General features: G+C 72.9%; 93 protein-coding genes, 3 tRNA genes and 1 pseudogene (2 of these 97 running past the window's edge). 50 read left to right on the top strand and 47 right to left on the bottom strand.

The features are described 5' to 3' along the window. Nucleotides 1-124, bottom strand: partial view of an MFS transporter gene (locus ABD954_RS23890; protein ID WP_345488687.1) — the 5' end (the start) only. Its footprint begins 1,499 nt before the window's first position; 124 of the gene's 1,623 nt are visible here — the first part of the coding sequence; the start codon lies at nt 122-124; its stop codon lies off the left edge, out of view. A gap of 129 nt (nt 125-253) precedes the next feature. Here ABD954_RS23890 and ABD954_RS23885 point away from each other — a divergent pair, with 129 nt between their 5' ends. The 7 genes from ABD954_RS23885 (at nt 254) to ABD954_RS23855 (ending at nt 7,883) form a co-directional block, all read left to right on the top strand. After that, nucleotides 254-886 carry a TetR family transcriptional regulator gene (locus tag ABD954_RS23885; protein ID WP_345488685.1) on the top strand — a complete coding sequence of 211 codons (633 nt, stop codon included), beginning with the start codon at nt 254-256 and terminating at the stop codon, nt 884-886. 188 nt (nt 887-1,074) lie between these two features. Next, nucleotides 1,075-2,364: an alpha/beta hydrolase gene (locus ABD954_RS23880; protein ID WP_345488683.1), complete on the top strand. Its 1,290-nt coding sequence runs from the start codon at nt 1,075-1,077 to the stop codon at nt 2,362-2,364. A 67-nt stretch (nt 2,365-2,431) separates the two neighbouring features. Further along, the gene (locus tag ABD954_RS23875) at nt 2,432-3,310 is read left to right on the top strand and encodes a DUF4429 domain-containing protein (RefSeq protein WP_345488681.1); all 879 of its coding nucleotides are present in this window, start codon (nt 2,432-2,434) and stop codon (nt 3,308-3,310) included. Nucleotides 3,311-3,561: 251 nt separating this feature from the next. Continuing rightward, complete coding sequence (locus ABD954_RS23870; protein WP_382745778.1) at nt 3,562-4,848, top strand: sensor histidine kinase; 1,287 nt, start codon at nt 3,562-3,564, stop codon at nt 4,846-4,848. 8 nt (nt 4,849-4,856) lie between these two features. Beyond that, nucleotides 4,857-5,540 carry a response regulator gene (locus ABD954_RS23865; RefSeq protein WP_345488677.1) on the top strand — a complete coding sequence of 228 codons (684 nt, stop codon included), beginning with the start codon at nt 4,857-4,859 and terminating at the stop codon, nt 5,538-5,540. Nucleotides 5,541-5,697: 157 nt separating this feature from the next. Continuing rightward, the gene (locus tag ABD954_RS23860; RefSeq protein ID WP_345488675.1) at nt 5,698-6,684 is read left to right on the top strand and encodes an alpha/beta hydrolase; all 987 of its coding nucleotides are present in this window, start codon (nt 5,698-5,700) and stop codon (nt 6,682-6,684) included. Beyond that, on the top strand, nt 6,681-7,883 hold the full coding sequence (locus ABD954_RS23855) for an acyltransferase family protein (protein ID WP_345488673.1): 1,203 nt from the start codon (nt 6,681-6,683) through the stop codon (nt 7,881-7,883). Before ABD954_RS23860 ends, ABD954_RS23855 begins: the two co-directional genes overlap by 4 nt. A gap of 13 nt (nt 7,884-7,896) precedes the next feature. Here the strand turns inward: ABD954_RS23855 and ABD954_RS23850 are convergent, their stop codons facing one another. Both ABD954_RS23850 and ABD954_RS23845 read right to left on the bottom strand, forming a co-directional pair. Continuing rightward, nucleotides 7,897-8,937 carry an aldo/keto reductase gene (locus ABD954_RS23850; RefSeq protein ID WP_345488671.1) on the bottom strand — a complete coding sequence of 347 codons (1,041 nt, stop codon included), beginning with the start codon at nt 8,935-8,937 and terminating at the stop codon, nt 7,897-7,899. After that, nucleotides 8,934-9,347, bottom strand: a complete 414-nt coding sequence (locus tag ABD954_RS23845) for a MerR family transcriptional regulator (protein WP_345488669.1) — start codon at nt 9,345-9,347, stop codon at nt 8,934-8,936. The genes ABD954_RS23850 and ABD954_RS23845 overlap by 4 nt, the downstream gene beginning before the upstream one ends. 52 nt (nt 9,348-9,399) lie before the next feature. Between ABD954_RS23845 and ABD954_RS23840 the strand changes: the two genes are divergently transcribed. After that, entirely contained in the window at nt 9,400-10,227 is an 828-nt protein-coding gene (locus tag ABD954_RS23840; protein WP_345488667.1) for a serine hydrolase domain-containing protein, read from the top strand. A 37-nt stretch (nt 10,228-10,264) separates the two neighbouring features. On the opposite strand, the gene ABD954_RS23835 is transcribed toward ABD954_RS23840, so the two are convergent. The 5 genes from ABD954_RS23835 to ABD954_RS23815 all read right to left on the bottom strand — a co-directional run bounded on the left by ABD954_RS23835 (nt 10,265) and on the right by ABD954_RS23815 (nt 16,088). Then, a complete protein-coding gene (locus ABD954_RS23835) occupies nt 10,265-10,948 on the bottom strand; it encodes a hypothetical protein (RefSeq protein ID WP_345488665.1) in 684 nt (227 codons plus the stop codon). Nucleotides 10,949-11,040: 92 nt separating this feature from the next. Next, nucleotides 11,041-12,504, bottom strand: a complete 1,464-nt coding sequence (locus tag ABD954_RS23830) for a sensor histidine kinase (RefSeq protein WP_345488663.1) — start codon at nt 12,502-12,504, stop codon at nt 11,041-11,043. Between the two features lie 8 nt (nt 12,505-12,512). Next, nucleotides 12,513-13,196 (bottom strand): response regulator, encoded by a 684-nt coding sequence (locus ABD954_RS23825; RefSeq protein ID WP_345488661.1) that lies wholly within the window; start codon nt 13,194-13,196, stop codon nt 12,513-12,515. A 64-nt stretch (nt 13,197-13,260) separates the two neighbouring features. Next, a complete protein-coding gene (gene murJ, locus ABD954_RS23820) occupies nt 13,261-14,901 on the bottom strand; it encodes a murein biosynthesis integral membrane protein MurJ (RefSeq protein ID WP_345488659.1) in 1,641 nt (546 codons plus the stop codon). Further along, on the bottom strand, nt 14,898-16,088 hold the full coding sequence (locus tag ABD954_RS23815; protein WP_382745780.1) for a lipid II:glycine glycyltransferase FemX: 1,191 nt from the start codon (nt 16,086-16,088) through the stop codon (nt 14,898-14,900). Before ABD954_RS23815 ends, murJ begins: the two co-directional genes overlap by 4 nt. 222 nt (nt 16,089-16,310) lie before the next feature. Here ABD954_RS23815 and ABD954_RS23810 point away from each other — a divergent pair, with 222 nt between their 5' ends. Continuing rightward, nucleotides 16,311-17,480 carry a L,D-transpeptidase gene (locus ABD954_RS23810; protein ID WP_345488657.1) on the top strand — a complete coding sequence of 390 codons (1,170 nt, stop codon included), beginning with the start codon at nt 16,311-16,313 and terminating at the stop codon, nt 17,478-17,480. A gap of 41 nt (nt 17,481-17,521) precedes the next feature. Continuing rightward, nucleotides 17,522-18,037: a DinB family protein gene (locus ABD954_RS23805; RefSeq protein WP_345488656.1), complete on the top strand. Its 516-nt coding sequence runs from the start codon at nt 17,522-17,524 to the stop codon at nt 18,035-18,037. 818 nt (nt 18,038-18,855) lie between these two features. Here ABD954_RS23805 and ABD954_RS23800 read toward each other — a convergent pair. The 3 genes from ABD954_RS23800 to ABD954_RS23790 all read right to left on the bottom strand — a co-directional run bounded on the left by ABD954_RS23800 (nt 18,856) and on the right by ABD954_RS23790 (nt 30,378). Then, nucleotides 18,856-25,062 carry an RHS repeat-associated core domain-containing protein gene (locus ABD954_RS23800; protein WP_345488654.1) on the bottom strand — a complete coding sequence of 2,069 codons (6,207 nt, stop codon included), beginning with the start codon at nt 25,060-25,062 and terminating at the stop codon, nt 18,856-18,858. A 550-nt stretch (nt 25,063-25,612) separates the two neighbouring features. Continuing rightward, a complete protein-coding gene (locus ABD954_RS23795) occupies nt 25,613-29,329 on the bottom strand; it encodes a LamG domain-containing protein (RefSeq protein WP_345488652.1) in 3,717 nt (1,238 codons plus the stop codon). A 371-nt stretch (nt 29,330-29,700) separates the two neighbouring features. Next, on the bottom strand, nt 29,701-30,378 hold the full coding sequence (locus ABD954_RS23790) for a pirin family protein (RefSeq protein WP_345488650.1): 678 nt from the start codon (nt 30,376-30,378) through the stop codon (nt 29,701-29,703). A 79-nt stretch (nt 30,379-30,457) separates the two neighbouring features. Between ABD954_RS23790 and fasR the strand changes: the two genes are divergently transcribed. The 5 genes from fasR (at nt 30,458) to fabF (ending at nt 35,344) form a co-directional block, all read left to right on the top strand. Continuing rightward, complete coding sequence (gene fasR / locus ABD954_RS23785; protein ID WP_345488648.1) at nt 30,458-31,639, top strand: fatty acid biosynthesis transcriptional regulator FasR; 1,182 nt, start codon at nt 30,458-30,460, stop codon at nt 31,637-31,639. An 89-nt stretch (nt 31,640-31,728) separates the two neighbouring features. Next, a complete protein-coding gene (locus tag ABD954_RS23780; protein WP_345488646.1) occupies nt 31,729-32,646 on the top strand; it encodes an ACP S-malonyltransferase in 918 nt (305 codons plus the stop codon). Between the two features lie 18 nt (nt 32,647-32,664). Next, entirely contained in the window at nt 32,665-33,696 is a 1,032-nt protein-coding gene (locus tag ABD954_RS23775) for a ketoacyl-ACP synthase III (RefSeq protein WP_345488644.1), read from the top strand. Between the two features lie 57 nt (nt 33,697-33,753). Next, entirely contained in the window at nt 33,754-34,002 is a 249-nt protein-coding gene (locus ABD954_RS23770) for an acyl carrier protein (protein WP_345488642.1), read from the top strand. Nucleotides 34,003-34,081: 79 nt separating this feature from the next. Continuing rightward, complete coding sequence (fabF, locus tag ABD954_RS23765) at nt 34,082-35,344, top strand: beta-ketoacyl-ACP synthase II (protein WP_345488640.1); 1,263 nt, start codon at nt 34,082-34,084, stop codon at nt 35,342-35,344. An 88-nt stretch (nt 35,345-35,432) separates the two neighbouring features. Here fabF and ABD954_RS23760 read toward each other — a convergent pair whose 3' ends face one another. Both ABD954_RS23760 and ABD954_RS23755 read right to left on the bottom strand, forming a co-directional pair. Next, complete coding sequence (locus ABD954_RS23760) at nt 35,433-37,037, bottom strand: outer membrane protein assembly factor BamB family protein (protein ID WP_345488638.1); 1,605 nt, start codon at nt 37,035-37,037, stop codon at nt 35,433-35,435. A gap of 47 nt (nt 37,038-37,084) precedes the next feature. Further along, nucleotides 37,085-37,579: a DUF3145 domain-containing protein gene (locus ABD954_RS23755; protein WP_345488636.1), complete on the bottom strand. Its 495-nt coding sequence runs from the start codon at nt 37,577-37,579 to the stop codon at nt 37,085-37,087. A gap of 257 nt (nt 37,580-37,836) precedes the next feature. Between ABD954_RS23755 and ABD954_RS23750 the strand changes: the two genes are divergently transcribed. Next, nucleotides 37,837-38,745 carry an SGNH/GDSL hydrolase family protein gene (locus ABD954_RS23750; protein ID WP_345488634.1) on the top strand — a complete coding sequence of 303 codons (909 nt, stop codon included), beginning with the start codon at nt 37,837-37,839 and terminating at the stop codon, nt 38,743-38,745. A 93-nt stretch (nt 38,746-38,838) separates the two neighbouring features. Here the strand turns inward: ABD954_RS23750 and ABD954_RS23745 are convergent, their stop codons facing one another. Continuing rightward, the gene (locus ABD954_RS23745; RefSeq protein WP_382745782.1) at nt 38,839-41,331 is read right to left on the bottom strand and encodes a glycoside hydrolase family 3 protein; all 2,493 of its coding nucleotides are present in this window, start codon (nt 41,329-41,331) and stop codon (nt 38,839-38,841) included. A gap of 152 nt (nt 41,332-41,483) precedes the next feature. Here ABD954_RS23745 and ABD954_RS23740 point away from each other — a divergent pair, with 152 nt between their 5' ends. From ABD954_RS23740 to ABD954_RS23730, 3 genes are all read left to right on the top strand, one after another. Beyond that, nucleotides 41,484-42,062: a TetR/AcrR family transcriptional regulator gene (locus tag ABD954_RS23740; protein ID WP_345488632.1), complete on the top strand. Its 579-nt coding sequence runs from the start codon at nt 41,484-41,486 to the stop codon at nt 42,060-42,062. A gap of 72 nt (nt 42,063-42,134) precedes the next feature. Then, nucleotides 42,135-43,376, top strand: coding sequence for a pyroglutamyl-peptidase I (locus ABD954_RS23735; RefSeq protein WP_345492422.1), 1,242 nt, complete (start codon nt 42,135-42,137; stop codon nt 43,374-43,376). 68 nt (nt 43,377-43,444) lie between these two features. Further along, nucleotides 43,445-44,158: a carbon-nitrogen hydrolase family protein gene (locus tag ABD954_RS23730; RefSeq protein ID WP_345488631.1), complete on the top strand. Its 714-nt coding sequence runs from the start codon at nt 43,445-43,447 to the stop codon at nt 44,156-44,158. Nucleotides 44,159-44,253: 95 nt separating this feature from the next. Here ABD954_RS23730 and ABD954_RS23725 read toward each other — a convergent pair whose 3' ends face one another. After that, nucleotides 44,254-45,087, bottom strand: a complete 834-nt coding sequence (locus tag ABD954_RS23725; RefSeq protein ID WP_345488629.1) for a pectate lyase — start codon at nt 45,085-45,087, stop codon at nt 44,254-44,256. Nucleotides 45,088-45,161: 74 nt separating this feature from the next. Continuing rightward, nucleotides 45,162-45,974, bottom strand: a complete 813-nt coding sequence (locus ABD954_RS23720) for an EI24 domain-containing protein (protein WP_345488627.1) — start codon at nt 45,972-45,974, stop codon at nt 45,162-45,164. Nucleotides 45,975-46,082: 108 nt separating this feature from the next. Here ABD954_RS23720 and ABD954_RS23715 point away from each other — a divergent pair, with 108 nt between their 5' ends. Beyond that, nucleotides 46,083-48,614, top strand: a complete 2,532-nt coding sequence (locus ABD954_RS23715) for a M14 family zinc carboxypeptidase (protein ID WP_345488625.1) — start codon at nt 46,083-46,085, stop codon at nt 48,612-48,614. Between the two features lie 88 nt (nt 48,615-48,702). Here the strand turns inward: ABD954_RS23715 and ABD954_RS23710 are convergent, their stop codons facing one another. Together ABD954_RS23710 and ABD954_RS23705 are read right to left on the bottom strand one after the other, a co-directional pair. Continuing rightward, nucleotides 48,703-49,125: an organic hydroperoxide resistance protein gene (locus ABD954_RS23710; protein ID WP_345488623.1), complete on the bottom strand. Its 423-nt coding sequence runs from the start codon at nt 49,123-49,125 to the stop codon at nt 48,703-48,705. Nucleotides 49,126-49,189: 64 nt separating this feature from the next. Continuing rightward, nucleotides 49,190-50,209, bottom strand: coding sequence for an NADP-dependent oxidoreductase (locus ABD954_RS23705; RefSeq protein WP_345492420.1), 1,020 nt, complete (start codon nt 50,207-50,209; stop codon nt 49,190-49,192). Between the two features lie 114 nt (nt 50,210-50,323). On the opposite strand from ABD954_RS23705, the gene ABD954_RS23700 reads away from it, so the two are divergent. After that, on the top strand, nt 50,324-50,758 hold the full coding sequence (locus tag ABD954_RS23700; protein WP_345488621.1) for a MarR family winged helix-turn-helix transcriptional regulator: 435 nt from the start codon (nt 50,324-50,326) through the stop codon (nt 50,756-50,758). A 28-nt stretch (nt 50,759-50,786) separates the two neighbouring features. On the opposite strand, the gene ABD954_RS23695 is transcribed toward ABD954_RS23700, so the two are convergent. Next, the gene (locus ABD954_RS23695; protein ID WP_345488619.1) at nt 50,787-51,641 is read right to left on the bottom strand and encodes an SCO2400 family protein; all 855 of its coding nucleotides are present in this window, start codon (nt 51,639-51,641) and stop codon (nt 50,787-50,789) included. Between the two features lie 122 nt (nt 51,642-51,763). Here ABD954_RS23695 and ABD954_RS23690 point away from each other — a divergent pair, with 122 nt between their 5' ends. The 5 genes and pseudogenes from ABD954_RS23690 (at nt 51,764) to ABD954_RS23670 (ending at nt 58,683) form a co-directional block, all read left to right on the top strand. Beyond that, nucleotides 51,764-52,339, top strand: coding sequence for a hypothetical protein (locus ABD954_RS23690; protein ID WP_345488617.1), 576 nt, complete (start codon nt 51,764-51,766; stop codon nt 52,337-52,339). Between the two features lie 416 nt (nt 52,340-52,755). Then, nucleotides 52,756-53,814 (top strand): rod shape-determining protein, encoded by a 1,059-nt coding sequence (gene mreB / locus ABD954_RS23685; RefSeq protein ID WP_345488615.1) that lies wholly within the window; start codon nt 52,756-52,758, stop codon nt 53,812-53,814. A gap of 92 nt (nt 53,815-53,906) precedes the next feature. Next, complete coding sequence (locus ABD954_RS23680) at nt 53,907-55,409, top strand: GAF domain-containing sensor histidine kinase (protein ID WP_345492418.1); 1,503 nt, start codon at nt 53,907-53,909, stop codon at nt 55,407-55,409. Nucleotides 55,410-55,871: 462 nt separating this feature from the next. Then, nucleotides 55,872-57,329 (top strand): annotated as a pseudogene (locus tag ABD954_RS23675) (acyl-CoA synthetase). Continuing rightward, entirely contained in the window at nt 57,322-58,683 is a 1,362-nt protein-coding gene (locus ABD954_RS23670; protein ID WP_345488613.1) for a carboxyl transferase domain-containing protein, read from the top strand. The pseudogene ABD954_RS23675 and the gene ABD954_RS23670 overlap by 8 nt, the downstream one beginning before the upstream one ends. Nucleotides 58,684-59,032: 349 nt before the next feature. On the opposite strand, the gene ABD954_RS23665 is transcribed toward ABD954_RS23670, so the two are convergent. The 3 genes from ABD954_RS23665 to ABD954_RS23655 form a co-directional block, all read right to left on the bottom strand. After that, nucleotides 59,033-59,206, bottom strand: a complete 174-nt coding sequence (locus ABD954_RS23665) for a hypothetical protein (protein ID WP_345488611.1) — start codon at nt 59,204-59,206, stop codon at nt 59,033-59,035. A 181-nt stretch (nt 59,207-59,387) separates the two neighbouring features. Continuing rightward, entirely contained in the window at nt 59,388-60,656 is a 1,269-nt protein-coding gene (locus ABD954_RS23660) for an MFS transporter (protein ID WP_345488609.1), read from the bottom strand. Next, complete coding sequence (locus ABD954_RS23655; RefSeq protein WP_382745784.1) at nt 60,653-61,303, bottom strand: GNAT family N-acetyltransferase; 651 nt, start codon at nt 61,301-61,303, stop codon at nt 60,653-60,655. Before ABD954_RS23655 ends, ABD954_RS23660 begins: the two co-directional genes overlap by 4 nt. Before the next feature lie 180 nt (nt 61,304-61,483). Between ABD954_RS23655 and ABD954_RS23650 the strand changes: the two genes are divergently transcribed. Next, entirely contained in the window at nt 61,484-62,605 is a 1,122-nt protein-coding gene (locus tag ABD954_RS23650) for a nucleotide disphospho-sugar-binding domain-containing protein (RefSeq protein WP_345488607.1), read from the top strand. A 313-nt stretch (nt 62,606-62,918) separates the two neighbouring features. On the opposite strand, the gene ABD954_RS23645 is transcribed toward ABD954_RS23650, so the two are convergent. After that, the gene (locus ABD954_RS23645; RefSeq protein ID WP_345488605.1) at nt 62,919-63,401 is read right to left on the bottom strand and encodes a MarR family winged helix-turn-helix transcriptional regulator; all 483 of its coding nucleotides are present in this window, start codon (nt 63,399-63,401) and stop codon (nt 62,919-62,921) included. Between the two features lie 118 nt (nt 63,402-63,519). Here ABD954_RS23645 and ABD954_RS23640 point away from each other — a divergent pair, with 118 nt between their 5' ends. The 3 genes from ABD954_RS23640 (at nt 63,520) to ABD954_RS23630 (ending at nt 66,814) form a co-directional block, all read left to right on the top strand. Beyond that, a complete protein-coding gene (locus tag ABD954_RS23640; RefSeq protein ID WP_345488603.1) occupies nt 63,520-63,936 on the top strand; it encodes an organic hydroperoxide resistance protein in 417 nt (138 codons plus the stop codon). 252 nt (nt 63,937-64,188) lie between these two features. Continuing rightward, nucleotides 64,189-66,243, top strand: a complete 2,055-nt coding sequence (locus ABD954_RS23635) for a phosphocholine-specific phospholipase C (protein WP_345488601.1) — start codon at nt 64,189-64,191, stop codon at nt 66,241-66,243. A gap of 220 nt (nt 66,244-66,463) precedes the next feature. Next, a complete protein-coding gene (locus ABD954_RS23630; RefSeq protein ID WP_345488599.1) occupies nt 66,464-66,814 on the top strand; it encodes a hypothetical protein in 351 nt (116 codons plus the stop codon). Nucleotides 66,815-67,026: 212 nt separating this feature from the next. Here ABD954_RS23630 and ABD954_RS23625 read toward each other — a convergent pair whose 3' ends face one another. Together ABD954_RS23625 and sigK are read right to left on the bottom strand one after the other, a co-directional pair. Then, entirely contained in the window at nt 67,027-67,776 is a 750-nt protein-coding gene (locus ABD954_RS23625) for an anti-sigma factor (RefSeq protein WP_345488597.1), read from the bottom strand. Beyond that, the gene (sigK, locus tag ABD954_RS23620; RefSeq protein ID WP_345492414.1) at nt 67,773-68,366 is read right to left on the bottom strand and encodes an ECF RNA polymerase sigma factor SigK; all 594 of its coding nucleotides are present in this window, start codon (nt 68,364-68,366) and stop codon (nt 67,773-67,775) included. Before sigK ends, ABD954_RS23625 begins: the two co-directional genes overlap by 4 nt. Before the next feature lie 370 nt (nt 68,367-68,736). Between sigK and ABD954_RS23615 the strand changes: the two genes are divergently transcribed. From ABD954_RS23615 to ABD954_RS23605, 3 genes are all read left to right on the top strand, one after another. Continuing rightward, on the top strand, nt 68,737-68,976 hold the full coding sequence (locus ABD954_RS23615; protein WP_345488595.1) for a chaplin: 240 nt from the start codon (nt 68,737-68,739) through the stop codon (nt 68,974-68,976). Nucleotides 68,977-69,752: 776 nt separating this feature from the next. Then, nucleotides 69,753-71,333, top strand: coding sequence for a molybdopterin-dependent oxidoreductase (locus ABD954_RS23610; RefSeq protein WP_345488593.1), 1,581 nt, complete (start codon nt 69,753-69,755; stop codon nt 71,331-71,333). Nucleotides 71,334-71,429: 96 nt separating this feature from the next. Further along, on the top strand, nt 71,430-72,071 hold the full coding sequence (locus ABD954_RS23605; protein ID WP_382745823.1) for a fasciclin domain-containing protein: 642 nt from the start codon (nt 71,430-71,432) through the stop codon (nt 72,069-72,071). Nucleotides 72,072-72,171: 100 nt separating this feature from the next. Here ABD954_RS23605 and ABD954_RS23600 read toward each other — a convergent pair whose 3' ends face one another. From ABD954_RS23600 to ABD954_RS23580, 5 genes are all read right to left on the bottom strand, one after another. Further along, nucleotides 72,172-73,956: a hypothetical protein gene (locus ABD954_RS23600; protein WP_345488589.1), complete on the bottom strand. Its 1,785-nt coding sequence runs from the start codon at nt 73,954-73,956 to the stop codon at nt 72,172-72,174. Nucleotides 73,957-74,019: 63 nt separating this feature from the next. Then, nucleotides 74,020-74,220: a hypothetical protein gene (locus tag ABD954_RS23595; RefSeq protein WP_345488587.1), complete on the bottom strand. Its 201-nt coding sequence runs from the start codon at nt 74,218-74,220 to the stop codon at nt 74,020-74,022. Nucleotides 74,221-74,523: 303 nt separating this feature from the next. Then, nucleotides 74,524-74,597: transfer RNA gene (locus ABD954_RS23590), tRNA-Ile, on the bottom strand. Nucleotides 74,598-74,760: 163 nt separating this feature from the next. After that, a tRNA-Asn gene (locus ABD954_RS23585) sits at nt 74,761-74,836 on the bottom strand. Nucleotides 74,837-74,841: 5 nt separating this feature from the next. After that, nucleotides 74,842-74,914: transfer RNA gene (locus tag ABD954_RS23580), tRNA-Asn, on the bottom strand. A 134-nt stretch (nt 74,915-75,048) separates the two neighbouring features. On the opposite strand from ABD954_RS23580, the gene ABD954_RS23575 reads away from it, so the two are divergent. From ABD954_RS23575 to ABD954_RS23555, 5 genes are all read left to right on the top strand, one after another. Continuing rightward, nucleotides 75,049-75,333, top strand: a complete 285-nt coding sequence (locus ABD954_RS23575; protein WP_345488585.1) for a YtxH domain-containing protein — start codon at nt 75,049-75,051, stop codon at nt 75,331-75,333. A gap of 37 nt (nt 75,334-75,370) precedes the next feature. Next, entirely contained in the window at nt 75,371-76,810 is a 1,440-nt protein-coding gene (locus tag ABD954_RS23570) for an FGGY family carbohydrate kinase (RefSeq protein ID WP_345488583.1), read from the top strand. 135 nt (nt 76,811-76,945) lie between these two features. Beyond that, nucleotides 76,946-78,679: an ABC transporter ATP-binding protein gene (locus ABD954_RS23565; RefSeq protein ID WP_345488581.1), complete on the top strand. Its 1,734-nt coding sequence runs from the start codon at nt 76,946-76,948 to the stop codon at nt 78,677-78,679. After that, nucleotides 78,679-80,604, top strand: a complete 1,926-nt coding sequence (locus tag ABD954_RS23560) for an ABC transporter ATP-binding protein (RefSeq protein WP_345488580.1) — start codon at nt 78,679-78,681, stop codon at nt 80,602-80,604. The genes ABD954_RS23565 and ABD954_RS23560 overlap by 1 nt, the downstream gene beginning before the upstream one ends. Before the next feature lie 13 nt (nt 80,605-80,617). Continuing rightward, nucleotides 80,618-80,752, top strand: a complete 135-nt coding sequence (locus tag ABD954_RS23555; protein WP_345488578.1) for a hypothetical protein — start codon at nt 80,618-80,620, stop codon at nt 80,750-80,752. Here ABD954_RS23555 and ABD954_RS23550 read toward each other — a convergent pair. The 7 genes from ABD954_RS23550 to ABD954_RS23520 form a co-directional block, all read right to left on the bottom strand. Further along, on the bottom strand, nt 80,749-81,708 hold the full coding sequence (locus ABD954_RS23550; protein ID WP_382745825.1) for an RNA polymerase sigma factor: 960 nt from the start codon (nt 81,706-81,708) through the stop codon (nt 80,749-80,751). The two genes, ABD954_RS23555 and ABD954_RS23550, sit on opposite strands and share 4 nt — an antisense overlap. 276 nt (nt 81,709-81,984) lie before the next feature. After that, nucleotides 81,985-83,874 carry a DNA primase gene (dnaG, locus tag ABD954_RS23545; RefSeq protein WP_345488574.1) on the bottom strand — a complete coding sequence of 630 codons (1,890 nt, stop codon included), beginning with the start codon at nt 83,872-83,874 and terminating at the stop codon, nt 81,985-81,987. A gap of 36 nt (nt 83,875-83,910) precedes the next feature. Beyond that, nucleotides 83,911-85,173, bottom strand: a complete 1,263-nt coding sequence (locus ABD954_RS23540) for an NAD(P)/FAD-dependent oxidoreductase (protein ID WP_345488572.1) — start codon at nt 85,171-85,173, stop codon at nt 83,911-83,913. Nucleotides 85,174-85,312: 139 nt separating this feature from the next. Beyond that, nucleotides 85,313-86,647 (bottom strand): deoxyguanosinetriphosphate triphosphohydrolase, encoded by a 1,335-nt coding sequence (locus ABD954_RS23535; RefSeq protein ID WP_345488570.1) that lies wholly within the window; start codon nt 86,645-86,647, stop codon nt 85,313-85,315. Between the two features lie 59 nt (nt 86,648-86,706). After that, nucleotides 86,707-90,528: an NB-ARC domain-containing protein gene (locus tag ABD954_RS23530; protein WP_345488568.1), complete on the bottom strand. Its 3,822-nt coding sequence runs from the start codon at nt 90,526-90,528 to the stop codon at nt 86,707-86,709. A gap of 99 nt (nt 90,529-90,627) precedes the next feature. After that, on the bottom strand, nt 90,628-91,419 hold the full coding sequence (locus ABD954_RS23525) for a sirohydrochlorin chelatase (RefSeq protein ID WP_345492412.1): 792 nt from the start codon (nt 91,417-91,419) through the stop codon (nt 90,628-90,630). 351 nt (nt 91,420-91,770) lie between these two features. Beyond that, entirely contained in the window at nt 91,771-92,478 is a 708-nt protein-coding gene (locus tag ABD954_RS23520) for a hypothetical protein (protein WP_345488566.1), read from the bottom strand. 75 nt (nt 92,479-92,553) lie between these two features. Between ABD954_RS23520 and ABD954_RS23515 the strand changes: the two genes are divergently transcribed. The 3 genes from ABD954_RS23515 (at nt 92,554) to ABD954_RS23505 (ending at nt 96,262) form a co-directional block, all read left to right on the top strand. Further along, entirely contained in the window at nt 92,554-93,279 is a 726-nt protein-coding gene (locus ABD954_RS23515; protein WP_345488564.1) for an aquaporin, read from the top strand. A gap of 85 nt (nt 93,280-93,364) precedes the next feature. Next, nucleotides 93,365-94,063 carry a SanA/YdcF family protein gene (locus ABD954_RS23510; protein ID WP_345488562.1) on the top strand — a complete coding sequence of 233 codons (699 nt, stop codon included), beginning with the start codon at nt 93,365-93,367 and terminating at the stop codon, nt 94,061-94,063. A gap of 96 nt (nt 94,064-94,159) precedes the next feature. Beyond that, the gene (locus ABD954_RS23505) at nt 94,160-96,262 is read left to right on the top strand and encodes a molybdopterin oxidoreductase family protein (RefSeq protein ID WP_345488560.1); all 2,103 of its coding nucleotides are present in this window, start codon (nt 94,160-94,162) and stop codon (nt 96,260-96,262) included. Here the strand turns inward: ABD954_RS23505 and ABD954_RS23500 are convergent. The 5 genes from ABD954_RS23500 to ABD954_RS23480 are packed head-to-tail and all read right to left on the bottom strand — an operon-like array spanning nt 96,228 to nt 101,282. Beyond that, a complete protein-coding gene (locus tag ABD954_RS23500; protein WP_345488558.1) occupies nt 96,228-96,635 on the bottom strand; it encodes a gamma-glutamylcyclotransferase family protein in 408 nt (135 codons plus the stop codon). The genes ABD954_RS23505 and ABD954_RS23500 overlap by 35 nt on opposite strands. Next, nucleotides 96,632-96,964, bottom strand: a complete 333-nt coding sequence (cutA, locus tag ABD954_RS23495) for a divalent-cation tolerance protein CutA (protein ID WP_345488556.1) — start codon at nt 96,962-96,964, stop codon at nt 96,632-96,634. Before cutA ends, ABD954_RS23500 begins: the two co-directional genes overlap by 4 nt. A 41-nt stretch (nt 96,965-97,005) precedes the next feature. Then, entirely contained in the window at nt 97,006-98,886 is a 1,881-nt protein-coding gene (locus ABD954_RS23490; protein ID WP_345488554.1) for an ABC transporter ATP-binding protein, read from the bottom strand. Next, nucleotides 98,883-100,667 carry an ABC transporter ATP-binding protein gene (locus tag ABD954_RS23485; protein ID WP_345488552.1) on the bottom strand — a complete coding sequence of 595 codons (1,785 nt, stop codon included), beginning with the start codon at nt 100,665-100,667 and terminating at the stop codon, nt 98,883-98,885. The genes ABD954_RS23490 and ABD954_RS23485 overlap by 4 nt, the downstream gene beginning before the upstream one ends. A 15-nt stretch (nt 100,668-100,682) precedes the next feature. After that, nucleotides 100,683-101,282 (bottom strand): NADPH-dependent FMN reductase, encoded by a 600-nt coding sequence (locus ABD954_RS23480; protein WP_345488550.1) that lies wholly within the window; start codon nt 101,280-101,282, stop codon nt 100,683-100,685. 68 nt (nt 101,283-101,350) lie between these two features. Between ABD954_RS23480 and ABD954_RS23475 the strand changes: the two genes are divergently transcribed. The 3 genes from ABD954_RS23475 to ABD954_RS23465 all read left to right on the top strand — a co-directional run bounded on the left by ABD954_RS23475 (nt 101,351) and on the right by ABD954_RS23465 (nt 103,674). Further along, nucleotides 101,351-102,160 (top strand): aminotransferase class IV, encoded by an 810-nt coding sequence (locus tag ABD954_RS23475; RefSeq protein WP_345488549.1) that lies wholly within the window; start codon nt 101,351-101,353, stop codon nt 102,158-102,160. A gap of 259 nt (nt 102,161-102,419) precedes the next feature. Further along, complete coding sequence (locus tag ABD954_RS23470) at nt 102,420-102,971, top strand: hypothetical protein (RefSeq protein ID WP_345488547.1); 552 nt, start codon at nt 102,420-102,422, stop codon at nt 102,969-102,971. A gap of 82 nt (nt 102,972-103,053) precedes the next feature. Continuing rightward, on the top strand, nt 103,054-103,674 hold the full coding sequence (locus ABD954_RS23465; RefSeq protein ID WP_345488545.1) for a class F sortase: 621 nt from the start codon (nt 103,054-103,056) through the stop codon (nt 103,672-103,674). A 22-nt stretch (nt 103,675-103,696) separates the two neighbouring features. Here the strand turns inward: ABD954_RS23465 and ABD954_RS23460 are convergent, their stop codons facing one another. Continuing rightward, nucleotides 103,697-104,485, bottom strand: coding sequence for a sulfite exporter TauE/SafE family protein (locus ABD954_RS23460; RefSeq protein WP_345488543.1), 789 nt, complete (start codon nt 104,483-104,485; stop codon nt 103,697-103,699). Nucleotides 104,486-104,843: 358 nt separating this feature from the next. Here ABD954_RS23460 and ABD954_RS23455 point away from each other — a divergent pair, with 358 nt between their 5' ends. The 5 genes from ABD954_RS23455 to ABD954_RS23435 all read left to right on the top strand — a co-directional run bounded on the left by ABD954_RS23455 (nt 104,844) and on the right by ABD954_RS23435 (nt 110,514). Beyond that, on the top strand, nt 104,844-106,034 hold the full coding sequence (locus tag ABD954_RS23455; RefSeq protein WP_345488541.1) for an NAD(P)/FAD-dependent oxidoreductase: 1,191 nt from the start codon (nt 104,844-104,846) through the stop codon (nt 106,032-106,034). A gap of 1 nt (nt 106,035) precedes the next feature. Further along, nucleotides 106,036-108,600: a nitrite reductase large subunit NirB gene (gene nirB, locus ABD954_RS23450; RefSeq protein ID WP_345488539.1), complete on the top strand. Its 2,565-nt coding sequence runs from the start codon at nt 106,036-106,038 to the stop codon at nt 108,598-108,600. Beyond that, nucleotides 108,597-108,926 (top strand): nitrite reductase small subunit NirD, encoded by a 330-nt coding sequence (gene nirD, locus ABD954_RS23445; RefSeq protein ID WP_345488537.1) that lies wholly within the window; start codon nt 108,597-108,599, stop codon nt 108,924-108,926. Before nirB ends, nirD begins: the two co-directional genes overlap by 4 nt. Before the next feature lie 130 nt (nt 108,927-109,056). Then, nucleotides 109,057-109,641, top strand: coding sequence for a TetR/AcrR family transcriptional regulator (locus ABD954_RS23440; protein ID WP_345488535.1), 585 nt, complete (start codon nt 109,057-109,059; stop codon nt 109,639-109,641). Between the two features lie 111 nt (nt 109,642-109,752). Next, entirely contained in the window at nt 109,753-110,514 is a 762-nt protein-coding gene (locus tag ABD954_RS23435; RefSeq protein ID WP_345488533.1) for an SDR family NAD(P)-dependent oxidoreductase, read from the top strand. A gap of 16 nt (nt 110,515-110,530) precedes the next feature. Here the strand turns inward: ABD954_RS23435 and ABD954_RS23430 are convergent, their stop codons facing one another. Together ABD954_RS23430 and ABD954_RS23425 are read right to left on the bottom strand one after the other, a co-directional pair. Further along, nucleotides 110,531-110,977 carry a VOC family protein gene (locus tag ABD954_RS23430; protein ID WP_345488531.1) on the bottom strand — a complete coding sequence of 149 codons (447 nt, stop codon included), beginning with the start codon at nt 110,975-110,977 and terminating at the stop codon, nt 110,531-110,533. A 122-nt stretch (nt 110,978-111,099) separates the two neighbouring features. After that, nucleotides 111,100-111,564 (bottom strand): group III truncated hemoglobin, encoded by a 465-nt coding sequence (locus ABD954_RS23425; protein ID WP_345488529.1) that lies wholly within the window; start codon nt 111,562-111,564, stop codon nt 111,100-111,102. A 357-nt stretch (nt 111,565-111,921) separates the two neighbouring features. On the opposite strand from ABD954_RS23425, the gene ABD954_RS23420 reads away from it, so the two are divergent. Beyond that, a complete protein-coding gene (locus tag ABD954_RS23420; protein WP_345488527.1) occupies nt 111,922-113,079 on the top strand; it encodes an alkaline phosphatase PhoX in 1,158 nt (385 codons plus the stop codon). On the opposite strand, the gene ABD954_RS23415 is transcribed toward ABD954_RS23420, so the two are convergent. Further along, nucleotides 113,049-114,107 carry an ArsR/SmtB family transcription factor gene (locus tag ABD954_RS23415; protein WP_345488526.1) on the bottom strand — a complete coding sequence of 353 codons (1,059 nt, stop codon included), beginning with the start codon at nt 114,105-114,107 and terminating at the stop codon, nt 113,049-113,051. The genes ABD954_RS23420 and ABD954_RS23415 overlap by 31 nt on opposite strands. Nucleotides 114,108-114,629: 522 nt before the next feature. Next, nucleotides 114,630-115,343: the end of a pyruvate, phosphate dikinase gene (ppdK, locus tag ABD954_RS23410; RefSeq protein ID WP_345488524.1), read on the bottom strand. Its footprint extends 1,998 nt past the window's final position; the window shows 714 of its 2,712 coding nt (coding positions 1,999-2,712); its start codon lies off the right edge, out of view — the gene reads right to left on this strand; its stop codon occupies nt 114,630-114,632.

The following is a 115,343-nucleotide window of genomic DNA, read 5'->3' as shown; positions in this document are numbered from 1 at the left end:
CTGCGGCGACGGCGAAGAGGGTCAGCCAGGGGTGGCCACGCAGTCCCTTCGCCGGGCCCGCCAGGGGCTCCCGGTCACCCCCATGACCCTGCGGGGCCTTTTCCACGGTGGTCTGACTAGTCATACCGACGAGGCTAGTGTCAGCCACTGACAATTGACAAAGCGATTCACGCGCCGGTAACTGTCACGTAGCTCACAGGTACGCTGAGCCGGACGAAGTGGCCAAAAGAGGACCGGAAAGAGGACCGCCGACGTGACCGTTGTCCCCGGTCTGCGCGAGCGCAAGAAGCAGCGCACCCGTGACGCGCTCATCCGGGTCGCCCTGGAGCTGTTCACCACGCAGGGCTTCGAACGGACCACCGTCGACGAGATCGCCGACTCCGTCGACGTCTCCCAGCGCACCTTCTTCCGCTACTTCGCCACCAAGGAGGACGTGGCCTTCGCCGTCCAGCAGATGGTGGAGGAGCGGTTCGTGCGCGCCCTCGGGGAACGGCCGCCCGAGGAGGGCCCGTTCGACGCCATGCGCAACGCCGTCCTCAGCGCCTGGGACACCATCGGCGAGGCGATCGCCGAGGTCGTCCCCGTCGAGCTGTACCTGCGCACCTTCCAGCTCATCGAGTCGACGCCGGCGCTCCTCGCCGTGCACCTGCGCCGCTCCACGGAGATGGAGGAGACCATCGCCCGGCTGATCGCCGAGCGCGAGGGGCTCGACGTGGACGAGGACCCGCGCCCCCGGATCGCGGTGGCCGCGTTCAGCGGCGTCATGCGGGTGACGGGGCAGCTGTGGGGCCGGAGCGAGGACCCGACCCTGGAGTCGATGCGGGAGCTCACCGGGAAGTACCTGGACCACCTGGGCCCGGCCCTCGCGCAGCGCTGGAGGGCGTGACCGGGGGCTCGCGCGAGGCCCCGCGCACGCGCGAGCGGACCCCCACCGCCCCACCACCCCGCCGTAGGGCCTCCCGCACGACCAGGCGTACGACCGCGCGTACGGTGCGTCACCATGCCCCGTCCCGTGGGTGATCCGCGTCACTCGTCCGCGCGGGCCCGGCCCGGCGCCCCCTAGGGTGACGGCCGATGCCTTCCTTCGATTCCTCCCCCACCCTGTCCGCGTGGCGGATGCTGCTCGCCCTCGCCGTCGTGTTCGTGCTCCTGGCGACCACCGGGTGGACCACGATCCGGCAGCAGCGCACGCCGGGGCAGATCCGGGAGCAGGCGCTGGCCGCCTGGGCGCACGGCAGGATCGGCCACCGCGCGCTGCCCGATCCGACGGCCCCGGCCCGTACGATCGCCGCGTTCTTCGCCGCCATAGGCCCTGCCCAGGGAGCCCGGCTCGCCGACGCCCACCCGCTCGTGGTCGGCAACCTGAACGGCGCTCCGGTGACCCTGCGCTACCGCGCCAACCGGGTGTCCCTGGCCCGCGCCCTCGCCGTCGAGCGGGCGCGCGTCGACGATCCCCGGCTCACCGCCGACGGCCGCCTCCAGGCGCGTCGCCTGGCCCACCGCTTCGCCTCCCTGCTGCGCCCCGGCCGCCAGATCCTCGCCTTCGACCCCACGGGGACGGGACGGGCCGCGGAGGTGCTCGGCGACCTGGAGCGGGCCCGGCGGGTGTCGGTGGTCGTGCCCGGGGTCGACACCAACCTCCTGACCTTCCAGCGCACCGCCCGCCGCTACTCCGCGCCCGTCGGCATGGCCGACTCCCTGTACGCCGCCGAGCGGCGGGCCGCGCCCGGCACCCGTACCGCCGTCATCGCCTGGGCCGACTACACCGCCCCCGTCGGCGTCGGCATCGACGCCGCCATCGGACGGCTCGCCGAGAGCGGCGCCGTCCGCCTCGTCGGCCTCACCACCGCCCTGCCCGGCGACGCGCCGGTCACCCTCTTCTGTCACAGCTACGGCTCCGTGCTGTGCGGGGTCGCCGCGCCCCGGCTGCCCGCCCGGGTCACCGACGTGGTGGTGGCCGGCAGCCCCGGCATGCGGGTCCAGCGGGCCGCCGACCTCGGCACCGCGGCCCGGATCTGGGCCATGCGCGACGCCGACGACTGGATCGCGGACGTGCCCCACATGGACCTCGGCGGCGTCGGGCACGGAGCCGACCCGGTGGCGCCGGAGTTCGGGGCGCGGCTGCTGTCGGCGGCCGGGGCCGAGGGGCACACGGGCTACTTCGAACCGGGCACGCGCAGCCTGGAGAACTTCGCCGCCCTGGGGGTCGGCGCGTACGGGCGCCTGACCTGCGCGGTGGCCGAGTCCGGTGGCCCGGACCCGGTGGCGGGCGACGCCGCGGACGGCTCCGGCGACGGCACGATCGGCGGTGACAGCGCTTGCCTCCGTGGAATCTCCGGTGTGCCGGTGTCCCCACGCGCGTAGACCACGGCGAATTTACGATGGTCGCGGAGGGGCGACGTCGGGGCATAGGCCGCATACGATGAGGCGTATGGGTGATGTGCTGGCCGGAATTCATGCCACCTGGGAGTTCGAGAGCGACGCCGTCGTCATCCGCTTCGAACGGGGGAACCTCACCAACCGCATGCCGAAGCTGTTCCAGGCGCTGCGCGAGCGGCGGGTGCCGCACGAGGCGCTGGAGGCCGTGACGCTCGCCCCGGGCAAGCGGGGCACCGTCGTGCTGCGCGCCGTGCCGAGGGCGGGCGCCGATCCCCTGATGGAGGCGGCGGCGGGACAGCTGAAGGACGAGTGCGATCCGTACCGCCTGGTGCTGCCGGCCGACCGGGAGACGCTCGCGGAGTACTACCGCGACGAGCTGCGTTCCGTCCTCAGTCCGTACGACGCCGGGCGGCCCGCGGACGGCTTCCTGGTGGAGGCGCCGGAAGGGCCGCAGTCCTTCAAGGCGTACGACGGGAAGGCCGCCTTCGACGGACGGTCGGAGGTGACCTTCCGCTGGTCCTGGTCGGGGGCGTCCTCGGAGAAGTGGAAGGCCGGGGACCAGACCTTCCGGGTGGGCGAGCTGAGCGGCGTCGAATGGCGCTCGCCGGAGGTCCTGGACGGATATCTGCGGCTCGTGCCGCGCGAGGGGCCCGACGAGCGGGCCGTCCAGCCGGACCACGACCCCGCGTCCGTCGTCTTCGGCCTCGGCTACGGGCCGGTGCACGAGTCCCTGCCCTTCGCCGCGGCCGTGCTGGCCGCGATCCGCAGGGCCTCGCCGCGCGTCCCGGCCCTGCCGGGGGCGGGGGCCCGTCCGCGGGACCCCGCGGGGGTTGCCGAAAGGATTCGGCACCTGGGGGAGCTGCATCGGGCGGGGCTGGTGACGGACGAGGAGTTCTCCGTGAAGAAGGCCGAGCTGCTGGCGGAGCTGTAGGGGCGGCGGGGCTCCTGCGTCCCCGCGCCCGCCCGATCGGCCCCGCCCGCCCAATCGGCCCCGCAACGCCCGAGCGACCCCGCCCGCCCGATCGGCCCCGGCGGGCCCGGTCGGGCGGGGGCCCCGCGAACAGGCGACGCGGACCCCGGTGTTCGGCCCGGCCCCGGCCCCCGTGCTACCCCGGTACGAGGCCCGGGACCCCACTCCGGTATGACGGCGGGCGGGCGGGCGCTGCCTACGCTGGGGGCGTCATGAAGGATGCATCGCGGCGTCGGCCGCCCATGTCAGAGTTGGTTCGCGGCTTCGGGCCGCCCGTCGGGGGCGGGGAAGCGCTGTTCGGGCGGGCGGCGTCGGGGTGGGTGCGGTGGGTGCCGTACGGGATCGCGTTCGCGCTCGTCGCGACGCTGCTGCCGGTCACCATCACCGTGCTCGTGCACGAGTACCACGTCAACGGCGCCCTCGCCGGAGCGCTCGGCACGGCGCAGGCGGCGCCGCTGCTGCTCGCGGTGAGCCGGCCGCTCCGGGCCTGGTGGGTGATCTTCACGGCGGACGTGGCCGGCGGCTTCGTGCTGCTCGCCGCCGACGGCGGCGACCACCTGCCCTGGCCGTGGACCCCCATGATCGTCGTCGGCTACCTCTTCCTGATGCTCGCCCTGGGGCTGCGCGAGTCCCGGCGCGCCCTCGTCGGGGTGTGGCTGGCGACCGGCGCGGCGGGGGCCGTCTTCGAGCTGGTGTCCCCGCAGCGGCAGGGCGGCGGGATCACCGTGCTGCTGTTCGTGCTCAGCGGGATCCTGCTGCTGCTCACCGCGACCCTGCGCGGCCGCGGCGAGGCCGAGCGGCGGCTCGTCGAGCAGGAGACCATCAGCGAGGCCGAACGGTCCCGCCGCACCCTCCTGGAGGAACGCACCCGGATCGCCCGCGAGCTGCACGACGTGGTCGCCCACCACATGTCGGTGATCACCGTGCAGGCCGACTCCGCCCCGTACCGCATTCCGGAGCTCCCGGACGCGGCCCGCGAGGAGTTCGCCTCGATCGCGGCCGGGGCGCGGGAGTCGCTCGCCGAGATGCGGCGGCTGCTCGCGGTGCTGCGCAGCGACGGCACGGACGGCGAACGCGCCCCGCAGCCGGGCCTCGACCGGGTGCAGCAGCTGGTCGAGGCGACGGTACGGGCCGGGGTGCCGGCCGAGCTGTCGATGGCCGCCGGCCTCGGGGACTCGGTCGAACTGTCGCCGGTGGTGGACCTGTCGGCGTACCGGATCGTGCAGGAGGCGCTGGCCAACGTCGTCCGGCACGCGCCGGGCGCGGCCACCCGCGTGTCCGTCCGGGCCGACGAGGAGGGCTGGTTGCACATCCTCGTCGTCAACGGGCCCGCCGAGGAGCGCACTTCTCCACTGGAGGGCGGCACGGGCACCGGTCACGGGCTCGTCGGCATGCGCGAGCGCGTACGGTTGACGGGCGGCTCGCTCGACACCGGGCCGCTGCCGGACGGGGGCTTCCGGGTCGCCGCCCGGCTGCCGACGCGCACCGCCGACAGCTGAGGAAGCCCGTGACCATCCGCGTGATCATCGTCGACGACCAGGCCATGGTGCGGGCGGGTTTCGCCGCCCTGCTCGCCGCGCAGCCCGACATCGACGTGGTGGGCGAGGCGCCGGACGGGCGGCAGGGCGTGGACGTGGCCCGCTCCGCACACCCCGACGTGGTCCTCATGGACGTGCGCATGCCCGAACTCGACGGGCTGTCGGCGGCGCGGGAGATCCTCAACCCTCCGCCCGGGGTGGTCCACCGGCCGAAGGTGCTGATGCTCACCACCTTCGACGTGGACGACTACGTGTACGAGGCGCTGCGTGCCGGCGCCTCCGGCTTCCTCCTGAAGGACGCGCCGCCGGCCGACCTGATCGGCGCGGTGCGGGTGGTCGCGGCCGGCGAGGCACTGCTCGCGCCGTCCGTGACCCGGCGGCTGATCGCCGACTTCGCCGCGCAGCGGCCGGCGCCGCGCGCCGACCGGGCGGCGCTGCGCCTCAACGGCCTCACCCCGCGCGAGACGGAGGTCCTGGAGCTGATCGCCCGGGGCCTGTCGAACCAGGAGATCGCCGGCCACCTGGTCCTCGCGGAGCAGACCGTGAAGACCCACATCGGCCGGGTGCTGGCCAAGCTGGACCTGCGGGACCGGGCGCAGGCGGTCGTCTTCGCGTACGAGTCGGGCCTGGTGACGCCTGGTCAGGGGAGGTAGCCACCGGGGGTCTGCCCCACCCCCGTGCGGGGGCCCGCTGCTCGTCCACCCCGTACCCCGGTATCGGTTCGCGGTTGGCGCCCCGGTGTGACGTCCGGCCACCCCTCCTCTTCCTACCTTCCTCTCGCTCAGGACGGGAACGGAAGGGGAGACGCAGATGCGCCGGTTCACGAGGACCCTGGTCGCCGCCGCGCTGACCGCCACCATGGTGGCGGGGACAGCGGGCTGGGCGTCCGGGAACGGCCAGCGGGCCGTCACCGGGGCCCCGGTGGGTACGGCGGCCTGGCGGGCCGACGGGCTGCCCGACCCGGAGGCCCTGTCACCCGGCCAGGTACGGGACTTCTTCCGGGTGCGGGCCCCGGGTGCCGAGCGGCAGCGGGCGCTGGTGGCCGCCCACCCCGGCGTCGTCGGCAACCTCGACGGTGCCCCGCTGGCCCTGCGCTACGCCGCCAACGCCCGGACCGCCGGGACCCGCTTCCCCGGGCAGCAGATCCTCGCGTACGACCCCCGGGGCCGCGGCCAGGTGGTGCTGGCGTACGGGGACCTGGCGCGGGCCGCGCACGTGGCGGTCATCGTGCCCGGGTCCGACGTCGACGCCGGGAACCTGGCCTCCCTCACCCGCAAGGCGACCGCGCTGCGCGCCGCCACCGGCGGCCGGACGGCGGTCGTCGCCTGGGCCGGCTACACCACGCCCGTCGGCGTCGGCCTCGACGCGGCCTCCGGTGACCTCGCCGAGGCCGGCGCGGAACGGCTCGTGCGGTTCGCCGACGGGCTCGCCGCCGTCGGGGTGGCCGAGCCCTCGCTGTTCTGCCACAGCTACGGATCGGTCGTGTGCGGTCTGGCCGCACACCGGCTGCGGGCCAGGGACCTGGTCGCCGTCGCCTCCCCCGGGATGCGCGCGGACGACGTGACCGCCCTGGACACCACCGCCCGGGTCTGGGCCGCCAAGGACCCCACCGACTGGATCGACCGGGTCCCGAACGTGGAGTTCGCCGGCCTCGGCCACGGCACCGACCCCACCGCCCCCGCCTTCGGCGCCCGCCGGGTGCCCGCGGGCGACGCCCACGGCCACGACGGCTACTTCGCGCCCGGGACCGCCTCCCTGCGCGCCTTCGCCGCGATCGCGAACGGAGAGGCCCGATGAGGACGCACCGCGTCGTCGAGAGGATCGAGTCGGCCACCCCCGCCCACCGCGACCGCGCGATCGACGGGCTGCGCGCCCTGGCCCTGCTGGCCGTGCCCACCGGGCACTGGCTGCTCGGCGGGTTCACGCTCTCCCCCGACGGCGCGCTCCACAACGCCAGCCCGCTGTCCGCCTTCGGCGGCCTCGCGCCCGTCAGCTGGATCCTCCAGATGCTGGGCATCTTCTTCCTGGTCGGCGGCTACGCCTCCGTGCTGTCGTACCGGCGCCACGAGGGCCCCACGAGTGCCTGGCTCAAGGGGCGCCTCGCCCGGCTCGGGCGGCCCGTGCTCGGCGTCACCGCCGTGTGGGCGGTGCTGCTGCCGCTGCTGCACCACGGGTTCGGGGTGCCCGAGGCCACCCTGCGCACGGCGTCGACGCTGGTGATCCAGCCGCTGTGGTTCGTCGGCGTCTACACCGTGGTCACCGCGCTCACCCCGTACTGCGTGCGCGCCGCCCGCCGGCTCGGCGTCTGGGCGGCGGCCCCGCTGCTCGGCTCGGTCGCCGCCGTCGACCTGTTGCGCTACGGGCCGTACGCGGAGACCGTGCCCTCCTGGCTGAGCGTCCTGAACGTCCTGCCCGGCTGGCTGTTCGCCTACCAGCTCGGTGCCTCCTGGGCCGAGCGCCGGGTCACCCGCCGCCACGCCTGGGGGCTGCTCCTGGGCGGCGCGGCGCTGTTCGCCGCCCTGCTGCTGTGGTGCGGCTACCCGACCTCGATGGTGGGCGTCCCCGGCGAGGCGCGCACCAACTCGCACCCGCCTTCGCTGCTGGTCCTGGCCCTCGCCGCCGCGCAGAGCGGCGCGGCGGTCCTGCTGCGCGAGCGGCTCAGGCGGTTGCTCGCCCGGCCCGCGCTGTGGGCGCCGGTGGTCGTGGTCAACCTGTCGGCGATGACGGTGCTGTGCTGGCACCAGACGGCGATGGTGGCCGCCGCGATCCCCGCCTCGTACGCGGGTGAGGTCCCCGGCCTGGTGGGCGCGCCGGACTCGGCCGGCTGGATCCTGGCCCGGCTCGCCTGGATGCCGGTGTTCGCGGGGCTGCTCGTCCTGATCGGCCGGTACGCGCGGGGCTTCGAGTCGCCGTGGACCCGCGCCGGCACGGCCCGCCGGGCGGCGGCGGGCGTCCTGGCGGCGGGGTTCGCGGTCTTCGCCCTGGGCCTGGCGTGAGGGCCGGGGCGCCCTAGCCTTCCCGCGCCGCCGACGTGAACGTCATGTCCGGGTAGCGGTCGCCCGCCACCTGGGCGGCGATCGGCTCCAGGGCGGCGAGCTGGGCGTCGGTCAGCGTGATCCGGGTGGCCGCCGCGTTCTCCTCCAGGCGGGACCGCTTGCGGGTGCCGGGGATGGGCACGACCGTGAGGCCGTGCACGGCGGCGCGCTGCTGGACCCAGGCCAGGGCGATCTGCGCCGGGGTCGCCCCGTGCTCCGCCGCCACGTCGCGCAGGGGGGCGAGCAGGGCCGCGTTCCGCTCGGCGTTCTCGCCGGTGAAGCGCGGCTGGCGGCGGCGGAAGTCGTCGCCCGGCAGGTCCTTGGCGGCGTCGGCGAAGGCGCCGGTGAGGAATCCCCGGCCGAGCGGCGAGTACGGCACGAAGGTCACGCCGAGCTCGGCCGCCGCGCCGACCGCGCTGTGCTCCACGTCGCGGGAGAAGAGGGACCACTCGGACTGGAGGGCGGCGATGGGGTGCACGGCGTGCGCGGCGCGCAGCTCGGGGCCGGTCACCTCGCTGAGGCCGAGCTGCCGGACCTTGCCCTCCTTCACCAGCTCCGCCATGGCGCCCACGGACTCCTCGAACGGCACGGCCGGGTCCCGGCGGTGCATGTAGTAGAGGTCGACGGTCTCGACGCCGAGCCGGCGCAGGCTGCCCTCGACGGACCGCCGGATGTAGGCCGGGTCGTTGTTGACGCCCCGGTAGACGGGGTCGTCGGCGCGCCTCTCGATGCCGAACTTGGTGGCGAGGACGATCTCGTCGCGGTGTGCGGCGACGAACGGGGCGAGGAACTCCTCGTTGGCGCCCTCCCCGTAGACGTCGGCGGTGTCGATGAGGGTGACGCCGGCCTCCAGGGCCGCTTCGAGGGTGTCGCGGGCGGCGGCCTCGTCGGTGTCCCCGTAGAACTCGCTGATGCCCATGGCGCCGAAGCCCTGGACGCCGGTCTCGGGCCCGTCGGGGCCGCCGAGGCGTACGGTGTCGATCCTGCCGCCGCCGGGCGTGGTGCTGGTGTTCATGTGGTGGTGTCTCCGCATACGGTGCTGTAGTGGCCGATCTTGACGTCGAGCACGGCGAGCGTGTCCTGCAGCTCGGAGATCCGGGCCACGACCTCGCGCCGGGTGGTCTTCAGGAGCTGCCGCCGCTCGTCGTGGGTGTGGTCGCCGGCCCGGACGAGTTCCGCGTACCGGACCATGTCCGCCACCGACATGCCGGTGAGCCGCAGCTTGCCGACGAAGGCGAGCCAGTCCAGGTCGCGCCGGGTGAAGCGGCGCTGGCCGGTGTGCGAGCGGTCCACGTGCGGCATGAGTCCGATCCGCTCGTACCAGCGCAGGGTGTGCGCGGACAGTCCGGTCAGGGCCGCGACCTCGCTGATCGTGAACCGTTCCCGGGACACACCCGCCTCGTTCGTGCTCTCGATCACGCTCATGGCCACCACGCTAAAAGGTTCGAGTGCACTCCAAGCAAGTAGGCTCGGCAGCATGCGAAGCAGCTTGCCCAGCCTGGCGTCGATCGAGAACTGGCCCGTCCCCACCGCGGCCGCCGCCGTGGTCCGCGCGGACGGCACCCTGGCCGGGAGCCACGGCCCCACCGGGCGGCGGTTCCCGCTGGCCTCCGTCACCAAGCCGCTGGTGGCGTACGCGGTCCTGGTCGCGTACGAGGAGGGGGCGATCGACCTGGACGAGCCGGCCGGGCCGCAGGGCGCGACGGTGCGGCACCTGCTGGCCCACACCTCGGGGCTGGCCTTCGACGAGAACCGGGTGACGGCGGAGCCCGGCACCCGGCGGATCTACTCCAACACCGGCTTCGAGGCGCTCGGCGACCACGTCGCCAAGGCGACCGACATCCCGTTCGCGGAGTATCTGCACCAGGCCGTCCTGGAGCCGCTCGGCATGGCCGACACGACCCTGGAGGGTTCGCCCGCGAAGGACGGCGTGTCGACCGTCGACGATCTGGTGCGCTTCGCCGCCGAGGTGCAGGCGCCGCGTCTGCTGGACGCGCGCACGGTGCTGGACGCGATGACGGTCACCTACCCGGGTCTGACGGGCATCCTGCCCGGTTACGGGCACCAGAGGCCGAACGACTGGGGTCTGGGCTTCGAGATCCGCGACGGGAAGTCGCCGCACTGGACCGGCGCCACGTCCTCGCCGCGTACGTTCGGCCACTTCGGCCAGGCGGGCACCTTCCTGTGGATCGACCCGGACGCGGGCGCCGCGTGCGTGGCCCTGACGGACCGGCCCTTCGGGCCCTGGGCGATCGAGGCGTGGCCGCCGTTCACGGACGCGGTGCTGGCCGACCTGCGCGCCTGAGAGCGGGCCGGTGCCGCGGGGCCGGCACGATCCGGAACTAGTTCATGAGGCAGCGCGCGGCGGCCACCTCCCCGTCGATGCCGCGGACGGCGACGGGGATCGCGCCCGTGGGGTCCTGGGCGTACGCGGCGGTGCACACCAGCTGGCGCAGGGCCACGGGGTCGAGGTCCTTCACCCGGGTGCGGACCCGGACCTGGAGCGTGGTGCCGTCGGCGCGCGGGACGGTCAGCGCGTGCGCCTCGTACGCGCCGTGCGGGGCGAGCCGGGTCGTGAGGCCGGCGGCGCGCTCGTTCTCCTCCGGGCCTTCGAGCAGGGTGCTGAGCACCGTGTCGACGGGAGCGCGGTAGCCCACCTCCGTGTCGGGGTGGGTCGGCTCGATCCGGCCGTCCGTCACTTCGGTGTCGGGGCCGATCCCGGAATGGAAGCCGATGTCGCGGGCGACGGGCATCAGCCGGCCGTCGCGGTCGGCGAAGAACAGCAGCATCCGCGGTTCGCCGGTCGGGTGCACGGTGACCGGGGCGGGGCCGCCGGCCTCCACGACGTCGCTCCCCTGGATGCCGCAGGCGGCCAGGGGCAGCAGGCACAGCAGGGCGGCCGCGGCACGCCGCAGGGACCGCCTCCCGGCGGGTGCCCCTCGACGGCTCGCGGCCCGGCCCGCGGCAGGGCGGCTCGCCCCCGGCCCGCCGGCCGGACCCGCCGCACGGTCTGCGGCCCGGCTCACCGCACGGTCCCCCGCCCGGCCCGCCGCACGGTCCCCCGCCCGGCCCGCCGCACGGTCTGCGGCCCGGCCCACCGCACGGTCCCCCGCCCGGCTCACAGCGGGATCCTGACCGTGAAGACCGCGCCGCCGTCGGGGCGGTTGGCGGCGACGACGGTGCCGCCGTGGAGGTGGACGTTCTCCTGCGTGATGGCGAGGCCCAGGCCGCTGCCCGCCGAGCGGGTACGGGCCGGGTCGCCCTTGTAGAAGCGGTCGAAGACGTGCGGCAGCACGTCGTCCGGGATGCCCGGGCCCCGGTCGGCGACCTCGGTGACGAGCCGGCCCCCCTCCTCGTACACCCGGACGGTCACGGGCGGGCCGCCGTGCCGCAGCGCGTTGCCGACGAGGTTGGCGACGACCACGTCGAAGCGGCGCGGGTCGAGCCGGGCGCGGATGCCGTCGGCGAGCTCGGTGGCGATCCGCTCGGGGTCGGTCCAGTGGCGGTTGATGAGCGTCTTGCGGACCATCTCGGCCGCGTCCACCTCGTCCGTGTGGAGCTCGGCGGCGCGGGCGTCGAAGCGGGAGATCTCCATCAGGTCCTCGACGAGGACGGCCAGCTTGCCGGTCTCGGCGCTGATGAGCCGTACCGCGCGGGCGGTGTCGGAGTCGAGCGTGCCGGCGTCCTCGTCGAGGACCTCGGTGACGGCGAGCATGCCCGCGAGCGGGGTGCGCAGTTCGTGGGACACGTCGGAGGCGAAGCGGCGGGCGCGGGCCTCGGCTCGGCGGAGCTCGGTGACGGATCGTTCCAGCGCGGCGGCGGACTCGTTGAAGGTGCGGGCGAGGTCGGCGAGTTCGTCGCTGCCCTTGGCGTGGATGCGGGTGTCGAGGCGGCCCCGGCCCATGCTGTGGGCGGCGCGCCGCAGTTCGCGGACGGGGCGCAGCACGCCCCGGGCGGCGAGCAGGGCCGGGACGAGGGCGACGAGCAGCGCGGGCAGGGCGCCGTCGCGGGCGGCGAGGACCATGGCCTCGATGTCGGCCTCCTCCTCGCCGAGGTCCATGACCGCGTAGAGGACGAGTCCGGTGGGGTGGTCCTCGGGCAGGCCGCGGAAGTTGCCGAAGACGGCGGGGACGGCGACGGTGAGGTACGGGGTGCCGTTCCTGACGACCCGCTGGAAGCTGCCGTGGGTGGCGCCGGGCGCGGTGGCCCGGCGGCGCAGTTCGGGGGTGAGGACGGTCGATGCCGGCCGGTCGGTGGAGGACACGCGGACGTCGCCGTACTCGGCGTAGACCCGCCAGGGGCGGGGTTTGCCCTGGCGGGCGATGCGCCGCAGCTCGTTCTGGAGTCCGTCGTGGTCGACCGGGAGCTGCACGTTCAGGGTCTCGACCTGCTGGCGGAAGGCGGTGACGGCGGTGTCCTGGGTCTGTTCGAGGATCGCGTTGCGGGCGGCGCGGTAGGTGAGGGCGGCGGTGGTGCCGCAGCCGACGGCGGCGACGAGGAGGAAGGCGAGCACGAGGCGGGTGCGCAGGCCGAAGGGGCGGGGCAGGCGGCGCCGTCTCGCGGGCCGGTCGTCGCCGGGCACGTGGGCTCTCACAGCGGGCCGAAGCGGTAGCCGAAGCCGCGCAGGGTCTGGATGTAGCGGGGGTCGCCGGGGGTGTCCTCGATCTTGTTGCGGAGGCGGCGGACGCAGGCGTCGACGAGGCGGGCGTCGCCGTGGAAGCTGTGTTCCCAGACGTGCTCGAGGAGCTGCTGGCGGCTGAAGACCTGTTCGGGTGCGGCGCTGAGGTGGAGCAGCAGTTTGAGTTCGGAGGGGGCGAGGGCGATCCGTTCGCCGTTCTTGGCGACGGTGAGTCCGGCCCGGTCGACGGCGAGTTCGCCGTGGAACTCGACGGCGGGCCGGGTGCCGCCCGGGTCCTCGATGCGGCGCAGGACGGCGCGGATGCGGGCCTCGATGACCTCGGTGCGGGCGGGCTTGACGATGTAGTCGTCGGCGCCGGCCTCCAGGCCGACGACGACGTCGAAGTCGTCGCCGCGGGCGGTGAGCATGATGATCGGCAGCTGGCTGGTGTCGCGGACCCGGCGGCAGACCTGGACGCCGTTCATGCCGGGCAGCATCAGGTCGAGCAGGAGCAGGTCGGGCCGGAACTCCCGGAGGACGGCGAGCCCGGCCTCGCCGGTGGCGGCGGTCCGCACCTCGTGTCCGCGGCGACGGAGCCCGAGCTCGACGCCCTCGCGGACGGAGGGGTCGTCTTCGATCAGGAGCACGCGTGGCATCTGTGGAGTATCCCAGGGTCGAGAGGGCGGGCGGCGGGGCGGGTCGCGGGAGGCGTCCCGGTGGTCATCCGCGCCGCCGTACGAGCCGGCCGGTGGCGCCGGTGAGCAGGGTCTGGACCTCGGTGAGCCGCAGCGGGCGGGCCAGCAGGGCGAAGACGGCCACGATCGCGAGCGCGCCGGCGAGGCCGGAGGGGACGGGCCCGGTGGCGGGCAGGGTCAGGTCGGCGGTGAGGAGCCCGAGACCGGCGGCGGGGACGGCGGCCACCAGGAGCCGCAAGAGCGCCGCCCCGGCGCCGGGGCCCTGGGGTGCCGCGCCCGCGCGCAGGCGGCGGCCGAGCACGTACGCCGTCAGGGCCCAGCCCGCCCACAGGGCGAGCGAGTAGCCCGCGGCCATGCCGGTCACGGCCCAGCGGGCCGGCAGGAGCCCGTACGCGCAGACGGCGAGCAGGGCGTTGAGGCCGGCGATGACCAGGTTCAGGAGGAACGGGGTCCGGGTGTCGCGCAGCGCGTAGAAGGCACGGGTGCACACGTACTGGCCGGAGAGGGCGACGAGACCGGGCGCGAGGGCCATCAGGATCCAGGCCATGGAGCGGACCGCGGAGGCGTCGGTCCGGCCGTACTGGAAGACCGTGGCCATCAGCGGGACGGCGAGCGCGAACAGGGCGCAGGCGGCGGGGACGATGGCGGCGGCGCTGGTGCGCTGGGCGTAGGCGACGTCCCTGCGGACGGCCGCGAGGTCCTGCTCGGCCGCGGCGCCGCTCATCCGGGGCATCAGGGCGGTGACGAGGGCGACGGTGACGATGCCGTGCGGGACGGCCCACAGCAGATAGGCGTTGTTGTACGCGCTGAGTCCGGCGCCCTCGGCGCGCTGGCCGGCGGCGGTGGCGACCTTGGTGGTGACCCAGTAGGCGGCCTGGTTGGTGAGGACGAGCAGGACCAGCCAGCCGGCCGACTTCAGCGGCGCGGTGAGCCCGCTGCCGCGCCAGTCCAGGCGCGGGCGCCAGCGGAAGCGGGCGGCCCGCAGCGAGGGGAGGAGGGCGAGGGCCTGGACGGCGATGCCGGCGGTGGTGCCCCAGCCGAGGAGGGCGGTCTCGCCGGGGGTCAGGGTGCCCCCGTCGGACACGGCGACCGTGAGGAACAGGCCGAAGACGCCGATGACGACCAGGTTGTTGAGGACCGGCGTCCAGGTCATCGCCCCGAACCGGCCGCGCGCGTTGAGGACCTGCCCGAGCAGCGTGAACAGGCCGAGGAAGAAGATCTGCGGCAGGCAGGAACGGGCGAAGGCGACCGTCATCTCGCGCTGGGCGCCGGTGTAGTCGGCGTAGGCGTCGACGATGGCGGGGGCCGCGAGGACGGCGGCGGCCGTGAGGACGGTGAGGGCGAGCACGCAGACGGTGAGCAGCCGGTCGGTGTACGCGGCGCCGCCGTCCTCGTGTTCCTTGGCGGCCTTGACCAGTTCGGGCACGAAGACGGCGTTGAGCGCGCCGCCGAGCAGCAGCATGTAGACGATGGTGGGGACGGAGTTGCCGAGCGCGTAGCCGTCGGCGACGAGCCCGGTGCCGATGGCGGCGGCGACGACGGCGGAGCGCACGAAGCCGGTGGCGCGCGAGACGAGCGAGCCGGCGGCCATGAGCGCGCCGCTGCGCAGCACGGAGGAGGGCTTCGCCCCGGGGTGCGGCGGGCTGTCGGTGGCGGTCGCCGTCATCGACGGGCCAGGTACGCCTGGAAGGCGCGGTACAGCGTGTGGTTGGTCGTGCCGGGCAACGGTGTCTCCCACTCCCCCAGGGTCTCGACGACCTGTCCGCCGGTGCCGAGCTTCCAGCGCAGCAGCCCGTGGGCGCGGTCGTCCGGGTCGAGGGTGGAGGGTACCCCGCGCAGGTCGTAGACGTCGGCTCCGAGGGCGTGCGCGTCGAGCATCATGCGCCACTGCAGGGCGTTGGAGGGTCGGACCTCGCGGCGGTGGTCGGCGGAGGCGCCGGTCTGGTACCAGACCCGCCGGCCCACCGTGATCATGGTGTGGGCGGCGAGGATCTCCCCTTCGTGCCGGGCGAGGTAGAGCTTCATGCGCCCGGGGTGCTCGGCGTTGAGGACGGCGTACTGGCGCTCGTAGTACGCGAGGGAGCGGCCGAGCCGGAAGCCGTCGCGTTCCTCGGTGATCCGCAGCAGGCGGTGGAACTCGGGCAGGTCGGCGGCGGAGCCGACGACGACCTCGACGCCGCACTTGCGGGCCTTGCGGATGTTGCGCCGCCACTCCTGGTTGAGGCCGGACCACAGGTCGTCGGTGCTGCGGCCGGTGAGCGGCACCTGGTAGACGTGGCGGGGCTGGGCGTCGGCGCCGTCGTCGGAGTCGCCGCCGCACTTGCGCCAGCCGCGGGCGCGCAGCCGTTCGGCGACGGCGGAGCCGAGCGGGTCGACCTCGCTGGCGAGGACGTCGGCGAGGCGCCGGCCGGGTCCGGTGTGGGCCTTGAGGGTGGCGGCGGTCCAACGGCGGTGGGCGGGGCCCGGCCCGATGCGTACGGCGAAGACGCCGATGCCGCGCAGGTGGGCGAGGAGGGGCTGGAGCCAGCCGTCGAGGTCGGGGTCGGCCCAGTCGGCGACGGGCCCCTCGGGGAGGTAGGCGAAGTACTTCCGCGTCCGGGGGAAGGCCCGCAGCAGCACGAGGGCGACACCGGTGAGCCGCCCGCCTTCCGGTCCCCAGCCGAGGAGTTGGTGGGTCCAGCCCTCCTTGACCTGGGCCCAGGCGGGGAGCTGGAGGAAGCTCGGTCCGTCGGCGCCGGTGGAGCGGGCGGCGAGGAACGCGCGGTACGTCTCGGGGGTCACGGGCCCGAGCCGGAGCGGTCCGGCCGGGGCGTGGTGGCCGGCGGGTGCGGGCGTCACGAGCAGCGCTGACACAACGGGAGCCTCCTTGTTCCGCCCCGTTCGGTGGTGGGGCGCACAGCAGGCTCACAGCCGGTATTGACCGCTCCGCGCGAGGAATGTGACCGGACGATGACCGTTTCTCTGCAGCCCCCGTCACATGGCCGCCGGGGAGGGCGGGAGCCGCCGCGGGCGCCCTACAGTCCGGTCCATCCCACCTTTTCCGGTTCCACCGGCTCCACCGCGGAGGTCTGTCCCGTGCTGCGGACGCGCATACGCATTCCCCTGTTCCTCCTCACCGCGGCGTCGCTGACCGCCTGTTCGGCGGCGACGGCGGACAAGGCCCCGCCGCGGGCCGCCGCCTCGCCCGGCACCCCGGCGAAGGTGACGGTGACGCCTCCGGTGGCCGGCCGGCCGCTGACGGTGTCGGCGAGCGGGGGCACCCTGGCCCGGGTGAAGGTCGTCGACGAGGACGGCGCCGCGCTGCCGGGCCGTACGGGCTCGGGCGGCGGCTCGTGGACCTCGGACCGCAAGGCGGCGCCCGGCACGACGTACACGGTGGAGGTGACGGCGCGCGGCAGCGGCGGCAAGGAGTCGACGGCCCGGTCGACGCACACGCTGCCCGAGCCGGACAGGGTCAACAAGCTGACCCTTGCGCCGGGCAAGAACACCACGGTGGGCATCGCACAGCCGCTGTCGATCGTGTTCGACCGGCCGGTGAGGAACAAGGCGGACGTGGAACGTCAGTTGAAGGTGACCACGTCCAACGGCACCGAGGGCTCGTGGGGCTGGCTGACGGACTACTCGGGCCGGGACCGGGCGGACTGGCGGCCGAAGGAGTACTGGAAGCCCGGCACCGAGGTCACCCTGGACGCGACGCTGAACGGCACGGACTCGGGCGGCAGCGGCGGCTGGTTCGTCCGCGACTACCGCACCGGCTTCACCGTCTCCGACCAGGCGCAGGTGATCAAGGTCGACCTGGACAGCAAGAAGCTGTCCGTCCTCCGCGACGGCCGCACCGTCCGCACGATCCCCGTCTCCGGCGGCACGCCGGGCGGCGACAAGCGCTCCTGGCGGGGCACGGCCGTCCTGATGGCGAAGGAGGGCACGATCCGCATGAACTCCGAGACGGTCGGCCTCGGCGACGCCTACGACAAGATGGTCGACTACTCGATGCGCCTGACCTGGTCGGGCATGTACGCGCACGCGGCGCCGTGGAACGCCCGCTGGTTCGGCAACGCGAACCGCAGCTCGGGCTGCATCGGCATGAGCACCGCCGACGCCTCGTCCTTCTACGCCCTGGTCCGCCCGGGCGACCCCTTCGAGATCAAGGGCGAGGACACGAAGGGCACGGTGGCGGAGGGCAACGGCTACGGCGCGTGGAACCTCTCCTGGGCGGACTGGCAGAAGAAGAGCGCGCTGCGATAACCGTTCGACAGCCTCGCGGGGCGGGGGCAGACTTCGGCGCGATGACTCGACGAACCGATACGCCTCCTGCCTGGGACGAGCGTACGCAGCTGACCACCTTCCTCGACTACGCCCGCGACACGGCCCGCGCCAAGTGCGAGGGCGTGTCCGCGGAGGACGCCCGCAAGGCCCCGCTCCCCGGCTCGCCGCTGATGACGATCAGCGGCCTGATCAGCCATCTGCGGTGGGTCGAGCACTGGTGGCTGGACGTGGTGTTCCTCGACGGGGAGCTCCAGGGCCCCCTCGCGGAGGCCACCGACGAGGACCCGGACCCCGAGATGCGGACGGCGGTCGACGTCCCGCTGCCGCGGCTGCTCGCCGAGTACGAGGAGCAGAGCGCCCGCCTGCGCCGCCTGGTCGCGGACCACGACCTGGACACCAAGGCCCTGCGGCCGATCCGCGACGGCCGGCGGGTGGACCTGCGCTGGATCCTCCTCCACCTCATCGAGGAGACCGCCCGCCACAACGGGCACCTGGACATCGTGCGGGAGCTGGTGGACGGCCGGACGGGCGTCTGAAGCCCCGGCCGAGGCTGGCTCGCCCCGACGGGCGGTTTCTTCATTCCACATTTTCTGCCTGCCACGCCCGACTACGCTCAGCAACGGAACAGACGAAACACCCTGACGCATAGAACCCCGAAGCCCTCCCTGATGGCGCGCCGGGACTCACGCCGAGAACCCGGTTCGTGGAGGTTTCAGTGATATGGGGAGCGGAATTGCCCCCTGGGAGGGTAAGCAGGTGCGTTAGTCGACCACCTGTGTCTCAGCCTGAACACGGATAGCAGGTTCACACACCGTCTCCCGCACCGCCAACGCGCCGGCGTAAAAGTCCTCTCACTACTTCAGCAGCTGAAGAACGCCGTCGACTTCATAATTCGTCCAGAGCACCGGATCACCGTTCGATTGCCCCAACCAGAATGTCGCGGAACACCCCGAATCGAAACGCAGGAAAACTGCGGTAGTCCCCTCCGATTCGCGACTCTCCCACGCCCCCGACCCACTGTAAACCGTCGGGGTGCCTTCCTGACACTTGAAGTATCGCGCACCAAGGCGGCTCGCGGTGAACTCCCCTCCAATGCGGAGAGAGAGCGAAGCATCACCCGCCTTCCAATCTCGCGAAAGGAATTCAGAGTCACGCACCAACGCGGAAGGAAACTTTTCGCCAGAATCCTCCAACGTGGCACAAGACGTCGTGAACGCCAATAGCAACAAGGCGAGGCCGACCCCACGCAAAACATCCCACCCTCGAACGCTCAACTGCCCCCCACCCTTCCACCATGAGGGGGGCGCAGAGCCAGACCTGCGCCCACCCTCGCTAACAATCAGGCCAGTGTGCCCTAGAAGTAAACCACAGTCCTGAAGGTAATGGTCATGCTGTGCGCTTTCATGAGGCCCGGCACCGGCCAGAGCAGTCCCGACTTATCCACGTTACGCTGAAGGAATCGGTCGGAGGGAGTTCCGTACCCCGTCGCAACATGCGCAAATGAAGAGATCGTCATGGGGTTCCTGATCGTCACCCGGGCCTGAAGCCCTTGAGAATTAGAGCGCAGAATCTCATACTCCGCACTATAGGATCCCAAAACGGCAGTACTTGCATTTCGATCATCAAGCACCATCGAATTTATATCGCGTTTGAACTGGCCGAACTTGTCACTCATCCCGGCGATCGAGTAGGGCTTCAATTCACCCTCGGTTTTCCCATTCAGCATGAAACGCTTCGCGATCTCAATTCTCTGCTGGGCGGTTATATCGGACTTCATCGCCTGTTGAGCGAGTTTACTGTCTTCGCCGTACGTCGTCATCGGGTCCAGGGCCCCAAGCGCCCACTTGCCGCCGACCGTGACGAATCCGTCGCCTCCACCACCCAGAACGGCGTCTTGAGGGTTGCAAGCGGGATCAATTGTCATCATCGAGCAGTAGCGCTCCTGCAGGTACTCAGGACTGGCCACGTACTCAGGCACATAAGGGAGCACGACTGGAGTCGGCCCGACGACGGGCACGTTCTCAGACAGACCACGACTGCCGCCACAGTAGAGAGGGCCGCACGCAGACTGGCCGCTCGTGTTGTTGCCTGCCCCGCTTCCGCTGCGCCCCCCCGAGCCTCCATTCACGGGTGCATTACCCGGGAAAGCCGGGGGCTTGCTGGTTGTCGGCGTGCACGAGTTTCCATATGCCCCGCACATCTCCCGCAGCCCCGTCGGATCCGAGGTCGTCGTCGGATGCTGGTTGGCGTAGCTGTAGCCGTTGAGCGATTGGTGCTGGTCCAGTGAGAGGATTGGGTCGACACTAATGAACTGGCCCAGCGTCGGGTCGTACTCGCGGGCGCCGACGTGGGTGAGGCCGGTCCCCGTGTCGGTGGGCTTGCCCAGGAAGGTCTTGTCGTCCGGCCAGGTGCCGGCGGTGGTTCCGCGGGTGGCGCCGAACGGGGTGGTGTAGCGCTTGGTCAGGGCCTGGGTGTCGTCTCCCGTGATGGAGAGGGTCCCGGTGTTGTGGTGATCGTTGGCGAGGAAGTGCAGCTTCTCCGTGCCCGTTTCGTTGGTGCGCAGGGCGATGGTGGAGCCGGCCACGCTGTAGTAGCGGTTGGCCCACTTCTTGGTGCCCTTGAGGTGGACCTCGGTGGCGCCGAGGTAGAGGACGGTCTCACCTCCGGTGCCGGCGCCGCGGCGGATCAGGAGTTCGCCGTCGGCGTCGTACAGGTAGTCCGTGGAGTGGGCGCCTTCGGTGAGCTTGGTGAGCTTGCCTTCGGCGGACCAGACTAGGGACTGGGTGGTGGTACTGCCGGCCGTTTCGGCGCGGGTGGTGGTGTTTCCGGTCGCGTCGTAGACGTACTGGGCGGTCTCATCGGTGCAGTTGCCGTCGGTCGTGGTGGCCTTCAGCGCGTGCGTGCGGGTGGTGTCGTAGCAGTAGGTGCGGGTGGCCGGGGTGGCCGTGTTCTGCTTCTCCGTGGCCCGCTGGCCCCCTGCGTTGTAGGTGTAGGAGGTCCAGTACGGTGCGGCTCCGCCGAGGTTGGCGACGGTGCGGCCCGAGGGCGCGCAGTCGGCGGTCTTGGGCGTCCAGGCTTCGGTCAGGCGGCGCTGGCCGTCGTAGGTGAAGCACTGGAAGTCGGCACCGTTTCCGGTGTTGGCATGGTCGAAGATCGAGGTGACGTTGCCTGCGGGGTCGTAGGTGTAGCCGGCATCGCGAACCTGGCCACGGGTCTGGTCATCGACGCTGGCACTGGTCAGACGGCCGGTGCCCAGTTCGTAGAAGTTGGTGAGGCTGACCCTCTTGACTCCGTTGGCGGTGGAGGCGCCCAAGGTGAGCTGCTGCACCTGGCCGAGGTCGGTGTAGGAGGCGCCGAGCAGGTAGCCGGAGGCACCCGAGAGGCCGATGGGAAGACGAACGCTGTTGTAGCGGGTGCTGACGATCTCCTTGGCGAGGCCGCCGGCTGCCGGCTCGGTGGCACTGTTGACCGTGCCGTCGACAAAGAAGTTGACGCTCGCCGTTGTGGTGGCGGTGACGGCGCCGGAGGTGACCAGGGGGTCGTCGGTCGGCAGCGTCAAAGCGGTCTCGGACGGACGACTCATCTCGTCGTAGGCCGTGACCTGCTTGGTGTAGGCCTTGCTGCCGACCTGCCCCTTGCCTCCCGTGTAGCGGATGGAGGCGTCGGGCAGGCCCTTGCGAAGGGAGTCGTAGGTCCATTCTGCGAGCAGATTGGCGTCGCTCGTGCTGTTCTGCCACAGGGCGGTCTTGCGGCCGATCTCGTCGTATCCGTAGACGAGGACCCGACCCTCGGCGTCCTTGGTGCTCTGGATCTGATCGCGATCGGTATAGGCCACGTTGGTGCTGGTGCCCTTGTCGGGGTCTGTCGCGGTGTCCTGACGGCCGTAGAGATCGTAGGTGTAGGACCACTTGGCGTTGTCAGGACCGGTGATCTGCTTCTGCTTGCCGTCGTCGAAGTAGCTGTACTTCACCGAGGTGTAGGAGGTGCCGAGTGTCGCACCGTAAGCAGTGTCGTCGGGCTGGGTCCCCACGTACGTGCGGGTCTCTATGGTGCGTCCCAGGACGTCGCTGATGGTCCGGGTGGCGGTACCGCCCTGCTGGGCCGTGGTGGCGACGGAGTCACCGGTGTACGTGGTGACGATCGGGGCGAACTTCTGCACGCCCTTCACCAGGAGGGTCGACTTCACCTGTCGGCCCAGGCCGTCGAACTCGACCTGGGTCTGCTGGGGCGCCCCGCCGTACTCGGCGCGGGTGTAGCTGCTGTTGGGTGCGGTGGTGGAGTCGTAGATGTCGGCGTACGTCTCGTAGGCGAGGCCGCGGTCGTTGTGGCGGGTGTCGGTCAGGATGCGGCCGCCGTTGGGGGCCGGTGTCTGGCTCTGCAGCGGGCGGAGCAGGGAGTCCACCAGGCTGTAGCTGGTGGTGTAGGTCTGACCGTCCGCGTTGAGGGTGGAGACCGAGGTCCAGGAAGGCCGGTCGTCGGTCTGGTTGATGCCGTAGGCGAAGGTCGCGTTGGCCGTGTCGCCACCGGACTTCGAGCGGTTGGGCGCCCAGGTCGCGGTGATGCGGCCGAGCGCGTCGTAGGTGTGGTCGGTGCGCTTGAGGTTGGCGTCCAGGGTGTAGGTGACCGAACCGCGCGCGGGGTCGTAGTAGGTGTAGGTCTTGTGGGCCTGGCCGTTGGCGAGGGTCGGCTTGGTGACGATCACGCCGGTGACCGGACCCGCGGCAGCGGGGTAATAGGCAGTGCTCGTGGTCTTGCCCGCGGCATCGGTCACGGTCAGGGGGCGACCGAGCTTTGCGGTGGCCCCGTCGTACGTGGTCCTGGTGAGCGTCTGCCAGCCGGTGGGATGGCGATCGTCGGTGCTGCCGACGACGGCGGCCGGGTAGCCCTTGGCACGGCCGGTCCAGGTGGGCAGACCCAGCACCGGTGTCTGGTTCTCGACCCAGCCGGTGGCAGTGGTGTTGTCGTAGACGGTCGCGATGTCGGCGAGCACGTCCCCGCGCTGGTCGGGTGCCTCGGTAGTGGCGTACTTGTGGGTGACGCCGGTGGGCATCTTCAGCTGATCGACACTGACCGCACAGGCCTGGCCGACGGTGCGGCTGCGGGAGACCAGGTTGGTGATGCCCTTGCCGTCGTTGCGCGCGTACCAGGTGCGCGCGCACGTTTCGTCACCGGTGATCGACCAGTTGCCGTGGTTCTCCGTACGCTCGACCATGCCGTAGGCGTCATAGGCGTGGGTGACGGCCGTGGCGCGCCACTTCTTGGCGGCGGTCAGGTAGTTCCAGGTGTACGTCCGTGAGGTGCGGACGTAGCCGGCCTTGACGTTCGCGTACGACTTCTGCTGGCTGGCGGTCTGCTGGTACCACAGGTTGTTCACTGTGCTGCCGACGGCGAGTGTCCCGTCGTACGTGATCTTCTGGCGCAGCTGGCCGGCGTAGTGATCGCTGTCCGTAGCGTCGTTGACGTTCAGCTCGTCACCCGTTGCGCCCGGGACGTTGTCCACGTCGATGCCCGCGACGATGACACTGCGCGTCAGAGGGTTCCCGGCTGCGTCCTTCGCCTTGAGGCGGTCACCGTGCATGCCCTGCATGTAGAGGCTGACGCTCTTGGAGCGGGTGGCTCCGACCGCTCCCGTGAAGGCGGTCACCTTCCGGTAGCCCCGCCAGGACGACCAGGTGCGATGGCTCTCCTTCGTGAAGGGGTCGTCGTTGTAGTGCCAGGCCGGACCCTCGTAGGTGTACGCGTTCTCCACACTCGGGTTGCGCCCCGCCGGGTCCGCGGTGTTCACCGCGATCACCCGGTACTTGTGGAACCAGTCCAGCTCCGGCTCACCACCGTTGATCGGCCAGTACACCGGGTAGCAGGAGAGGTTGTTGTCGTCCTCGCCCGCGGGCATCTTCGAGCCCCGTACGCACTCGGGCTCGGAGAAGGCGACGGTCGTGATCGCTCCGGTCTCCGACGTGATGGTCTCGATGCGGGGGCGGGTCAGCGGCACCGCGTTGTCGAGGTCGGTGTCGACCCGGTTCTGGCGCTGCTGATAGGTGAATCCGATCGTCGGGAGAGGGAGTGCACCGCCGTTCTTGCCCGTGCGGGTGATCCCCTTCAGAACCCAGACCTGGTCGGAAAGGTTTCCGATGTCCTGGCCGTCGAAGACTTCGTGGGCGAAGGTGTAGGAGTCGACCGGCTTGAAGGCGTCCGGCTCGGCGGCGGTCGACCACACCTCGGTGTGGATGGCGGAGAGCAGCTTTCGTGTGAAGAAGGCCGGGCCGGTGGCCTTGCAGTCGGTCTCCGTGGAGGAGCAGATCGAGTCGAAGGGCACGTCGGGCCACCGGGAGGCGGTGTCAGCGGTCAGGGTGCCGCATCCGTCTCTGCAGCGTTCCTTGTAGTCGAGGGTCACCCTGCCCGACGTGATGCCGGTGAAGAGGGTGTCGGACCGCTGACCGTAGCGGATCTCGTTGAGGTAGCCCCCGCGCGTGTAGGAGGCCAGGGCGGTCTTGTCACCGTTCTTGGCGTAGTGGTTGATGTCGGCCGTGTACCAGCGGGTGGACGCGTTGCCGTGGACGTCCGCGACCAAGTCGAGGTTCCACCGCCATGCCTGCCGCTTGGAGCGGTCGGCGAAGGAGGTACCGGCCGCATAACCGGGTTCGCCGCTGTCGTCGCCGAAGACCGGTACGGTCCACACCGAGTTCGTCCGCTCGGTGCCTGCGCCGGGAAGCTTGTTCAGACCGAAGGTGTACGTGGTGCCGTCACCAGTGATCACCTTCCAGTACTCACCGGCGCCGTCGATCGACGCGTCACCCTCGTCCCCGTTGTCGGCACCGGTGGCATGGATGACCTTGGAAGCGTCGTCGTCCTTCAGACGCCAATGACCCAGAGTGTCGTCCTTGACGAGCTCGGTGGCCTTGCCGTTCAGGACGAGGGAGGCGTTCTCGTACTTCCAGCACTGGTCGTTCTTGTCGGTCTGGCCGTCGTCGTCACACGAGCCGAATTTGCGCTCGATGTACGACGAGGTCAGGTCCCAGCCCTCACCGACCAGCGAGACCTGGTTGTTGGTGTTGGCAGTGCGTCCGTCGATGCTGCCCGAGTCGTAGGACAGTGAGAGGGACGGGACCGGTCCGGCCGCTGCCGGCGGGACGGTGACGGGGTAGGACCAGGTGAACGAGCCCGACGACCCGCCGGCCTCCCACGAGGAGGACGCCGACAAGGGGGTCGCCTTGTAGTCACCGGCGCCCTTGTCCGAGCCGCCGGTCGTCGTGGCGGTGACAGCCAGGACCCGCGGGGCGGTGCCGAGCTGGGACAGCGTGGCGGTGACCGTCTGTTCCTCGATGTCGTTCTCCGAGGCGATCGGAGCGGCCTCGCGGCATTCCGCCTTCTTGGGGGTGGTCAGCGCGCACGAGGGCAGTGACACCAGGCCGAGCCGGGTCGCCCAGGCACCGCCGATGGCGGATCCGAAGGTGCGGTAGTCGACCTCCACTTCAGCTGCTCCCGGACGCTGAGCCGCCACGGTGAACAGCACTCCGGTCACGCCGGCGGCACGCGTGGTCCTCTGGTCGAAGACCTTCACGGTGGCGGTTCCGGACGCCGGGGGCTGCACAAGACGTGCCGGCCCGGCTGCCTCGCTCCCTCGTACCTGGACCAGTGCGGTGGAATCGGAAGCAGAAGACCCCAGGCGTCCTGTGAGTGTGTGTGCCTTCGGCCATGTGCTGAGGGCACGCTCGCGGTCGGCTTGTCTCGCCAGGGCGCGGTTGGCCGCCTGGCTCTGCCGGACCTTGGCACGTTCCTTCTTCGCACCCGGTTCCTTGACCTCGTACACCTTCACGGGCGCGGACGGCGGGAGCTGCGGGGGGCCGGGGAGTTCCGCGGCCTGTGCCAGCGGAACCAGGGATGTGGGTATCGACAATATGAAGGCCAACGCGCCGAGCACGACACCTTGGCGTCGATGCAGACGCATACGTCTGGACACGACGAAACGACTCCTTCTGCTCGGTCAATCAAGCGGAGAATGAGAAAGACGAGGGAGGGCGGCTGGGTTGAGCTGCACCGAATGGGGGCGGAGCGCGCCATGGCGCCCCGCCCCATGGGTCACTGGGACAGGTGAGGAGACCTGCGTCGGCTCAGTGACCGACGACCGCTTCCACCTGGGCTTCGTCGGTCAAGGCGCCCGCCCACAGGCGGATGTCGCTGATCCGGCCGGGCAGATAGCTGCCGGTCCAGCCCTTCCCCACGGTGAAGTCAGAGCCGACCACGGCCGTGTAGCCCACCCCTGCGGCCGCCTGCCCGCCATTGACGTAGAGGGTGACCGTCCGCTTCTCGGCATCGAAGACACCGGTCAGCCGGACTTCTCCGTCGATGGCCTGGGCGGTCGTCGTCCGCGCTGAGGCACCTGTGCCGTCGGCGGTGAGCCGCCCGAAGTGCCACCTCCCAACGGGAACGTCCTTCATGACGAATTCGCCGTTCGCGCCGATCACCTCCTGGCCGGAAGAGTCACGGAGAGGGACCTGTATCGTTCCGGTCTTCTCGAACCAGAGGCTCCAGGAAGAGCCCGTGCCGGACTGCTGGCCGAGAACCTGCAGGCGAGAACCCGTGGGCAGGGCAGACAACTTCCCGGCCTCGACATTCACCGAGGTGGCCACCGAGAAGGACCCGGTGTCGTCCACGACGGGCCGTGCCGCCGTGGCGGAGTCGTCCACTCCGTCCAGGAAGATGTCCTCCCCGTTCAGGGAGCCGCTGGAGGACATGGTCAGCCTGTTGTCATAGCCGCTGCCATCGGGGAGGGAAGATCCTGACGCACCCTGCGGGTTGTACTGGGCGACCAGCTCGGCGTACGCCCAGTTCCGCGTGTCCTTCAGACTCGCCTCGATCGCCATCGCCTCTGCCGACAGCTTGTCCTGCCAGATGGCCGCCTCGTCGATCTCGCCCGGGAAGTAGTCCACGTAGGAGCCCATGTACTTCGCTCGTCCCACCTGAAGTCCACCGGTCGAGGCCCATAGAGCGGTCGTGAGGCTGTCACTACCCTGCAGAACGCCGTTCACATAGAAGTGGATCTTCCTTTCACCGCTGTCCACGACGACGCCGAGATGTGTCCACGCCTTGGGCTGCGGAGGATTCAGCGCGGCGACCCTATGGGCGGAGAAGCTGGCGCCGCCACCATCCTTGTCGGGCAGTCGGACACACCAGGTCTTCACGTCTCCGCAGTAACTCAGATAGAAGGCGCTGTGGTACGCGCCGTCCTGCCCCAGGACCGTCGCGACGCCGGAGACCGCGGTGTCCAGACGCGCCCACGCCGTCAAGGTGTACGAGGCCTGCGTCTCGACGACCTGCTTGGTCGTCGATGCCGCGCCGTGGCTCGCACTGGTGAGGGCGAGGGCCTTGTCGGGTGACTTGGAAGCGTCGGCTGCGGTCAGCTCGCCCCGGCGGCCGCGGTCGTTCCGGCCCGTACCGGTCGCGGTGAGGTCCAGGTTGTTCTGCAAGGCGGTGTTGGAGGTCGAGCGGTCGACGGCAGGGCCGGACGACTCGTTGAAGTCCCAGCGTCCCACTGGACCGGGCCCTTCCTTGACCAGGAACTTGACCGCCTCTTCACCTACGCGGCCCTGGGCGTCCTTGACGCGCACGTACAGCATGCGGCTGCCGGACAAGCCCGGGGTGACATTGACGGTGAAGGAGCCGGCCATGGCCGTCCAACTGCTCCACGGCGCATCATCGAGTCTGTACTGATAGTGCGTGTTGGTCTCCCCGGTGGCCGAACCGAAGGTGAAGGAACCGGTCTGGTTCGGGCCGCCGGAAGGTTCGCAAGCCCCGCCCTGGACGCACTGCTTGTACACCGAGCTCGACGTCACGACAGGGGGCTTGGGGCCCTTGGAGTCGACCCTGAAGTAGCAGTACGGGCTGTTGCCGCTGCCGAGTGGCGCGGTGTAGGACGTGTCAGCGTAGGAGTAGGTGTACGCGGCGTAGCGGTACAGGGTGCCGTCCTCCGCGAGAGGGTTGTTCCATTCCTTCGCCTGGCTGGGGAAGTCCCTCGCCGTGGTGCTGTAGGAGAGATGCCCGGTGGTGGGGGCCAGGGAATCCGTGGGCGGCGGCGCATCGAACCAGGTCGTCTCACCCGGCTTCTGCCCGTCGATGTCGTAGTAGACCCGCAGCATGGCTCCGGTCTCGCCGCCCGACTGCGTGCGGGGCGTCGCCATCAGAATCGGGGTGGGATCCGTGACCGTGTTCGGGGACGTAGCGAGCTTGGAGCAGGTCGGTGCGGAACTCGAGGCGAATCCGTACTCCGCCGGAGGGGCGGGCTTGCTCATGTACTTCACGCGGATGACTGCGTCGTCGTCGAAGCGCTTCCAGGCGACCGTGTCCGTCTCGTCGTGTGCCGACAGCTTCAAGGTGAGCACGCTCAGCTTGCCGTCGGCGAGCGCCCGGACGGCAGGTGTCAGGTTTTCGTCCGTCTCGGCCGGGTTGTCGTTGAACTCGATCACGGCTCGTGGCTGGGAGGGAGAGCAGGCAGTGCCCCGGCCCGCCGAGACGTCACGGTCACCCAGGTGATCCCTGACCGCCGGGCCGGGCCACTTGGAGGACGAGGAGATGGGGTCGGTGCGCTGCAAGTCCACCATTCGGCTGTCGCAGGAGAACGACCATGTCTCGGTCACCGCGAAGGTGGCATCCAGGATGTGCTTGCCCCTGAGCTTCTCCGGCGTGAACTCGAAGTACATGCGGTTCACGTAGCCCGAGCCGCAGTAGTACGACACGCCATTGATCACGGCGCTGCCGCACTTGCCGACACTCATGCCGTTGTCGCCACCGGAGAAGTTGTAGAACACGTCGCCGTCCGAGGACAGCACCGTCCGCTCCGACTCGTTGAGCTCGACCGAGGGATCGATGTAGAGGGGGAAGTCCTCCGCGCCTGTGGCGGCGATGAGGTCGGCGTCGGGGACCACCGTCAGTGAGTCCTTCGCCAGCTCCACCGCCATGACAGCGGCCTCGTCGCCCGCCCCGGGCCCTGCCAGCGGGTCGCCCTCCTGCGGAGGGGCGACAGGCTCGGACGTCTCCTGCTGCGCGGGGACGTCCTCTGCGGAAGCGGTGTCCAGCGCTCTGAGGCCGGCGCTCCGCGTGCTCAGTCCGGCATCCGCAGGGGCCGCGTCGTCCTCGCCCGCGGAGTTCCACATCTGCGCGGTCGGGGAACGGAAGACCACTTGACCGTTTCCGTCCAGCGCTTCCACGCTGCCCAGAGCGCCCTCGCGCAGCCGCAGCCCGTCCGCCTTGATGTCGTACGTGATCGCCTTCAGCTCCGGCAGCGCCGCAGCCTCGGGCGTCCGCACCTCCAGAACCTGACGGAAGCCTTCGAGCGTCGCGGTCAGGATCAGGTTCACGTCCGGCAGGACGTCCTCGTAGACGGCGCGCTCACCTTCCAGACGAGGCGTGGGCAGCTTGCCGGGCCAGCCCATCGACACCGACTGCCCGGCCTCCCCGATCGTCACCAAGCCGGCCCCCGGACCGCCGCCGGAGATGGACAGGTCCACCGCAGCGGCCTTCGGGCCGATCGAGCCGTCCTCTCGCCGTACGAGCGTCGCGTCCGGCTGTACCCAGCCCTCCCCGGTGTCCACGCGAACGGGGACGATCGACTTCTCCATGGTGAAGGTCGCACCGTCCGGGTTCGCGAACACGGTCTCGCGTTCGCTCCGCTCCCCCACCACCTCGACCCGGCTGCCGGTGTCAGCGGCCTCCCGCAAAGCCCGCTCTGTCTCCGTCAGAGCAGCCGCAGATGCCTCGTCCGCCACGGCAGGAGCGCCGGTCAGCATCGGTACCGCGCTCACAAGGAGCGCCCAAGCGGCCGTCAGGGCCACCGCGTGCCCTCTTTTACGGACGCGTTCTGCACGTCTCGGTCTCACGTATATCCCCCCCACCCGTAACCGCACCGCGTATACGGGGCGCGTACGGTCCGGCATGCGATCCACATGCACACGAAGTGAAGATCAAGAACTCTCTGTGATCTCCATGCGAAGGGATCCAACGCTCGGGCAAGGTGCCTGTCAATGCACCCGGATTGGGCTCCCACCCAGGCGATATGACCCCAGGCCGGACATACCAGATTCGAACAGTCGCACGAGAACCGGGCATACTCCCGTGATCGAGCGTGACGGAGGTCACATCAGCACGGACCCGCTACGGGGAACTTTCGTCAAGTCGGGGGTTTCTGACGGCAGAAGACGCTTCGTCAGGGAGCGGAAACGTCACCCATCTCCCACACCAGCACCTCCGCCTCCCCCGTCGCCAGCACCACCAGCCCCGTCTCCCCCGTCACCCGGGCCGCGTCGCCCTCCGCCAGCTCCTCGCCCGCGAGGCGCACCGTGCCCCGCGCCACGTGGACGTAGAGGAAGTCCGCGTCCGGCAGGGCGGTGCGGTCACCGAGTGCCAGGCGGCGGACGTGGAGCACCGCGTCCGCCGCCGGGACCGCGTACGGGGTGGCGTCGGCGATGCCCCGGACGACCTCGTACGAGGGAGTGCCGCCCGGCTCCCGCGGGGCCAGCCACATCTGGACGAAGACCAGGGGCGCGGGGCCGTCGTTGCGCTCGACGTGCCGGACGCCCGCCGCGGAGGAGAGGTGCTGGAGGTCTCCGGGGCGCACGACCGTCGCACGGCCGGTGGAGTCGCGGTGGGTGAGCTCGCCCTCGACGACCCAGGTGACGATCTCGGTGTGGCTGTGCGGGTGCTCGTCGAAGCCCGCGCCCGGCGCGAGGCGCTCCTCGTTGCAGGCGAGCAGCGCGCCGAAGCGGAGGTTGTCGGGGTCGTAGAACCGGCCGAAGGAGAAGGCGTGCCGGGTGTCGATGCCGGGCTCGCCCGTCTCCGGGGTGCCGCCCGCGTAGCGCTCGGCGGCGCGCTGGATGCGTATCACGGCATCACGGTAGGTCACGACCCGGGCGAAACCGCCCCGACCCCGCACGCGGCCGTCCCGATAAGGCAGTCTTGTCCCCGTGTCTGAACCCGTGAACGCCTCCCACCCGCACCCCGCGACCCTGAAGCGCCTCGAACAGTCCTCCGGGCGGCTCGCCGCCAGTGCCATTGCCCGGATGGACGAGACGCTGCCGTGGTACCGGGCGATGCCGCCCGAGAACCGGTCGTGGATCGGTCTCGTGGCGCAGGCCGGCATCGCGGCGTTCACCGAGTGGTTCCGGCACCCGGAGACGCCGCAGGCGATCTCCACCGACGTCTTCGGTACGGCTCCGCGCGAGCTGACCCGGGCGATCACCCTGCGGCAGACCGTGGAGATGGTGCGCACCACCATCGAGGTCATGGAGTCGGCGATCGAGGAGGTCGCGGCGCCGGGCGACGAGAGGGTGCTGCGGGAGGCGCTGCTCGTGTACGCGCGGGAGATCGCCTTCGCCACCGCCCAGGTGTACGCGCAGGCCGCGGAGGCCCGTGGCGCGTGGGACGCCCGGCTCGAGTCGCTCGTGGTCAACGCGGTCCTCTCGGGCGAGGCCGACGAGGGCGCCGTCTCGCGGGCCGCCGCCCTCGGCTGGAACTCGCCGGAGCACGTGTGCGTCGTGCTCGGCACGGCGCCCGACGGCGACAGCGAGCTGACCGTGGAGGCGATCCGGCGGGCCGCCCGGCACGCCAAGCTCCAGGTCCTCACGGGGGTCCTCGGCGACCGGCTCGTCGTGATCGCGGGCGGCAACGACAACCCGCTGGCGGTGGCGAAGGCACTGATCGGGCCCTATGCGGCCGGTCCGGTCGTGGCCGGCCCCGTCGTCCCCGACCTGCTCGCCGCGACCCGGTCCGCGCAGGCCGCCGCGGCGGGCCTCAAGGCGTGCTCGGCCTGGCAGGACGCTCCGCGTCCGGTTCTCGCGGACGATCTCCTTCCGGAGCGCGCGATCGCCTCCGACCCCTCGGCCCGCGAGCAGTTGGTGGAGGAGATCTACAGACCACTGGAGGAGGCCGGCTCGGCCCTCCTGGAGACGCTCAGCGTCTATCTGGAGCAGGCCAGCAGCCTGGAGGGCGCCGCACGCATGCTGTTCGTGCACCCCAACACCGTGCGCTACCGGCTTCGACGTGTGACCGACGTCACCGGCTGGTCACCCTCCGACGTGCGTTCGGCGTTCACCTTGCGGATCGCCCTGATCCTCGGGCGCTTGGCCGACGCGGAGACGCAGTCCTAGACTTTTGTCGAACACCAACAATTCGACCGACGGTTCTTCGTCCTTGTCCCCACGGGCGTCCGGGACCGTCCACAAGAGAGAGTGTGAGGGTGCTCGTACTCGTCGCTCCCGGCCAAGGCGCCCAGACGCCCGGCTTCCTGACTCCCTGGCTCGAACTCCCCGGTGCCGCCGACCGCGTCGCGGCCTGGTCCGACGCCATCGGGCTCGACCTTGCCCACTACGGCACGAAGGCGGACGCGGACGAGATCCGCGACACCGCCGTGGCCCAGCCGCTGCTCGTCGCGGCGGGTCTGCTGTCCGCCACCGCCCTCGGCGAGGTGTCCCCCGGCGCCGTCGCGGGTCACAGCGTCGGCGAGATCACCGCGGCCGCGTTCGCGGGCGTCCTCGACGACACCGCCGCGCTGCGCCTCGTGCGCACCCGCGGTCTGGCGATGGCCGAGGCCGCCGCGATCACCGCGACCGGCATGTCCGCGCTGCTCGGCGGCGAGCCCGAGGTGGTCGTCCCCCACCTCGAGAAGCTGGGTCTGACCCCGGCCAACGTGAACGGCGCCGGACAGATCGTGGCCGCCGGCACGCTGGAGCAGCTGGCCGCCCTGGCCGAGGACAAGCCCGAGGGCGTCCGCCGGGTCGTCCCGCTGAAGGTGGCCGGCGCGTTCCACACGCACCACATGGCCCCGGCGGTCGCCACCCTGGAGGCGGCGGCCAAGGAGCTGTCCCCGGCGGACCCGGCCACGGCGTACGTCTCCAACAAGGACGGCCGGGTCGTCACCGGCGGCGCGGAGGTCATCGCGCGCCTGGTCGGCCAGGTCGCCAACCCGGTCCGCTGGGACCTGTGCATGGAGACCTTCAAGGAGCTCGGTGTGACCGGCCTGATCGAGGTGTGCCCCGGCGGCACCCTGACCGGCCTCGCCAAGCGTGCCCTGCCCGGTGTCCGCACCGTGGCCCTGAAGACCCCGGACGACCTCGACGCGGCCCGCACGCTCGTCGCTGAGACGACCACGGCCTGACAAGGAGTGTCGAGAAGCATGGCGAAGATCAAGCCCAGTAAGGGTGCCCCGTACGCGCGCATCCTGGGCGTCGGCGGCTACCGCCCGACGCGTGTGGTGCCCAACGAGGTGATCCTGGAGAAGATCGACTCGTCCGACGAGTGGATCCGTTCCCGCTCCGGGATCGCGACCCGGCACTGGGCGTCCCCCGAGGAGACCGTCACCGCGATGTCGGTGGAGGCCTCGGGCAAGGCCATCGCCGACGCCGGGATCACGCCCGAGCAGATCGGCGCGGTCGTCGTCTCCACGGTCTCGCACTTCAAGCAGACCCCGGCCGTGGCCACCGAGATCGCCGACAAGATCGGGGCGGGCAAGCCCGCCGCGTTCGACATCTCGGCCGGCTGCGCGGGCTTCGGCTACGGCCTGACCCTCGCCAAGGGCATGATCGTCGAGGGTTCGGCCGAGTACGTCCTGGTCATCGGCGTGGAGCGGCTGAGCGACCTGACGGATCTGGAGGACCGCGCGACGGCCTTCCTGTTCGGCGACGGCGCCGGCGCCGTGGTCGTCGGCCCCTCGGACGAGCCGCACATCGGCCCCACCGTGTGGGGTTCGGAGGGCGACAAGTCCGAGACCATCAAGCAGACCGTGCCGTGGAACGAGTTCCACGTCGGCGACGTGTCCAAGCTCCCCCTCAACGAGCAGGGGGAGATCAAGTTCCCGGCCATCACGCAGGAGGGCCAGGCGGTGTTCCGCTGGGCCGTCTTCGAGATGGCGAAGGTCGCCCAGCAGGCCCTGGACGCCGCCGGCATCTCGGCGGACGACCTGGACGTCTTCATCCCGCACCAGGCGAACATGCGGATCATCGACTCGATGGTGAAGACGCTGAAGCTGCCGGAGCACGTCACGGTCGCCCGTGACGTGGAGACCACCGGCAACACCTCGGCCGCCTCGATTCCGCTCGCGATGGAGCGGCTCCTGGCGACCGGTCAGGCGAAGAGCGGCGACACCGCGCTCGTCATCGGCTTCGGGGCGGGTCTCGTCTTCGCCGCGACGGTCGTTACCCTCCCCTAGGCACACCGGATCTTCCGGAAGCCCTTTTTCCTCAGCACACACAGAAGGAGCGCCACCATGGCCTTCACCCAGGACGAGATCGTCAAGGGTCTCGCCGAGATCGTGAACGAGATCGCCGGCATCCCGGTCGAGGACGTCGAGCTGGACAAGTCCTTCACCGACGACCTGGACGTCGACTCCCTGTCCATGGTCGAGGTCGTCGTGGCCGCCGAAGAGCGCTTCGACGTCAAGATCCCGGACGAGGACGTCAAGAACCTCAAGACCGTCGGCGACGCGACCGACTACATCCTGAAGCACCAGGACTGATTCGGTCCTTGCTGACCCGGTCCGCCACCCAGCGGTGGCGCCGTTTTTCGACCATCACACACATGGAGAACGAATTCCTGTGAGCTCGACCAATCGCACCGTGGTCGTCACCGGTATCGGCGCAACCACTCCGCTGGGTGGCGACTCCGCATCGACCTGGGAGGGTCTGATCGCGGGACGCTCCGGCGTCAAGCCCCTGGAGGGCGAGCGCTTCGAGGAGCTGCCAGTCCGGATCGCCGCGCGCGCCGCGGTGGACCCCTCCGAGGTACTGCCCCGTCCGCTGGCCCGCAAGCTGGACCGTTCGGCGCAGTTCGCGCTGATCGCGGCCCGCGAGGCGTGGGCCGACGCGGGCTTCACCGCCCCGGCCGGCGAGGAAGGCGAGGTCGTGCCCGAGCGGCTCGGCTCCGTCATCGCCTCCGGCATCGGCGGTGTCACCACCCTGCTCGACCAGTACGACGTGCTGAAGGACTCCGGCGTCCGCCGGGTCTCCCCGCACACCGTCCCCATGCTGATGCCCAACAGCCCCTCCGCCAACGTGGGCCTGGAGGTGAACGCCCGGGCGGGCGTCCACACCCCGGTCTCCGCGTGCGCGTCGGGTGCCGAGGCCATCGGCTACGCCGTCGAGATGATCCGTACCGGCCGTGCCGACGTGGTCGTCGCGGGCGGCACCGAGGCGGCGATCCACCCGCTGCCGATCGCGGCCTTCGCCAACATGATGGCGATGTCCAAGAGCAACGACGAGCCCGAGAAGGCTTCGCGCCCCTACGACAAGGCCCGTGACGGCTTCGTCCTCGGCGAGGGCGCCGGCGTGATCGTGATCGAGTCCGAGGAGCACGCCAAGGCGCGTGGCGCGCGGATCTACTGCGAGGTGCTGGGCCAGGGCCTGTCGGCCGACAGCCACCACATCGCACAGCCCGAGCCGACCGGCCGGGGCATCGCCGCGGCGCTGCAGAACCTGCTCGACGCGACGGACCTGAAGCCGGCCGAGGTCGTCCACCTCAACGCCCACGCCACGTCGACCCCGCAGGGCGACGTCGCCGAGATCAAGGCGCTGCGCAAGGTCCTGGGCGACGACCTGGACCACGTGGCGGTCTCCGCGACGAAGTCGATGACGGGTCACCTGCTGGGCGGTGCGGGCGGCATCGAGACCGTCGCGACGGTCCTGGCGCTGCACCACCGCCTCGCCCCGCCGACCATCAACGTCGACGACCTGGACCCCGACGTGGACGCGGACATCGTCCGGGACGCGCCGCGTGAGCTGCCGCAGGGCACGATCGCCGCGATCAACAACAGCTTCGGCTTCGGCGGCCACAACGTGGTGCTCGCCTTCCGTACGGTCTGATCCACCGTCCCGTACGCCCGAAGGCCCCCTGCCGGAACGTCCCGGCAGGGGGCCTTCGGCGTTTCCCGCCCACGGGGGCGCGGGTGCGTCAGCGGATCGCGAAGAGGCCCGGCTCGCCGCTCATCGAGATGTGGTTGACGACGACGTGGCCGCCGGTGACGGGCAGGAGCTCGGGGTAGATCGAGGTGAGGTCGTTCATGCCCTCGGGGGCGCGTTCGGCTCGGACGCGTCCGGTGGCGGGGTCGAGCAGGACGACCTTGGGGGTGAGGAGCGTGCGGACGAGCACGCCGACGCCGCCGTCGGGCTGCCGGGCGAGCGCGTCGTGCGTGACTTCGCCGTCCTCGCCGTCGGCCGGGACCGCGTGTTCCCAGACCTTCGCGCCGTTCTCCAGCGAGTACGCGACGGTCTTCTTCGCCGAGGACGAGCTGCGCTCCACTCGGGCGACGAGCAGGTCGCCGAGGACGAGGGGGCGGTCGTGGTCGAAGGCGACGACCGTGCCGTCGGGACCCGACAGCGGCACGGTCGCCGTGGGCATTCCGGAGTCGTCGAAGCCGAACAGGGCGGAGGTGCCTCGGTCGTCCGCCTCGTGGACGGCCACGACGGCGGGCTCGACGGACACCACCCGGGCGGTGGCGTCGGACTCGACGGGGAGCGCGCGGATCCACTGCTCACGGCCGGTGGCGGTGTCGAGCGCGATCAGCCGGGCACCCTTGCCGCACTGCTCGACGAGCAGGGTGTGCGCCTCGCTCGCGTCGACGGCGAGGATCCCGCAGTCCTTGCCGAGTGCCCGCTGCCAGCGCTGCTCACCACTCCCGGCGGTACGGCCGCGGACGGCCCGGTCCTCCGCGGCGACCGCGACGGCGCCGCCGACGACGACCGCCTTCGCGGTGACGCCGTCCCCGCCGACGGGCCGCCGCCACAGCACCTCGCCGGTGACGGTGTGGACGGCGACGAGGGTGGCGCAGGGCCGGCCGTGGCGGCCGTACGCGATGAGGCCGACGTTCCGGTCGGCGCGCGGGCTCATGGAGCAGACGGCCTGGCGGGTGGGCGCGGCGAGCGTCCACCGCGGTCTGCCGTCACGGGCGTCGTACGCGGTCAGTCCGTCGAGCCGGCCGTGGACGACGGCGTCACCGAGACCCCAGGCGCCGGGGCCCTCGTCGTCGCCGACCGCCGGCACCGTCCAGGCGACGGCGGGGCGCGCGGCGGGGGCCTTCCGTCCGGTGTCACCGGCGCTTCCGCCGGCCCGGTCCTCCTCGCCGCCCGGCCACCGGCCCACGCCCCAGGCACCGGCCACGAGACCGAGACAGACGGCGAGGACGACGGCGACCCGCCCGCCGGCACCGGGACGCTGCCCACCGGCACCGGGACGCTTCCCGTCGAGCGGCCCCTTGGGGTCGTCGCCCGGCAGGTCCCCGCCCTGCTGGTCCCCGCCGGGCTCCGGGCCGCTCGCCTCCCGGGGCCCGGTCCGCCTCGCGGCCGTGCCCCGTACGTACGTGAGCCGGCCCGCGGCCAGCAGGGCCGCGCCGGTGAGCAGCCACCACCACACCGTGGCGTCCGGCAGGCTGCCGGTGCACTCGTACCGCATCTCGCCGAGGCCCCGCACGACGAAGCCGCCGAGCAGCACCGCCGCCGCCCCGAAGGCCGCCCCGGACAGCAGAACGGCGGCCGTCCCGGCCGCCGTGCGTACACCCATCACACACCCCCCGCCCGGGCCCGCCCCTGCGGGCCCCGGCGGGGAATCTAGACCACCTGGTGGAGCCACCGCACCGGAGCGCCCTCGCCCGCGTAGCGGAAGGGCTCCAGCTCGTCGTCCCAGGGCTTGCCGAGGAGTCGGGCGATCTCGGCCTCCAGGACGGTCTCGCCCTGGGCGGCGCGGGCGAGCGCCGCGCGCAGCCGGTCCTCGGGAATGAGGATGTCGCCGTGGATGCCGGTGACGGCGTGGAAGATGCCCAGCTCGGGCGTGGCGCTGTAGCGCTCGCCCTCCGCCGTGGGGCAGGGCTCCGCGGTGACCTCGAAGCGCAGCATCTGCCAGCCGCGCAGGGCGGAGGCGAGCTTGGAGGCGGTGCCGGTCTCGCCCTGCCAGGAGAACTCCGCTCTCCAGGTCCCGGGGGACGCCGGCTGCCGGATCCAGTCGAGCTGGACCCTCGCACCGAGGACGCCCGCGACCGCCCATTCGACGTGCGGGCAGAGCGCGCGCGGTGCGGAGTGTACGTACAGGACTCCACGTGTCGTCACCGGGACCTCCAGTGTGGGACGAGGTTCGCCTTCCCAGCGGCCTCAGTAAACAACATCACGAAGAAACGACTTCGCAAACCCCCAAAAGGGGACAGCTTGTGACGTGATGTAATTTATCGGAGCCGATCGGCGGGGGCGCCTCTGGTTCGACGGGGGAAAAGCTACCGTGCCGCGCACGCGTCGGGGTGACGTACGGTCGGTCAGGGGCGGGTGGACACGAAGCTTTCACTCGCCAGGACGCCGAGGAGGGGCCCCGGATGCGCGGGCGACGACGTTTCCGCACCACCGCCGCCGCGGTGGCGCTGCTGTGCGCGGCGACGGCCGGCGGCTGCTCGGCCGGCCCGGCACCGGAGCCCGCCGGTCCGCGACAGGCTGCCGAGCGGACCGCGAAGCCCGCGCCGAGGCCGACACCGTCCCCGACGCCGGTGTGGAACGCCTCCCCCGGTTCCGTCGCCGCCGTCGGCGACTCCATCACCCGCGCCTTCGACGCCTGCGAGCTCCTGGCGGACTGCCCCTCGGTGTCGTGGGCGACCGGCACGGACACCGCGGTCAACAGCCTCGCCCTGCGGCTGCTCGGCCCGAAGCGGCTGGCGGCGAGGAGCTGGAACCTGGCGCGCAGCGGGGCGCGGATGGCGGAGCTGCCGGAGCAGATGGCCGCCGCGGCGGCCCGGCGTCCGGAGTTGGTGACGGTCATGATGGGCGCGAACGACGCCTGCCGGGCCGGGGTGGCGGAGATGACGCCGGTGGAGGAGTTCCGCGCCTCCTTCGCGACGGCTCTGGCCCGGCTGCGGGCGGGGGCGCCGAAGGCGCAGGTGTACGTGTCGAGCGTGCCGGACCTGAAGCGGCTGTGGGCCACGGGCCGGCTCAGTCCGGCGGGGCTCCGGGTGTGGCGGCTGGGCGTGTGTGCCTCGATGCTGGCGGACGCCGAGGACCTCGGCCCCGCGGCACAGGCGCGCCGGACGAAGGTGCGGGACCGGGTGGTGGCGTACAACCGGGTGCTGCGGGAGGAGTGCGCGAAGGACGTCCGCTGCCGTGACGACGGCGGCGCGGTCTTCGGCTTCGCCTTCGACGGTACGCAGCTGAGCCCCTGGGACTGGTTCCATCCGAGCCGGGACGGCCAGGCGCGGCTCGCGGAGATCGCGTACCGCCAGATCACCCGGCCGTAGCCGGGTGCCGGGCCCGCCCCGGGGCCGGTGCAGCCGAGGTGGCCCCGGAGCGGTGTCAGGTGCCGCTCCGGGGCCGGTTCGCGGGGCGGCCCGTCAGGTTGTCTCCAGGGGCGCGCTCAGCCGGGCGTCGGCCAGGGAGTGGGCGGCCAGGACCTCGTATGCCCCCCCCACGAGGGTCCAGTCGTGCGCGTCCTCGTCCCAGATCTCGAAGGCGCGGCGCGGGAGTTCGACGGTGACCTCGACGCTCGCGCCGGGCGCGGCCTCGACGCTCGCGAAGCCGGCCAGCCAGCGGGCCGGCCGCTCGACCGGGTCCTCGACCGGGGCCAGGTAGATCTGGACGACCTCGCGGCCGGTGCGTTCACCGGTGTTGGTGAGGCGGACGGTGGCCGTCGCCCGGCCCCGGTCCTGCGGGGTGACGACGAGGGAGTCGTACGACCAGGTGGTGTAGCCGAGGCCGTGGCCGAACGGGTACGCGGGGACGGCGCCGGCCCGGTCCCAGGCGCGGTAGCCGATGAACAGGCCCTCCTCGTAGGTGAGTTCGCCGTCGGTGGGGGTGACCTGGGTGACGGGCGCGTCGGCGAGGGCGGCCGGCCAGGTGGTGGGGAGCCGTCCGCCGGGCTCCTCGGCGCCGGTGAGGACGTCGGCGAGGGCGGCGCCGCCCTCCTGACCGGGGAACCAGGTGAGCAGGATCGCGGCGACCTCGTCGCGCCAGGGCATCTCCACGGGCGAACCGGAGTTGACGACGACCACGGTGTTGGGGTTGGCGGCGGCGACGGCGCGGACGAGGTCGTCCTGGCGGCCGGGCAGGGCGAGGTCCGCGCGGTCGAAGCCCTCGGACTCGACGCGCTCGGTGGTGGCGACGACCACGACGGCGGTGTCGGCGGCGCGGGCGGCCAGGGCGGCTTCGGCGATCAGTTCGTCGGGGTCCCGGCGAGGACCGAGGTGGACGAAGGAGAACATGACGGCCGGGAGCGGGGCCGCGAACTCCTTGTCGAGGGTGTGCAGGAGGGAGACCTCGACGGTCTCGCCCGCGGTGAGGGCGACCCTGCCGCGTTCGACGGGCGAGCCGAAGAAGGCTTCGAAGGGGTCGGTCTCGGGGCCCATGGCCTGGACGCCGTCGAAGAGGGTCCGCCCCGCGACGGTGAGGGTGAAGGCGCCGAGACCGCGGGTGCCGAAGGAGTGCTCGCCGCTCTCGCGCGGGGTGAAGGTGCCGGTGACCTCGACGGAGGCGAGGGTGTCGTGGGTGACGCCGGCCGGGAGGTCGTCGCCGATCCACTGGACCTGGCCGTTCGGCAGGGTGCCCTCGCCGAGGACGGTGCCGGCGGCGTCGCGGCACACGGCGCGCAGGGTGAACCCCGCTCCGGCGGGGGCGAGTTCGTCGCTGGGGTCGGCGCCGACCGAGAAGCTGAGCGTGCCGTCGGGCAGGGCGGCGGTCAGGCCGTCGAGCGGGGAGACGACGCGCTCGGGGAAGACCTGGGCGGAACCGCCGCCGAGGACGCGGGCGTCGCGGGCGGCGGCGCCGGAGAGGGCGACGGTGCCGGGCCGCAGCGGGAGCGCGTCGCCCTCGTTGCGTACGAGGACGAAGCCGCGGCGGGCGATCTCGCGGGCGAGGGCGTCGCCGTCGAGGGGGGCCGGGGGGTCGGTGACGGCCGGCGGGGCGCCGTCGAGGGCGCCGACGCGGGCGGCGAGACGCAGCACGTTGCGCACGGCCGCGTCGACGTCCGCCTCCTCGGCCTCGCCGGCGCGCACGGCGGCGGCGAGGGCCTCGCCGTAGACGGTCCGCGGGCCGGGCATGGCGACGTCGAGGCCGCCCGCGATGCCGCCGGTGGTGGAGCGGGCGGCCATCCAGTCGGAGACGTTGAAGCCGTCGAAGCCCCATTCGCCGCGCAGCACCTCGTTCACCAGGTACCGGTGCTCGGTCATGGTGACGCCGTTGACCTGGTTGTAGGCGGTCATGATGCCCCAGGGGCGGGCGTTCTCGACGATGGCCTGGAAGGGGGCGAGGTAAAGCTCGCGCAGGGGGCGCGGGGCGATCCGGTTGTCGACGGTGAAGCGGTCGGTCTCGGCGTCGTTGGCGACGAAGTGCTTGACGGTGGTGCCGACTCCGCCGTCCTGGACGCCCCGGACGTAGCCGGTGCCGATGGCTCCGGTGAGGTGGGGGTCCTCGCTGTACGTCTCGAAGTGGCGGCCGCCGAGGGGTGAGCGGTGGAGGTTGACGGTGGGGGCGAGGAGGACGTGGACGCCCTTGCGGCGGGCCTCCTGGGCGAGCAGCCGGCCGGCGCGGCGGGCGAGGGCGGGGTCCCAGGCGGCGGCGAGCGCGGTGGGGGACGGCAGGGCCACGGAGGGGTCGTCGGCGGTCCAGCGGACGCCGCGGACGCCGATGGGGCCGTCGGACATGACCAGGGAGGCCAGGCCGATCTCGGGCAGGGCCGGCAGCGACCACATGTCCTGGCCGGCGAGCAGCCGGGCCTTGGTGTCCAGGTCGAGCCGGGCGAGGGCCGTCTCGACGGCCCGTTCGCGCAGGGCCTCGTCCCGCTCGGTGTCGGCGTTGCTGTCCGCGTCGATGTCCGCGTTCGTCTCCGGCACGGCCGTACCTCCTCGGAGAAGTGGGGTGGTGCGGCCATGGTGGCGCGCCTACCTGTAGATCGGTAGGTTACGTTAGCGTTTCGTTATCTAAGGATGCCGTACGGTCCTCCTCACAGGGACCTTCGGGAGACCTTCGGAAGGAGGACGGGGCGATGGCACGGGCCAGGAGCGAGGAGCGGCGGACGGAGATCGTCCGCGCCGCCCTCGAGGTGATCGCCGAGCGCGGGTACCGGGGCGCCTCGCTCGGCGCCGTGGCCGAGCGGGTCGGACTGACCCAGCAGGGCCTGCTGCACTACTTCCCGACCAAGGAGGCGCTGCTCGTCGCCGTCCTGGAGGAGCGCGACCGCTGGGACACCAGCGGCGGCCGGGACCGCGAGCGCTGGCGGCTCGACCTGATGGAGTCGCTCGTCGAGTACAACGCGATGCGTCCGGGCATCGTGCAGACCTTCTCCGCCCTGCTGGGCGAGAGCGTCACCGAGGGCCACCCGACCCGCGCCTTCTTCACCGAGCGCTACAGCCACGTGCGGGCGAACATGGCCGAGGTGCTGCGCGCCGAGTTCGGCGACGAACTGCCCGGCGGCCTCAGCCCGGAGCGCGTGGCGCCGCTGCTCACGGCGGTGATGGACGGCCTGCAGTTCCAGTGGCTGCTCGACCCCGAAGCGGTGGACATGCCCGCCTCGTTCCGGGACTTCCTCGCCCTGCTCAAGGAGGGGCGCGTGAGGGCGCCGTAGCGGGAGCCGCCCCGCTGACGGGATACTTCCGGCGGCCCGTCACCGCCGTACGGAAGGACTCCCGTGCCCGCGATACGCAGCACGCTCGCCCTCGCCCTGGCCCTGGTCGCCGCGGCACCCGCCGCCCCCGCGGCCGCCCCGGCCGCCGCCGCGGAAGCGCCGCCCGTCACCGCCGAGGAGGCCCGGCTCGACCGGGCGGTGCCGCGGGAGATCCTGCGGCGCGCCGGATTCGACACCCTGGCACCGGAGTTCGCCCGCTCGCTCACGAAGGCGCGCACCTTCGCCGACGCCGAGCGGACCGTCGTACGCCACGGATCGGCGCTGTGGCGGCGAGCGGTGGACCGGGCGCAAGGGCGCGGGCCCGCCGGCGGAGACCTCAGCCGGGACGACGACCGGCCGCTGTACTGGGCGCGCCTCGCCCTCACCCGTGAACTCCGCGCCTGGCAGCCCGGTTTCGGTGTCGGCGAGGAGGCGCGGGCCCGGCTGCTCGACCGGCTCGAACGCTCCTCCCGCGGCCAGGACTCGATCCGCCATCCGGCCGGAAAGGGCGTCAAGCGGATCCTGCTCACCGGCTTCGACCCGTTCACGCTGGACCGGGACGTGCGGATCAGCAACCCCTCCGGGGCCACCGCGCTCGCCCTCGACGGCACCTGGCTGCGCACCGCCGACGGCTCCCTCGCCCGGATCGAGACGGCCGTCTTCCCGGTCCGCTGGCAGGACTTCGCCGACGGCACGGTCGAGCGCACCCTGGCCCCGCACCTGCCGGAGACCGATCTCTTCACCACGGTGAGCCAGGGCCGTCCCGGCCGCTTCGACATCGAGCGGACCAACGGCGCCTGGCGCGGCGGCTTCCCGGACAACGAGAACGTCTCCCGTACGGAGACGGTGCCGGTCGCCGATCCGGCGACGCAGCCGCAGTGGACGTCGACGACCCTGCCGTACGCGGCGATCACGGCCGCGTCGACCGGGCGCTTCCCGGTGTACGACAACACGGCGGTGACCGAGGTGCCGGCCGGCTCCGGCACCCCGGTGGTCCGGCCCGACGGGCCCACGCCCGGCTCGCTCGCCCGGGCGGGCGGCGGCGGGAACTACCTCTCCAACGAGATCGCCTACCGCGCCACCCTGCTGCGCGACCGCCTCGGCCTGACCGGCCTGCCGGGCGGCCACGTCCACACCCCGGTCCTGCAGTTCGGCGCCGGCAACACCGACCCGGCGACGGGCACGGTCACCGACGCCGAGTTCGTGCGCAACCGGCTCGACATCATCGCCCAGGTGCGGGCGATCGTGGCGGTGGCGGTGGACGCCGCCGGCTAGCGGGACTCGGGGCGGCTGCGCGGGAACGGCCCGGTCGTCGCGGGAGGTCGGGTGGGATGATGCGGACCATGATCGTCGCCGCCACGCAGTTCGCCCCGGTCGCCGGGGACGTCGCCGCCAACGTCCGCGCCCTGGCCGGTCTGGTCCGCGCCGCCGGCGCCGAGGGTGCCCGCCTCGTGGTCTTCGCGGAGCTGTCCCTGACCGGTTACGAGCCGAGCCTGATCCGCGACTCCCCCGAGCTGGTCCTCACCGAGGACGACCCCCGGCTCGACCCCGTACGGGAGGCGTGCCGGGCCGTCTCGGCGGCGGCCGTGGTCAACGGACCGGTCCGCACCGCCGCCGGCCGCCCAGGCATCACCAGCCTCGTCCTCGGCCCGGACGGCGCCCTGCTCACCCGCTACGACAAGCAGCACCTGTACGGGGTGGAGGCGGAGGTGTTCGCACCGGGCACGTCCGACGGGCGGTTCACGCTCGACGGGATCCGCTTCGCCCTCGCCACCTGCTACGACAACCGCTTCCCGGAGCTGGCCGAGCGGGCCGCGGCGGACGGGTGCGCGGTGTACCTGGCGAGTTCGGTGCTCGCGGCCGGCAACGACTCCTTCGAGCGGGTCTATCCGGTGCGGGCCCGCGACTTCGGCCTGTACGTGGTCCTGGGGAACGTGCTGGGGCCCAACGAGGACGGCGTGGGCGGCGGCCTGGCCGGGGTGTGGGGCCCGGACGGCGGCCGGATCGCCGACGCGGGCCCGGACAAGCCGGGCTTCGTACTCGCCGAGGCCGGCTGAACCGCCCGTACGGGACAGCCGTGCCCGCCCGAGCCGGCCGAATCGCCCGTACGGGGGGACGAGCGCCCCGCCTCCCGTACGGGCGTGCCGCGGGCCTACTCGTACGAGACGTCGGCAGCCGTGTAGCGGCAGGTGGTGCCGTCGGGGCCGGAGCCGAGCTCGGTCGGTTCCTTGCCCGTGCTGTTGCCCTGGAAGCGGACGCACGGCTTGATCTTCTTCTTGGCGTCGCCGTGGATCCGGACCTTCCGCAGGGCCGCGGTGTCGCCGTAGTTGGCGTTGACGCCGACGACGGCCTTGCCGGGCGCGGTGATGTCCACGTCGTTGACGACGACCGTCCGCTGGTACTGCTTCCCGCAGTTGCCGCAGGTGCGGATCAGCTTGCCGAAGTCGGCGGCCTGGAACCGGGTCACGACCAGCTTGCCCGCGCCGTTGAACTGGAAGACCTTGTCGGAGGCTTTGCGGGCGCCGCCCCCGTACACCGTGTAGACGGCGCCGGGCGAGGTGCCCTTGAAGGTGGCGGCGTCCTCGCCGACGTCCTCCCACCACACGTTCTGCAGGGTGCAGCTGCCGAGGCAGTGGACGCCGTCGGCGGCCGGGGAGCCGATCACCACGTTCTTCAGGACGGCGCCGTCCTGGAGGACGAAGAGCGGGTCCTGGCCCTCGTCCTGGCCGCCGGAACCGAGGGCCCCGGTGCCGTAGTGCCGCTTGAGCCTGCCGTCGTACGTGCCCGAGACCGGAAGGGTCCTGGCGACCGGTACGGAGCCCCTCGCCTCGGGCCAGGCGGCGGTGGCCGCGCCCGCCGGGGCGAGCAGGCCGGAGACGACGACGGCCGAGCCGGTGAGGCCGAAGGCGGCCAGGGCGGCGATCAGCGCGCGGCGCGGCGCTGTCTTCCGTCGGTGGCGGATGGGCCGGAGAGCTCGTCGAGCCATGGGTGGTGGTTCCTTCCGTGGGGAGTGTGCGTCCCCTGGTCGCCGCCGGAAGGAGAAAGGTTGCCGCCGGAGCGTCAGTTCTTGCGGAAGTGCACCGAGCCGGGGCGGGAGGGGTCCCGCGCGTCGTCGTCCGCCGCCGCGTCCCCGGCCGTCTCCCCGTTCAGCTCACGGGCCATCAGGGTGGCTCCGGCGACCGCGCCCGGCATCAGCAGGACGGCGACGAAGGGGATGAGGAAGGAGAGGGTGAGGGGCACGCCGAAGCCGAGGGCGGCCATCCGGCGGCCGCGCAGCATCGCGAGGCGCTCCTTGAACTCGATGCCCCGCCGCTGGAGCGCGACCGAGGTGAGCTCCTGGGTGAGGAAGAAGCCGGAGACGCAGAAGCCGAGCACGGGGACGACGGTCTGGCCGACGACCGGGACGAAGCCGGCCGCGAACAGCAGGATGCCGAAGAAGGCGACCCGCACCAGGACGCGGAGGCTGTCCCGGGCGGAGATCCACAGCTCGCGCCACAGCGGGAGCCCGGACTCGGGCACCTCGCCGCCCTCGCCGCGGTCGACGGCCTCGGACAGCGACTCGTAGAAGGGCTGGCCGATCAGCAGGGTCACGGCGGTGAAGGTGATCACGGCGAGGAAGAGGCCGAGTGCGAAGACCAGGAAGGTCAGGGTGTTGCGGATCAGCCCCTGCCAGGGCGAGCCCCAGTCGTCGGCGAACGGCGTCGCCCAGGCGGTCAGGTCGTCGGCGCCGTAGAACAGGCCGGCGAGCGCCCCGACGTAGAGGACGAAGGTGACGAGCCCGGGCAGCAGTCCGAACCCGAACCACCGGCCGTTCCTGCCGACCCACTTCTGACCTTGCAGCAGGTAACCGAATCCCGCCCCGAAATCACGCATGACGATCACCCTAACCGCGGGTCCCGGCGAGGCCCTCTTGTTGTTCCCGAGTTGAGACGGTAGACCCCTCCGTAATGATCATCGGATCATCCACGGAGGTTCGCACGCATGGCACGACCCCGTTCCCTTCCGAGCTCGACGATCGCCACCGCCGGTACGGTCCTCGGCGCCCTGCTCCTGACCGCGCTGCCCGCGGGCGCCGCGCCGCCGCCGGGGCCGGTCCCCCACCCGGTGCGGGAGCGGGGCGGGCCGGGGCCGGCCGCGGCCCCGCTGCCCCGGACGGCGGCCCTCTCCTCCCCTGTCGTCTCGCCCGCCGCCCGGCCCTCGGACGGACGCTATCCGCGCCGTACGGAGCTGGCCGTGCCGCCGGAGAACCCGGCCGACAGGTCGCTCAGGCTGGGCCTCGCGCCGTACCACTCGCTCGCCCCGCGGCTCAACGCCCTGCAGAAGCTCGGCGACCGGGTGAGCGTCGAGGTCGCCGGGCGCTCGGCCGGCGGGCACGAGCTGTATCTGGTGACGGTCACCGCGCCGGAGTCCCCCGCCCAGGCCCGTGAGCAGGAGCGGATGCGCGAGCGCATCGAGAACGCCCCGGCCGCGGCGGCCGTGGACCCGCGGATCAGGGCCGCGTACAAGACGCCGGTGTTCATCAACAACAACATCCACGGCAACGAGTGGGAGGGCACGGACGCGGCGCTGCGGCTGATCGAGGAGCTGGCCACCGCCACCGACCGCAAGACGGCCGGCCTGCTCGCCAGGACCCGTGTGCACCTGAACGTGACGGCCAATCCGGACGGCCGGATCGCGGGCACCCGCGCCAACGCCGCCGGCTTCGACCTGAACCGGGACTTCATCACCGCCTCCCAGCCGGAGGCCCGTGCGATCCGCCGGATCGCCGTCGAGAAGCAGCCGGCCGTGATGCTCGACCTGCACGGCTACGTCAACGGCACCCTGATCGAGCCGACCACCCCGCCGCACGGCGAGAACTACGAGTACGACCTCTTCCTGAAGCACTCCTACGCCAACGCCCTCGGCATGGAGAAGGCCGTCAACGGCCTCGGCCACACCCCCGCGAAGGACGGCGTCCAACCGGCGGTCATCCCCTTCCGCGACCAGCAGGAGGGCTGGGACGACTGGCCGCCGGTCTTCACCCCGCAGTACATGCCGTTCCAGGGCGCGGTCGCCGCGCACACGATCGAGTTCCCGCTCCAGGTCAACAACCGGGCGTACGACACGCTGCCGGTGGCGGAGCTGCGGCGCCGGGCGGCGGTCAACGTCGGCATCGCGGGCGCGGCGATGCGGGCCGCGCTCGACTACGCGGACACGCACCGGGCCGCGGTGATCGCCGACCAGATCGAGACCTTCCGGCGGGGCGCGGCGGGCGAGCCGCAGCGGCCGGTGTCACCGGAGACGGTGCCGGGGGTGCCCGGCATCGGCCCCGAGGACGTGTACACGACCACCTTCCCGCGCGCGTACGTGATCCCGGCGGGGCGCGGGCAGCGATCGGCGGTCGCGGCGGCGCGCCTGGTGGACCATCTGGTCGCCAACGACGTGCGCGTCGGGCGGGCGAAGGACGGCTCGTACGTGGTCGACATGCGCCAGCCGAAGCGGGGGCTGGCGAACGTGATCCTGGCGGAGGGCCGGGACATCAGTGCCGACGTGTCGACGATGTACGACATCTCGGGGTGGAGCCTCGGGCTGCTGTGGGGCGCGACGGTGCGGAAGGTGGAGCGCGGCCCGGTGCCGGCCGTGGTGCGGCCGGTGCGCGTGGCGGGGCCGACGGGCACGGTCGCCCCGTTCGGCGACCTGCTGCTGCGGCTCGACGACCCGAAGGAGCTGGCGGCGGTGAACGCGCTGCTCGCGCGGGGCGTCGCGGTGCGCCGTACGGCGGACGGGGCGGCGGTCGTGCCGGGTGGGGCGCGGTCGGCGGCGCGGGAGCTCGCGGACCGCTACGGGGTGGTGTTCCGGGCCACGAAGGAGCGGGGCACGGCACCGCTGGCGCGGACCCGGGTGGCGGCCTCGGCGTCGGCGGGCGAACTGTTCGCGCTGCGGGAGATGGGCTTCGAGGTGGTGCCGGTGTCGGCGAAGGTCCTGAACGCCGGCTTCGACTGGTCCGGGGCGTCGGGGGCGTCCGGGGCGGACGTGCTGTACGTGTCGCAGGGCCTGGACTGGGCGGAGCTGACGCCGGCGGCCCGGGAGGCGCTGCGCCGGAGCGGGGTCGGCGTGGTCGGCGCGGGCGCGGCCGGTGCCGCGTTCAACGCGGCGGCGGGGCTGCTGCCGGTGACGGCCGTCGAGGGCAACGGGGACGCGAACGGGGTGGTGGCGGTGCGCGGCACCGGCGGGCCGCTGTCCGCGGGCACCCCGGCGCACACCTTCGTCTACTCGCCGCTGTGGTTCACCGGGCTCGGGTCGGGGGTGCGCACCGAGCTGTCGTACGCGCCGGGCGCGCCGCTGGTCTCGGGGCACTGGCGACCGGATGCGGGAGGCCGGGGCGGTCCGGCGGACGCCGCCGGGCAGGCGGCCGTGGTCGGCGGTCGCGCGGCACACGGCGCGCCGGTGGTGCTGATCGGCACGGAGCCGCTCTTCCGCGGCCATCCAAAGGGCTCGTTCGCCCTGGTGGGGCGGGCGCTGCTGGCCCGCTGACCCGTCGAAGGGGGGCCGCACCCTGGTCGGTCAGGGTGCGGCCCCCCTTCAGTGTGCGGGTCGGGGACCCGTACGTCGAACCGGGTCGTCAGACGGCGAGCTCGACCGTGATGTTGCCGCGGGTCGCCTTGGAGTACGGGCAGACCTGGTGGGCCTTCTCGATCAGGCTCTTGGCGGTCTCGGCGTCCACGTGGGGAATGGTCGCCGAGATCTTCACGATGAGGCCGAAACCGTCGTCGTTCTTGCCGATGCCGACCTCCGCGGTGACCGTCGAGCCGGAGATGTCAGCGTTCTCGTTGCGGGCCACGACGCCCAGGGCGCCCTGGAAGCAGGCGCTGTACCCGGCGGCGAAGAGCTGCTCGGGGTTGGTGCCCTCGCCGGAGCCGCCCATGGCCTTGGGCGGGTTGACGACGACGGCGAGGCGGCCGTCGTCGGTGGCGACCCGGCCGTCGCGGCCGTTCTCGGCGGTGGCGACGGCGGTGTACAGGACGTCGGACTGCTGTATCGACATGCTGTTGTCTTCCTTCTTCTGTTCGCCGCGACTCGCGCCCACGATCGCGACGGCTGAGGGAAGACTAACGGGTCGCCGAGACGATCATCTTTCCGGTGTTGTCGCCGCGCAGCATGCCGAGGAAGGCGTCCACGCCGTTCTCGATGCCCTCGACGAAGGTCTCGCCGTACTTCAGCTCGCCGGAGCGCAGCCAGCCGCCGACCTCGTCGACGAACTGCGGCTGCAGTCCGTAGTGGTCGCCGACGAGGATGCCCTGGAGGCGCAGCCGCTTGCCGATGATCAGGGCCATGTTGCGCGGGCCGGGGACCGGCTCGGTGTCGTTGTACTGCGCGATCATGCCGCAGATGGTGGCGCGGCCGTGCACATTGAGCGAGGAGATCGCGGCTTCGAGGTGGTCTCCGCCGACGTTGTCGAAGTAGACGTCGATGCCGTCGGGGGCGGCCTCGCGGAGCTGGTCCTTGACGGGGCCGTTCTTGTAGTTGAAGGCGGCGTCGAAGCCGAGCTCCTCGACGAGCCACTTGACCTTCTCGTCGGAGCCGGCCGAGCCGATGACCCGGGAGGCGCCCCTGAGCCGTGCCATCTGGCCGACCTGGCTGCCGACGGCTCCGGCGGCGCCGGAGACGAAGACGGCGTCGCCTTCCTTGAAGGAGGCCACCTCGAAGAGGCCGGCGTAGGCGGTGAGGCCGGGCATGCCGAGGACGCCGAGGTAGGCGGAGAGCGGGGCGAGCTCCGGGTCGACCTTGGTGGCGTGCTGGGCGGGCACGTCGGCGTACTCGCGCCAGCCGAGGCCGTGCAGGACGTGGTCGCCGACGGCGAAGCCCTCGGCGTTGGAGGCGACGACCTCACCGACGGCGCCGCCGTCCATGGGGTGGTCGAGCTTGAAGGGCGGGACGTAGGACTTCACGTCGTTCATCCGGCCGCGCATGTACGGGTCGACGGAGAAGTGCACGTTGCGCACGAGGATCCGGCCCTCGGCGGGCTCGGTGACCGGCGTCTCGCGCAGGGCGAAGTCCGCGGGCACGGGCCAGCCGTGCGGACGGGAGACGAGGTGCCACTCACGGCTGGACGCGGGGAGTACGGACATCGGCGGGGCCTCCTGGAAGTGCTTCTCTGCTGCCACGAAGAAATGCTTCATGAACTGAAACAACCATGCGCCTGGATATTTCAGGTTGTCAAGTATCGGAGTAGGATGCTTCCCATGCCCACCTCACGCACGGACCCCCTGACGCTGGAAGTCGTGGAACTCATCGGCACGGTCGTGGCCCGCTACCACGAGGAGTACGAGCAGGCCGCCGCCGCCCACGCCCTCACCGGCGCCCAGGCCCGGGTCCTCGGCCTGCTCGCCCTGGAGCCCACGCCGATGCGGAAGATCGCCGACAAGCTGAAGTGCGAGCCGTCGAACGTCACCGGGATCATCGACCGCCTGGAGTCCCGCGGTCTGGTGGAGCGCCGCCCGGACCCCGCCGACCGCCGGGTCAAGGTGGCCGCCCCCACCGAGGAGGGCCGCGCCACCGCCCGGAAGCTGCGCGACTCGCTGCACTTCGCCCGCGAACCGCTCGGCGAGCTCACCGAGGTCGAGCGCACACTGCTGCGCGACCTGCTGAAGCGGATGCTGGGCGTGGAGACGGCCTAGGAGGTGCGCTGCCCCGGGGCGCCGGGACCTACACGCACCACCACAGGAAGCGGGTGCAGGTCGGCGTCGGCTTGGGGGTGGGGCTGGCGGTCGGGGCCGGGCCGCCCGTGGTCGGCGCGGGGCTGCCGCTCCTGGTGACCGAGGGGCTGCCCGAGGGCGTGGCGGAGGTGGGCGGCGGGTCGCTCACGGTGGCGCTGGGCGAGGCGCCCGGCCCGTCCCCCGGACCCGTGCCCGTACCGTCACCGGCCCCCGCGTTCCCGCCCGTACCGGTTCCCGTCCCCGTCCCGGTGCCGTCGCCGGCACCGCCGCTCCAGCCGCCGTCCCGGTGCGGGCCGCGGGTGGCCTCGCGACTGGCCGTCGGGCGCGGCGCGGTCGAGTCGACCGGTCCGGGACCGTCCGGCCGTCCGGCACTCTCCGAAGGGGCCGGCGGATCGGGGTCCAGGGTGACCTCGGCGACGTCCTCGATCTCCACGGCGATGGCCGCGCCGCCGTCGTCCGGCGCCATGGCCATCTTGGCCATGCTCAGCGAACCGGCCGCGAGCGCGAAGCCGAGGGTGCCGAGCAGGACCGTGCGCCCGCGCCGCGACCGAGCCCGGCGACCGCTGCCGCCGCCCGCGCCGCCCTTCCTTCCCCTCCCGCCGTCCTTGGCGCGCCGGCGCGCGGCGGCGCGCCCCCCGGCCGGCCGGGGCGTTTCGAGCGGGTCCAGTTCGTAGCTGAACTCCGACGCGACGGACGACGGGGTATCGGCCTGTTCCGCGGGCGGTTCCGCGAGCGGGCGAGGAGCGGGGGGCGTGAGGTACCGCAGCTCCTCGGCGGGGGTCCCGCAGCCTGCGCAGGCCAGGGCGCCGTTGAGATGCCGCCGGCACTGGTGGCAGTAATCCATGGCGCCCGCAGGCTATGCGGCCCGAGGACACGACTGATAGGCGCGAAAGTGAGGATCCTGTGAGGAAACCGCAGGTCGACGGCGTGCCGTCGTGAATCTCCCCCTTCGGGCAGGATGGGCGCATGACCCCTGCCGCCCCCTTTGGCCCGTTCGAGTTCCAGCTCGTCCTGCTCCGCCGGATGGCCGACCACCAGGCCGGACTGGTCGACGAGGCCCTGCGGGAACTGGGCGCGAGCCACGGCGCGATGCGGGAGGCGAACAAGCGCTGGCAGGCATGGGCGCACGCCCGCCGCGGCCCGGGCGAGTTCGACCGCTACCGGCGGGTCCTCGGCGAGCCGGAGAGCCGGCGGCCCGTCACCGGACTGCCCGGCGTCCCCGACGGCGAGGCGTGGGCCTGGCCGGTGCCGCTCTGGCCCGAGCTGCGCTTCACCGTCCTCACGGGTCCCCGGCGCGCCGTGTGGTCCCGCTCCCTGACCCGCGCCCCCGGCGCCGCCGCCCCCCGGCTGCGCACCGCGGCCGATCTGCGCCCGTGGCGGGTCACGGCCGACGAGGTCTGGCGGGCATGCCCCGGCGCCCGGCCCCGCGAGGGCGTGGGCCCCGCCCTCCTCCGCCTCGACTTCACCCTTCCCGACGGCACCGCGCACACCGCCGAGTTCGCCTGGGGCCTGCTCCAACGACTGCTCCCGCCCCTGCCCTGACGGGCCACGAGGACGCGCCGCACGGGGCTGCCCGGAGCGCCCTCGCGAAGGGCCCTCGAGCCGCCCGGACTTCGCAGCCGCCCCGAGGTCACTTCGGGGTCCCCCGGAGAGCCACCCCCGGGCCACCCCGCAGCGCCGGCCCGAGGCCAACCCGGGGTCACCCTGAAGCTCCACCCCCGGGGTCACCCCGGACTCACCCGGAGCGCAGCCCGCAGCGCCGCCCTCGAAGCCACCCCGAAGTCACCCGGAGCGCGGCCCCCAGCGCCGTCCCCGAGCTGACCCGGCGTCAGCGCCCCGCACCCCCGGGCGGCTCAGCCCAGCGCGCGCCCCGGGCGGGGCGGACGCACGATGTCCACAGGACCGCGCACCGCGCGCACCGCCTCGCCCGTGCCAGCACCGCACTCCGGAGGACCGCCGTGACCGTCAGCCTTGAGCAGCTGCGCCGCTGCCATGTCGCCGTAGACCTGGGCGCCGCCCGCACCCGGGTCTTCGTGAAGGGCGCCGGCCTCGTCGTCGACGAGCCGTCCGTCGCCGCCGTGAACACCCGTACCGGCGCGCTCATCGCCGTCGGCGCCCTCGCCGAGAAGATGACCGGCCGCACCCCCGACTACATCCGGGTGGTCCGCCCGGTCTCCGGCGGCACCGTCGTCGACATCGAGATGGCCCAGCGGATGCTCCGTCACCTCCTCGGCGACAAGCTGCGCCGGCAGCTGCGCCGCAAGCCCCGGCTGCGGGCCGCCGCCTGCACCCCGCACGACAGCGACCCGCTCGCCCAGCGCGCCGCCGTGGAGACCCTGGTCGGCCTGGGCGCCCGCCGGGTCGAGCTGGTCGACACCCTGATCGCCGCGGCCGTGGGCTGCGGGCTGCCGGTCGAGCAGCCGACCGCGACCATGATCCTGGTGTGCGGGGCGGCGACCACCCAGGTCGCGGTGCTCTCGCTCGGCGCGATCGTCACCGCCGAGCGGATGCCCGTCGGCGGCGACGCCATCGACCACGCCGTCATCCAGCACCTGCGCCACCAGCACGAACTGATGCTGCCCAGCCAGTCGGTCCGGCCGCTTCAGGTCGCGCTGCACGGCAACGGCCTGACGCTGCAGGGCCCGACCTTCACCGAGATCCACGGCCGTGACGTGGCCACCGGCCTCGCCCGCTCGGTGACCGTCGACACCGCCGCCGTCCGCGAGGCCATCCAGACCCCGCTCACCGCCGTGCTCGACGGGATCGGCAAGGTGCTCCGCGACTGCCCGCCCGACCTGGTGGCCGACCTCGCCGACCGGGGCATCATGATGGTCGGCGGCAGCGCCCTGCTGCCGGGCCTCGACCAGATGCTGCGCGAGGCGACCGGGATGCCCGTGCACATCGCCGAGCGGCCCGACGTGTGCGCCGTGCTCGGGCTGGGCGCGATGCTGGAGGGCCGGGTCCAGCCGCTGGTGCTCGACCCGGTCGGCGAGCGCGAACGGTCCGACGCCGACTGACCGCGGACCCGGTCGTCGTGACCGACGATGACGATGACCCCCTGCCGCTCACGGACGGGGCGGACGAGGAGGACCCGGCGCCCCGCCTGCCGATGCTCCTGGAGGCGGTCCTCGGCGTCGGCAGCGAGCTGGAACTGCGCGCCACCCTCCAGTACCTGGTGGAGACCGCGACCGCGCTGACCGGTGCCCGTCACGGGGCGCTCGGGGTCGTCGACCCCGAGCGCGGGCGCCTCACCGACCTGTACACCTCCGGCCTGACCGAGGAGGAGCGGCAGCGCATCGGCCGCCTCGCCGACGGCCACACCGGCCTCCTCGGCGCCCTCGTCGAGGACCTGCGGCCGCTGCGGCCCGCCGACCCGGCCGCCGACCCGACCGCCGACCCGACCGCCGACCCGCGCGCCTCCGGCGTGCCCGAGGGCCAACCGGAGACGGGTTCCTTCCTCGGCGTGCCGGTCCGCGTGCACACCGAGGTGTTCGGCAACCTCTACCTCACCGACAAGGTCACCGGCCCCTTCACCGACGAGGACCTGGCGCTGCTGCGGGTCCTCGCCTCCCAGGCCGGCATCGCGATCGGCAACGCCCGCCTGTACGAGACGGCCCGGCAGCGGGAACGCTGGATCGAGGGCGCCGCCGCCGTCACGACCGCGCTCCTCGCCGGCGACCCCGCCGAGGACGCCCTGACGACCGTCGCCGAACGGGCCAGGCTGCTCGCCGACGCCTCGGCGGGCGTGGTGCTCCAGCCGACCGAGGAGGGCGGCATGGAGATCGTCGCCGCCTCCACCTCCGGCGACCCCGCCGACCTGGTCGGCACGACGATCGCGCCCGGCTCCCCCGTCCTGGTCCAACTGCTCGGCGGCGAGCCGGTGTTCGTCGAGGACTCGGCGACCGACCCCCTGATGACCACCCCGGTGCGCAGCCGGTTCGGGCCCTCGATGATGCTGCCGCTGCAGAGCGGCGGAAAGCTCATCGGCACCCTCGCGCTGCCCCGGCGGCGCGGCGGCCGCCCGTACACGGCGGTGGACCGGCTGCTCGCCTCCCAGTTCGCCTCCCAGGCGGCCCTCGCCCTGGTCCTCGCCGACGCCCGGCACGACCGGGAGCAGCTCGCCGTCTACGAGGACCGCGACCGGATCGCCCGCGACCTGCACGACCTGGTGGTGCAGCGGCTCTTCGCCACGGAGATGATGCTGGAGTCCACCCGGCGCCGGGCCGCCGTGCACGAGGTGGACGACCTGCTGGCCCGGGCGGTCGACGAGCTGGACTCCACGATCCAGGAGGTCCGCACGACGATCTTCGCCCTCCAGCAGCCGCCCGCCGCCGCGCCGGCCTCGTTCCGCGGGCGCGTGCTGCGCGAGACCGGCGGGGCGGCGGCCCTGCTCGGCTTCCAGCCCTCCGTCCGCTTCTCGGGCGCGGTCGACGCCCTCGCCGACGACACCGCCTCGGAGGGACTGCTCGCGGCGCTCCGCCGGGCGCTCGCCGCCGCCCACCGCCGGCCGGGCGTCGGTTCCGTGTCCGTCGAGGTGGCCGTCGGCGACGACGGCCTGCGGCTGCGGGTCGAGGACGACGGCGACCCGCCGACGACGGTCACCTGGCCGTAGCACGCGGGCGCCCCCGACGCGGAGCCCGTACGGAGCCGTTCCCGCCGCACCGGGCCCGCCCCGGCCCCGCCCCGGGCCCCGCGCCCGGGACCGGGCTCGGCGACCCTCGGTGGCTGCCGGCCACCTCTCGTCAGGGGCCCGGTCCCCCGCACCGGGCACTCGTACGCGGGGATTCTTCGCGCCTCGGCCGTCCGGCCCGGGCACTCGCCGGCCCCGTCCGCGCGTACGGGCCCTCGCCGGGCGCGCCTACCGGTACGGGCAGGCCGCCGACCGTACGGCCGGAGCGGCGAACGGGCCCGGGGTGGCCAAACGGTCCAGGCGCAGCGAACGGGCCCGGGGTGACCAAACGGCCCGGCCACCCCGAACGGGCCCGAGGTGACCAAACGGCCCGGCCGCGCCAAACGGGCCCGAGGTGACCAAGGTCGCAGCGCGCCGCCCTCGGCGGCTGGGCAGAATGCCCTCATGAGCGCCCTCTTCCCGGCCCTTGCGGCCGGTTCGGACCGGCCGGCCCTGCGTTTCGGCGCGGACACACTGACGTACGGGGAGCTGGCGCGGGCCGCCGGAGCCCTGGCGGTACGGATCGGGGACGCGGGCCGCGTCGCCGTGTGGGCCACGCCGACGGCCGAGACGGCGGTCGCGGTGGTGGCCGCGCTGCTCGCCGGCGTGCCGGCCGTACCGCTCAACCCGCGGACCGGCGAGCGGGAGCTGGCGCACATCGTCGGCGACAGCGCCCCGGGCGCGGTGCTCGCGGGCCCCGGTGACGAGCTGCCGGGCGGGCTTGCCGGACTGCCCCGGATCGACGTGGACATCAGGGCGGCCGGCCCTGCCGCGGACGAACCAACAGACGGCGGCGCAGCCGCCCTGGTCGTCTACACCTCCGGCACCACCGGCCCGCCCAAGGGCGTCGTCCTCTCCCGGCGCGCGATCGCCGCCTCTCTCGACGCCCTCGCGGACGCCTGGGCCTGGACGGCCGGGGACGTCCTCGCGCACGCGCTGCCGCTGTTCCATGTGCACGGCCTCGTCCTCGGCGTCCTCGGCCCGCTGCGGCGCGGCGGCGAGCTGCGGCACCTGGGGGCGTTCTCGGTGGAGGGCGTGACGAGGGCGCTGGGCACCGAGGAGGGCGGCGGGGCGACGATGCTGTTCGGGGTGCCGACGATGTACCACCGGCTCGCGGAGGCGCTCCCCCACGACCCGGCGCTCGTCCGGGCGCTCGCGGGCGCCCGGCTGCTGGTCTCGGGATCGGCGGCGCTGCCGGTGCGCGACCACGAGCGGATCAGCGCGGCGACCGGACGGACGGTGATCGAGCGGTACGGGATGACCGAGACCCTGATGAACACCTCGGTCCTCGTCGGAGCGGAACCGCGCCCCGGCTCGGTCGGGCTGCCGCTGCGGGGCGTCGGGCTGCGGCTCGTCGAGGAGGACGGCAGCGTCCTCGGGCCGGAGGCGTACGACGGCGAGACGGTCGGCGAGATCCAGGTGAGGGGCCCGAACCTGTTCACCGCGTATCTGAACCGGCCCGACGCCACGGCGGCGGCCTTCACCGAGGACGGCTGGTTCCGCACCGGGGACATGGCGGTGCGGGAGCCCGACGGCCACGTCCGGATCGTCGGCCGCTAGGCGACGGACCTCCTCAAGAGCGGCGGCTACAAGATCGGTGCGGGCGAGATCGAGAACGCGCTCCTCGACCACCCGGGCGTCCGCGAGGCGGCGGTGACCGGTGAGCCGGACCCGGACCTGGGCGAGCGGATCGTGGCGTGGGTGGTCCCGGCGGACCCCGCCGACCCGCCCGCGTACGAGGACCTGGCCGGACACGTGACCGCGCTGCTCGCCCCGCACAAACGCCCGCGGGAGGTCCGCTACCTGGCCGCGCTGCCCCGCAACGACATGGGCAAGGTCCTGAAGAAGGCCCTCCATGCCTGAACGTTTCTCCGCCCGTGAGGCGATCGCCCTGGTGACGGACGACTTCACCCCGGCCGTGGTCGCGGCACCCACGGGGCCCGACGCGGCGGACCAGCCGGTCCGCGCGGACGGCCCCATCGGCTGGGCCGGGTACGACGACTCCCGTGCCCGCGCGGCGGAACGGACCGGCGAGGACGAGTCCGTGCTGCACGGCACCGCCACCGTCGGCGGGCGGCCCTGCGTCCTCGTGGCGTTCGAGTTCGGCTTCCTCGGCGGCTCGCTCGGCCGGGCGGCCGGTGACCGGCTCGTCGCCGCCTACCGTACGGCCGTCGAGCGGCGCCTCCCGCTGGTCTCGCTCGTGGCGACGGGCGGCAGCCGCATGCAGGAGGGCATGGTCGCCCTCGTGCAGCTCCAGCGCGTGGCCGCCGAGACCGTCCGCCTCCGGGCGGCGGGCCTGCCCCACGTCGCCGTGCTGCGCGACCCCGCCACCGGCGGCGGCTGGGCCACCGTCGGCGCGGGCGCCGACGTGGTCCTCGCCCTCCCCGCCGCGCAGGTCGCCTTCGCGGGCTCCCGCGTCCGCCCGGCCGACGCCGATCCGGTCGCGTACACGGCGGAGGACCAGTACGCCCACGGCCACGTGGACGCGATCGTCCCGCCGGACCGCCTCGGGGAGACGCTCACCCTGTGGCTGCGGCTCCTGTCCCCGGCGCCCACCGGACCGCGGTCCCCCGCGCCCGCGCCTTTGCCGCGCGCCCTCGGCGCGCTCGCACCGGCCGGGACGGGCTGGGACGCCGTCGTGCGGGCGCGGGCGGCGGAGCGGCCGCGGGCCGGGGCGTACCTGGACGACTACTTCGAGGTGCGGGCCACGATCCGCGGCGACCGGGCCGGGGGCGTGGACCCGGGGATGGAGTGCGGTTTCGGCCTGCGCGAGGGCAGGGTCGTGGCGTACGCCGCCCAGGACGGCGGGGCGACCCGGCCCGCCGGGTTCCGCACCGCGGCCCGGCTCGTACGGCTCGCGGACCGGCTCGGCGTGCCGGTGCTCACCCTGATCGACACCCCGGGCGCCGCCAACGACGCCGAGGCCGAGCGGGCAGGAGCCGGTCCGGCCATCGCGGACGCCTTCGCCGCCGTCGCCGGGGCCCGCACGCCGGTGACCTCCGTCCTCATCGGGGAGGGCGGCTCGGGCGGCGCGCTCGCGCTCGCCGCGCCGGACAACACCTGGGCCACGCCGGACGGGTACTTCTCGGTCATCGCGCCCGAACTCGCCGCCGCCATCCTCAAACGGCCGCCGGAACAGGTGCCGGAGACGGCAGGGCAGCTGCGGCTGCGCCCGGAGGACCTGCTGGAGCTGGGTATCGTCCGGGGGATCGTCTGACGGGTCGGGCGACGAGCAGGTGTCCCGTCGGGCGAGGGGCTGCCGGCGCGTCGGCCCAGGACCTGGCATCGGATCGGGCGGGGCGCTGCCCGCTCCCCGGGCCAGGACCTGCCATCACGTCAGGCGAAGGACTGCCGCTCTCCGGGCCAGGACGTGCCACCGCGTCAGGCGAAGGGCTGCCGCTCCCCGGGCCAAGGTCCGCCACCTGGTCGGGCGAGGCGCTGTCCGCTCCCCGGCCAGGGCCTGTCCGCGCGTCGCCCGGCGGTTCGCCGTGCTGCCCGTGGCATCGTCCTGACAGCAGGAAGCCCCCTCGGTGTGAGGGGGCTTCCCGCCGTGGCACGGGGAAGGCTCAGGCGCCGTCGCCCTGGCAGAAGCTGAAGTCGCCGCAGACGACGACCGTGTTGTCCACGACGACCACGTCGGGTCCGTCGAGGAACTCGGTGCCGTTGTGGGCGAGTGCCGTTCCGGAGCCGGCGAGAACGGCGGCTGCGGCCAGGGTGACCGTGGCGATGAGCTTGCGCATGAAAACCTCCTGACGAGCGGGGTTGCTCATGTCGGAGCCTGACCCGGGCACGGGACAGCGGCAAGTGCGCGCGCGGTGAGCGGGCCACGGGATGACCCGTATGGGCGGCGCATCGGGCCTTCGCGCCCACCGCCCGGATGATCTCTCCCCGCCCGGACCGGAAGCGCGGCGGATCCGTGGTTCAGGCCGTGGGGTTGCGGGCGTCGTACCGCCGAAAGCCCTTGCCGTAGAGGGCGAGAAGGCCGATCGCGAGGACGCAGGCGAGCCCGCCGCCGGTGATGGCGACGGTCGGGGAGGTGAGGTCGGCGACCGAACCGGCCAGGAAGTCGCCCAGCCTGGGGCCGCCGGCGACGACCACGATGAAGACGCCCTGGAGCCGGCCCCGCATCTCGTCCGGAGCGGCGACCTGCATCATCGTGTTCCGGAAGATCATCGAGACGGTGTCGGAGTACCCGGCGACGGCGAGCAGCAACAGCCCGAGCCAGAGGTTGCGCGTGAGGCCGAAGACGGCGATCGCGGTGCCCCAGCAGGCCACGGCGAGCAGGATCGCCTGCCCGTGGTGGCGGATCCGGCCCTGCCAGCCGGAGAGCACCCCTCCCAGCAGGGCTCCGCACGCCGGTGCGGCGACGAGGAGTCCGGCGGTGCGGGCGTCGCCGCCGTACCAGACGACGGCGACGACCGGGAACAGCGCCCGGGGGTGGGCGAGGATCATCGCGCAGAAGTCGGAGAAGAAGGTCATCCGCAGGTTGGGGCGGGTGGCGAGGAAGCGCAGTCCGTCGAGGACGGAGGCCCGCTTGGTGCCGGTGCGGTCCGGCAGCATCGACGGCAGGCGCCACATCGCGTAGAGGGAGGCCGAGAAGGCGATCGCGTCGATGAGGTACGCGGTCTGATAGCCGGCCAGACCGACGACGAGGCCGCCGATGCTGGGGCCGACGAGCGTGCCGAAGGTGGTGGTCATCGAGTTGAGCGCGTTGGCGGCGGGCAGCTGCTCGGCGGGCAGGAGCCGGGGGATCATCGCACTGCGGGCGGGCGCGTTGAGCGCGGCGCAGACCGCTTGGAGGGCGACGATCCCGTAGAGGAACCAGACCCGGTGGAAGCCGGCGAAGGCGGCCGTGGCGAGCGCGATGGAGAGCACGGCCAGGCCCGTGGAGCTGGCCAGGCCGAGCTTGCGGCGGTCGACCGTGTCGGCGATGGCACCGCCGTACAGGCCGAAGACGACCAGCGGGACGAGGGTGAAGAGCCCGACCAGGCCGACGGAGAACGGCGAGCGGGTGATGTCGTAGACCTGGAGGGAGATGGCGAGGGTGGTCATGCCCTGGCCGACCCAGGTGACGGTGTTCCCGAACCACAGGCGCCGGTAGTCGGGCGAGGTACGGAGCGGGGTGAGGTCGGCGAAGAGCCTGCGGCCCTTGCGTTCGGCTGCGGCGTCGGCCGGGGCGGGGGCGCTCACGCGGCGTCGGCCGGGGTGCGGCGGTGGGGGCGGGCGGCGGTGCCGGGGGCCGTGGCGGTACGGGGGCCGGAGCCGGTGCCGGAGCCGGAGGCGGTGCCGGAGCCGGAGGCGGTGCCGGAGCCGGAGGCGGTGCCGGAGCCGGAGTCGGTGCCGGGGTCGGAGCCGGAGTCGGTGCCGGGGTCGGGGCTGCTGGGGGCGTCGCCCGTGAGGTCGTAGCGCAGCTCCGGGCGTTCCCAGTGGATGCGCCCGGTGGGCCGGACGGTGCCGGTGCGGCGGGCGCCGGTGCGCAGGTAGAACTCCTCGGCGGGCGGATGGGCGACGACCCGTATGGAGTCGAGTCCGGCGGCGCGGCCCTGGCCGATCATGTGCTCGACGAGCATCCGGCCGATCCCCAGGCCCTGGGCCTCGTCGGCGACGAAGGCGAGGTCGAGCTCGGCCTCGTCGAGGAGCAGGGCGTAGAAGCCGAGGACCCGCCCGTCGGCGCCGACGGCGACGTAGACGGGATGGTGCTCGATGTACGAGCCGCCCACCTGGTAGCCGGCGACCATGGGGGCGTACGCGCCGGCGTAGGCGGAGGAGGTCCGCACGAGCCGGGTCAGCCGCTTCGAGTCGTCGGCGGTGGCGCGCCGGAGGGTGATGTCGGGCATAGGCCGAGTATAGGAGCGCCTTTCGGTGTGGGTCCTTACCATTTTTTCGGTGCGAGAACGTCCGATTATCGATCCCGCCCGGAACAGGGGGGCCGCCGCGCGGGTTCGCCGGGGTAGCGGGGGCGTTCGGACACCACGCACGACTCGCCCTCGTCCGGCAGACCACGGCAAGGAGACATCGTGCGCGTACTGTTCACCGGCCCGGCAGCGGCCGGCCACCTCTTCCCGATGATCCCGACCGCGCAGGCGCTGCGTGCCGTCGGCCACGAGGTGCTGTTCGCGGGCTCGCAGCCGCTGGACCGGCTCCGCGAGGCGGGCTTCCCGATCGTCGAGATCGGGGACGGCCGCGACATCCGGGAGGTGTTCCAGGAGGCCACCGGCGAGGAGGCGCGCTATGTCGCCCCGGAGCTGACCTCGGACCAGATCCTGGACCGGGCGGCCCACGCCTTCTCGCTCGCCTCCCGCCCGACGGTCGACGGCCTGCTGGAGACCGCCGAGGGATGGGGCGCCGACCTGCTGGTCCACGACTCCTTCCAGGCCGCCGCCCCGCTGGTCGCGGCCAAGCTCAAGATCCCTTCGGTGATCCAGAACTTCGGCGTCACCTCCGGCCTCGACATGGCCCGCCGGCTCGCGGGCCACTTCACCGAGGCGTACGAGAGGTACGGCGTGGCCGGTCCGGCCGAGGCGACGGCGCTCGACATCATCCCCGCCTCGCTCGGCGGCGACCGGGGGAGCCTGCGGATGCGCTACCTCCCCTACAACGGCGGCGGCACCGTCCCCGCCGCACTGCTGCGGCGCGGCAGCCGGCCGCGGGTCGTGGTCACGCTGGGCACGGTGCTCACGGAGGTGGACGGCGTCAGCGCCATCGTCCGCCTGACGGAGGCCGCGGCGTCGGTGGACGCGGAGTTCCTGCTCGCCGTCGGCGACGCCGACCTCGCTCCGCTGGGCGCTCTTCCGGACAACGTCCGCCCGCTGCCGTGGGTGCCGCTCGCCGAGCTGCTGACGGCCGCGGACGCGCTGATCCACCACGGCGGTTCGGGCACGATGCTCACCGCGCTCCAGGCGGGGCTGCCCCAGCTGCTCCTGCCCCAGGGGGCCGACCACTTCATCAACGCCGACGCGCTGACCGCGACCGGGGCGGCCCTGCGCTCCACCGCCGAGGAGGTCGACACCCCGCTCCTGACCCGCCTCCTCACCGGCCCGGCCCTGCGCGAGGCCGCCGCCCGCCTGCGGGCGGAGAACGCCGCCCTGCCGTCCCCGGCGCAGACGGTCCCGGCGCTGGAGGCTCTGGCCGCCGCCTGAGGACGGGGCGTGCGGGCAGCGGTGAGCGGCGCGCGGCCACGGGCGCACGGGCAGCGGTGAGCGGCGCGCGGCTACGGGCGCGCGGCAGCGGCGGCGGGCGCGCGGGCAGCGTGAGGGGCACGGCCAGGGGGAGGGCACCCGGGCCGGCGACGGGCGCGGGCAGAGGCGAGGGGCCCGGCGGCGGGCGCGCGGGCAGCGGTGAGGAGGCGGGTCAGGAGCGGGGCCCCGCCCGTCACCGTGCCGCCGCCCGCGCGGGCATGAGGTGCCTCACACGAGGCGGATTCCGGACACTTTCCGTCTCCGGCCGGCGCCGTCACCTCTCGACAACGCACCTGGCGACGTCGTCGGGGTCGACGGCGTCCAGTCGGCCTGCGAGGGCGTTCAGCCGGTCGCGCAGCTCGACGATCTCCTCCAGGTCGAGGCCGGTCGCGGCGGCGATCCCGCGCGGCACGCCGAGGGCCTTCTCACGGAGCGCGGCGCCCTCGCCGGTGACCCGCACGGTGACGGACCGCTCGTCCTCGGTGCTGCGCCGCCGCTCGACGTAGCCGACCGCCTCGAGGCGTTTCAGCAGCGGCGACAGGGTGCCGGAGTCGAGCCGGAGCCGGTCGCCGATGCCCTTGACGGGGAGCTCGCCGTGCTCCCAGAGGACCAGCATCACCAGGTACTGGGGGTAGGTGAGGCCGAGCTCCTTCAGGGCGCCGCGGTAGACGCCGTTGAAGGCGCGGGTGGCGGCGTGCAGGGAGAAGCAGATCTGGTTGTCGAGCCGGAGGAAGTCCTCGTCGGTGGGTCCGTCCATGGTTCCCAGCGTACGGGAGACGACCGTCACACGCGATTAAGTTGTGCACAACTAAATGGCGCGCTACAAATAGATCAGCAAGCCCGACACCGAGCCCCGGACAGGAACGGAAGAACCCATGGACGCGATCTACACCGCAGTCGCCACCGCCAACGGCCGCGAGGGCCGCGCCGTCAGCTCCGACGGCCACATCGACCTCCCCCTCGCCCACCCCGCGGCGCTCGGCGGCAACGGCCAGGGCACCAACCCCGAGCAGCTCTTCGCCGCCGGCTACGCCGCCTGCTTCGCCAGCGCCATGGGAGTGGTGGCCCGCCAGGAGAAGATCGACATCTCGGACGCGTCCGTCACCGCCGAGGTCTCCATCGGCAAGGACCCCGCCGACGGCGGCTTCGGCCTCGCCGTCGTCATGCGCGCCGAGTTCCCCGACCACCTGCAGGGCGAGGCGGGCGCCGCGCTGCTGGAGAAGACCCACGCCTTCTGCCCGTACTCGAAGGCGACCCGCGGCAACATCAAGGTCGAGCTCGTCGTCGAGTAGTCCTCCGCGAGCGACCCCCAGCGTAGTTTTCTGTTCACCCATGCACGCCCCTGGTGGAGTTCGGCCCACCGGGGGCGTTCGGTTGTGAGTTTTCACGTTCGGGCACGGGGGATTCGCCGGCGTACGACGGGCAGTCATGGGACGGCCGCCGTGCGGTGGTTCACGGGCGCTCTCCTTGGGGCGCCCGTCGCCGGCCCGGCCGGCCGCGCACCCGCACCCCGTCCGTCTCCCACTCCGGAGGGCAACTCCCCCATGGCCGAACTGAATCGTCGCCGGTTCCTTCAACTGGCGGGCGGCGCCGCCGCGTTCACCATGCTGTCCGACAGCATCGCCCGCGCCGCCGCCATCCCGGCGCAGGGCACGACGGGCACGATCCAGGACATCGAGCACATCGTGGTCCTGATGCAGGAGAATCGTTCCTTCGACCACTATTTCGGGGCGATGAAGGGCGTACGGGGCTTCGGCGACCCGCGCCCGGTCACACTCCCCAGCGGCAAGTCCGTCTGGCACCAGTCCGACGGCAGGACCGAGACCCTGCCCTTCCGGCCGCCGAGCGACGACCTCGGCATGGAGTTCCTCCAGGGCCTCAACCACGACTGGGCGGGCGGCCAGCGGGCCTTCAACAAGGGCGCGTACGACCAGTGGGTGCCCGCCAAGACCAAGGCCACCATGGCCTACCTCACGCGCCAGGACATCCCGTTCCACTACGCGCTCGCCGACGCGTTCACGATCTGCGACGCGTACCACTGCTCGTTCATCGGCTCGACCGACCCGAACCGCTACTACATGTGGACCGGGCACACCGGCAACGACGGCACCGGCGGCGGCCCGGTCCTCAACAACGCCGAGGCGGGCTACGGCTGGACCACCTACCCCGAGCGCCTGGAGGCGGCCGGCGTCTCGTGGAAGATCTACCAGGACATAGGCGACGGCCTGGACGCCGCAGGTCACTGGGGCTGGATCAACGACGCCTACCGCGGCAACTACGGCGACAACTCGCTGCTGTACTTCAACACCTACCGCAGCGCCCAGCCCGGCAACCCGCTCTACGACAAGGCCCGCACGGGCACGAACGCCAAGGCGGGCGAGGGCTTCTTCGACAGGCTCCGCGCCGACGTCCAGGCGGGCGCCCTCCCCCAGATCTCCTGGATCGCCGCCCCCGAGGCCTTCACGGAGCACTCCAACTGGCCCTCCAACTACGGCGCCTGGTACATCGCCCAGGTCCTGGACGCGCTCACCTCGAACCCCGACGTGTGGGCGCGTACGGCGCTGTTCATCACGTACGACGAGAACGACGGCTTCTTCGACCACGTGGTCCCGCCGTACGTCCCCGCCTCCGCGTCCCAGGGCCTGTCGACCGTCCCGACCGCGCTGGACTACTTCCCCGGGAAGACGGGGTACGTCGCCGGCCCGTACGGGCTCGGCCCGCGCGTCCCCATGCTCGTCGTCTCGCCCTGGTCGAAGGGCGGCTACACCTGCTCCGAGACCTTCGACCACACGTCGATCATCCGCTTCATGGAGCGCCGCTTCGGCGTGCTCGAACCCCAGATCTCGCCCTGGCGCCGGGCCGTGTGCGGCGACCTGACCTCCGCGTTCGACTTCACGCGCACGGACCCGCAGGCCGCGCCGCTGCCGCCGACCGACGGCTACTACCCGCCGGACCGCGAACGCCACCCCGACTTCCTGGCGACGGCTCCGGCGGTCGGCACGATGCCGCGGCAGGAACGGGGCACCAAGCCCACCCGCCCGCTGAAGTACGCCCCGTACGTCGACGGCGCCGCCGACACGACCGCCGGCACCTACCGCCTCACCTTCAGCGGCGGCCCCTCGGCGGGCGCCCAGTTCTACGTGACATCGGCGAACCGCACGGACGCGCCGTGGACGTACACGACGGAAGCGGCCAAGTCCCTCTCGGACACCTGGAACACCAAGTACTCCAAGGGCCTCACCGACCTCACGGTCCACGGCCCCAACGGCTTCCTCCGCCGCTTCCGCTCCCCCGGCAAGACCCCCCTGCCAGAAGTCCGGGCCCGTCACGACGCCACGACCGGCAACCTGACCCTGACCTTCACCAACCCCGGCACCACGACGACGGTCACGCTCACCAACGCCTACGCGGGGGGCCCGACGACCCTCACGCTCCCGAAGGGCACGACGGTCACCCACACCCTGGACCTCACCGCCTCCGCCCGCTGGTACGACGTCACCCTCACCACCCCGTCCTCCGCGGACTACCTCCGCCGCCTGGCGGGCCACGTGGAGACGGGAGCGGCGGGGGTGTCGGACCCGGGGATCCTGACCTACTGAGCCCGCTGATCTCCCGACACTGATCCACCGAAGGCCCCGGCGCCTCCGCAAGGCGCCGGGGCGCAGTGGCATCCACCCTCGAAAGAACCGCGCCGTCGCGATCACGGTTCCGACCGGCCGATGCCTTCCATCGCAGAGAGTGATCAACATTCCGTAGGCTGACCGGCTTCTGAGTACGCGGACTCATGTGCGCCGCCCCACCGCGCGGTTCACTGGCCCCATGACCTCGAACGATCCCGACGCACGCGCCACCGGGGCCTGGATCGCCCCGCTCGTCTCCACTCTCGTGACCGTGCCCCTGGGCCTTCTGGTGCTCTTCTTCGCCGGGCTGTCCCCGATGGCCTGCGACTCCTGCAACGGCGCGGAGGCGGACCGTTTCGACGCGAGCTTCGCCGTCGCCTTTCCGGTCGTCGTCACCGGGCTGCTCCTCGCCCTGGGCCTGCTGATCACGAGCTGGGCCCTCCCCTGGCGGGTCCGGCACGCCGCCCGGCGGGTGGGGTTCGCCGTCGCGGCACCGGTGGTGGCCGTCGTCGCGGGGGTGGTGTTCGCCGGGCTCCTCGACGTGCCGTGACGCCGTAAGGGGTAGGACAGGGCGGAGCGTGCCGGGCACGGCCGGTTCGCAGGTTGGGCGTGGCCACCGAGCCGTCCGTCCGCCTCGTACAGCGTGACCTGACGCGCGGTCGCGAGGACGTAGGCAGTGATCAGACCGGCCCGGCGCCGTCCCCGATCTCCGGGGTGCCTGCCACGAGGTGCCTCGTTCGCTGATCGGTGCGGAGCGCTCGGTCAGGCGGGCAGGTTCATCAGGAGAAGGGGGGCGGTGGTGGGCTGGGGGGAGCCTCCGGCGGGTTCGAGGGTGAGGCCGACGGCGCCCGCGTCGGCGGGGTCGCCGGACAGGACGATGGTGCCGTCGCCTTGGATGAGTCCGGCCGGGCGCATGGTGCCGTCGTGGTCGAGCCACAGCTGGTAGGTCTTCCCTGCACCGGGGGCGGGCAGGTTTCCGGCGGTGAAGACGGCCTTGTTCCGCTGCTGGGAGGAGACGACGGTGGTCAGGGCTCCGTTGACGGCCTTGCCGTGGACGGTGCGGGCGTCCGGGGCGGCCAGTACGGCGCTGACCTCGTCCAGCCGCTGCTGGGCCTGGCGGGCCTGCTGTTCGAGGTCGTTCCCGTTCTGCGTCTGCCACACCGCTACGCCGCCCAGTGCGGCCGCGGCCACGCTGGCGGCCAGCGCCAGGGGAACGGCCCGGCGGCGCAGGATGCCGCCGATGGCGGGCGCCGCACTTGCGGAGGGGATGCGCGGGGGCAGCTGACGCACGCCGTCGATGGCGGCCATGACCTGTGCCTTGGCTGCGGGGGGCGGCGGCTGGGCGACCGCTGCCGCCAGGCGTGCCGTGGTCGCCTGGAACTCGGCGGCTTCCTGCCGGCATGCCTCGCACGCCTGGAGGTGGGCGTCGAAGTCCTTGCGTTCGTCATCGTCGAGGGCGCCCAGGGCGTAGGCGGCGACGAGGGTGTGGGCGTCGGTGGCGTGGTGTTTCATGTGGTCACCCCCATGCAGTCGCGGAGCCGGATGAGCCCGTCGCGCATGCGTGTCTTGATGGTGGGAAGAGGCGTGCGCAGGGCTTCGGAGACTTCACGGTAGGTCAGGCCCTGGTAGTAGGCCAGGGTGACGGCCTGACGCTGGAGTTCGGTCAGGCCGCGCAGGCAGCGGCGTACCTGTTCGGACTCCAGGCGGGTCTCGACCTGTTCGGTGACCTCGTCGAAGGCGGTGGTGTGCTCGCGGGCGGCCTGGGCCTGTTCGCGGTCGGTGGCGGCCTGGGCGGAGCGGACCCGGTCCACGGCCCGCCGGTGGGCGATCGTCGCGGCCCACGCCGTCACCGCGCCGGCCTCGGGGCGGTACCGGGCGGCCTGCCGCCACAGGTCGATCATGACCTCTTGGATGACCTCCTCGGACTGGGCCCGGTCGCGGACCACTTTGAGCACGATGCCGGAGACCAGGGGGGCCAGGGCGTCGTAGAGGGTGGAGAAGGCCTGCTTGTCGCCGCGCGCCACTTTGCCCATGATCTCGGTGAGGTCGCTGGGGGCGGAGCGGCCGTCGCGGTCGGCGCCGAAGGGCAGCGGCTGGTTCACCTGCGCCGCTCCGGTCGTGGTGAGGGGGCGACGGGGCCGCCTGGGCCGGCCGTCGGGGGGCGGGGCGTGCATCGCATGCCGGTCCTTTGTCGTCGCTCGATCGGGCCGGGGCCGTCCGGGGGCGGTCCGGTCGCCGAAACCTGTGGGTGTGTCATCCGTTCTTCGTAGCGGACGGGCGTGTGGATGGGTGGCGTTCGTCACCCGCACCGTCCTTGAGTGACCGGTTCGAGGGAAGCCTGACGCAGCGGCCAAGCCGGAGGGCGGACGGCGGCGAAGACGGTGCGTGAGGAGAACGGAGCGACGTTCTCCGGCTCCCCTCACCGGCCGCGCGGGTTGCTCGGCCGAGGCACCCTCATGGGAGGTAGTTCACATGGTTCGTGTGCGACACGGTCTGGCGGTGGCCCTGGCGGCCGGCACGGTGGTCGTCGGCGGCGCGTCGATGGCATCGGCCGATGCCGGTGCGCAGGGGGTGGCCGCCCACTCGCCCGGAGTGGGCTCTGGCAACCTCGTTCAGGTTCCCGTCCACATCCCGGTCAACGCGTGCGGCAACACCGTCAGCGTGATCGGGCTGCTGAACCCGTCCTTCGGTAACACCTGTATCAACGCCTGATCGAGGCCGCGAAAAGAGGTCCGGTACGCCGCCGACAGACAGGGGGCGCGGACCCGTGATCCGTCCGCAAGCAGCGTGCTCCGGGCGGGTCGGCCGTGGGCGGCTGTCGACGCAGCCGCCCGCGGCACCACGTCCTTTTCGCCGGGGTTGCCAGGTGAGGACCGCGATGACCCGCTTGCCCCGGTCCCAGGTGCTGACGAAGAGGTCCGCCCCCAGCGCCCGGACGATCTTCAGTCCCCGGCCTGCGTCTTCTCGCGCTGCGCGTCGTGGCGGCTTCCGGTCGGGTCCGCCGTGCCGTGGGCTCGACGGACCTGGTGGGCCGCGCGTTCGTCCGGAAGGAGCGGGAGATGCAGCGTGGCCGGACATCCGCAGGAATCGATGGCGGTGTTCACGTGACTGATCCCGGCTGTTGCCGCCGACCCCTCCACGGCGCGTAGGGGCAGGTCGCGCAGGCCGGTGTGGACCTCACGCTGCGCAAGCCCACGGAGTCGGCCCGGGTGGAGCGGCTGCTGAACCCCCGCAGGGGCGGAGGCCGCATTGCCACTGGCCGTGCTCTGGACCTCCCGCCCGGGGGCGAACGATCGGCGCGCCAGCAGCAGGCGAGCGTGCGCCTGACGGGACCCGCGGCCGCTCAAGCAGACCTCGACGCGGCCGCGCACAGCCGGCACCCTCCTGGTCGTCCGTGCAAGCACCGCACGCCCGCCGCGCAAGGCAACACCGGGAAGGGATTTCACTCTTTCGGGGGTTGGAGCAATCCGCCGGGCGGTGGATGCCGAATGCAGGATGTGAGCAGCTTCCGCAGCAGACTCGTCCGCGCCGCACTCGGCGCACTGGCCGGACTCCTGGCCGCGTTCACGGCTCTGGCCGTGGCTGAGCTGGTGGCCGGACCGGTGCGGCCGGCGGCCGGTCCGGTGACGGTGGTGGGCGGAGCGGTGGTCGACCGGACGCCTGCCGCGGTGAAGGACTTCGCGATCCGCACGTTCGGCGAGAACGACAAGATCGTTCTCCAGCTGGGGATCCTCGTGATTCTCGCCCTCATCGCCGTCGGCCTGGGCGTCCTCGCCGTGTCCCATCGGCGCGCCGGTGCTGCGGGGGTGATGCTGTTCGGGCTCGTCGGCGCCGCCGCGGCTCTCAGCCGCCCCGACTCCACCGGCACCGGTGACGCGCTGCCCTCGGTCGCCGGGGCGGTCGCGGGGGCCCTGGCGTTGTACGTGCTGGCGTCCGAAGCCGCCCCCGTTCCTGCGCCGGCTGGCGCGGGAGGCGGGGCGTGGAGCCGGCGTGGGTTCCTCACCGCGGCCGCTGTGACCGCGGTGGCCGCGACCTCGGCCGGCGCGCTGGGCCGGTACTTCACCAGCCGGAAGGGCCGGGGCGCCGTCGCCTCTCGGGAGAACCTGGTGCTTCCCAAGCCTGCCTCCCCAGCCCCAGCCGTCCCGGCCGGTGTCCAGCTGAAGGTGCCCGGCATCACGGCCTTCACCACCCCCAACTCCGGTTTCTACCGCGTCGACACCGCCCTGACCGTGCCGAAGGTCGACGCCGGCACCTGGCGGCTGCGCATCCACGGCAAAGGCGTCACCCGCCCCCGTACCTACACCATCGACCAGCTCCTCGCCCGCCCCCTGATCGAACGCGACATCACCCTCACCTGCGTCTCGAACGAGGTCGGCGGCCCCTACGTCGGCAACGCCCGCTGGCTCGGCGTCCCCCTCGCCGACCTCCTCGAGGAAGCCGGTGTCCGGCCGCCGACGAAGGGCGGCCGGGCGGATCAGCTCGTGGCCCGCTCCGTGGACGGCATGACGCTCGGCTCACCGGTCGAGGACCTGATGGACGGCCGCGACGCCATCCTGGCGGTCGGCATGAACGGCGAGCCGCTCCCCTTCGACCACGGTTTCCCCGTCCGCATGCTCGTCCCCGGCCTCTATGGCTACGTATCGGCCTGCAAGTGGATCGAGGACATCGAACTCACCACGTTCGACGCCTACGACCCCTACTGGGTCAAGCGGAAGTGGGCCCGCACGGCGCCGATCAAGACTCAGTCCCGCATCGACACCCCCAAACCCTTCGCGCGCCCCGCCGCCGGCGCCGTCACCGTCGCCGGCGTCGCCTGGGCCCAGCGCCGCGGCATCACCCGCGTCCAGATCCGCGTCGACGACGGCCCCTGGCAGGACGCTGACCTCGCCGCCCAGGCAGGCACCGACACCTGGCGCCAGTGGTCCTACCGCTGGAACGCCACCCCCGGCGGACACAACCTCACCGTCCGCGCCACCGACGGCACCGGACAGGCCCAGACCGAACGGCGCACCCGGACCGTCCCCGACGGGGCGAGCGGCTGGCACAGCGTCTTCGTCACCGTCCCCTGAACCACCCGGGCGTCCGCAAGGCCTGCACCGGGCAGCACGGCCCATCACCTCAATATCCAGAGAACAATCCCCAAGGAGCAACTCGTCGTGAACAGCATGAAGATCCGCCGCACCGCCGTCGCCGTCGCCGCAGCAGCCGCGCTGCCCTTCTCCCTGGCCGCGTGCTCCGACTCCGGCAACGACACCAAGGCCGCCGCTCCCACCACCGCGGTCGCGGAGCCGACCTCGGAGGCGAGCACCCCCTCCGAGGCGCCGATGACCGACGACCAGCCCTTCGGCCCGGCCTGCGCCGGCGTGCCGAAGGAGGGCGCGGGATCCTTCGACGGCATGGCCAAGGACCCCGTCGCCACCGCCGCGTCCAACAACCCGGCCCTGTCCACTCTCGTGACCGCCGTCAAGAAGGCCGGCCTGGTCGACACCCTCAACAACGCCGAGAACATCACCGTCTTCGCGCCGACCAACGACGCCTTCGCCAAGATCCCGAAGGCCGACCTCGACAAGGTCCTCGCCGACAAGGACGTGCTCACCAAGGTCCTCACCTACCACGTCGTCGGCCAGAAGCTCACCCCCGAGCAGCTGGAGAACGGCAGCTTCGAGACCCTCCAGAAGGGCATGATCACCACCACCGGCGCCGGCGAGTCCTACAAGGTCAACGACACCGCCAACGTGGTCTGCGGCAACGTCAGGACCGCCAACGCCAACGTCTACATCATCGACACCGTCCTCATGCCCAAGTAGGGCGTCGCTCAAGGCCCGCAAGTCACGGTGGCCCTGCACCCGTCGTCCTCGGAAGGGTGCAGGGCCACCGGCGCGACGGTGAGAACTCTCCCGCGGAAGGTCACTCCTCCAAAACGTCCTCCGTGTCGCCTGTCTCCTCGACGGGCGGGGCGAGGAAGAGGGTGCACATCCTGTCGAGGATCCAGGTTCCGCTGTTCAGCGTCTTGCCGTCGATCGTCACCGGGTGCACGAGCATCGGGGTGGCGGCGAAGACGGCGAGGACGGCTTCCCGCACTCCGATGACCGGGGCCAGACGTTCGTGGAGCCGGAGGAGCTGCCCGGCTCCCCGCGCGAGGATCTTGCCCTCGTAGTGCCACTCCGGGGAGTCCCCCCGCTCTTCCGCGAGGACGCTGAGGCCGGCGGCGACTAGGTACGGATCCCAGGCGTCGGGCCGGGAAGCCAGCCAGGCGACCGTGGCCACCAGCTCGTCGCCGCCCGCCGGGGCGGCCTCCGCCGCTCTCGGAGCGACGACGGGTTCCGGCAGCGCTTCCCTGAGCTCCGGGAGACCCGTCTCGATCGGGTCGCTGTCGAGGAGGTTGTAGAACAGGGCCCGCGTCATGGCTGCAGGCCCATGCCCGGTGATCGCGGTAAAGGACTTCAGCTCCCAGCCCGGGTCGGCGGTCGCCCGCTGTGCATCGGTCTCGAACCGGTTGACGGCGTGCGTGGTCATGTGGGCGCGTGGAGCCCGGGGGTTCTTCTGTGCGGCCTCCGCCGCCGCACGGGTGGCACGCCAGACGAGGTTGTAGATCTCGCCGAGCGGCCTGCGCTCGGCCACCTTGTAAGCGGCCTCGGAGAGCCTGGCAGCGTGGTTCTCGGGTACGGCGGGCAGGTTGAGGTCGTCCAGCCGGTTGGTGAAGTAGCGGAGCGCCTCCTCCGCGATGAGCTCCCGGGCGACGGCCAGCAGATCCTCCTGACGGCCTTCGGTCATCCCGGACGGGGCCAGAGCGGCGGTGAGGTAGGCGTCGAGTTCCTCGCCGGCCTTGTCCACGCTCGTGCCGTGGGGTGCGTAGTAGTGGGCGGCCAACGGGTAGAAGCTGCCGGTGAGTTGAGGCGCACCGATGGCGTCCAGGTCTCCTTCGGTCTCGCGCAGGGCTTCTTCGAAGGTGGCCGGCTCCCAGACGAACGCGGTCGCGGGGCTGGATGCGTGGATCCTGAGGAGGTCCGCCCGGATCAACGTTCCGAGGAGCGAGCCGATCTTCGCGCTATCCGGATGGAGCGGGTCCGGCCAGGACGCGACCGCGGTGACGGGAGAAGTCGACGGGGCGTACCGCAGCAGCGCCAGCGCGCCCACCATCTCCCGCACCCCTGCGGCCGGCACCTCCCCGTTCGAGGGGAAGACGGCGGCGTACTCCTCGGCGATGACGTCCCGCTGGAGCTGCTTCCAGCGTGCGTGGGCGAAGTCGACGGCGTTCCGCTCTTCGGCCTTGGCTCTGGCCGCTTCGCGCTTGGCCTTCCGCGCAGGATCGACGATGACCCGCACCGCGGCGGTCAGCGACTCGTTACAGTCCACGCACACGGGGTCGTACCCCTCGCAGACCTGCTGGAAGGCGGCTCGGGAGATAAGGCTGAGCGGGCCTTTGCACTGCGGGCACAGCCTTCCTGCCACCACGGCCCGGACACCGGCCGCGGCCACGGCATAGACCTGGTGCCCCCAGCCGGCGGTGTCGATGTCCTTGACCTTCTCGCACCAGACCGGAGTCCCGAGCTCGGGCGCGAAACCGGCGAGCGCCCAGTACCGCTCCCCGATCACCACCAGCTCCGCGTCGACCCCCTCGAGGGGGACGACCGCCGGAATCAGCTGGACAAGATCATCGACGGCCGGGCGCGGCCTGGAATCGTCACTCACACCGCGCACCCTAATGACCACCGCTGACCCGCCGGGTTGTTCCCGGCCATCAGCGGCGTGCTCTCAACGCGCGCCGGTCGCCGGTTCGGGTCGGGGCAGCCCGTCCAGGTCGAGGGTGAAGGTGCGGCCGTCGGCCAGGTCGATGGGGAGCTCGCCGGTGCCGTACTTGTGCGTGTGCGCCGCGATGTAGCCGGTTCCGGTGGGCTGCGTGTGGACGACGACCTCCGCCGCGTACGGGTCCACCACCAGGTAGACACTGTGCACGCCACTCGGGGTTCGGGGCGCCAAAGCCTGGACCTGGGCGCCGGCCTTGACCGAACAGAGCGGCGACAGGCGCACGGAGGTTCCGCGCATTGCTCGGCGTGTCACGCCCAGGGGGCGTGGGATCGCCGTGGGATCATCGATGCGGCCCCACACCCCATGCTCCACCCCGAACCGCAGGTCAAGAAGGACGGCCCTACGGGGTAAGCGGGGGACACCCGTTCCGCCGCACCACCGAGAGGCGACCGCTGCACGCGAAAACACCCCTCCAGGGGCGTCTTCGCGGGTCAGAACGTTTTTCTTCGGTGGGGCGGGTGGGACTCGAACCCACGGCCGACGGATTATGAGTCCGCTGCTCTAACCGGCTGAGCTACCGCCCCGAACACCACGGCGCGTACAAGTGTGCGCGCCGTCTGCCGCAGCATAGCCGCTCATACGATCTCCTGCTCCGGATGGTCGGCCATGCTCGGTCCAGAAGACTCCCGGGCGGCGCTCCTGGTTCCCCGGGAAACGAAAAAGGACCCCGAAGGGTCCTCTTCCGCTTGGCTCCCCCGGCTGGACTCGAACCAGCAACCCTCCGGTTAACAGCCGAATGCTCTGCCAATTGAGCTACAGGGGATCGCGCTCCCCCGACTGGACTCGAACCAGTAACCTGCCGGTTAACAGCCGGCTGCTCTGCCAATTGAGCTACAGGGGATTGCTGCGTTGCACCGAACGGTCCACCTCGGACCTTCCCGGGCGGCGCTCGCTCGCTGCGACACATACATTAGCGCAAGCAGGGGGGTGCTCCGCCAATCGGTATCCCCAGAGGCTCCAGGGAAGGATCGCAGCGTGCGGTACAAGCTGGTCTTCGTCGCCGGACTGGGCCTCGGTTTCGTCATCGGGACGCGAGCCGGGCGAGAGGTCTACGAGCGGATGAAGACGTCCGCCAAGCAGGTCGCAGAGAACCCCGCGGTGCGCAACGCGGCCGAGTCCGCCGCGCAGTCCGGGCGGCAGGTCGCCGGCAGGGCGATGCACGTCGTCGGGGACCAGGCGCAGCGGATCCGGTCGCTGCGCCACCACAACGGGCAGGTCGCCTCCTACGAGGAGGAGGACTGGGGTCCCACCAACACCTGACCTCGCCGCCCCCGGAAGTACGGCAGAATCATGTGCCATGGGGATAGTCGCCGGTCTGGACAGCTCTTCGGACTCCACGCGCATCGTCGTCTGTGACACGGACACGGGCGCCGTACTGCGGCAGGGGCATGCCCCGCACCCCGTGGACCCCAAGGCCACCGACGTCGATCCACAGGCCTGGCTGCTGTCCCTCGGGGAGGCCGCCACCGGCGGGCTGCTCGAAGGGGTGCAGGCCATCGGGGTCTCCGCCCAGCAGCAGGGCCTCGTCCCGCTGGACGCGCAGGGCGGCCTCGTGCGGCCCGCGCTCGTCGGCAACGACAAGCGGGCGCAGGTCGCCGCGGCCGATCTCGTCGAGGCCCTCGGCGGGCGGCAGGGCTGGGCCGACGCCGTCGGCACCGTCCCGCAGTCCGGCCTGCCCGTCGCCAAGCTGCGCTGGCTCGCCCGCAGCGAGCCCGAGCACGCCCAGCGCGTCGCGATGATCCTCCAGCCGCACGACTGGCTGGTGTGGCAGCTGCTCGGCCGGCCCGCGCGGCGCACCACCGACCGCGGCGCCGCCTCCGCCACCGGCTACTGGTCCGCCAGGACCGGGTCCTACCGGCCCGATCTGGTCGAGCTGGCGCTCGGGCACCAGGCCGTGCTTCCCGAGGTCCTCGCGCCCGCCGAGGCCGCCGGCACCACGCCCGAAGGGCTGCTGATCTCCGCCGGCACCGGAGAGACGATGGCGGCCGCCCTCGGCCTCGGGCTCGGCGTCGGTGACGCCGTGGTCTCCCTCGGCGCCTCCGGCTCCGTGATGGCCGTCCACCACGAGGCCCCCGCCGACCCGAACGGCATGATCACCGCGTTCGCCGACGCCGCCGGCATGCACCTGCCGGTCGTCCACACCTCCAACGCCGTACGAGCCCTGCGCGGGACCGCCGAGATGCTCGGCCTCGACGGCCTGGAGGAGCTGTCCGCGCTCGCCCTGAAGTCCACGCCGGGCGCCTCCGGGCTCGTCCTGCTGCCCTACCTGGAGGGCGAGCGGACCCCCGCGCTGCCGCACACCGCCGGCACCCTCGCAGGGCTGCGCCGCGAGTCGATGAAGCCCGAGCACCTCGCCCGGGCCTCCTTCGAGGGCATGCTCTGCTCGCTCGCCGACGCCATGGACGTGCTGCGCGGCCGCGGAGTCGAGGTGCGCCGGGTCTTCCTGCTCGGCGCGGCCGCCGGGCTGCCCGCCGTGCAGGCCATGGCGCCGATGCTGTTCGGCGCGCAGGTCGTCGTCCCCCAGCCGGCCGACTACGCCGCGCTCGGCGCCGCCCGGCAGGCGGCCTGGGCGCTCGGGGTCTCCCAGGGCACGCTGGCCCCGACCGCTCCCCCGGCCTGGCAGGGCGCCGCCGCCCAGGTCTTCGAGCCGGGCGAGGAGCTGGCCGTCGGCCAGGCCGTGCGGCAGCAGTACACCGCCACCCGGGAGCAGATCCACCCCGGGGCGTTCGCCTCCTGACGCGTGCCGAGCCGGTGCCGGTCGCCCGACGCGCCCGGTCCGGCCGTGCCCCGTGCGTAAAGTCTTCACCAGGGCTGGTCCGCCGCGCCCAAAACGAGTCGTAACGTCTCGGCAGCGCGGGCGATAGTAGAGCCCGTGCTCATAAGACTGCTCCGAACCTTCCTGCGACCGTACAGAAAACCCATCGGCCTGCTGGTGCTGCTCCAGCTGCTGCAGACCAGCGCCACCCTCTATCTGCCGACCCTGAACGCCGACATCATCGACAACGGTGTCGTGAACGGGGACACCGGCTACATCCTGCGGTTCGGCGCGCTGATGATCGGCGTGTCCGTGCTCCAGGTGGCCTGCAACATCGGGGCCGTGTACTACGGGGCGCGGACCGCGGCCGCGCTCGGCCGGGACGTCCGCGCCTCCGTCTTCGAGCGGGTGCAGTCCTTCTCGGCCCGCGAGCTCGGGCAGTTCGGCGCGCCGTCGCTGATCACCCGGACGACCAACGACGTGCAGCAGGTCCAGATGCTGGTCCTCATGGCGTTCACCCTGATGGTGTCCGCGCCGATCATGTGCGTCGGCGGGATCGTCATGGCGCTCGGCCTGGACGTGCCGCTGTCGGCGGTGCTGATCGCGGTGGTGCCGGTGCTCGGCGTCGCCGTCTCGCTGATCGTGCGCCGGATGCGGCCGCTGTTCCGGACCATGCAGGAGCGACTGGACACGGTGAACCGGGTGCTGCGGGAGCAGATCACCGGCAACCGGGTCATCCGCGCCTTCGTACGGGACGACTACGAGCGGGAGCGGTTCAAGGGGGCCAACACCGAGCTGACCGACGTGTCGATGGCCACCGGCCGGCTGATGGCGCTGATGTTCCCGACCGTGATGACGGTGGTGAACGTGTCGTCGATCGCGGTCGTGTGGTTCGGCGCGCACCGCATCGACAGCGGCGGGATGCAGATCGGCGCGCTGACCGCCTTCCTCGCCTATCTGATGCAGATCGTGATGGCCGTGATGATGGCCACCTTCATGTTCATGATGGTGCCGCGGGCCGAGGTGTGCGCCGAGCGCATCGAGGAGGTCCTGGCGACGGATTCCAGCGTGGTGCCGCCGGCCGAGCCGGTGCGCGAGCTGGGGCGGCGGGGCCATCTGGAGGTCAGGAACGCGGACTTCCGGTATCCGGGCGCGGAGGAGTCGGTCCTCAAGGACGTCGGGCTCGTCGCCCGGCCGGGCGAGACCACCGCGATCATCGGCTCGACCGGCAGCGGCAAGTCGACGCTGCTCGGGCTCGTGCCCCGGCTGTTCGACGTGACGGACGGGGAGGTCCTGGTCGACGGCGTGGACGTACGGAGGCTGGATCCCGCGCTGATGGCGCGGACGGTCGGGCTCGTCCCGCAGAAGCCGTACCTGTTCTCGGGGACGGTCGCGACCAATCTGCGGTACGGGAAGCCGGACGCCACCGACGAGGAGCTGTGGCACGCCCTGGAGGTGGCCCAGGCCAAGGACTTCGTGGCGAAGCTGGAGGGCGGTCTGAACGCCCCCGTCGCGCAGGGCGGCACCAATGTCTCCGGTGGTCAGCGGCAGCGGCTGGCGATCGCCCGGACGCTGGTGCAGCGGCCGGAGATCTATCTCTTCGACGACTCCTTCTCCGCCCTCGACTACGAGACGGACGCCCGCTTGCGGGCCGCGCTCGCCGAGGAGACGGCCGACTCGACGGTGGTCATCGTCGCCCAGCGGGTGTCGACCATCCGGGACGCCGACCGGATCGTGGTCCTCGACGAGGGCCGGGTCGTGGGGACCGGGCGGCACCACGAGCTGATGGCGGACAACGAGACGTACCGGGAGATCGTGCTCTCCCAGCTGACCGAGGCGGAGGCAGCCTGATGGCCGGACCACGTATGCCCATGGCCGGGGGCGGCCCGGGCGAGCGGTCGATGGACTTCAAGGGCTCCGGCAAGCGGCTGCTGCGGCAGCTGGCGCCGGAGCGCACGGCGCTGTGGGTGATGCTGGTCGCCTGTGTGCTGTCGGTGACGGCCTCGGTGATCGGGCCGAAGATCCTCGGCCGGGCGACCGACCTGGTCTTCGCGGGTGTGGTCGGGCGGCAGATGCCCGAGGGCACGACGAAGGAGCAGGCCCTCGCGGCGCTGCGGGCCGACGGCGACGGCGGGATGGCGGACATGCTGTCCGGGGTGGACTTCACTCCGGGACAGGGCATCGACTTCACGGCGGTCGGCGAGGTCCTGGGCGTGGCCCTGGGGATCTACGTGCTGGCGGGCCTGCTGATGCTGGTCTCCACCCGCATGTCGATCACGGTGATCAACCGGACCGTCTACCGGATGCGCGAGGACGTCCAGGCGAAGCTGGCGCGGCTGCCGCTGTCGTACTTCGACCAGGCCAAGCGCGGCGAGGTGCTGTCCCGGGCGACCAACGACATCGACAACATCGGCCAGACCCTCCAGCAGTCGATGGGGCAGCTGATCAACTCGCTGCTCACGATCGTCGGGGTGCTGGCGATGATGTTCTGGATCTCCCCGCTGCTGGCGCTGGTGGCGCTCGTGACGGTGCCGCTGTCGGTGGTGGTCGCGACCCGGATCGGCAAGCGCTCGCAGCCGCACTTCGTGCAGCAGTGGAAGTCCACGGGCCGGCTCAACGCCCATGTGGAGGAGATGTACACCGGGCACGCGCTGGTGAAGGTGTTCGGGCGCCAGGAGGAGTCCGCGAAGGACTTCCACGAGCAGAACGAGGCGCTGTACGAGGCCGGGTTCAAGGCGCAGTTCAACAGCGGCGTGATGCAGCCGGTGATGTTCTTCATCTCGAACATCAACTACGTCCTGGTGGCCGTGGTGGGCGGTCTGCGGGTGGCGAGCGGCAGTCTGTCGATCGGTGACGTGCAGGCGTTCATCCAGTACTCGCGGCAGTTCTCGATGCCGCTGACGCAGGTGGCGTCGATGGCCAACCTGGTGCAGTCGGGCGTCGCGTCCGCCGAGCGGGTCTTCGAGCTGCTGGACGCGGAGGAGCAGGCGCCGGACGCGCCGGTGAGCGAGAAGCCCACCGAGCCGAAGGGCCGGGTGGCGCTGGAGGGGGTGTCGTTCCGTTACGAGGCGGACAAGCCGTTGATCGAGGGTCTGTCGCTGGCGGTGGAGCCGGGGCAGACGGTGGCGATCGTCGGTCCGACCGGTGCGGGCAAGACGACGCTGGTGAACCTGCTGATGCGGTTCTACGAGGTGACCGGGGGGCGGATCACCCTGGACGGGGTGGACATCGCGAGGATGTCGCGCGAGGAGCTGCGTTCCGGCATTGGCATGGTCCTTCAGGACACGTGGCTGTTCGGCGGCACGATCGCCGACAACATCGCCTACGGCGCCACGCGCGAGGTGACCCGCGCCGAGATCGAACAGGCGGCGAAGGCGGCCCACGCCGACCGTTTCGTCCGCACCCTCCCCGACGGCTACGACACCGTCCTCGACGACGAGGGTTCGGGGGTGAGCGCAGGCGAGAAGCAGCTGATCACCATCGCGCGGGCGTTCCTGTCCGACCCGGTGATCCTGGTCCTCGACGAGGCCACCAGCTCCGTCGACACCCGCACCGAGGTCCTCATCCAGAAGGCGATGGCCCGCCTCGCCCACGGACGTACGTCGTTCGTCATCGCCCACCGGCTCTCCACCATCCGGGACGCCGACGTCATCCTGGTGATGGAGAACGGCTCGATCGTCGAACAGGGCACGCATGAGGAGCTGTTGGCGTCCGGCGGTGCGTATGCCCGGCTGTACGCGGCTCAGTTCGCGCAGGCGGTGGTGGAGGTCGACTGACGGCAGGGTGGTCATGGACGAGGTCGAGCCGGCGCTCGATCGGATCGTGATCGCCGCCCGGACCCGGCAGGGCGGTTTCGCCGAGGAGCCGGCCTCCAAGGGCCTTTCTTCCGGATCAGCCCGGCAAGATCCGGAAGGAAGGCCCTAGTCCAGGTAGCCGCGCAGCTGGTCGGCGTAGGCGTGGTCCCGTAGCTTGCTGAGGGTCTTGGACTCGATCTGGCGGATGCGTTCGCGTGTCACGCCGAAGAGCTGTCCGATCTCCTCCAGGGTGCGGGGCCTGCCGTCGTCGAGTCCGTAGCGCAGCTGCACGACCTTGCGTTCGCGCTCGCCGAGGGTGGAGAGCACCGCCTCCAGGTGTTCGCGCAGCAGCAGGAAGGCGGCGGACTCGACGGGGGAGGCGGCGTCGCCGTCCTCGATGAGGTCACCGAGGGCGACGTCCTCCTCCTCGCCGACGGGGGCGTGCAGGGAGACCGGTTCCTGGGCGAGCCGCAGGACCTCGCCGACCCGTTCGGGGGGCAGTTCGAGGTGGGCGGCGACCTCTTCGACGGTGGGTTCACAGCCGCGTTCCTGGAGCATGCGGCGCTGGACGCGGACGACCCGGTTGATGAGTTCGACGACGTGCACGGGGACGCGGATGGTCCGGGCCTGGTCGGCGAGGGCCCGGGACATGGCCTGGCGGATCCACCAGGTCGCGTACGTGGAGAACTTGTAGCCGCGCGCGTAGTCGAATTTCTCGACGGCCCTGATGAGGCCGAGGTTGCCCTCCTGCACCAGGTCGAGCATGGTCAGGCCGCGGCCCACGTAGCGCTTGGCGACGGAGACGACGAGCCGCAGGTTGGCTTCGATCAGCCGGCGTTTGGCGATCCGGCCGAGGACCACGAGGCGGTCGAGGTCGTGGGCCAGGCGGGAGTCGAGGTCGGGGGTGCCGGCGAGTTTCTCCTCGGCGAAGAGACCGGCCTCGACGCGCCGCGCGAGCTCGACCTCCTCCTCGGCGGTGAGCAGCGGGACGCGGCCTATCTCGCGCAGGTACTGGCGGAACAGGTCGGAGGAGGTCCCGTTGCCGCCGAGGTCGACGCGGCGGCGCTGGGCCGGGATCTCGGGCAGTTCGGGTTCGTCCCCGGCGGCCGTGAGCTCGGCCGGTGGGGTGTCCGCGTCGGACGGTTCCTGGGACACGGTGACGGTCTGGGTCTGCACGGGGGGCGACCTCCAGGGTGGGTGATCGCTGCCCGGTTCGGGGGGACGGAGGGCAGCGGGACGGCACCGTGACCCAGTGTGGCCCACGACACATCGCCGCCACGAGGGGCGTGCGGTGACTTTTTGAGTCCGGTGCGTGACCGACCGTAGGGCGCGGTGCCGGCGGGGGCGGTCGCCGGTCCGCCGTCAGAGCGCCGCGGCGCCGTGGTTGCGCAGCGACTGGCCGTACTGGGTGAGCACCCACAGCTCGTTCTGTACGGCGGCGAGCCGCTGGGGGTCGCCGTGGGCGCCGAGCCGGGCGAGGGTGCCCTGGACGTCGCGGATGCGGCGGTCGACGGCGCGCAGCCGTACGGTGACGAGCTGGTCGCCGGCGTACGCCTCGTCGACGGTCTTGGCGAAGATCGTCTCGACGGCGAGTTCGGTGACGAGGGCGCGGACCGTGTCGTCGGGGGCCGCCGCGCGGACCGCGTCGAGGTAGTCGGCGGGGGCGTCGGTGGCGCCGCCGGCGTCCTGGATGCACTGGCGGACGGCCGCGTAGGGCGGGGCGGTGAACTCGTCGATGCCGTACGCGTCGAAGGCCGGGGAGACCAGTTCGGGGCGCTGGAGGGCCAGCTTGAGGAGCTCGCGTTCGGTGCGGTGGGCGGGGCTGCGCAGGTTGAGCGCGGGGCCGGCGGGCGCGGTGGGTGCCTGGATCTCGTAGCCGCGGCGCTGCGGGGCACCGCGGTCCGGGCCCTTGGTGCCGCCCTGGCGCTGCCAGCGGGCGATCTGGGCGACCCGGCGGACCACGAACTGGGTGTCGAGGATGCCGAGCATGCCCGCGAGCTGGACGGCGACCTCGTGCTGGGAGGCGACGTTCTTGATGCGGGCGACGATCGGGGCGGCCTCGTCGAGGGCGGCGGCCCGGCCGGAGGGGATCTCCAGGTCGTAGCGGTTCACGATCTGGCGCAGGGCGAACTCGAAGAGCGGGGTGCGGGGCTGGACGAGGTCGGCGACGGCCTCGTCGCCCTTGGCGAGGCGGAGCTCGCAGGGGTCCATGCCGTCGGGGGCGATGGCGATGTAGGTCTCGGCGGCGAACTTCTGGTCGTCCTCGAAGGCGCGCAGGGCGGCCTTCTGGCCGGCGGCGTCGCCGTCGAAGGTGAAGATGACGCGGGCGGAGCCGTTGTCCATGAGGAGGCGGCGCAGGATCTTGATGTGGTCGCCGCCGAAGGCGGTGCCGCACGTGGCGATGGCGGTGGTGACGCCGGCCAGGTGGCAGGCCATGACGTCGGTGTAGCCCTCGACGACGACGGCGCGGCTGGCCTTGGCGATGTCCTTCTTGGCCAGGTCGATGCCGTACAGCACCTGGGACTTCTTGTAGATCGGCGTCTCGGGCGTGTTGAGGTACTTGGGCCCGTTGTCGTCGTCGCGGAGCTTGCGGGCGCCGAAGCCGACGACGTCGCCGCCGACGTCCTTGATCGGCCACATCAGCCGGCCGCGGAAGCGGTCGATGGGGCCGCGGCGGCCGTCCTGGGAGAGGCCGGAGAGGATCAGCTCGCGGTCGGTGAAGCCCTTGCCGCGCAGGTAGCGGGTGAGGTGGTCCCAGCCGGCCGGGGAGTAGCCGACGCCGAAGTGCTCGGCGGCGGCCTGGTCGAAGCCTCGCTCGGCGAGGAACGTGCGGCCGATCTCGGCTTCGGCGGAGCCGAGTTGTTCGGCGTAGTACGCCGCGGCGATCGTGTGGGCCTCGACCAGGCGGGTGCGCTCGCCGCGCTGGTGGCCGGGGTTGTAGCCGCCTTCTTCGTAGCGCAGGGTGATGCCCGCCTTGGCGGCGAGGCGCTCGACGGTCTCCGAGAAGGAGAGGTGGTCGATCTTCATCACGAAGGCGATGGTGTCGCCGCCTTCCTGGCAGCCGAAGCAGTGGAAGAGTCCCTTGCTGGGGCTGACCTGGAAGGAGGGCGACTTCTCGTCGTGGAAGGGGCAGAGTCCCTTGAGGTTTCCGCCGCCCGCGTTGCGGAGCTGGAGGTACTCGGACACGACGGCGTCGATCGGGACCGCGTCCCGGACCGCCTTCACGTCGTCATCGTTGATCCTGCCTGCCACGCATGAATGATACGGGGGTGCGCGGGCCTTCCCCGGCTACCGGGCGAGGCTCTCCAGCGGCACCGACGCGTCGGCGAGGGCGTCGGGGTCCACCTGGGCCCGGGACCGGATCAGCCGCTGGACGGCGTCTGTGACGTCCCACACATTCACGTTCATGCCGGCGAGGACCCGTCCCTCCTTCAGCCAGAAGGCGATGAACTCGCGCTTTCCGGCGTCCCCGCGCAGCACCACCTGGTCGTACGAGCCGGGCGGCGCCCAGCCCGAGTACTCCATGCCGAGGTCGTACTGGTCGGAGAAGAAGTACGGGACGCGGTCGTAGGAGACGTGGTGGCCCAGCATGGCGCGGGCGGCGGCGGGGCCCCCGTTGAGCGCGTTGGCCCAGTGCTCGACGCGGACGCGGCGGTGCAGGAAGGGGTGGTGGGCGGCGGCGACGTCGCCGGCGGCGAAGACGTCGGGGTCGGAGGTGCGCAGCGACTCGTCGACGGCGATGCCGCCGCCGTCGGCGCGGTCGACGAGGGCGAGGCCGGCGTTCTCGGCGAGGGCGGTGCGGGGGGCCGCGCCGATGGCGACGAGGACGGCGTGCGCCGGGTGCTCCTCGCCGTCGTCGGTGCGGGCGGCGAGGACGATGCCGTCCTGGCCGGTGATCTCGGTGAGCCGGGCGCCGAAGTGGAAACGGACGCCGTGCTGGGTGTGCAGGTCGGCGAAGAGCTGGCCGAGTTCCGGGCCGAGGACCTGGTGGAGCGGGCTCGGGGCGTATTCGACGACGGTGACCTCGGCGCCGTACGTACGGGCCGCGGCGGCGACCTCCAGGCCGATCCAGCCGGCGCCGGCGATGACCAGGTGGCCGTTGTCGCGGCCGAGGGCCTTGAGCTCGTCGCGCAGCCGCTCGGAGTGGGCGAGCCGGCGCAGGTGGTGGACGCCGGCGAGGCCGGTGCCGGGGATGTCGAGGCGGCGGGGCTCGGCGCCGGTGGCGAGCAGGAGCTTGTCGTAGCGGATGACGGTGCCGTCGCCGAGGCGCACGGTGCAGGCCTCGCGGTCGACGGCGGTGACCGGCTGGCCGAGGTGCAGCTCGACGTCGTGCTGCGCGTACCAGGAGGGCTCGTGGACGAAGACGGAGTCCCGCTCCTCCTTGCCGAGCAGGTAGCCCTTGGACAGGGGTGGGCGCTCGTAGGGGTGGTCGCGTTCGTCGCCGATGAGGATCACCCGGCCGTTGAACCCCTCGGCGCGCAGGGTCTCTGCCGCCTTGGCCCCGGCCAGGCCGGCGCCGACGATGACGAAGGTCTGATCTGCGTCGACCACGGTGGTTCCTCCTCGTTGCGACCGGTTCCCTACGCTACGCCCCCGGGCCGGGCCCGAGCCGCACCGCCTCGGGACGTGCATGCGAGGGTGCCGCACCGGCCCGGCCGGCGAAAGAGGGCGACCGGGCGGAGCGGGTGTCCTACCGGCGCGGGGTGCGCAGGCGGGCGTGGAGGGTGCGGGCGGAGGCGTCGGTGAGGGAGGCGATCTGGTCGACGATCACCCGCTTGCGGGAACGGTCGTCGGGCGCGCTGACGAACTGGGCGCGGAACTGGGGTTCGAGGGCCTCGGGGGCGCGGGCGGCCAGCGCCTCGGCGAGTTCGGCGATGACGATGCGCTGGTCGGCGCGGAGCGCCTCCTGCTCGGCCCGCTGCATCACGTACCGGTCGGCGACGGCCTTGAGGACGGCGCACTCGTTGCGGGTCTCGCGGGGGACGACGAGCTCGGCGCCGTAGCGGGTGAGGCGGCCCGAGCCGTGGGTCCGGCGGGTGGCGCCCTCGGCGGCGAGGCAGAAGCGGCCGATGAGCTGGCTGGTGGCGTCCTTGAGCCGGGCCTGGGCGACGGCCGAGCCGTCGTAGCCGTGCGGCCACCACTCCTGGTCGAGGAGCCGGTCGAGGGCGTCGGCGAGCTCTTGGGGGTCGGTGTCCTCCGGTACGTAGCGGCCGAGGGCGACCGCCCAGATGTCGGCGCGCTCGGGTTCGGAGAGCAGCATGTTGGGGTCGATGTGGCCGGCGTGCAGGCCGTCCTCGAAGTCGTGCACCGAGTAGGCCACGTCGTCGGACCAGTCCATGACCTGGGCCTCGAAGCACTTGCGGTGTGCGGGGGCGTCCTCGCGGATCCAGGCGAAGACGGGCAGGTCGTCCTCGTAGACGCCGAACTTGTTGGAGCCGGGGTCGGTGGGGTGGGCGCCGCGGGGCCAGGGGTACTTGGTGGCGGCGTCGAGGGCGGCCCGGGTGAGGTTGAGGCCGACGCTGACCGGGTCGCCGGTGGCCGGGTCGGCGATGAAACGCTTCGGTTCGATGCGGGTGAGCAGCCGCAGCGACTGGGCGTTGCCCTCGAATCCGCCGCAGTCCTTGGCGACGTCGTTGAGGGCCTGCTCGCCGTTGTGCCCGAACGGCGGGTGTCCCATGTCGTGGGCGAGGCAGGCCGCCTCGACGAGGTCGGGGTCGCAGCCGAGGGCCGCGCCGAGCTCGCGGCCGACCTGGGCGCATTCGAGGGAGTGGGTGAGCCGGGTGCGGGGGCTGGCGTCCCAGGCGTGGCTGCGGGTGCCGGGGGTGACGACCTGCGTCTTCCCGGCGAGTCTGCGCAGGGCGGCGGAGTGCAGGACGCGGGCCCGGTCGCGCTGGAAGGCGGTGCGGCCGGGCCGTTTGTCGGGCTCGGCGGCCCAGCGTTCGGTGGCGGCGGTGTCGTAGCCGGGGGTGTCGGTGCCGTGGTCCGTGCCGTTGCGTGCGCTGCTGCGTTCCGTGATGCCTTCCATGCACCGAAGGTAACGGGCGGGGCGGACAAACGGGACCGGGACGCGTGGGGTCGCCGGGTTCAGGTCCGCGACCCGGGAACGAACTCGTGGGCGTACAGGCCGCGTTCGCCGACCGCGACGAGCCCGCGTCCGTCGGGCAGCCAGGCGCAGGAGCCCAGCGGCGTCTCGGCCCGTACGCCGGCGACGGTACGGCCGGTGGCGGCGTCCCAGACGCGCAGCATCACGCCGGCGGTGGCGATCCGGCGGCCGTCCGGGGAGACGGAGAGGCCGTTCACGGGGCCGTCGGGGTCGGTGAAGGCGGAGAGCGGGGTGCCGGTGCGGGGGTCCCAGAGGGTGACGGTGCCGGTCGCGGAGGCGGTGAGGAGGCGGCCGTCGGGGGTGGCGGAGAGGGCGGTGACCTTCTCGCCGTGGTGGACGTCGAGGTGGACGGGGCCGTGCGGGTCCGTGGCCCCTCGCCCCGGCGCGAGCGGGAACACCTGCACCTGGGAATCCTCTCCCCGGGCCGGCCACTCCTCCCGCCGCAGCGCGTCGAGCCAGACCCGTATCAGGGAGCGCGCCTCGCGGGTGGGCAGCCTTCCGTGCCGCAGCACGGCGAGCCAGCTCCGCAGTACGCGTCGTGCCTCCTCGCGCCGGGGCACGGGCCGCTGCCGCAGCACGGCGACCCACGATCCGTCGGGGGCGACCGTCACGGAGTCGGCGCGGCCCTCGCCGCCCGGCAGGGAGGCGGTCTGCGTGCTCGTGGCGCGGTCCCACAGCTGCACCGCGCCGGTGGAGTCGGCGACGGCGAGCCAGTCGGCGGCGGGCGCGACCGCCAGGGCCTGGGCCCTGACCGGGGCCCTGGCCGAGCGGCCGAGTTCGAGCGTGGCCGTCACCGCTCCCGAGTCCCGGTCGCGGAGCTCGACCGAGAAGGCCGCGGCGGTGGCGGCGGCATACCAGTCGCCGTCCGGGGCGAAGGCGGGCGCTACCTCCTGGACGACGTCCGCGCGCAGCGGCGTCCCCTGCCCGTCGGCCGCCCCCGGAACGTCGTGCAAGCGCGTTCTGCCGTCGGTGTGCCAGACGGCCAGCCGCGTCCCGCCGTCCACGACGGTGACCGTGCGCATTCCCTCGCCGGCGTCCGAACGCGGTGAGCGGGCGGATCCGGTCGCGTCCCAGACCCGTACGGTTCCGTCCTCACCCGCGCTGATCAGCCGGTCGCCGTCCGTGGTGAACGCGACGGCGTGGACCGGCCCCCGGTGGCCGGCACAGTGGATGCGGCATTCGCCGGTGCGTCCGTCCCAGACCGCGACGGTCCCCTTCCGGCCCCCGCTGCCCGCCCAGCGTCCGTCCGGGGAGACCGCCACCGCGGTGACGCCGCCGTCGTGCGCCTTGGCCGACCAGACGCTCTTGAGCGTCACCTCGTCCCACACGCGCACGTCGCCGCCCCGCTCGGCGGCGACCAGCCAGCTGCCGTCCGGGGCGACGGCCAGCGCGTCGACGGCGCCGTGGGCCCCGTCTCCCCGGGTCTCGAGCCGGGTGGCCAGATCGGGGGACATCAGCTCGACTCCCCGGTCGCCGCCGGCCGCCAGCCATGAGCCGCCGGGCGAGAACGCCACGCAGGTGAACTCGTCGGCCCTCCACGGACGGGAGCCGACCCGTTCGGCCCCGCGTGGGAGGGCTCCGAACAGGCACTCCCCGGTCCCGACGTCCCAGACCTCGAGTGTGCTGTCCGTGGCGAGCGTGGCCACCCGGGTCCCGGAGGGCGAGATCGACAGGCCGCGCAGGGACGCGCCGCGTTCCCCGACCGGGCCCAGGGTCCGCGTCGAGGGGGTGGCCCGGTCGGGGGTCCACAGGTGCACGTTGCGGCCGGAGCCGCCGGTCGCGAGCCAGGTGCCGTCCGGGGCGACCGCGAGGGCGCGGAAGCGGCCGGGGCCGCGGACGTCCACGGTGAACTCGCCGCCGCTGTCCGGGTCGAGCCCCCGGGCCATGCCGTCGGCGCCGATGGTCACGAGGAACGGGCGGCCCCTCTCCGGGTCGGGCACCACGGCCACGGACCGGACCGGGCCGGTGTGGCCGAGGAACGTGCGCAACAGGGCCGGTTCGGGGAGGTCCGGTGGGGTGCTGCGGTTGCGCAGCAGGGGGCGGGAGGCGATCTCGGGCACGGTCTGCCGGTGGAGGACCCGGTCGCGCCACAGCGGCAGCGGTTCCAGGCGGCTGTGCAGGACGTTCGTCAACAGCTCGGGCGGATCCGTGGGGGTGAGGAGGTGGGCGGTGCGGGTGAGGTCGTCGGCCAGGCGGGCCGCCATGGGGGTGGGGACGTCGAACAGGTCCGCCCAGGCCGCCATGGGGCCGCGCTGGTGGAGCCGGGTCTCGATCCAGCGCAGGTCGCTCGCGACGCGCTCGGCCTCGGCGGTCCGCCCGGCGGCGAGCAGGTGCTCGATCGTGTGGTCGAGGAGGTAGCCGCGCGAGTCCTCCGGCGGCTCCCAGGGGTCGGCGCCCGCCGCGTCGGCGACCGTGCCGTGCAGCGCGGCCGCGTCCGCCCCGCCCAACTCCTTGTGCAGGTAGTCGCGGAGCACGTCGTGCATGGTGATCCGGCCGCCGTGGTCGGGGGTGAGCGAGACCAGGGACAGCCGGTCGAGCTCGCCGCACAGGGAACGCGTCGCGTCCTCGGTGAGGCCGCCGGTGGCCTCCCAGAGGCGGGCGACCAGCGGGACGGGGATGGACTCGTCCTCGGCGAAGACGGCGAGTTCCGCGAGGCGCCGGTCGCCGCCGGGCGGGAGGAGGGTCCGGGCCGCCTCGACCGTGGCGCGTACGGCCCGGGCGCGGCGGACCGGGTCGTCCAGGTCGAGCGCGGCCGGGTCGGCGTCGACGGCCGCGGGGCCGTTCGCGAGGAGTCCGCGCAGGGCCTCGGCCGCCGCGTCGGCCGGGTCGGTGCCGGTGGCGATCCGGCGGGTGACGAGACGGTTGGTCAGGCGGAGCAGGAGCGCCCAGCGTCCGGTGGCCTCCAGGAGGTCCCGGACGAGGGTCTCGGGGAGTCGGGGCAGTTCCCAGGTGAGGACGGCGCGGGCCTGGTCGGGGGACATCTGGTCGACGCGGACGCGTTCGGTGCCGCGCGGCAGGGCGGCGGGGACGCGGGTGGTGACCAGGCGTACGCAGCGTTCGCCGCCGCGCAGGAAGGGTTCGAGCTGTTCGGCGTCCCAGACGTCGTCGAGGAGCAGCAGGGTGCGGGGGCGGCGGTCGAGGAGCCGGCCGAGGTGGTCGCCGGCGAGGCCGGGGTCGTCGAAGGCGGTGGTGTCGCCGGTGAGGAAGCGGGTGGCCTCGGCGACCTTCGCGGCGATCGCCGCGCGGCCGCGGACGTCCCGGCCGATGGTGACGGTGTAGATGCGGCCGCGGAAGTGCCTGCGGACGCGCGGGCTCGCGGCGACGGCGCGGGCGAGGACGGTCTTGCCGAAGCCGCCGGCGCCTTCCAGGGACGTGGTGATCGCGACCGTACGGCTGCCTCCGGCGCGGCGGGTGCGGCGCAGGCGGAAGCGGCGGGTGCCGCCCGGGGACGAGGGGGCGGCGACCGCAGGCCGGCGTCGGGGGCGGCCGGCGCGGCACACCGCCTTGACCGTACGGGCCCGTTCGCCGCGGTCGACCACCCAGTCCGGGACGGCCTGCGGGGGCGGCGGGGGCGGGTCGCCGGCGACCAGGGCGCCGCGCTCCTGGCGCCAGGCCAGGACGACGGCGACGAGGACGCCGACGGCGGCGAGTCCGGCGACCCACCACCAGGGCTGCTGCCTGATCCGGTCGAGCGCGCCGGGCCAACGGTCTTGGGAAGTGGCGGCGTTGGCCGCGAGCGAGGCCAGGACGGCCACGGCGGCCGCGGTTCCGGCGAGCGACGCGCCCCGTACGGCACCGCGCATGTCCCTGCCTCCCGTCCCGGCCGCCCCGATGGCACAACGGGCCGACGATAGCCACCGGTTGGCGCCCAGGAGCGCGGTTTCGGCCGGACGTGGCGGGGCTCACCGGGAGGCGGCGAGCTCCCTGGCGGGGGCGGCGGTGCCGGTCAGGGCCTGGTCGTAGCGGTGGAGGATGAGCCGGGCGAGGGCCGGGTGGGCGCCGAGGGGGTCGGAGGCGAGCCAGGGGGCGTGGGCGGCGGCGCGGCCGGCGAACAGGCCGGGTGCGGTGAAGCAGGAGGCCACGGCCACGCGGTGGCGGCCGCGGGCGGCGAGGGCGCGCACGGCCTCCGGGACGGTGGGTGCGGCGGCGGAGGCGTAGGCGGGGACGACGGGCACGCCGCCGAGGCGTTCGCGGAGCCCGGCCGCGATCCGCCGGATGTCGGCGGCGGACTCGGGGTCGCGGGAGCCGGCCGAGGCGAGGACCACGCCGGTGGAGCGGGAGGTGCCGTCCTGGGGTGCCCAGCCGGCTTCGGCGAGCCGGTCGGCGAGGGCCTCGACGAGGAGGGGGTGCGGGCCGAGGGGTTCGGCGATCCGGGCCCGTACGGCGGGGGCGGCGGCGGTCGCGGCGGGCAGGTCGTGCTTGACGTGGTGCCCTCGGGCGAAGAGCAGCGGGACGAGCACGGCGTCCCGGCCCGCGAGGTCCGCGAGGGTGTCGGTGAGCAGCGGCGCGTTCAGCTCGATGTGGGCGAGCCGCACGTCGAGTCCGGGCCGCAGCTCCCGCACCCGCGCGAGGAGGCCGCGCAGGGTGGCGGCGGCCCGGGGGTCACGGCTGCCGTGGCCGCAGGCGATGAGGGTGGGGGCGCGGTCGCCGGAGGAGGCCGGGGCGGGGGCTGCGCAGGGGGTGAGGTGGTTCATCGGCGTGTTCTCCCCGGCCGGCGTGGGCGTGCTGTCGTCTCTCTTCCCGCCGGCGGCGGGGAGCGGATGCAGTCGGCGCAGCCGGTCCTCGGCGCGGCTCACGATCCTGCCGAGCAGGTCGGCGGCGCTGCTGTCGCACGTGGGGTCCGGCTCCTGCGTCGTCATGCGCCGATCCTGCCGGGGGCACGTTGCCTGGCCGTTTCGCGCGGGTCACGGGTGTTTGCCGCCGAGCTCACGGCGGTGGCGACGCGGGGCTGCGCCGGGGACCGCGCCGCCGGGGCGGCCGGGGCGGCCGGGGTCGGCGGGGGCGGCCGGGGTCGGCCCGGAGGGCCGGGCCCCGGGGCCCGGCCCCTACGCGTCCAGCCACACCGTGAGCGTCCCCACCGTCTCGAAGCCCTCCGCGAGGGCCGCGTCCAGGTCGTCGCCCGACTCGTAGCCGACGACTGGGCGGTCGGGGGCGGCGGTGGCCAGGGCCGCGGCCCAGGCGGTGGAGAGGGGGACGCCGTCGGTGGTGAAGACGTTGGAGACGCCGGTGACGCCCGCGCTGTCGGTGAGGACGGCGCCGGCGAGGACCCGGCCGTCGGCGGCGTACGTCGCGACGATCGTGGTGGCCGGGTCGGCGAGGAGCCCGGGGCGGAAGAGGGCCGCCTCGTCGGCGTCGCCGCCGCTCCAGGCGAGGGCCCAGGCGGCGAGTTCGGCGGGGGTGCGGACGGGGCGGCTGCCCGCGGTGACCGGGGGCACGGGGCGGCCGGCCGGGCGGGCGATCCACTGGGCGTCGAAGAGCGGCCGGAAGCCGGCGGCGGCGAGGTCGAGGCGGGCGTGGCTGTCCTTGACGGAGGCGCCGGGGGTGGTGCGGTCGATGCCGGTCAGGACGTCCTCGGCGCTCGCGTCCGCGGTCAGGGTGACGGCGTCCGGGTAGTAGAGCGGGGTGCGGCGCGGGTTGCTCCAGGCGCGCGGCCCGAAGGCGCCGGGCAGGCCGTGGGCGCGGCACATGGTCTCGCACCAGTCGGCGTTGTTGCGGACGGCGGCGTCCAGGAGCGTGGCGGCATCAGTGATCACCCGCGGATCGTACGGGTGTGCCACCCCTCCCCTCCCCTCTTTTTTCATTCCGAATCACGGAATATCTTTTCCATTATGAGAATGTCCCCCGCGTCGCTCCCCCGGCGCGCCCTCGCCGAGTTCACCGGCACCGCCGCCCTCGTCGCCGTCATCGTCGGATCCGGCATCCGCGCCGACGCCCTCAGCCAGGACATCGGTGTCCGGCTGCTCGCCAACGCCCTCGCCTCCGCGATCGGCCTCGGCCTGCTCATCGCCCTGATCGGCCCGCTCTCCGGGGCCCACTTCAACCCCGTCGTCACCCTCTCCGAGTGGTGGTCCGGGCGCCCCCGGCGCGGCGGCCGCGACGCCCTCGCCTATCTCGCGGCCCAGCTCGCCGGCGCCGTCGCGGGCGCCCTGCTCGCCGAGGCGATGTTCGGACGGGCGCCCGGCGCCGCGCTCGCCACCGAGCAGCGCGCCGAGCCGCACCTGCTGCTCGGCGAGGCCGTCGCCACGGCGGGACTGGTCCTGGTCGTCCAGGGCCTGCGCCGGGTCGGCCGCCCCTCCCTCGCCCCGGTCGCCGTCGCCGGCTACATCGGCGCCGCGATCTGGTTCACCTCCTCCGGCTCCTTCGCCAACCCGGCCGCCACCGTCGGCCGCGCCTTCTCCGACTCCTTCACCGGCATCGCGCCCGGCTCCGTGCCCGCGTTCGCCGCCGCGCAGCTGACCGGCATGCTGCTCGGCATGGGACTGGCCGGTGTGCTGTACGGAACAGAGCGGGCCGCCGCCGAACCGAACGCGGCCGATTCGCGTCGGACGGTGTGACAGACCCCGCCCCCGCCCCGAACCAGCGCACCGCACCACCGCCCCGTCCCACTCCCCCGTCGCACCGCACCCTGGAGGTCCCCGCATGCGCGGCGTCCGGCTGCCCCGCCTCCCCCGGCTCCCCCGCACCACCCGGAGCCGCCGCCGCGCCGTCCAGGCCCTGATGCTCGGCGCCGTGCTCGCCCTGACCCCGGCCACCTGGATGCACCTCACCGCCCAGGACCGGCTGCGCACCGCCGCCGACGTGCCCGCCCAGGACGTCGCCGTCGTCTTCGGCGCCGGACTGTGGAGGGGCCGCCCCACCCCGTATCTGGCGCACCGCCTCGACACCGCCGCCGAGCTCTACCGCACCGGCAAGGTCCGGGTCCTCCTCGTCACCGGGGACAACGGCCGCACCGAGTACGACGAGCCGAGCGCCATGCGGCGCTACCTCGCCGAGCGGGGCGTGCCCGACGACCGGGTCGTCAGCGACCACGCGGGCTTCGACACCTGGGACTCCTGCGTGCGCGCCAAGAAGATCTTCGGCGTGGACCGGGCCGTCCTCGTCACCCAGGACTTCCACATCAAGCGGGCCGTCGCGCTGTGCGGGGCGGCGGGCGTGGAGTCGTACGGCGTCGGGGTCGGCGAACCCCACGACGCCACCTGGTACTACGGCACCACCCGCGAGCTCGCCGCCGCCGGCAAGGCCGCCCTGGACGCGGCCCTGCGGCCCGACCCGCGCTTCCTCGGCGAGCGGGAGCACGGCGTGGCGAAGGCCCTGGCAGCGCCCGGTGCCGCCCGCTGAGCCTCACCCCACGGCGCCCTCCGGCCTGAGCGCATGGCACCCTGCCCGTAATGCGCCGCGACCCCGCCCGTAACACGGCCGTCGCATCCTCGGGTCATGTCAGAGGTCACCACCGTCGCCACGCACTGCCCCTACTGCGCCCTCCAGTGCGGGATGAACCTTCGTCCCGCCGCCGGTCCGGCGCCGGAGCTGCCCGTCGAGGTGGTCGACCGTCCCGATTTCCCCGTCAACCGGGGCGCGCTGTGCGGCAAGGGCCGCACCGCCCCCGCCGTACTCTCCTCCCGGGTCAGGCTCACCGAGCCCCTGGTCCGCTGCCCTGACACGGGGGCGCTGAAGCCCGCCACCTGGGAGGAGGCACTCGCCGCCGTCGCCGACGGGCTGCGCCGGACCCGCGCCGACCACGGTGCCGACGCCGTGGGGGTCTTCGGCGGCGGCGGCCTGACCAACGAGAAGGCGTACACGCTGGGCAAGTTCGCCCGGCTGGTGCTCGGCACCTCGCAGATCGACTACAACGGACGCTTCTGCATGTCGTCCGCCGCGGCCGCCCACCAGCGGGCCTTCGGCCTCGACCGCGGGCTGCCGTTCCCGCTGGAGGACATCCCGAGGACCGGCTGCGTCATCCTGGTCGGCTCCAACCTCGCCGAGACCATGCCGCCCGCGCTGCGCTACCTCACCGAGCTGAAGGAGAACGGCGGCAAGCTGATCGTCGTCGACCCGCGCCGCACCCGCACCGCCGAACAGGCCGACCTCCACCTCGCCCCCCGCCCCGGCACCGACCTGGCGCTCGCCCTCGGCATGCTGCACCTGGTCGTCGCCGAGGGCCTGGTCGACGAGGAGTTCGTCGCCGAGCGCACCGACGGCTGGGCGGCCGCCCGGGCCGGGGCGATGGCCCACTGGCCCGAGCACGTGGAGCGGATCACCGGCGTGGCCGTGCCGCAGGTGCGCGCGGCGGTACGGATGTTCTGCGAGGCCGACGGCGGCATGGTCCTCACCGCGCGCGGCCCCGAGCAGCAGTCCAAGGGCACCGACACCGTCGGCGCCTGGATCAACCTGTGCCTGGCCACCGGCCGCGCCGGCCGCCTCCACAGCGGTTACGGCTGCCTCACCGGCCAGGGCAACGGGCAGGGCGGCCGCGAGCACGGCCAGAAGGCCGACCAGCTGCCCGGCTACCGCAAGCTCGACGACCCGGCGGCCCGTGCGCACGTCGCCGGGGTGTGGGGCGTCGACCCCGAGTCGCTGCCGGGGCCGGGGCGCAGCGCGTACGAGCTCCTCGACGCCCTCGGCGGCGATGTGAAGGCCCTCCTCCTGATGGGGTCCAACCCGGTGGTGTCCGCACCGCGCGCCGCCCACGTCGAGGAGCGGATCCGCTCCCTGGACTTCCTCGCCGTCGCCGACGTGGTGCTCTCCGAGACCGCCGAACTCGCCGACGTGGTGCTGCCGGTGACCCAGTGGGCCGAGGAGACCGGCACCACCACCAACCTGGAGGGCAGGGTGCTGCTGCGCCGCCGGGCGCTGACCCCGCCGCCGGGGGTCCGCAGCGACCTGGAGGTGCTGCACGGGCTCGCGGCCCTGCTCGGCTGGGAGAAGGGCTTCCCGACCGACCCGGAGGAGGTCTTCGACGAGCTGCGGCGGGCCTCGGCGGGCGGCCCGGCGGACTACGCGGGGATCAGCTACCGCCGGATCGAGCGGGAGCAGGGCGTGTTCTGGCCCTGCCCCGGGGCCGGGCCGGGCGAGCCGGAGCACACGGGCACCCCGCGCCTGTTCCTCGACCGCTTCGCCACCGCCGACGGGCGGGCCCGGTTCGTGCCGGTCGTGCACCGGGCGGCGGCCGAGGAGACCGACGACGCCTACCCGGTGGTCCTGACGACGGGCCGCGTGGTGGCGCAGTACCAGTCGGGTGCCCAGACCCGGCGGGTCGACGAGCTGAACACGGCCGCGCCCGGCGCCTTCGTCGAGCTGCACCCCCGGCTCGCCGAACGGGTCGGGGTCGAGGACGGCCAGCCGGTGGCGGTGGTCTCGCGCCGCGGCCGGGCGGTGGCGCCCGCCCGGATCACGACCTCGATCCGCCCGGACACGGTCTTCATGCCCTTCCACTGGCCCGGCGAGGGCCGGGCCAACACCCTGACCAACCCGGCGCTCGACCCGGTCTCGCGGATGCCGGAGTTCAAGGTGTGCGCGGTGCGCCTGGAACGCGGTTGAACCAGTCGCCGCTGCCGATGCGGGCCCCGAGGGCCGCGCCGGGCGCCGCCTCGTACACCCAGGCGCGCACGAGCGCCCCGTCCCGGGTCCGCAGCACGTCCCTGGCGGTCCGCCGGTAGCCGGCGGGCAGCTCCACCCGGTCGAGCACGGTGAGCAGTTCGCCGTACGCGCCGGGCGCGGCCGTCATCAGGGCACCGAGCACCCGTCCCGCGCCGGGGACGACGTACGGGTAGCCGGGGCCGTCGTGGAGGACCGCCCCGGGCAGTTCGGCCTCCTCCTCGGCGGCGGTGCGGCCGAGGAGGAAGCGGTCGTGGTTGTACGCGCCGGGGCGCAGGGTCCCGTACACGAAGAACGGCAGCTCCGGGGTCCTCATGGGGCGGGCGTGGTCTCCCGCCGGACCCAGGCCGCGTAGTCGGCGCTCACCCGGGTCGCCGGGGTGGCGACGATCTCGGGGGTGTCGTAGTCGTGCGCGGCGAGGAGATGGGTCTCCAGGGCGGGGTAGCGGTCCTCGGTGGTCTTGAACAGCACCTGCCACTCCTCGGCGGTCTCGACCGCCCCCTGCCAGTGGTAGACGGAGGTGACCGGCCCCGAGACCTGCGCACACGCGGCGACCCGGGCCTCGACGGCCCCGCGCGCGAGGGCTTCGGCCTTGGCGCGGGCGTCGGTGGTGGTGAGGACGGTGAGGACGGAGATGGGCTTCACCGGCCCACGGTACGACAGGCGGGGTGTGCGGGTCACCGCTGCTACGCCGCTCCCCGGGCGAACTGGGCCGCGTGGAGCCGGGCGTAGGCGCCGCCGGTCGCGAGCAGTTCCCCGTGGGTGCCCTGTTCGACGATCGAGCCGTTCTCCATCACCAGGATGACGTCGGCGTCCCGGATGGTGGAGAGCCGGTGGGCGATGACGAACGACGTACGTCCGTGGGCGAGGCGGGCCATCGCCTTCTGGATGAGGACCTCGGTGCGGGTGTCGACGGAGCTGGTGGCCTCGTCGAGGACGAGCACGGCGGGTTCGGCGAGGAAGGCGCGGGCCAGGGTGAGGAGTTGGCGTTCCCCGGCGCTGAGGCCGCCGCCGTCCTCGTCGAGGACGGTGTCGTAGCCGTCGGGGAGGGTGCGGACGAACCGGTCGGCGTGGGCCGCCTTCGCCGCCTGTTCGATCTCGGCGCGGGTCACCTCGCGCGTGGCGCCGTAGGCGATGTTGTCGGCGATCGTGCCGCCGAACAGCCACGTGTCCTGAAGGACCATGCCGATGCCGGAACGCAGCTCCTCGCGCGACATCCTCGCGATGTCCACCCCGTCCAGGGTGATCCGCCCCCCGGTCACCTCGTAGAACCGCATCAGCAGGTTCACCAGCGTCGTCTTGCCCGCACCGGTCGGACCGACGATCGCCACCGTCTGCCCCGGCTCCACCGCCAGCGACAGGCCCTCGATCAACGGCTTGTCCGCCTCGTAACGGAACGACACCCCCTCCAGCGCCACCCGGCCCTCGCGTCGTGCGGGGCGCTCGGGGGCGGCCGGGTCGGGGGTCTCCTCCTCGGCGTCGAGGAGGGCGAAGACCCGTTCGGCGGAGGCGACTCCGGACTGGAGCAGGTTGGCCATGGCGGCGACCTGGGTGACGGGGCCGTTGAACTCGTACGAGTACTGGATGAAGGCCTGTACGTCGCCGACGGTCAGGGTGCCGCTCGCCACCCGCAGTCCGCCGGCGACGGCGACGACCACGTAGGTGAGGTTGCCGACGAGGGTGAGGGCGGGCTGGATGAAGCCGGAGATGAACTGGGCGCGGAAGCTCGCCCGGTAGAGCTCCTCGCCGAGCTCGTCGAAGCGGCGGACGGCCTCGGCGCGGCGGCCGAAGGCGACGACCTCGGCATGGCCGGTGATCATCTCCTCCACGTGGCCGTTGAGGCGGCCGGTGACGGCCCACTGGGTGACGAACTGCGGCTGGGAGCGGCGGCCGACGTACGCGGCGACGCCGATGGAGACGGGCACGGTGCCGAGCACGATCAGGGCCAGCGTCGGCGAGATCCAGAACATCATCACGAGCACGCCGACCAGGGTGAGCAGGGCGCGGATCATCTGGCTGAACGCCTGCTGGAGGGTCTGGACGACGTTGTCGATGTCGTTGGTGGTGCGCGAGAGGAGTTCGCCGCGGGACTGGCGGTCGACGTGGCGCAGTGGCAGCCGGGACAGCTTGGCCTGGGCGCGGGCCCGCAGCCGGTGGCCGGCCCGCTGGACGACGGTGGTGGCGAGCCGCTGCTGGACCCAGGTGAGGACGGCGGCCGCGGCGACCACGGCGGCGGAGGCGGCGAGGGCCCGGCCGACGGCGGTGAAGTCGACGCCGGCGGGGGTCCCGGCGCCGGAGACGACGAGGTCGGTGGCGTGCCCGAGGATCTTCGGGGAGAGGACGCTGAGGGCGACGGCGAGGGCCGCGGCGGCGAGGACGGCGAGGACCAGCGGGCGGTCGGGGGCGAGGGTGCGCAGCAGGCGCAGGCCGGAGGCGCGGAAGTGGAGGGAGCGTTCGAGGGCAGGGGTGGCGAGGCCGGGGCCGCGCTGGGGGGCGGCGGGGCCGATGCGGGCGGGGGCGCGGTCCTCGTCCCGCTGCGGCGGCCGGACGGGTGCGGCGGTGGTCATGCGACGGCCTCCTGGTCCTGGGCGGTGGGCCGGTCGGCACGTTCCCCGGCGCGGTCGGTGTCCTCGGTGAGCTGGGAGCGGACGATCTCCCGGTAGGTGGGGTTGCCGGCGAGCAGGTCCTCGTGGCGGCCGGTGCCGACGACCCGGCCCCGGTCGAGGACGACGATCCGGTCGGCGTCGCGGATGGTGGAGACCCGCTGGGCGACGATGACGACGGTCGCGTCGGCGGTCTCTGCGCGCAGGGCGGCCCGCAGCCGGGCGTCGGTGGTGTTGTCGAGGGCGGAGAAGGAGTCGTCGAAGAGGTAGATACGGGGCCGGGCGACGAGGACCCGGGCGATGGCGAGGCGCTGGCGCTGGCCGCCGGAGAGGTTGCTGCCGCCCTGGGTGACGGGGGCGTCGAGGCCCTTCGGCAGGGCGCGGACGAAGTCGGCGGCCTGGGCGACCTCCAGGGCGTGCCACAGCTCGTCGTCGGTGGCGTCGGGGCGGCCGTAGCGGAGGTTGCCGGCGACGGTGCCGGAGAAGAGGTACGGCTTCTGGGGGACGAGTCCGACGGTGCGGGCGAGCAGGGCCGGGTCGAGGTCGCGGACGTCGGTGCCGCCGAGGGTGACCCGGCCGGTGGTGGTGTCGTGGAGCCGGGGGACGAGGCCGAGGAGGGTGGACTTGCCGCTGCCGGTGGAGCCGATGACGGCGGTGGTGCGGCCGGGGCGGGCGGTGAGGGTGATGTCGGTGAGGACGGGTTCCTCGGCGCCGGGGTAGCGGAAGCCGACGTCGGTGAGGTCGAGCCGGCCGGGGTCGGCGGCCGGGGCGAGCGGGGTGGCGGGCGGGGTGACGGAGGGGGTGGTGTCGAGGAGTTCGCGGACGCGTTCGGCGCTGACCTCGGCGCGGGGCATGTGCATGAGGAGGAAGAGGACCATCATCACGGACATGCCGATCTGGAGCAGGTAGCCGAGGAAGGCGACGAGCGAGCCGGCCTGGAGGGCGCCGGAGTCGAGGCGGTGGGCGCCGATCCAGAGGATGCCGACGGTGGTCGCCTCCCAGACGACCAGGACGGTCGGGAACATGACGGCCTGGAGGCGGCCGGCCCGCAGGCCGACGGCGAGCAGTTCGTCGTTGGCGCCGGCGAAGCGGCGCTGTTCGTGCCGGTCGCGGACGAAGGCGCGGACCACGCGGATGCCGGTGATCTGTTCGCGCAGCAGCCGGTTGACCTTGTCGACGCGCTGCTGCATGCCGCGGAAGAGGGGGCGCATGCGGAGCACGATCGCGCCGACGGTGCCGGTCATGACGGGGACGAAGAGCAGCAGGACGAGGAAGAGGGGCACGTCCTGACGGACGGCCATGGCGAGGCCGCCGAGGCACATCAGGGGTGCGGCGACGAGCATGGTGAGGACGAGGACGGTGAAGGTCTGGATCTGCTGGATGTCGTTGGTGGTGCGGGTGATGAGGGAGGCGGTGCCGAAGCGGCCGGTCTCGCGGGCGGAGAAGTCCTGCACGCGGCGGAACGTCTCGGAGCGCAGGTCGCGGGCGATGCCCATGGCGATGCGGGCGCCGGTGTAGGTGGCGGCGGCCGCGGCGGCGGCCTGGAGGAGGGTGACGGCGAGCATCAGGCCGCCGCCGGACAGGACGCGTCCGGTGTCGCCGCGCAGGACGCCTTCGTCGATGACGCCGGCGTTGAGGGCGGGCAGGGCGAGGGAGGCGAGGGCCTGGGCGAGCTGGAGGAGGACGAGGAGGGCGAGTAACGGCCGGTGGGGGGCGAGTCTCGCCGCGACGAGGCGGAGCAGCATGGCGGTGGTCTCCGATCAACCGGCGTAGGGGCGGACGGACTTGGCGTCCTTGAGGGCGCGGGCCCACCAGGCGAGCTGGTCGAGCATGGTCTTGGCGGCGGCGTCGGGGCCGGTGGGGTCCTTCGGGTTGCCGTCCTCGTCGAAGCGGCCGTGGACCTGGTGGAAGGAGACGGTGTCGCGGACGGTGACGGCGTGCATCTCGGCGTAGACCTGCCGGAGGTGTTCGACGGCGCGCAGGCCGCCGGAGATGCCGCCGTAGGAGACGAAGCCGACGGGCTTGGCCTGCCATTCGGTGAAGTGCCAGTCGATCAGGGACTTGAGGGCGGCGGGGAAGGAGTGGTTGTACTCGGGGGTGAGGACGACGAAGGCGTCGGCGTCGGCGAGGACCGGGGTGACCTTGTCGAGTTCGGCACGGACGGCGGGGTCGGGGCGGTGGGAGAGGGCGGTGGGCAGGTCGACGTCGGCGAGGTCGACGACCCGGGTGGTGAAGTCGTCGCGCTCGGCGGTGCGGGCGGTGAACCAGTCGGCGACGACGTGGCCGAAGCGGCCTTCGCGGTTGCTGGCGACGATGACGGCGAGGCGCAGGGGCGTGGCGGTGGAGTTCGTGATGTCCATGCCGAGGATCCTGGTACCTCAAGTTTGGTTGAGGTCAAGCCCGGACCTCCGGGCATACGGTGGACCCCATGACGACGCCTCCCGCCACCCCCGTCACGACGCCCGACGGGGAACTCCCCCCGCTGCACATCGAGGTCGACGGCGAGCCGGCCGCGGACCCGGACCTCCTGGCGACGCTGATGAGCGGTTACGGCCACTTCACGGCGATGCAGGTGCGGGGCGGCGGGGTGCGCGGGCTCGGACCGCACCTGGACCGGCTCGACCGGGCCACCCGCGAACTGTTCGGCCGGGGCCTGGACGGCGGCCGGGTGCGCGCGCTGCTCGCCGGGGCGCTCGCGGCGGCGGGACGGCGGGACGCCTCCGCGCGGGTGTACGTGTACGAGGGCGCCCGGACGGTCGTGACGGTGCGGGCCCCCTACCCGGTGGACCGCACGCCGCAGGCCCTGAAGTCCGTCGCGTACTGGCGTCCGGCCGCGCACCTGAAGCACCTGGGCGGCTTCGGGCAGACCTTCCACGGCGACGCGGCCCGCCGGGCGGGCTTCGACGAGGCGCTGCTCACCGGCGGCCCCGACGCCGAGATCGCCGAGGGGGCGGTCACCAACATCGCCTTCTGGGACGGCACCTCGGTGGTGTGGCCGTCGGCCCCGTGTCTCGCCGGCGTCACCATGGCGCTCCTCGCGCCCCGGCTGCCGTCCGTGTCCCGCCGGGTGACGCTCGCCGACGTCCCCGGTTTCCGCTCCGCCTTCGTGACGAACTCGCGCGGCATCGCGCCCGTCTCCCGGATCGACGACACCGTGCTCACGGTGGACGAGGAGCTGATGGCCCGGGTGTACGCGGCCTACGAGGCCGTGCCGTGGGACTCCGTGGAGGGTGCCTGACGGCACCCGGGACCGCGCTCGCGACGCAGCCGACCGTTCGCACAGCCGGGCGACCGGTCACCCGTTCGGCACGGACCGTCAGCTGACGCCGGGAAACCCGCTCCGACCTGCGTGAACGCCTTCCGCCCCGGCGGTGCGCCGCACCGGACGGAGCAATTCTGATGGGACATCAGCAGGCGCGGTGCGCGCCCGGGCGCTTACCTCGGTCCTACGGAAGCCCCTTTCCGGAAGACCGTCCGCGCGCCACGGAGGCCCCCACATGCGCCGCACCCCTGTCCCCCTCCTCCCCCTGCTCACCGGTACCGCGCTGACGGTCGTCACCCTCGGCGCCCTCGCCGCACCCCTGGCGTACGCGAAAGGCGACAACGACGGCGGGGGCAAGCACGACGGCAAGACCGAGGTCCTGGAGGTCTTCCCCTCCCCCGCCGACCCCGGCACCATCGTCACGGTGAACACCCTGGCCTGCGGCAAGCACGGCCACGGCGTGGGCGACGCGAACGCGCTCGGCGCGGGCGAGTTCCAGCTCGGCCCGAGCACCCACAAGGAGGTCGTGGTCGGCCAGTTCACGGTGCCGCACCACGCCAAGGCGGGGACGTACTGGATCAGCGTGGCCTGCGACAACGGCAAGACGGCCCGCGGCGAGCTCGTCGTCAAGCACAAGAACCCCAGCGGGCACGTGCGCACCGGTGTCGGCGGCAGCGTCGGCCCCGACCACGCCCAGATCGCGGCGGGTGCGGCGGTGCTGGCCGCGGCTGCCGTCGGCGGTACCTGGCTCCTGCGCCGCCGGGCGAGCGGCGCGCAGGACGGCTGACCGTACCGCCATCGTCCTGCCCCCGCCGCGCGCCCGCTGACGGCCCGGCGGGGGCAGGGCCACACCCGTACCGGAGAGCAGCATGACCAACAGGAGCAAGGGCTGGGGCATAGCCGTGGCCGCCTGTGCGGGCCTGTGGATGATCCAGAACGGCTCGGGCGAGGTCAGCCCGCCGGTGCCGTCGGCCGCGCAGGCCTTCGCCGCCGGGCCGAGCGTCCACACCGACGCCGCCGCCGACCCGCTCCCGCCCTCCGACCCGGTGCGGCTGCGCATCCCCGAGATCGACGTGGACACGCCCCTGACGGGCCTCGGCCTCGCCGCCGACGGCACGCTGGAGGTGCCGCCGGCCGAGAACCGCAACCTGGCGGGCTGGTACGAGGACGGCACCCGCCCCGGCGCGGAGGGGACCGCGATCGTCGCGGGCCATGTCGACAACGCCGAGGGGCCCGCCGTCTTCTACGCGCTCGGCGCCCTGAAGAAGGGGCACCGGATCGAGGTGGACCGGCGCGACGGCCGCACGGCCGTCTTCACGATCGACGCGGTCGAGGTCTACGACAAGGACCGGTTCCCCGACGCCAAGGTGTACGGGGAGGCGGACCGGGCCGAGATCCGGGTGATCACCTGTGGCGGCGGCTTCTCCGAGAAGGGCGGCGGCTACCAGGGCAACGTGGTCGCCTTCGGCCACCTCATCGGGGCGCGCTGAGCGGGGCGCCCCGGTCGTGGCGCTACGCCCACTGGTCGAAGGCGAGCTTCGCCACCAGCGAGAAGACGACCACGAGCAGCACCCCGCGGACGAACTCCGCGCCCTTGCGCAGCGCCATCCGCGCGCCGAGCATCCCGCCGGCCAGGTTGAACACGGCCATGACCGCGGCCAGCTGCCACAGCACGTTCCCCTGGTGGGCGAACATCGCGAGCGCGCCCGCGTTGGTGCAGACGTTGACGATCTTCGCGGTGGCGGAGGCCGTCACCAGGTCCAGGTGCAGCACCGCGGTCAGGGCGAGCACCAGGAACGTGCCGGTGCCGGGTCCGAAGAGCCCGTCGTAGAAGCCGATGCCGCCGCCGACCACCACGATCGCGGTCACGATCCGGGCCCGGGTGAGCGGCGGCCGCTCCTCGTTTGCCGCCCGGGTGCCGAAGGACGGCCGGAACATGACGAAGGCGGCGACCCCGAGCAGCACCACCATGATCACCGGCCGCAGCACCTCACTGCTGATCCCGGCCGCGAAGAAGGCCCCGGCCATCGACCCGGCCAGGGCCGCGAGCCCGATCCGTACCGCCGTCCCGACCCGGACCGGCGCCTTGCGGACGTAGGTGACGGCCGCGCCGGCCGTGCCGACGATCGCCACGGCCTTGTTCGTGCCGAGGATCTGCGCGGCCGGCACGTGCGGCAGCCCGAGCAGCAGCGCGGGCAGCAGGAGCAGCCCGCCGCCGCCCACCACGGCGTCGATCCATCCGGCGACCAGGGCCGCGAGACAGAGCAGGAGCAGGGTGGTCAGGGATATGTCAGCAGGCATGTCCCGGAGCCTAGGGCGCCGATGGGTGGGTCACCCATCGATCGCGGGAGTCTTGAGCTGGTTCTGAGGTCGGGGCGTCCGTGAGCGCCGGGCAGCCGGACCGGTGAGCGCCGGGCGGTCCGTCCGCGCCGGGCAGCCGGACCGGTGAGCGGGCCCTCCGGCCGCGCCGGACAGCCGGGCGGACCGTATACGCGCGGTCCCCGGGCAGTCCGCCCCCGCACGCCCCCGGCCCGCCCGTGAGCGGGCCCTCACCGCCGGCCGGCCCTCACAGTGCGCCCGGGGCGCGGTGAGGTCAGCGTTCCGTACGGGAAACAGCCGGGATGTCGTCGGGAAACACCCGCCGCGCACGCTTCCCGGTATGAGTACACGGATCGTGGTGGTCGGCGGCGGAACGGCGGGCGCCCGGCTCGCCCAGCGCCTGCCGGTCACCCTGCTCGGCGAGGAGCCGCACGCCCCGTACAACAGGCTGCTGCTCGCGGACGTCCTCGCCGGGCGGTACGGCCCCGAGGTGATCGCGCTGCCCGAGGCGCGGGAGCCGGCCCGGCTCGGCGTGCGGGCGGTGCGGATCGACCGCGCGGCCCGCACGGTGGAGTGCGCCGACGGCAGCCTGGTGCCGTACGACCGGCTGGTCCTGGCGACCGGTTCGGCGCCCGTGCTGCCGCCGCTGCGGGGACTGCGCGGCGCGGAGCTCCCCTCCGGGGTGCACCCGTTCCGCACCCTCGACGACTGTCTCGCGCTGCGCGGCCTGGTCCGCCCCGGCGTGCGGGCGGTCGTGATCGGCGGCGGCCTGCTCGGCGTCTCGGCGGCGCGGGCCCTCGCGGCGCTCGGCGCCGAGGTGATGCTCACCCAGCAGGGCGAGCGCCTGATGGAACGCCAGCTCGACGAGCACTCCTCGGCCCTGCTGCGCAGCCACATGGAGGCGCTCGGGGTCGAGGTGCACACCGAGTGCCGGGTGAGCGGGCTGCGGCAGGAGGGCGGCGCGGTCACCGCGGTCGAACTCGCCGACGGCTTCGTCCTGGACGCCCAGGTCGTCGTCCTGGCCTGCGGGGTCCGCCCGCGCGTGGCCCTGGCCCGCGAGGCCGGTCTGGACGTCCGCACGGGCGTGGTCGTGGACGACGAGCTGCGCACCTCCGACCCGTACATCCACGCCATCGGCGACTGCGCGGAGCACGACGGCCGCGTGTACGGGCTCGCGGGCCCCGCACTCGACCAGGCGGACGTCCTGGCGGACGTGCTGGCCGCCCCGGGCGCGGGACCCCGCTACACCGGCACCCGCGCCCTCACCCGGCTCACCCTCTCCGGCGCCGAGTCGCTCGACCTCGCCGTGTTCGGGGAGACGACCGCCGCTCCGGGGGACGACGTCGTCCAGCTGACGGACGCGACCCGGCGGGCGTACCGGAAGGTCGTCGTCCGCGGCGACCGGCTCGTCGGCGGTGTCCTGTTCGGCGACCTCGCCGCGGTCGGGACGCTCGCCCGGGCCTGGGAGGGCGACGAGGCCCTGCCCGACGCCCCCCTGCTTCACCTGCTCACCCACGACGGAGGCTCCTGACATGACGACCGCGCCCACCCCCACCATCGTCCTGGTCGGCCACGGAATGGTCGGCCAGCGGTTCCTGGAGGCGCTCGCGGAGCGCGGCGTCACCGAGCGCGCCCGTGTCGTGGTGCTCTGCGAGGAGCCCCGCCCCGCCTACGACCGCGTCCAGCTGACCTCGTACTTCTCCGGCCGCACGCCCGACGACCTGTCGATGGTCGAGGACGGCTTCATGGCGCGGCACGGCATCGAGCTGTACACCGACGACCCGGCCGTCGCGATCGACCGGGAGGCCCGCACGGTCACCGCGCGGTCCGGGCGCCTCTTCGCGTACGACACCCTCGTGCTCGCCACCGGCTCCTACCCCTTCGTGCCGCCCGTGCCCGGCAAGGACGCCCGCGGCTGTTTCGTCTACCGCACCATCGAGGACCTGCTCGCCATCGAGGAGTACGCGAAGACGGCGACGACCGGCGCGGTCGTCGGCGGCGGCCTGCTCGGCCTGGAGGCGGCCGGTGCGCTCAAGGGGCTCGGACTCGACACGCACGTCGTGGAGTTCGCGCCCCGGCTGATGCCGGTGCAGGTCGACGAGGGCGGCGGCGCGGCCCTGCTGCGCACGATCGAGCAGATGGGCCTGACCGTCCACACCGGCACCGGCACGCAGGAGGTCCTGACGGCCGACGGCGCCGTCACCGGCATGAAGCTGTCGGACGGATCCGAACTCGCCACCGACATGGTCGTCTTCTCGGCGGGCGTCCGCCCCCGGGACCAGCTGGCCCGCGACTGCGGCCTGGACGTGGGCGAGCGCGGCGGCATCGCCGTCGACGAGCTGTGCCGGACCTCCGACCCGGCGGTGTTCGCGATCGGCGAGTGCGCGCTCGCGGCCGACGGCCGGGTCTACGGACTGGTGGCACCCGGTTACGAGATGGCGCAGACGGCGGCGAAGGCGATCGCCGAGGAGGAGACCGACGACGGCTTCACCGGCGCGGACATGTCCACCAAGCTCAAGCTCCTCGGCGTCGACGTGGCCTCCTTCGGCGACGCGCACGGCACCGCCGAGGGCTGCCTCGACGTCGTCTACTCCGACTCGCGCTCCGGTGTCTACAAGAAGCTGGTCGTCGACCGCGAGGGCAGGCTCCTCGGCGGCGTCCTGGTCGGCGACGCCGAGTCGTACGGCATGCTGCGCCCGCTCACGGGCAGCAAGCCGCCCGTCTCGCCCGAGCAGCTGGTGCTGCCGGCGGGGGTGGGCGCGCCGGTCGCGCTCGGCCCGTCCGCACTGCCGGACGACGCGGTCATCTGCTCCTGCCACAACGTCACCAAGCACGCCATCACCCAGTGCGCCTCGCTGCCCGAGGTGAAGAAGTGCACCAAGGCCGGCACCGGCTGCGGCAGCTGCGTGAAGGTGATCGAGAAGCTGCTGCCCGCGGCCGCCGGCAAAGGGCTCTGCGGCTGCTTCTCGTACACCCGCAGCGAGCTCTACGAGATCGCCCGCACGCTGCGGGTGACCTCCTTCGCCGAACTGCTCGACTCGCACGGCCGGGACGGCGCGAAGGGCGGCGAGGGCTGCGAGGTCTGCAAGCCGACCGTCGGCTCCATCCTGGCCAGCCTCGCCCCGGTGATCGGCGCGGGCGGCTACATCCTGGACGGCGAGCAGGCCGCGCTCCAGGACACCAACGACCACCACCTGGCGAACCTCCAGCGCAACGGCTCCTATTCGGTGGTGCCGCGCATCCCCGGCGGTGAGATCACTCCCGAGAAGCTGATCGTGATCGGCGAGGTGGCCCGGGACTTCGGCCTCTACACGAAGATCACCGGCGGCCAGCGGATCGACCTCTTCGGCGCCCGCGTCGACCAGCTCCCCGCGATCTGGACCCGGCTCGTCGACGCCGGCTTCGAGTCCGGTCACGCCTACGGCAAGGCGCTGCGCACGGTGAAGTCCTGCGTGGGGCAGACCTGGTGCCGCTACGGCGTGCAGGACTCCGTGAAGATGGCGATCCTGCTGGAGCTGCGCTACCGCGGTCTGCGCGCCCCGCACAAGCTGAAGTCGGCGGTCTCCGGCTGCGCCCGCGAGTGCGCGGAGGCCCAGTCGAAGGACTTCGGCGTGATCGCCACGGCGAACGGCTGGAACCTGTACGTGGGCGGAAACGGCGGCGCGACCCCGCGCCACGCCGACCTGCTGGCGCAGGACCTGTCGGACGCCGAACTCGTCCGCCTGATCGACCGGTTCCTGATGTTCTACATCCGCACCGCCGACCGTCTGGAGCGCACCTCGACCTGGCTGGAGCGCCTGGAGGGCGGGCTCGACCACCTGCGGGACGTGGTGGTGCACGACTCGCTCGGGCTGTGCGACGAGCTGGAGGCGCTGATGGCGGCGCACGTCGCCGGCTACCGGGACGAGTGGGCCGAGACCCTGGACGACCCCGAGCGGCTGCGGCGCTTCGTCTCCTTCGTGAACGCGCCGGAGACCCCGGACCCGACGGTGCGCTTCGTGCCGGAGCGCGACCAGATCAAGCCGGACCTGACGATCCTCACGATCGGCACCAAGCCCCTGGACACCCCGCACCTGGAAGGAGCCACCTCCCGATGACGACGCTCGAACTCTCCCCCTCCGACGACTCCTGGATGACGGTCTGCGAGGAGTCCCGGCTGACGCCGGGGCGGGGCATGGCGGCGCTGCTGCCGGACGGCCGGCAGGCGGCGGTCTTCCGGGACCGGGCGGGACGGACGTACGCGATCGACAACCGCGACCCGTTCACGGGCGCGCAGGTGCTCTCCCGCGGGCTGCTCGGCTCGGCGGAGGGGCGGCCGTTCGTGGCGTCGCCGCTGCTGAAGCAGCGCTTCGACCTGGAGACGGGGCGGTGCCTGGACGACGACGAGGTGACGGTGACGGTCTATCCGGTACGGACGGTCTGAGGGGCCGGCGGCGCGGCGGTGCGGAGGGCAGGAGGGCGCACCGACGCCGCCCCTCTCCGACGCCGACCGAAAAGGCTTTACTTGACCGTTCGTTCTTGAAAGACGTGATCGAAAGGCGTACGGTCGTCCCGTGGCCAGGACCAAGGAATTCGATCCGGACGCCGCGCTCCAGTCGGCTCTCGAGCTCTTCTGGGCGCGCGGCTACGAGGCGACCTCGATGGCGGACCTCGTCGAGCACCTCGGCATCGGCCGGGCCAGCGTCTACGCGACCTTCGGCAGCAAGCACGAGCTGTACATGAAGGCCCTGGAGCGCTACCTGGAGACGCGCGATCCGCGGATCATGGCGGAGCTGTCGGCCCCGGGCCCGGCCCTGCCGGCCGTACGGGCGCTGGTGCGCCGGTTCGCCGCACAGGCGGCCACCGAGGGGGAGCGCCAGATCGGCTGCTTCGTCACCAACTCGGCGGCCGAGCTGGCACCCCACGACGCCGAGGTGAGGCGCCGGGTGGAGCTCAGCTGGGAGAGCGTCGAGACCCTGCTGCACAGTGCGCTCAGCAGGGCCCGGGCCCAGGGCGAGCTGCCGGCGGAGCGTGATCCGCGGGCGCTCGCCCGGATGCTGCTCGTGCTGCTGCAGGGGCTGCGGGTGGTGGGCAAGGCGTCCAGCGACCCGGCCCGCGTGCACGACGCGGCGGAGCAGGCGCTGGCCCTCCTCGACTGACGCCGGGCGGCGGGCCGCCGCCGGGGCGCCTTGGGGCGTCCCCTTTTTTTAGGTATTCATAACAGAACGTTCGGTCAAGTAACGACCGCCACGATCCCTCAGGGAGTCGACATGTCGCACCGTTTCACCGACCGCACCGTGCTCGTCACCGGCGCGGGCCGCGGCCTCGGCCGGGCCATCGCGCTCGCCTTCGCCGCCGAGGGAGCCCGGGTCGCCGTCGCCGGCCGCGGGGCGGCCCCGCTCGACGAGACGGTGGCGCTGATCGAGGCCGCGGGCGGCACCGCCCGGGCCTTCACCGCCGACGTCGCCCGCGCCGAGGACATGCACCGGCTGGTACGGGAGACCGTGGCGGCCTTCGGCAGCCTCGACGTGGCCGTCAACAACGCCGGGGTCTTCCGCGGCGGCCACAGCGCCGCCGACTTCCCGCTGGAGGACTGGCACACCCTGCTCGACATCAACGTCACCGGCGTCCTGCACGCGCTCCAGGCGGAGATCGCCCACATGCGCGGCCACGGCGGCGGGGCGATCGTCAACATCTCGTCCAACCTGGGCGCTCACGTCCGCATCCCCGGCGTCTTCGGCTACCAGGTCTCCAAGGCGGCGGTCTCGGCGATCACGCGCGCGGCGGCCCTCGATCACGTGGCCGACGGGATCCGGATCAACGCGGTGAGCCCCGGCCCCTCCGAGTCGGCCATGTCGCTGCTGCCGGGCGAGAGCGAGGCCGATCGCGACCTGCGGATGAAGGAGCAGTCCCCGCTCGGGCGGGTCTCCACCGCGGACGAGGTGGCGGCCGCCGTCCTCTACCTCGCCTCGGACGGGGCCGGCTCCGCCGTCGGCACGGATCTGGTGATCGACGGCGGCGCCTCGGCCTGATGTCGCTGCCGGGGCCTCAGGCCGGCTCGCCGCCCTGCGCACCCTCGCCGCCGTCGGCGACGGCCGCGGGGTCCATCCAGAAGACCTCCCAGTGGTGGCCGTCCGGGTCGGCGAAGGAACGCCCGTACATGAAGCCGAGGTCCATCGGCTCCTTGGCCGGGCTGCCACCGGCGGCCAGCGCCCTGTCCGCCAGCTCGTCGGCCTTCTCCCGGCTCTCGGCGTTCAGCGAGATCAGCACCTCGGTGCTCTTGGCCGCGTCGGAGATCTCCTTGCCCGGCGCGGTGAAGCTCCGGAACTTCTCCTCGGTGAGCAGCATCACGAAGATCGTGTCGCTGATGACCACACAGGAGGCGGTCTCGTCGGTGAACTGCGGGTTGATCGAGTAACCCAGCTGCTCGTAGAAGGCCTTGCTCGCGTCCAGGTCCTTCACCGGCAGGTTCACGAAGATCATCTGGGGGCTCATGGTGTCTCTCTCTTCCGTCGGAGCCGGCTCGGCATCGCCGTGTCGGCGCTTTCGAGAGGTAAGACGGGCGGGCCCCCCGGAACTCATCGCCCGTTCGCCGTTCTCCGCGAAATTCTTTCTCCTCAGGCGGCACACCGCAGCGCGAGCGCCGCCAGCGGCACGAAACCGCCCGCCCCCCGTGGGCCGTCGGTGACCGCGTCGCGGCCGTGCAGCCGCCTGAGCATGGCGAGGGCGATCCGCTCGCCCTGTGCGGCGGCCCGCTCGGCCACCGGCCCCCGGTGGAGGCCGTCGACGGCGGCCCGCCACAGCTGCACCCACCGCCCGAAGTGGGCGGCGGTCAGGGCCCGAGAGGAGTGCAGGGCGGCGTGCGGCGCGAAGGCGTCGTGCCGGTAGTCGGCGGTGCGGAGGAGGGCCCGTTCCCAGAAGTCGGTGATCCTCGGCAGGTGCGCGTCCAGGTCGGTACCGGCGATCTCGGTGAAGAAGGGCCCGATGAGGCGATCGGCGAAGGCCGCCGCGTAGAAGCGGCGCAGCAGGACGTCGAGATCCCCGCGGTCGCTGATGTCACGGAGCTGCCCGGTGGTGCACATGCCCCCGAGGGTGCCCCGCCCACCCCCGCGGGGTCCAGTGCCGAGGGTCCCGTACCGGAGAGCGGGGCCTTCGGCGGGCGTCCGGCCTCCCCCGTCAGGAGGGTGTGCGGTCTCCCTCGCCAAGCCGGCGTCCGGCCTCCCCCGCCAGGCCGGCGTCCGGCCTCCCTCCGGGAGGGCGTCCGGGGCCGCGCACCCCGCGGAAGCCGGCCCACGTCCCTGACACCGCCCCGTACCCGCCGCTTCCCCTTCACCGCTTGTTGATGCACAGTCAACTCCGTACTCCTAGTTTCCGGAAGCGCGCGACCCCGCCGCCGACCGGCGCGGCGGGGCGATTCACACCCCCGACAGGAGTGAGACGTGGAGCGACGCAGTTTCCTGCGTGGAGCGGTCATGGGCACCTCGGCCGCCGCCTTCGGCTACACGCTGATGCGCGGGGCGGCCTACGCCGCCCCCGCCCAGCCCGGCGCGGGCCCGTACGGGGCGCTCGGCGCGGCGGACGCCAACGGCATCCAGCTGCCCGCCGGCTTCACCAGCCGGGTCATCGCCCGGTCCGGCCAGACCGTTCCCGGCACCTCGTACGTCTGGCACAGCGCCCCCGACGGCGGCGCCTGCTACGCCGACGGAACCGGCTGGATCTACGTGTCCAACTCGGAGATATCCAGCACCGGCGGCGCGAGCGCGATCAAGTTCAACTCCTCGGGCGGTGTCACCTCCGCCTACCGCATCCTGTCCAACACCAACCGCAACTGCGCGGGCGGCAAGACCCCGTGGAACACCTGGCTGTCGTGCGAGGAGGTCGACACCGGTTACGTCTACGAGACCGACCCGTGGGGCGTGAACCCCGCCACCCGCCGGGCGGCGATGGGCCGCTTCAACCACGAGGCCGCGGCGGCGGACCCGGTGCGCCGGGTGATCTACCTGACCGAGGACAAGTCGGACGGCCGCTTCTACCGCTTCGTGCCCGGCACCTGGGGCAACCTCTCCTCCGGCACCCTCCAGGTCCTCGTGGCGGGCAGCGCCACCTCCGGCTCCTTCACCTGGCAGAACGTGCCCGACCCGGACGGCTCCCCCACCGCCACCCGCTACCAGGTCTCCGGCGCCAAGGTGTTCAACGGCGGCGAGGGCTGCCACTACGCCAACGACGCCGTCTGGTTCACCACCAAGGGCGACGGCCGGGTCTGGAAGCTCAACCTCGCCGCCGGCACGTACGAGCTCGCCTACGACGACTCGCTGGTGGTCGGCGGCGCGCCGCTCACCGGCGTGGACAACATCACCGGCTCGTCCTCCGGTGACCTCTTCATCGCCGAGGACGGCGGCAACATGGAGATCTGCGTCATCACCCCGGACGACGTCGTGGCGCCCTTCCTGCGCATCAACGGCCAGTCCTCGTCCGAGATCTGCGGGCCCGCCTTCTCCCCCGACGGCAAGCGGCTGTACTTCTCCAGCCAGCGGGGCACCAGCGGCAGCTCCTCCGGCGGCATCACCTACGAGGTGACGGGCCCGTTCCGGGCGTAACTGCGCGCGTAGCCCTTCGCGTCGCACCGGGTCCCCCGGTCGTGGGCGCCGCCTCCTCCCAGGAGTGCGGCGCCCAGCGGCGTCAGGGTGTGCAGGACCGCGTTGCCGTGCCGCAGCGTGGCGACCAGGCCGGCTTCGCGCAGCACGCCCGCGTGCTGGCTCGCGGAGGCGACCGACACTCCCGCCCTGCGGGCCAGTTCGCTCGTGGTGCCGCCGTCGCCGATGGCGCTGAGGACCGCGGAGCGGGTGTGCCCGACCAGCTTGGCGAGCGAGGGCAGACCCGGCGCCCGCACGGTCGGCGCCTCGCAGTGGGTGATCGGGTACACGAGCACCGGCGGCAGCTCAGGGTCGCGCAGCACGACCGGGGTGCCGCGGCAGAAGTACGAGGGCTGGAGCAGCAGCCCGCGCCCGTCGAGGTGCAGCTCCCGGTCGACCGGGTAGTCCGCCTCCAGGACGGGGCTGCGCCAGCGGAGCATCGGCGGCAGGGAGGCCAGGAGTTCGTCCGCTCCCCCGTCGAGCAGGGCCCGGCCGCGCTTGGCCCGGTCGGCCTCCACCCGGGCCTGGATGTCGCTCCAGTACGGCTCCACGGCGGCCCGGTGGTAGCTGCGCAGGGCCGCGAGGAGCCGGCCCAGGGGCTCGGTGCCGCCGTCGGCGAGGGCCCGCAGCGCGGGCGGGACGGCCAGGCGGCCGGCCCGGCCCGGACGGCCGGCGCCGATCAGGGCCAGCTCGGTGTGGAGCCGGCCGGGCGGGGTGGCCCGGATCGCGTCGAGACCCTCGTCGAGCCCGAGGATGCCCTGGGGCGGGGTCAGGAAGTCGGGGAAATAGCCGCGGCCCGGCACGAGCGCGGCGAGCAGCCGGGTCTCAGAGCCCAGGCGTATACGCGCCTCGGACCGCCATTCCCCGTACACCGTCGAGCCGCGCCGGTCTCTTAAACGGTGGAAACTGAGGATCGTTTCCCATAGAACATCCGGACGGGCGGCCATCCGTACGCCCGCCAAGTCGTTTCCGGTGAAATGAATCCGCAGCATGGAACCCCCACCTGTGCACTCGCAACCACCCCCGACGACGAGTATGCACAGCATCACTGCACGTTACCAGGGTGTTTCAGCCACACTTGAAAGGCATCGCGGCGAACGGCCGAGAACCGAAAAGCTGTGCGGTGTCGGACGGGAAACCTTCAGGACCGAGGTGACGCGGCGAAGACCGTGGGGGGCTTTGTCGCGTCCGGCGGCGGTCGGCGAGGTTGCGGCTCACCCGCCCGACGAGGGTAATGGGCGCGGCCTCCGGGTGGGGATCCGGGGGTCGCGCCCGCTCCATTCTTTGCGAAAGTTCAACACCGAATAATTCAATGCGGGACCCGCATGGAGTTGAACAGGAACTCACATTTCCCCAACGATCATGCAACAACCGCACCGGGACGAAATACGACGGGGCGGACACCTCCGCACAAGGTGTCCGCCCCGTCTCTCATGGAGACCGGAGCCGCCGCCCATCGGTTTGAGGGTCGGGGACGAACGGCGGCTCCGGGGTCTTTGCTACTGAACCGGGGTTCAGCGGCTGTCGCTGCCCTTCGACTCGGCCGCGGCACGGCCGGCCTCCAGACGCGCCACCGGGATCCGGAACGGCGAGCAGGAGACGTAGTCGAGACCCACCTCGTGGAAGAAGTGCACCGACTCCGGGTCGCCGCCGTGCTCGCCGCAGACGCCGAGCTTGATGTCGGGGCGGGTGGCGCGGCCGGCCTGGACGGCGCTGCGGACCAGGGCGCCCACACCGTCCTTGTCGATGGTCTCGAAGGGGCTGACGCCGAAGATGCCCTTCTCCAGGTACGCGGTGAAGAAGCTGGCCTCCACGTCGTCCCGGGAGAAGCCCCAGACCGTCTGGGTGAGGTCGTTGGTGCCGAAGGAGAAGAACTCGGCGGCCTCGGCGATCTGACCGGCGGTCACCGCGGCGCGCGGCAGCTCGATCATGGTGCCGAGCGCGAGCTTCAGCTCCACGCCGGTCTGCGCCTGGACCTCGGCGATGACCTGCTCGGCCTCCTCGCGGACCAGCTCCAGCTCCTGGACGGTGCCGACGAGCGGGATCATGATCTCGGCGCGCGGGTCGCCCTTGGCGTCGATGCGCTGGGCGGCGGCCTCGGCGATGGCGCGGACCTGCATGGTGAACAGGCCGGGGATGACCAGGCCGAGGCGGACGCCGCGCAGACCCAGCATCGGGTTCTGCTCGTGCAGCCGGTGCACGGCCTGGAGCAGGCGCAGGTCGTTCTC

Source organism: Streptomyces roseoviridis, from assembly GCF_039535235.1.
Taxonomy (GTDB): domain Bacteria; phylum Actinomycetota; class Actinomycetes; order Streptomycetales; family Streptomycetaceae; genus Streptomyces; species Streptomyces roseoviridis.
This window is presented reverse-complemented; position numbering and strand designations above follow the sequence as displayed.

Bases quoted from the DNA above. Each gene is read 5' to 3' on its own strand.
- ABD954_RS23525 (WP_345492412.1), bottom strand. From the start codon at position 91,419: ATGAACCACCTCACCCCCTGCGCAGCCCCCGCCCCGGCCTCCTCCGGC.
- nirB (WP_345488539.1), top strand. From the start codon at position 106,036: ATGACGACCGCGCCCACCCCCACCATCGTCCTGGTCGGCCACGGAATG.
- ABD954_RS23610 (WP_345488593.1), top strand. From the start codon at position 69,753: ATGCAGGATGTGAGCAGCTTCCGCAGCAGACTCGTCCGCGCCGCACTC.
- ABD954_RS23705 (WP_345492420.1), bottom strand. From the start codon at position 50,209: ATGTCCGTACTCCCCGCGTCCAGCCGTGAGTGGCACCTCGTCTCCCGT.
- ABD954_RS23725 (WP_345488629.1), bottom strand. From the start codon at position 45,087: ATGGCTCGACGAGCTCTCCGGCCCATCCGCCACCGACGGAAGACAGCG.
- ABD954_RS23775 (WP_345488644.1), top strand. From the start codon at position 32,665: ATGGCGAAGATCAAGCCCAGTAAGGGTGCCCCGTACGCGCGCATCCTG.
- ABD954_RS23630 (WP_345488599.1), top strand. From the start codon at position 66,464: ATGACCTCGAACGATCCCGACGCACGCGCCACCGGGGCCTGGATCGCC.
- ABD954_RS23470 (WP_345488547.1), top strand. From the start codon at position 102,420: ATGCGCCGCACCCCTGTCCCCCTCCTCCCCCTGCTCACCGGTACCGCG.
- ABD954_RS23505 (WP_345488560.1), top strand. From the start codon at position 94,160: ATGTCAGAGGTCACCACCGTCGCCACGCACTGCCCCTACTGCGCCCTC.
- ABD954_RS23465 (WP_345488545.1), top strand. From the start codon at position 103,054: ATGACCAACAGGAGCAAGGGCTGGGGCATAGCCGTGGCCGCCTGTGCG.
- ABD954_RS23560 (WP_345488580.1), top strand. From the start codon at position 78,679: ATGGCCGGACCACGTATGCCCATGGCCGGGGGCGGCCCGGGCGAGCGG.
- ABD954_RS23710 (WP_345488623.1), bottom strand. From the start codon at position 49,125: ATGTCGATACAGCAGTCCGACGTCCTGTACACCGCCGTCGCCACCGCC.
- ABD954_RS23845 (WP_345488669.1), bottom strand. From the start codon at position 9,347: ATGAGCGTGATCGAGAGCACGAACGAGGCGGGTGTGTCCCGGGAACGG.
- ABD954_RS23840 (WP_345488667.1), top strand. From the start codon at position 9,400: ATGCGAAGCAGCTTGCCCAGCCTGGCGTCGATCGAGAACTGGCCCGTC.
- ABD954_RS23615 (WP_345488595.1), top strand. From the start codon at position 68,737: ATGGTTCGTGTGCGACACGGTCTGGCGGTGGCCCTGGCGGCCGGCACG.
- ABD954_RS23665 (WP_345488611.1), bottom strand. From the start codon at position 59,206: ATGCGCAAGCTCATCGCCACGGTCACCCTGGCCGCAGCCGCCGTTCTC.
- ABD954_RS23555 (WP_345488578.1), top strand. From the start codon at position 80,618: ATGGACGAGGTCGAGCCGGCGCTCGATCGGATCGTGATCGCCGCCCGG.
- ABD954_RS23740 (WP_345488632.1), top strand. From the start codon at position 41,484: ATGGCACGGGCCAGGAGCGAGGAGCGGCGGACGGAGATCGTCCGCGCC.
- ABD954_RS23415 (WP_345488526.1), bottom strand. From the start codon at position 114,107: ATGCTGCGGATTCATTTCACCGGAAACGACTTGGCGGGCGTACGGATG.
- ABD954_RS23760 (WP_345488638.1), bottom strand. From the start codon at position 37,037: ATGGGTGTACGCACGGCGGCCGGGACGGCCGCCGTTCTGCTGTCCGGG.
- ABD954_RS23535 (WP_345488570.1), bottom strand. From the start codon at position 86,647: ATGGAAGGCATCACGGAACGCAGCAGCGCACGCAACGGCACGGACCAC.
- ABD954_RS23825 (WP_345488661.1), bottom strand. From the start codon at position 13,196: ATGCCACGCGTGCTCCTGATCGAAGACGACCCCTCCGTCCGCGAGGGC.
- ABD954_RS23490 (WP_345488554.1), bottom strand. From the start codon at position 98,886: ATGACCACCGCCGCACCCGTCCGGCCGCCGCAGCGGGACGAGGACCGC.
- ABD954_RS23515 (WP_345488564.1), top strand. From the start codon at position 92,554: ATGAGAATGTCCCCCGCGTCGCTCCCCCGGCGCGCCCTCGCCGAGTTC.
- ABD954_RS23695 (WP_345488619.1), bottom strand. From the start codon at position 51,641: ATGGATTACTGCCACCAGTGCCGGCGGCATCTCAACGGCGCCCTGGCC.
- ABD954_RS23855 (WP_345488673.1), top strand. From the start codon at position 6,681: ATGAGGACGCACCGCGTCGTCGAGAGGATCGAGTCGGCCACCCCCGCC.
- ABD954_RS23720 (WP_345488627.1), bottom strand. From the start codon at position 45,974: ATGCGTGATTTCGGGGCGGGATTCGGTTACCTGCTGCAAGGTCAGAAG.
- murJ (WP_345488659.1), bottom strand. From the start codon at position 14,901: ATGACGGCGACCGCCACCGACAGCCCGCCGCACCCCGGGGCGAAGCCC.
- nirD (WP_345488537.1), top strand. From the start codon at position 108,597: ATGACGACGCTCGAACTCTCCCCCTCCGACGACTCCTGGATGACGGTC.
- ABD954_RS23805 (WP_345488656.1), top strand. From the start codon at position 17,522: ATGACTCGACGAACCGATACGCCTCCTGCCTGGGACGAGCGTACGCAG.
- ABD954_RS23480 (WP_345488550.1), bottom strand. From the start codon at position 101,282: ATGGACATCACGAACTCCACCGCCACGCCCCTGCGCCTCGCCGTCATC.
- ABD954_RS23625 (WP_345488597.1), bottom strand. From the start codon at position 67,776: ATGAAACACCACGCCACCGACGCCCACACCCTCGTCGCCGCCTACGCC.
- ABD954_RS23455 (WP_345488541.1), top strand. From the start codon at position 104,844: ATGAGTACACGGATCGTGGTGGTCGGCGGCGGAACGGCGGGCGCCCGG.
- ABD954_RS23715 (WP_345488625.1), top strand. From the start codon at position 46,083: ATGGCACGACCCCGTTCCCTTCCGAGCTCGACGATCGCCACCGCCGGT.
- ABD954_RS23635 (WP_345488601.1), top strand. From the start codon at position 64,189: ATGGCCGAACTGAATCGTCGCCGGTTCCTTCAACTGGCGGGCGGCGCC.
- ABD954_RS23770 (WP_345488642.1), top strand. From the start codon at position 33,754: ATGGCCTTCACCCAGGACGAGATCGTCAAGGGTCTCGCCGAGATCGTG.
- ABD954_RS23700 (WP_345488621.1), top strand. From the start codon at position 50,324: ATGCCCACCTCACGCACGGACCCCCTGACGCTGGAAGTCGTGGAACTC.
- ABD954_RS23680 (WP_345492418.1), top strand. From the start codon at position 53,907: ATGCTCCTGGAGGCGGTCCTCGGCGTCGGCAGCGAGCTGGAACTGCGC.
- ABD954_RS23640 (WP_345488603.1), top strand. From the start codon at position 63,520: ATGGACGCGATCTACACCGCAGTCGCCACCGCCAACGGCCGCGAGGGC.
- ABD954_RS23880 (WP_345488683.1), top strand. From the start codon at position 1,075: ATGCCTTCCTTCGATTCCTCCCCCACCCTGTCCGCGTGGCGGATGCTG.
- ABD954_RS23430 (WP_345488531.1), bottom strand. From the start codon at position 110,977: ATGAGCCCCCAGATGATCTTCGTGAACCTGCCGGTGAAGGACCTGGAC.
- ABD954_RS23690 (WP_345488617.1), top strand. From the start codon at position 51,764: ATGACCCCTGCCGCCCCCTTTGGCCCGTTCGAGTTCCAGCTCGTCCTG.
- ABD954_RS23485 (WP_345488552.1), bottom strand. From the start codon at position 100,667: ATGCTGCTCCGCCTCGTCGCGGCGAGACTCGCCCCCCACCGGCCGTTA.
- ABD954_RS23570 (WP_345488583.1), top strand. From the start codon at position 75,371: ATGGGGATAGTCGCCGGTCTGGACAGCTCTTCGGACTCCACGCGCATC.
- ABD954_RS23500 (WP_345488558.1), bottom strand. From the start codon at position 96,635: ATGAGGACCCCGGAGCTGCCGTTCTTCGTGTACGGGACCCTGCGCCCC.
- ABD954_RS23670 (WP_345488613.1), top strand. From the start codon at position 57,322: ATGCCTGAACGTTTCTCCGCCCGTGAGGCGATCGCCCTGGTGACGGAC.
- ABD954_RS23460 (WP_345488543.1), bottom strand. From the start codon at position 104,485: ATGCCTGCTGACATATCCCTGACCACCCTGCTCCTGCTCTGTCTCGCG.
- ABD954_RS23875 (WP_345488681.1), top strand. From the start codon at position 2,432: ATGGGTGATGTGCTGGCCGGAATTCATGCCACCTGGGAGTTCGAGAGC.
- ABD954_RS23850 (WP_345488671.1), bottom strand. From the start codon at position 8,937: ATGAACACCAGCACCACGCCCGGCGGCGGCAGGATCGACACCGTACGC.
- ABD954_RS23530 (WP_345488568.1), bottom strand. From the start codon at position 90,528: ATGCGCGGTGCCGTACGGGGCGCGTCGCTCGCCGGAACCGCGGCCGCC.
- ABD954_RS23510 (WP_345488562.1), top strand. From the start codon at position 93,365: ATGCGCGGCGTCCGGCTGCCCCGCCTCCCCCGGCTCCCCCGCACCACC.
- ABD954_RS23435 (WP_345488533.1), top strand. From the start codon at position 109,753: ATGTCGCACCGTTTCACCGACCGCACCGTGCTCGTCACCGGCGCGGGC.
- ABD954_RS23750 (WP_345488634.1), top strand. From the start codon at position 37,837: ATGCGCGGGCGACGACGTTTCCGCACCACCGCCGCCGCGGTGGCGCTG.
- ABD954_RS23475 (WP_345488549.1), top strand. From the start codon at position 101,351: ATGACGACGCCTCCCGCCACCCCCGTCACGACGCCCGACGGGGAACTC.
- ABD954_RS23870 (WP_382745778.1), top strand. From the start codon at position 3,562: ATGAAGGATGCATCGCGGCGTCGGCCGCCCATGTCAGAGTTGGTTCGC.
- ABD954_RS23655 (WP_382745784.1), bottom strand. From the start codon at position 61,303: ATGCCCGACATCACCCTCCGGCGCGCCACCGCCGACGACTCGAAGCGG.
- ABD954_RS23605 (WP_382745823.1), top strand. From the start codon at position 71,430: ATGAAGATCCGCCGCACCGCCGTCGCCGTCGCCGCAGCAGCCGCGCTG.
- ABD954_RS23730 (WP_345488631.1), top strand. From the start codon at position 43,445: ATGATCGTCGCCGCCACGCAGTTCGCCCCGGTCGCCGGGGACGTCGCC.
- ABD954_RS23645 (WP_345488605.1), bottom strand. From the start codon at position 63,401: ATGGACGGACCCACCGACGAGGACTTCCTCCGGCTCGACAACCAGATC.
- ABD954_RS23860 (WP_345488675.1), top strand. From the start codon at position 5,698: ATGCGCCGGTTCACGAGGACCCTGGTCGCCGCCGCGCTGACCGCCACC.
- ABD954_RS23425 (WP_345488529.1), bottom strand. From the start codon at position 111,564: ATGTGCACCACCGGGCAGCTCCGTGACATCAGCGACCGCGGGGATCTC.